The following is a 115343-nucleotide window of genomic DNA, read 5'->3' on the forward strand; positions in this document are numbered from 1 at the left end:
AAGGTGTATAATGCTCATGGAGATTTCAACTCCGTAAAACACTCAGGAGGAGGAAGCTACATGAAGCAAGGACGGGAAACCACGCAGGAAGAGCGTATCCAAATTGTTAAGGATTGCATTGCCAGTGGAAAGAATTACGGAGAAATGGCCTTGAAATACCAGGTTAGCTATCAACAGGTTCGGAGTTGGACTCTTCGGTTTGAACAGATGGGAGAGGCAGGATTGGAGGATCGGCGGGGCCGCCGGAAGAAAGACCAAACTCCGCGCACCGAACTGGAAAAAGCCCAAATTGAAATTGAGCAACTCAAGCACAAGCTATATCTGGCGGAAATGGAGAATGCACTGCTAAAAAAATTGGACGAGATCGAGAGGAGAGAGGCCTGGAAGAAGTGAGGCAGCATCGTACTTATAAAGCCATTCAGGAGTGCCATGAAAATCAGGGGTACCCCATTGAGGTGGCGTGTAAACTGCTCCATGTCGCTCGTTCTGCCTATCATAAATGGGCTTCTGGAAAGTTGAGCCGCAGAGCTACGGAGAACGAGAAACTGGCGGATAAGATCGAGAAAATCTACTCCGAGAGCCCAGACAAAGGCTATCGGAGGCTGAACGATGACTTGCGCCACGACTACGGCATCCACGTCAACGACAAGAGAGTGCTGCGCATTTGCCGGGCCAGAGATATTCGCTCTACCGTGAAGTACAGCAATCACGGCTGTACCAGACGGGCCAAGAATCCTCAGTATCTAGCTGAAAACCTGTTGGATCGCCAATTCTATGCAGAAAAGCCGAATGAAAAATGGCTGACCGATGTGACCGAGTTTAAGTGGTATGAGGGAACTGAAGTACACAAGGTCTATCTCAGCGCTATTCTGGATCTCTATGACCGGCGCATTGTGGCCTTTGTGCTGGGGAATCGCAATGACAATCCTCTTGTATTCAAGACCTTTGACAAGGCTGTGAAGGCCAATCCTGGTGCTCACCCCTTGTTCCATAGCGACAGAGGGTTTCAGTATACCAACCGAACCTTCCACCACAAGCTTGTGCAGGCAGGAATGACACAAAGTATGTCCCGTGTGGCCCACTGCATTGACAATGGCCCCATGGAAGGGTTCTGGGGCATCTTAAAGCGGGAGCGTTACTACGGCAGACGATTTACCAGTAAGAAAGAACTTGTCCAGATGATTCAACACTATATCCACTACTACAACACCAGGAGAGTACAGCGCAACTTGGGCGTGCTGACGCCGATGGAGAAGCACGAGCTGTATCTCGCTGCATAAAAAGCGGCCAGCAGCACATAGGCTACTGGCCGGGAAAACTTTATATTTTTTCACTGTCCTCTTGACGGGGAGCGGTTCATGGTATGCCGTCCGGGCTGGTTTTTTTCGTGGTTTGATTCTAGCCCAGTGCTCAATCGTCCGCCAGCAATTTGGCCGGGGGTATGTCCAACACCTGGGCAATCTTGAACAGAGTCTCCAAAGACACGCCACGGATAGTCCCCGTCCCCTCCACCTGAGCAATGAAGTTGACGCTTTTGCCCACCCGCTCCGCCAAAAGTTCCTGGGTCAGCCCTGCTTTTTTCCTGTAGTACGCAATCTTTAAGCCTAACGTGATATAGCGTTCTGGAAATTCCGTGTGCATGGTATCCACACCTCCTACATGAGGAAACAGAGCAAAAAATTACAGCTGGGGTTTAGCATTATTTATTGATTGAATTATAGAAAAAAGTTCATCAAACGATCGAATTTTATAATCTGGCTGAATATTCTCCTTTTTACAAGTTTCTTTAATTGCCAACTCTCTTTTGAAATCAGAATCAGTCCAATGTGATATAGCTACCAGCTTTGAATACAAGTCTTCTTGTACCTTCTCATCGTAAGGATATTGACACAAAACCGAGGTCACGCCCGCCATTTTTGCCATGTATATGTCTTTTGTCATGCTATCACCAAGGTAAATTGTCTCATTAATTGTTACATTTTCACTTTCACACACTTCTTTTATTAATTGGGGATTAGGCTTACGTCCATGGACAATTTGAGTTTTTGCATCGGACGGAAAACTCTTAGGCCGTTCATATTGACTATCCGACACATATACTCTTTGAAAACAGTCAGATATCCCTAGTTTTTTCAACCTATAAAATCCATTTTCTTCCGCAGACTCAGTATATCCTACGATTTTTATTCCAACACCAATAAGCTTTTCCAATGTTTCTTTTACCTCTGGATAAAGCTTTAATGTATGCTTTCGAACAGAATTGAATTTGTGAAATGCCGGATCTAAAATGTCCCGTAATTCTTTTTGTGTTGCATTAGGGTATGCTGACTTTACCGATGGTAAGCGCAACGTAGCAAAAGGGTACTCAACACTACCTCTTTCTTGATGAATCTCCTTATACTCATCAATCAAAACTTGTTGTGGCTCATTTAAAATTACAGATAATTCATCGAGCATTCCATAAAAAGCGGGCACGAAAAAACCTATCCATGAATATAATGTATCATCTAAATCCGTTATTAAAAGTTTTATCACATACTCACCTTCTATTTATAAGGGCAACTCTATTTTTTGGGCCAAACAGTCCCGCTCAGACTCATCACTATATATATTGTGAAAAGAAATAGCTACCTTGTTGCCTCTAAATTGAATCGTAGCAAACTTGTTTTGGACGCCTTTGGCTCCAGTACCACCCATTCCCGCCACAACAATGTTGTGCATACATTCAGCAACAACGTGAATCTGCGGATTTTGAGGATAATTTATTTGTGAAATAAACGCCTTATGCTTGTGTCCGTGTAAGAGAAGTTTTACGTTACATTGCACAAGCCAATTCATGAGTCTATCCGCATCATACACAGCACTACTTGCATAAGTCGCATTAATCTTTTCTGTATAGCAAGTAGGTAAATAATGGTGATGCATTACAACAATACGAATTGCATTCTCGTTTTTCGTATCGTTCCATCCCATCTTTTCTGCAACAAAATTCAACTGATTTTGAGATAAATAACCATGTCCCTGAAAATTCAAATATTGTTGCAGCATCAAGCTATTCAGTGCCGCTATTTCCAACATATGTCCAGAAGAAAGCAGTATTTTTCTTCCCATGGCAAAGTATTTATTAGGTGCTATATTATATATAGATTTATAGAAGTCTGCATAGCTTCTTGCATTATCCATTTTATCATAGATAAACGCTGGCTCTTCACCGTTTTCTAATTCTTCTTCTTCTCTAACAAAATCATGATTTCCGGGGCAAATTATAAAATTCTCAGAAGAAATAGGCTCTAAAAACTCATTACTCAAATCTCTTACTAAATTTTTTGCCTGTGTGAAGCCTTCAGGGTTTGCGCACGAGGTAATATCACCTGATATCACCGTTCCGGCAATAATCTTTGTTTCCTCTGTTTCCTCATTCTCAGTCTTCAGCCGTTGATATATGTGTTCAGCCAAAGTTTGACTAATTCCTCCCCTATTTACTTTAAATTCCGTATCAGATAAATGCAAATCCGAAAGCCAGAGCAATGTATTTCCCGATGACTGATAGTACTTTGTGCTAAAATGAGCGGGTTGTACAAATTCGGAATTCAGCAAAATAATCTCGTTATCAGGATCCGTGTCCAATGCATTCCTCACAAACCATACTGTTCGATTTTGTTGAATCAGCTCAGCAATCGAATAAATCTTCTTATTTTCAAATTTACTATAATCGACATTTTTATCTATAAATAAAGAAGGACTGTGAACGTACGAATACTTTTTTAATTCTGCCTCATCACACAGGTCAATACTAGTAAATTTGAACCAGGCATAACACTGCTTATCTTGGTAGTATTTCGGTGTCGCATCTCTTTCAGGCGAACTCAATTTATCATTCTCTCTTAATTGGAGTCCTGTGCACTTAGCTTTATACACCAAATTTTGTCCAGAATCCACAAGGAACAGATCAATTGGATCACTTTCAGCTTTTGATTTCCAGACACTAAATTCTACAAATGGCGTGGTTTCATTTCCCTTTTTCCACCATCCCCACCACACATATCCACATTGTGTAATAACAGATTGATGCCGTTCAATTGTTCCATGCTCTTCTGTTACCAAATCACGAAATCGAAGAATCAAATTGTCAAATTCAATAAACATTCTCTCACCTAGTTTCTTTTAAAGTTGCATCTTTATTGTTAAAATATTCTTCGGATGACAATTTAGTTTATTTTACCACAACTCTTTACATGTATCTACAATAAGCAAACCCCCGGCGAGAATCGAACTCACAACTAACCCTTAGGAGTACGGCGTACCATTTCGTAATTTGTACATATCATATCTTCCCGTGTTGTTTCTTCGCAAATTGTGCTGCCTGGAGGCAGGTCAATTTGCACAAATTCCCCTGAAATATGCTGCCTTACAACGGCTTTTCAAATGTCGTATTAGCAAGGTATTAGCAGGAACCCCTTGTGACAGAGGGCTTTCAGGGGCCATTTCAAAATGCTATTAGCAGGGAGGATCATTTTATGAGCACCAACGAAAAAGGGACGCCCCAAAGCAGAGCATACACCGTGAATGACATCGCAGCCATTCTCGGTATCGGCCGCGCTACGGCCTATAAGCTCGCCAACTCCGGAGCGTTCAAGACAATCCGCATCGGCAACATGATCCGCATCTCCAGGAAGTCCTTTGAGGATTGGCTGAAGATGGAAGGATCTTACAACGTAAGTGAATAAGCAATTAGAGTACCACAGGTAGATGCCTTGTGGTACTTTTTTATAATTTAAATTATAATTACAAAAGTAATTACATTTATAATTATAAAAAAATGTTGAAAAGTAATTACTTTTGGGGTATAATATAGATATACCGCAGATAAGAGGTGATGTTGCTATGCTTTTTGAATACCTAAAGACATATAAAGCTCAGATTTTCAATAGGGGGCAATCAGCAAAGGTGTTCAAAGAGGCACATGACAAAAACGCAGCAATCTGTGTTATCAAAAATAGCGAACCGTATGTTGCTATACTTCCACATAAGCTATATCTTGAAATGCTAGAAAAGATGAAACTGGTCGATGGCAGCTCAAAGGAGGGCAAGTGATGATAAAAGATGTCTCTATTGAGATTACTCAGAAGTGTGTAAACCGCTGTATCCATTGCTCTTCTTGTTCAACTGAGGACTGCACGATGATGCTGCAACTGGATACGCTGCGCCGTGTTATTCAGGGTTTACATCGGCTAAAAGTCGAAAGAGTATGTCTTTCTGGTGGCGAGCCTTTTTTGCACCCTGACATTGTTGAGATCGTTAAGCAAATATCTGATTCTAATATTATTGTTGATATATATTCCTGCGGAATTGTAAAAGATGCAGGAGAAGTTAAACCACTATCTCTTGATTTGCTCTCGACAATGAAAAAAGTTGGATTACGATCTTTGCTTTTTAATCTTCAGTCGGCAAACGAAAACACTTATGATTTAATTACACAGAGCAAAGGCCATTTCCCCCTACTGCGTGAAAGTATCTCCAATGCAATCAAATGCGGAATTCGAACGGAAATTCATTTTGTTCCCATGAGACAAAATGCAGATGACGCCGTAGATGTGATCCGATTTGCTGAGCAGATGGGTATAGAACAGGTGAATTTTTTGAAATTAGTACCTCATGGTCGCGCCCGTAAAAATGCTCAAAGTATAATGATAAATGATGTTGACTTGAGCAAATTGTGTTCTCGCTTAGTCGACTTACAAACTAAAGGAAAATCAATACGACTTGGGCTGCCGTTGTCAATTCAAGGACGTACGCCGCCTTGTCACGCGGTGAAAGAAAAATTATATATTAAATTTGATGGGTCAGTTTTCGGATGCGAAGCATTTAAATATATTACATTCTATGATGAACATGGAGCCCCTGTTTTACCTGACAATATTTTAGAAAAAGATGTGGAGCAAATATATAAAAACTCAGAATACTTAAAGCAAAGTATTAAGCTTGTAGAAAGTTACGAAGACTGTCAAATTGACTGTGAAAATTGTCCTGTGCAGAAACATTTAAAAGAAATGGGGCGTTAAAATGAGCTACGAAATTAATGATCGAACATTGATTGAGGAAATGTGTGGTGATATTCGTAACACTGCACAAAATGAGTACAATAAATTGCAAGAAAAGCTTAAAGAAGAAGGCAAAGCATTACCTGACGATTTTGCATTTCCTCTGGACGAAGATATCGTTGGGTCAGATGGAGCACTAAAAAAGCTTTTATCTGACCAAGAGAACGCTATTTCATATTCTAAAGCCAGAAAACTAGATGATTTATGGCGTTCATTGCTAAATAAATCAATAATATGTCTTCGCTATTTTGATATTAGAGAACCATTCTTGAATAATCCTAATAAGGCTATTGTAGCTTATGGAATAGATAAGCTGGAAGAATATCACCTAAGGTACACGGAATTTGAAAGCCTCATGTACGGGTCAAGTGCATATTATAGAGATCATGTTTTTCATGCCATTCGTGTCTGGCTATTGGGCGTGTTTTGCTTGTTAAAAAAGATAAATACAGAAGAAACATTTATTACAAAACTAGGCCTTGATGGTGGAGCCAACCCACCAAGTAAAATCGATTTCTTTGAATATATTAGTATGTGGACTATAACGGCTCTTTGCCATGATTTAGGCTATCCGCTTGAGAAAGCAGAGCAAATTCTTGACAAAACACGCAAAATGATGAGAGAATTTGTGCCAAGCCCCAATGTTTGGAATAATTTTGGTTATAGCGGTACGCAAGATAGCATTAATGAATATGTCCTGAAATTTATAAGCACAAAGATGAAGGAAAAATCGCCTGTTGAAAAAGCAGATCTGCATGAAGAGAAAACAGATACAACTGACGAAAAAGAATACTTGGGTCGAATTCAGCCCAAATATTATCTCAAATATGCAAAATCCCTAGAAAGTTTTCAACATGGCATTATCAGCACAATTATTATATATAAAATGTTGCTCTATTTTCTGGAGTCTGATTTTAATTTAAATGATGACTATGTTTACAAAAATGAAGATGCAAGACAATTCTATATAAGACGTGAAATTTTGCGAGCAATTGCCGCGCATACATGCCCTGATGCATATAATATACATATCACTACTTTTTCCAGTTTGCTGTTTCTATGCGACGAATTTCAAGAATGGGGACGAAGAACATGGAACGAGCTTTACACAGGGTTAAAAGAAGATTCTATTTCACTTGAAATTGAAAAATTTTCATGTGATGAAATAGATGTACAAGAAAAAATTAGTCTTGAAAATGTGGAAGACATTGAAATTATTGTCCAAAACATTTTCCGAGTTTTTGATCGGCAATACTCTTTATATAAAACTACATTTAGAGATGGTCAAGACACAGCAAAACGCGATTTTTCTCTAACTAAAACGATGAAATTTATACTTCCTAAAAAGGGAGCAGAAACAAGGGAGATTATAATTAAATACGGCCTTCCCAAATCAGATGCAAGTTATTTTAATATTGATCTTTCACATGTAGGAACACATAAAAGAGAGTATAGGGAAAAGATTGAAGGAAAAATCTCAAGACAAATGTATTATAAAGATTTAAAAATTGACACTTAATAAAATTATTTTATTTTTGCAAAAGAGAGTGCGTTTTCTGACAATAAAAGAATTTGTTGAATCATTTGCAATAAAATCCAATAAGTTCATATCATGTTAAGCGGTCTGCTTCTATAATTTGGCCGGCAGTAAAGTGAACTTGAGGAGGGCCTCAAATACTAAAAACAATCTTTCAAATCAACGATTCTCAGGTATTTGCAGCAGGGAAAAAGGCTAAATTTTGCTACTAGGATTAACAGATGATAATCACTGTATACGGCATCCTGTAAATGACTACAGGAAAGAATTCATGTCACAATTTGATTTAAAAATAGGACAACTCTATTTACATAACCAATATTTCCATTAGTAATTGCCCTTTCTGAAATTCTACCCAAAAGAGATATATTTCATAAAAAACGCTGTAGGAACTATACCTATGGCGTTTTTCATGCCTAGAAATTCCCCTAAATGAGTCCAAAGCACCATGTTTTCCATCCATAATCAGCGAGAAAACCGCCGCCTATAGGCTTCCCCCTCCGGTGTATCCGGCCAGCGTAGAGACCGTATTTTCCCAAAAACGAACACTTTCTTAGACCGCTGAAAGGAGGTGATACCATGGCGGTATTTCGCATTGAGAAAACCCGTGACTACACGGTGATGTCCAACCACCACCTGCGGAATGCGGGGCTGTCGCTGAAATCCAAAGGGCTGCTCTCCATGATGCTGTCCTTACCGGAGGACTGGAACTACACCACCAGGGGCCTGGCCAAAATCTGCAAGGAGGGCACGGACAGCATTGGATCAGCTCTGAAGGAACTGGAGCACGCCGGATACATAGTCCGCAATCGGCTGCGGGACAGCAAGGGCAAGATCGTGGATGTGGAGTATGTCATCTACGAGACGCCTCATCCCCCGGACACGGGCCAGCCGTGTGAGGACGAGCCGGATACGGCTTGTCCAGATACGGAAAACCCGGATATGGATAAGATCAACGCCCAGAAGTTTGAGAGTGCCTTCTACGCAAATCCCGACTTGCGTTCGGTTCGTCCCCCAGAAGAAAAAAAGGAACCGGCACCCGCCGCATTGGATTTGGAGGCCCTGGTGGAACAGCTTCGCAAGTCGCCGGAACTGGCAAATACTCTGGCGGCGCTGCTCTCCGCAACACCCGGCAGCAAATGAGTCCGAAAAATCGAATTAGCAGGGACGCGATTTTTCTTAGCAAGTGCGTGTAAACCGTTCAAATCCAATTAGCAAACATACAACAAAATTGAATAGAAACTCCCCCTTTGCTATACGCTTTTTCTTTAAAACAAAAACCGCTGTAAACCAGCGAAAAAACGGCTTACAGCGGTTGTTTTGGCACCCCCGGCGAGAATCGAACTCACAACTAACCCTTAGGAGGGGCTTGTTATATCCATTTAACTACGGAGGCATATCAAATTGTCCGGCGGCCCATGACCACTTGGTATATTCTACCCAATTCCACCGATACTGTCAATGCGGCACAAGAACTTTTCTGGAAACGGGCGGGTTTTTCTCCCCTTCTGCCGTTGCAATCCAACACATTTCGGGATATAATAAGTGACTGTGTTTTGATCGGATGTGGGAATTGTGTCCACATTCCCATGGTAGTTTATGGGCTGTGCAAAACAGCCAGACAATAAGGAGAACGAGAGATGCGAAACGAGAAATTGAGAAACGTAGCCATCATTGCCCACGTTGACCACGGCAAAACCACCCTGGTGGACGAGATGCTCAAGCAGGGCGGCATCTACCGGGAGAATCAGGCCACGGTGGAGCGTGTCATGGACTCCAACGACCTGGAGCGTGAGCGCGGCATCACCATTCTGGCCAAGAATACCGCCGTCCACTATAAGGATACCAAAATCAACATCGTAGATACCCCGGGCCACGCCGACTTCGGCGGCGAGGTGGAGCGTATTCTGAAAATGGTCAACGGCGTCATCCTGCTGGTGGACGCCGCCGAGGGCCCCATGCCTCAGACCCGCTTCGTGCTCTCCCGTGCCCTGGAGCTGGGCCACCGGGTGATCGTGGTGGTCAACAAGATCGACCGCCCCGACCAGCGCATCCACGAGGTGGTGGACGAGGTGCTGGAGCTGCTGATGGACCTGGACGCCACCGACGAGCAGCTGGACTCCCCCACCCTCTTCTGCTCCGGCCGTCAGGGCACCGCCTCCTACTCCCCCGACGTGGTGGGCACCGACCTGGTGCCCCTGTTCGAGACCATTCTGGAGTACATTCCCGCCCCCGAGTGTGATACCGAGGCTCCCTTCCAGATGCTGGTCTCCTCCATCGACTACAACGACTTTGTGGGCCGCATTGCCATCGGCCGCATTGAGCGTGGTACCATCAAGCAGAACCAGGAGATCGTGGTGTGCAACTACCACAACCCCGACGAGTCCAAGAAGGCCAAGGCCGTGAGCCTGTACACCTTCGACGGCCTGGCCCGCACCCCCGTCACCGAGGCCGCCGCCGGTGAGATCATCGCCATGAGCGGCATCGGCGACATTACCATCGGCGACACCATCTGTGCCCCCTCCGCCGTGGAGCCCATCGAGTTTGTGAAGATCTCCGCCCCCACCCTGGAGATGACCTTCTCCGTCAACGACTCCCCCTTTGCTGGCCGTGAGGGCAAGTTCGTCACCAGCCGCCAGCTCCGGGACCGCCTGTTCCGTGAGACCCTCAAGGACGTGTCCCTGCGGGTGACCGAGGTGGAGAACTCCACCGACTCCTTCAACGTGGCTGGCCGTGGCGAGATGTCCCTGTCCATCCTCATTGAGACCATGCGCCGGGAAGGCTACGAGTTCCAGGTCTCTCCCCCCCGTGTGCTCTATCAGGAGATCGACGGGGTCAAGTGCGAGCCCGTGGAGCGTGTGGTCACCGACGTGCCCGCCGACAACGTGGGCGCCGTCATGGAGAAGCTGGGCGCCCGCAAGGCTGAGTTCCTCTCCATGACCCCCGTGGGCAGCCGCATGAAGCTGGAGTTCCTGGTCCCCTCCCGTGGCCTGTTCGGCTACCGCAACGAGTTCTTGACCGACACCAAGGGCGAGGGCATCATGGCCTCCGTCTTTGAGAAGTACGTGCCCTACAAGGGCGAGATTCAGCGCCGCAACACCGGTTCCCTGGTGGCCCACGAGACTGGCGAGTCCGTGGCCTACGGCCTGTTCTCCGCCCAGGACCGTGGCGCTCTGTTCATCGGCGCCGGCGTGCCCGTGTACGAGGGCATGGTGGTGGGCGTGTGCCCCAAGATGGAGGACATCACCGTCAACGTCTGCCGCAAAAAGCAGCTGACCAACATGCGTGCCTCCGGTTCCGACGAGGCCCTGCGCCTGGTGCCCCCCCGCATTCTCTCCCTGGAGCAGTGCCTGGAGTTCCTGGCCGACGACGAGATTCTGGAGGTCACCCCCGAGAACCTGCGTCTGCGCAAGCGCATCCTCAACCACGAGCAGCGCATGAAGGCCCAGAAGGGTAAAAAGTCCTAACCACACATAGCAGTGTATTAAAAAAAGTCAGTGATAACCGCCGGGATGGCGGTTATCACTGACTTTTTTCGCTCATAAAACAATATCATTCTGGTACTTGAACCAGTTCTTCCATCTTCACGCCCAACACTCGGGATAGACCATATAACTCAATGTCTGTCACCGTCCGAGTCTTGTCCTCAATGCGTGAGATGGACCCACGGCACACATAAATGGCCATGGTCTCCAATTGATTGGAAACCGCCTGCTGGCTCATGCCTCTGGCAAGTCGCAATTCTTTCACTTTGTCCCCTACCAGATTCATGGCTTTGCCGTCAATGATTCTTGCCAATTGCCCATCACCTCTTGGCTCGGCGAAGAACAAACCACAATTAGTAGAACAACTGAGAGAACAGGCCAGCCAGCCCGTTGGACAGGAATCTCTCCAGGAACTCCCGGATGGTGATACTACTGCCATCCAAGGTCAGGGTGATGCCGCCCACCGTCTGAATCACACAGGGGGGAACAATCCACCAGCTCACCGCCAGGATCACCAGCATACCGCCCAGGTAGCACAGCCAGAACATTCCGCTGCTCTGGTCGCCGCACACCGCTTGGGCAGACAAGCTGCCGCACACCACCGCTGTGAAGCAGGCCAGAACCACCAGGCCCACGGCCACATTCAGGGAGAAGAAGGCGCACACAAAGGCCAAAAACAGCACCACAGTGGTCACGCCGCCGTTGGCGCTGTTGGCGATGTACATGTCCAGAATGCTGCCGCCGCTTTTAAAGATGCGGGTGAGAGCAAAGAGCACCAGAGTAAACAGGGCCATGCCCACCACTGCAATGATGAGGCCAAACAGGATGCTGCCCAGGGGGTTGCCCCGCACGGTCATAACGGAGCTGCTGCCCATCAGATTGCCCAGGCTGCTCAAAGGCCCGATTGTGCTGCGGATGCTGCCAGCCACCTGGCCCACCACATTCCACAGCAGGGCGATGACCACCACCACCCGGATTACCGAGAGGGTCACCGCCACGGTGAGGTTCTTCTCTGCCACGGCGGTGCGGATGGCCTGGACGGGGGAAGCCCAATACTGGGCAAAGAAGGGTTTCAGGCTCTTGGCCGCGTGGACGGTGGTGTCCCGCACCTGTCGGCCCATCTGGGCGAACTGCTGGGCGTTCTGGCTCCCCGGCTGGCCCTGCCCGCCCTGGGGCTGGTAGCCATATCCGCCGGGCTGCTGCTGATAGCCATAGCCAGACTGCTGCTGCGGTCCGGGCTGTTGATAGTCGTACCCAGAGGGCTGCTGTTGATACCCATAGCTATTCTGCTGGGTGTCAGCTCCCGGCTGCTGGTAGTTGTACTCCGGCGGTTGGCCGCTGGGTTCCGACGGCTGGCTCATGGGCTCCGGCTGCTGCTCTTCGGGGGTTGTCTGGTCGCCCTGGGACTGTCCGTAGCTGTACCCCTGCTCTTCCGGCGGGGTGGCGGGCTGCTGGGGCGGGGTTTGCTCCACCGGAGCGCTCTCCGGCTGGGTCGTGGGTGGCTCCTGCTGCTGTTGCTGGGCCTGAGGGCAGGTGCACAGCTGCCCATCCTCCAGGGGTGCACCGCAATACTCACAAAACCGCATGTTATCTCCTCCTCTGTTGGGCTCCGCTTACCGTCGGCGGGCCTGGTTGTCCGCACTCGTGTTTCTTCCACAAATTTCGGGTAACTCTATCCTAACACTTTTGCATGCAAAAGTAAATGTATGTTTCTGGGAAGCCCTGCCCTTCTGCCCTGTCCGCTTTGTTGCGGGGTGAGAAGGGACATGGTATAATGACAGAAAACACGTCAAAAAGGCCCATTCATCCCACTGCCATGGGCTTAAAGGAGCGACTATGAATATTTTTCTTCACATCTGCTGTGCCCCCTGTTCGGTGGCCTGTATTCAGCAGCTCCGGGAGGGGGGCCACGCCCCCACCGGATTCTGGTACAACCCCAACATTCACCCCTTCCTGGAGTACAAGGCCCGCCGGGACACCCTGCGCCAGTACGCCCAGGACATTGATTTGCCCCTGGTGGAGCTGGACGACTACGGTCTGCGGGAGTTCACCGCCGCCGTGGCCGCCAACTCGGACGCCCGGTGCTCCTGGTGCTACGCCCGCCGCTTTGAGGAGACCGCCAAAACCGCGGCCGAGCGGGGCTTTTCCGCCTTCACCTCCACCCTGCTCATCTCTCCCTATCAAAACCGGGAGCTAATGTGCGAGATTGGGGAAAAGGTGGGCAAAAAGTACGGGGTGGACTTTCTGCCCTACGACTTCCGCCCCCGGTTTAAGGACGGACAGGAGCAGGCCCGGGCGTTGGGCCTGTATATGCAAAAATACTGTGGCTGCATTTACAGCGAGGAGGACCGCTTCTCCAACCGCCGGAAAAAGCAGCTCCACAAGCTGCACAAGCAGCAGGCGGCCCAGGCCGCCGCAGAAGGGAGATGACCGCCATGGCACTGCAAGAAGAGAAGATTTACCCCGCCCATATTGAAAGCTATGCCAGCGACGGCACCGGCGTGGCCCGCATTGACGGCATGGTGGTCTTTGTCCACGGGGCGGTCCGGGGCGAAGAGGCGGACGCATGCATCGAGCACGTGGGCCACAACGCCGCCTGGGCCCACATCGCCACCCTGCGCACCCCATCCCCCGCCCGGGTAGAGCCGGACTGCCCCCACTACCGCCAGTGCGGTGGCTGTCAGTTCCGTCACATGACCTATGAGGAGGAGTTGAACGCCAAGCGCCAGCGGGTGGAGGACGCGCTCCGCCGCCTGGGCGGTCTGGATTTGCCTGTGTCCGCCATCCACGGGGCAGAAAACACCCAGGGCTACCGCAACAAGGTACAATTCCCGGTGAGCGGGGACGGCATCGGCTACTACCGCTCCCGCACCCACCAGGTCATTGACATTCCCCACTGCCACCTCCAGCCCCAGGTGGACAGCCTGTGCCGCCAGGTGGTGGCGGACTGGATGAAACAGTACCACATCCCCCCCTACCAGGAAAAGACGGGAAAGGGGCTGGTGCGCCACCTGTATCTGCGCACCAATCAGGCCGGGGAAGTGCTGTGCTGCCTTATTATCAATGGGAAAAAACTGCCCCACGCTCCCGAACTGGTGGAGGCGTTGAAGGCCGCCGTGCCCGCTCTCGTTGGGGTGGTTTTGTCGGTAAACACCAAGAAAACCAACGTAATTTTGGGCACCGAGTACCACACCCTGTGGGGCCAGGACTGGCTGGAAGAGACCCTGTGCGGCCACACCTTCCGGCTGTCCGTCCCCTCCTTCTTCCAGATCAACCAGCCCCAGACCCAGGTGTTATACAGCCGGGCGGTGGAGTTTGCGGGCCTCACGGGCACCGAGACGGTGGTGGACCTGTACTGCGGCATCGGCACCATCTCCCTGACCATGGCGGAACACGCCGCAAATGTCATCGGGGTGGAAGTGGTGCCCCAGGCCATTGAGGACGCCAAGGAGAACGCCCTCCGCAACGGTTTGGCGGACAAGACCCGTTTTCTGTGCGGCGACGCCTCCCAGCTGGCCCTCCAGCTGGAGCAGGAGGGCATCACCCCCGATGTCATCGTGGTGGACCCGCCTCGGAAGGGGTTGGCCCCCGACGTGGTGGACACCATCGCCCGCATGGCGCCCCCCCGGGTGGTGTATGTATCCTGTGACCCCGCCACCCTGGGCCGGGATTTGAAGCGGTTTGCCGCTCTGGGCTATGTGGCCCAGCGGGCGGAGGCTGTGGATTTGTTCCCGAGAACGGCGCATATTGAGTCGGTGGTTCTTTTATCCCACAAATGCTCTAAATGAAAAAGTAATACATAGAAGGGTGGTTTGAAAGTTTAAAAAAAACAAGACGTTATTCTTTATTAGATATGGATAAAGGAGGAAAGTAAAAATGATAAATAAATCAAGAGTTTTTGTTATTACACCTTTTGATGAAGATTATTTAGCATTATATGAAGAATTGAAAACACGTTTTGAAGAAGATTTTTATTTTACAAATGCAGGAGATTTAGATAACCAGCAAAACATACTTCAGGATATAGTAGAGGGAATTTATCAAGCAGATGTAATCATTGCTGATTTGACAGGATTAAATCCTAACGTTTTTTATGAATTAGGACTAGCTCATGCCATGAACAAAAAAGTAATTATTATTACGCAAGATCTTGCTGAATTACCGTTTGATATAAAATCGTATCGTGCAAATGAATATAGTTTGCAATTTAATAAATTACCCAAATTGATAGAAGAACTAAAAAAGTTACTATATGGCGCAATTGATGGCAGTATAAAATATGGGAATCCGGTTTCTGATTATATACCTGGTTTTTACAAAAGCGAAGAGATGATAACAGATCATAGCAACTTGAAGACAAATGTTGACGAAAATAGTTCAGATATTAATGATGTAAGCGAGGATTATGAAGAAGATGGGTTTCTTGATCATATAGCAAATATTGAAGAAAATTCCCAAAAAATGACAGATGAAATTACTGCTATGGGCATTGAGATGAATGACATGAATTCATCTATTAATGCAGCTTCAAATGAAATCCAACGCGTTAAAGATAAAAGTGGTAATATAAATGCAAGTTTTGCTAGAAATATTTGTCGCAAACTTTCAGAACCTGTAGATATATTTGCGGGTAAATTGAAAAACCATGTTAGTAACGTCACAGGATACTGGAATATAGTTGAAAATAGTTATCTGTCATTGTTAGATAACCAATATGCGAAAAAGCAGGATAATTCCGAAAAATTAAGAGCATCAATAGATGCACTAGGTGGTTTGCAAAGCTCAATGTATGATACCGATACAAAAATTGAAAATTTTATTGATGTCTTGCGTGGAAGCATGGGGATGGAAAGAAGATTAAATAGAGCGATTACTATGCTCGCATCTGAACTAGAAAAGTATTTATTAATGACAGAAACGATTGCTTCTTCTATAGATAGAATAGTGTCTAAGGGAGAAGTAATCCTAGAAGCAGTGGACAAAATGTGAAAAATAAGGAATTTACAACTCTTTGAAAGAAACAGGTTGAATCCGCACGTATGACAATAGTAGCCCTTTTGTATCGGAGTGCTTTCTACTAATATTTTGTAGGAATTTAGTAATTCTATTAAATCTGTCCTTCACTTATTCCAACCACGCTTCTTTCTCAGGTATATTGAATTGTATGACAATTTTTTCACTTATACCATATGAAAGCAAAAGGAACCCCATTTTATGAAAAAACTCAACCTCAAACAACTCCTCTCCGTCTCCCTGACCCTGTTTGCCATCTTCTTCGGGGCGGGAAACATGATCTTCCCCCCGGCCATGGGCCAGCTGGCCGGGGACAACTTCCTGGCCGCTCTGGCAGGCTTCATCCTCACCGACGCAGGCATCGCCATCTTGGGCATGATCGCCGTGGTGCTGGTGGGCTCCTCCATGAGTGATCTGGGGTCCCTGGTGAGCAAGAAATTCGCCCTGTGCCTCTCCGTAGGTATTTACTTACTCATTGGCCCCCTGTTTGCCATGCCCCGCACGGGAAGCGCCTCCTTGGCGGCATGGTCATGGCGTTTCTCGCCTCCTTCATCCACGCCCTGGACACCGCCGGGATTTCCTTCATGTTCACCCAGTGGGCAAAAGAATTTCTGCCCCTGTACGCTCTGGGGCTGGGCTGGGTGGTCCCGGCTCTGATTGGGGTATGTGTGGGACCGCTGCCGTTTTGGCCCATGAATCGAAATAAAACGTGCTGATAAGCTCCCAAATAAAAGAGGCTGCAACAAACAGCTCTTTCAAAGTTTCAGGCGTCACATAGACGATTAAGACATCTTTTTTGTAAAAATTCATTCCTATAGTATTTTTGCCCAAATACCCACTTCCCCCCATATCTTGGCATATCGCCCCTCTTCTTTTTGATAAAGTGATAAAATACTAAATTTTTATCTTGCAAGGTCCATCGGAAAGTTTCCGATGGACCTTTTTCTTTGGTTATCCTCCACACTTTATGCGCACAATGGACAAAATTGTAAGAATCGGCCATGAATTGTCAGAACACGATTGACAGGGGTAGGCCCCAGTGATAGATTAAACATCGGTTGAATGAATACATATGCATATTTTTACAGGAGGCTGTCATGGTTCCTTTGAAATCTCTACTCAGCGCAGGGTGTGTGCTCTGCCTGCTGCTCTCCGGCTGTTCCCAGCCCAGCCAGACCACATCCCCCGGCACGGCGGTGTCCGATTCCGCCAACACCTCCAGCCAGCCCACCAGCACCCCTGGGGTGGGCAACGTCATTGGCGGCGACGACTTCGCCCCCATCCCCGGCGACGCCGTGGACGAGGAGGCCCGGGGCAAGCTGCGCATCACCTACAATGGCAATGAGAGCTCGGTGCACTACATCACCTCCGTGGATCAGCTGCCCGCCTATGAGGAGCTGAAGGAATACGACGAGGACTACTTCCAGGACCACGCCTTGGTGGTGGTCACCGAGTCGGTGTCCTCCGGCTCTGTGGACGTGGAAATCGACTCCATCCGCCAAACCGACACCGGAAACCAGGTGGTGCTCTACCACAGCGCCCCCGGGGACGATCAGGCGGGCACCGCCGACATGGCCACTTGGCTGTTGTGGGCTGAGGTAGCCGCTGGGATTGAGGGCACCTGGACCGTGTCCAACCCTGCCCTGTCCTCCGATGCGGTGAAATACTGACCATCGGCGGGAGTTCTATTTTGTTTGTACCAAGGAACGCCAGACAGAGCCTGGGCATATACCCTCAGGGAGAAGAGAGAGGATAGACGCCCTGGCCCGGTTTCGTGCAGACCTTGTGATACAAAAATATACATAAGGAGGATACCAATGAAACGCATCAACAAAGCACTCAGCCTGATGCTGACGGCCGCCTTGAGCTGCGCTGTGTTGGCGGGCCAGGCCTCTGCCGCCAGCGGCGACGCGCTGTGGGCCGATGTGGACGAGACGTCCGGCGAAGTCGCCGCCGTGATCGAGACCAACGCTGTGGTCACCGACGGCGTCATCGACGTGACCTTCGACGCAGACAAGCTGACCTATGTGGGCTGTGACTTTGAGGGCGACAACGACCAGTACTCCCAGTACGTGGCCATGTACGCCGTCAATGACACCCAGGCTGACCAGGGCGTGCTCAAGATCTCTTGGGTGGCCCCGGATACTTATCAGGCCCAGGAGGACCTCACCGCCCTGTTCCAGGTGAACTTCCAGGGCACCGACGTGGCCGCGGACGACCTGACTGTCTCCGGCACCGCCAACGACGCCCAGGGTGAGGCCGTGGCCGTGGGCCAGGAGCCCACCGAGCCCGCCCCCAGCGCCAACCCCACCAACACCCCCGAGGGCGGTGACGACGGGGACAACACCGAGCGCCCCGAGACCGGCGACACCGCCAACCTGACCCTGTATGTGGCCCTGGTTGCCGTGTGTGTGGCCGTCCTGGCCGGCTTCGGCATCTACGCTAAGAGGAGGGCTGCAAAATGAAACTGAACCGTTTGTTGGCCCTGGTTCTCTCCGGGAGCCTGGCCCTTTCTGTCACCGTGGGCAATGCCCCCTTCGCCTTTGCCGCCAGCGCGGACTCCAACGAGACTTCCACCTCCCAGACCAACGGTGTGGAAGTGGAGCAGCTGGACGGCTCCGACTACGACCTGGACCTGACCCGGGACGACGCCGTGACCCAGGACAACCTGGACGACACCATCTCTCCTGACGAGGATGTGCGGGTCATCATTGTCATGGACGGCGACTCCGTGGTCTCCGCCAACAGCGCCGCTGTGTACTCCAACGACACCGCAGCCCAGATGGAGGAGATCAAGGCCGCCCAGGACAAGGTCATCTCTGAGATCGAGGAGACCGCCCTGGACGGGGACGACCTCACCGTGTCCTACCAGTACAGCTGGCTGGTCAACGGCGTGGCTGCCACCGTGCCCTATGGCAAGCTGTCCGACATTGAGTCTGTGGACGGCGTGGACAAGGTGGTCATGCAGACCGTGTACGAGCCTTGCTCCACTGACGAGACCACTTCTTCCAACATTGTCTATCCCCGGACCATCTCCGACGGCCAGATGATTGGCCGTGAGGACACCTGGGCCCAGGGCTACAAGGGTGAGGGCATGAAAATTGCCATCATCGACACCGGACTGGACACCGATCACCAGAACTTCGCCGCTCTCCCCGACGAAGTGCTCACGGACACCAGCCTGACCCAGGCCGACATTGACGGCGTGCTCACCAGCCTCAACGCCTATGAGCGCTACAGTGGCCTGACCAGCGCCGATCTGTACTACAACACCAAGGTTGCCTACGGCTTCAACTACGTGGACAACAGCCTGGACATCACCCATGACAACGACACCGAGGGCGACCACGGCACCCACGTGGCCGGCATCGCCGCCGCCAACAAGGTGGACGAGTCCGAAGTGGTGGGTGTGGCCCCCAACGCCCAGCTGATGGTGATGAAGGTGTTCGGCGCCAACGGCGGCGCCTACACCGAGGACTGGGTGGCCGGCATGGAAGACGCCATGATGCTGGGCGCCGATGTGATCAACATGAGCTTGGGCTCTGACTCAGGCTTCACCACCGACGTGGACTGGGTGGATGAGGTGTTTGACCGGGTGGCCGAGACCGGCACTGTGCTGTGCATCTCCGCCGGTAACTCCGACACCATGGGCCAGGGCAACGCCTGGGGCACCAACGCCAACCTCACCTCCAACCCGGACAACGGCGTGCTGGGTACTCCCGGTGCCTACGCCAACGCCATGTCTGTGGCCAGCGTGGAGAACGCCTACTACATGTCCGACTACATCACCGTGGGCGACAACTACAAGATCGCCTATCAGAACGGTGGCAGCGGCGTCAACGCCCCCCTGAACACCCTGGCCGACACCCCCTATGAGGTGGTGGTTGTGCCCGGCACCGGCACCGTGGAGGACTTCGCCTCCGTGGACGTGTCCGGCAAGATCGCTCTGGTGCAGCGCGGCGTCATCGCCTTCACCGAGAAGTGCCAGAACGCCCAGGACGCTGGGGCTGTGGCCTGCCTGGTGTACAACAATGAGAGCGGCACCATCATCATGGACATGACGGACAGCCCCGTCACCATGCCCTGTGCCTCCATCACCATGGCAGACGGCGCCTACATCCTCTCCGCTCTGGAGGAGAACCCCGACCTGACCCTCACCGTGGGCGCGGACCAGACCCTCATCGCCAGCGACACCGCCTACCAGATGAGCGACTTCTCCTCCTGGGGCGTCACCCCCTCCCTGACCCTGGAGCCTGACATCACCACCCCCGGCGGCAACATCTACTCCACCATGGACGACGGCACCTACGGCCTGATGAGCGGCACCTCCATGGCCGCCCCCAACCTGTCCGGTATCTCCGCTCTGGTCAAGGAGTATGTGATGTCTGAGGACGGCCTGGGCAAGGCCGACGGGGCTGACACCAACTCCCTGGTGCGTGCCCTGCTCATGAGCACCTCCAAGCCCCTGGTGTACCAGAATCAGGAGGGCCTGTACTACTCTCCCCGCAGCCAGGGCTCTGGTCTGGCAGACGCCTACGGCGCTGTGACCACCCAGGCCTACCTCACCGTGGACGGCTGCGACGTGCCCAAGGTGGAGCTGTACGACGATCCCGACCAGACCGGCAGCTACAACTACTCCTTCAACGTCACCAACTTCGGGGACGCCACCCTGTTCTATGACCTGAACACCGTGGCCCAGACCGAGGGTGTGAACTCCGACTACGCCGATCAGGGCTATCTGTTCATGTCCCACTCCCCCATGGCTCTGGCCGCCTCCACCGGCGAGTCCACCTCCGCCATGGCCCCCAAGTTTGACGTCACCGACAGCGGCGTGTGCGACTCCCACGACGCCTACTGGATCTACCGCTCCGCTGTGGCGGGTGCCGCCATGGACGAGAACTGGATCGACGTGGAGTTCCGTTACAACACCAACGGCGATGACGTGGTAAACGACGCCGACGTGCAGTCCTACCTCAACGCCCTGGTGGGTCTGGACTCCGACACCGACCTGGCCGCCCAGGTGATGGCCGTGGCCCCCGGCGCCACCGAGACCGTCAACGTCAACGTGACCCTGGCCGACTCCGACCGCACCTACTTCGCCGACAACTACCCCAACGGCGGCTATGTGGAGGGCTTCACCTTCCTCACGGCTCTCAATGCCAATGGCACCGACCTGTCCCTGCCCTACCTGGGCTTCTACGGCGACTGGACCGACGCCCCCATCTTTGACGGCGACAACGACAACGAGGACACCCACGGCTTCTTCTGGGGCGACGAGAACGTGGTGGACTACAGCCAGTACATGAGCGTGCTGTGGACCAACCTGGGCGGCCAGACCTCCAGCTGGGTGCCCGGCCTGAACCCCTACGTCACCGAGGAGTTCGACCTCAGCCACGTCTCCCTGTCTCCCAACGGGGATGGCAACGGGGACTATCTGGACGACATGTACGTCTCTCTGCTGCGCAACGCCGCCACCCTCACCTTCACCTACACCGACACCAACACCGGCGAGGTGTACTTTAGTGAGACCATCGACCATGTGGCCAAGAGCTACTTCGTCCCCGCTTACAACATCTGCGTGCCCTACGTCTACTCCTGGTACGGCACGCCCTACCAGCTCACCGACGCTCAGGGCAACACCCTGCCCAACAACACCAACGTGACCCTCACCATCTCCGCCACCCTGGACTACCCCAACTCCCCCGTGGAGGAGAAGTCCGTGAGCTTCACCGTGGACACCACCGCCCCTGAACTGCTGGGCACCGAGCTGACCCAGGAGGACGGCAAGAGCCTGCTGACCCTGACCTTCTCCGACAACCTGTCTGTGGCCGGCATCAACTTCTGCAACAGCAACGTGACCAACATCTACGCCCAGTACGCCGCCGATGACGCCCAGGCCACCGTGGACGAAAACGGCAACCGGGTGTGGAAGCAGACCTACGATGTCACCGGCATGGGCGACCACTTCACCCTGGTGCTGGGCGACTACGCCTTGAACGAGTCCTACTACTCCATCAAGGTGCCCGGCAACGACATTGCCCTGGACGACACCCTGCTGTATGGCTACCGGGTGGCGGACAACGAAATCAGCGACGACTCCCTGTACGGCTGGATTGGCATGGACCTGAGCGGCGAGACCGTGACCGCCACCGCCTGCTCCAGCGAGTACTACATGGACTACGCCCTCACCGCCGCTGAGCAGGTGGGCGGCTACATCCTGGCCGTGGACGCCAACAACAAGCTGGTGGTCATCCAGCCCGGCTACTGGGATGAGCGCACCGAGATCACCGATCTCAGCGTGGGCATCCGGGACCTGGCCTATGACGCCTCTACCCAGACCCTGTACGGCCTGACCAGCGACACCCGTCCCCAGCTGGTGACCATCGACATGATTTCCGGCCAGCTGGAGTACGTCAACGCCGACAACAACCTGGCCTCTGCCACCGCCATCACCTGTGACGACCAGGGCACCCTGTACGGCATCTATGGCCCCAGCTACGGCAGCCAGCCCGCCGAGCTGCGCACCATTGACACCGCCTCCGGCGTGTGGGGCGAGACCCTCATGGGCGGCGAGGGCAGCGACATGCCCGGCTCCTACTACGGTCAGTCCATGACCTGGAAGGACGGCACCATCTACTGGGCCCAGTACAACATGCCCAACTTCGGCTCCTATGGCCAGCTGTACGCTCTGAGCCAGGATGAGTCCGGCACCTGGACCATGGACAACTGCGGCGCCATGGCCGGCAACGCCGAGGTGGTTGGCCTGCTGTTTTTGGACACCAACCAGCTGGAGTGGCCCGACACCGACCTCCAGGCCCTGAAGGTGTCCCCCAATGAGGTGGCTTTGCTGGAGGGCAACTCCGTCACCCTGGCTGTCACCCCCGACCCCTGGTACTGCGACACCCAGCTGACCTGGTCCACCAGCGATGCCAATGTGGCCGTGGTCAATGAGGGCACTGTCACCGCCACCGGCGTGGGCACTGCCACCATCACCGTCACCGACACCCTCACCGGTGTCACCGGCACCGCTACCATCAACGTGGTGGCCCCCGACAGCCAGATCAACGGCTTTGTCATCGCCAGCATGGGCGACGACGGTCTGGCCTCCCAGTGGACCACCTTCAACGCCAGCAACCCCGCTGACTACCAGACCCTCAACGAGACCCAGGCTCTGGACTACATGTGCGCCGAGTACGTCGGCGGCACCCTCTACGCCTACGACGAGCAGGGCAACTTCTACACCGTGGACCCCACCGACTACAGCTACCAGAAGGTTGCCTCCAAGACCACCTCTTACTCCATGAAGGACCTGTCCTATGACTACTCCACCGGCTACCTGTACGGCCTGGCTCAGGACGCCAACTCCGGCGCCACCGACCTGGTGACCGTGGACACCATGGACGGCCAGGTCACCAAGGTGGGCACCCTGGTGGACTCCTACAACGAGCCCGCCTGCGCCTTCGCCGTGGACAACGACGGCCTGGTGTACTTCGTCACCCAGGGCTACGGCTTCCTGTGCACCTATGACGTGGACACCCAGACCACCGAGAACCTGGGCCTGACCGGCTGCTACCCCGCCGCTTACAACCAGTCCATGGCCTTTGACCATGACACTGGCGAGCTGTACTGGTCCGCTATGACCGCCACCCAGTTCGACCTGATGTACATCGACCTGAACACCGCCGCCGCCCTGGACCTGGGCGCTGTGGACGCGGGCAGCCAGATCGTGGGCCTGCACATTGTGCCTGAGAACGCCCCCCAGACCCCCGAGGTGCCTGTGACCAGCGTCACCACCACCAGTGACAGCATCAACATCCTGGAAGGTGCCTCCAACGCCATGCCCGTGAAGGTGGAGCCCTCCAACGCCACCAACCGGAACGTCCAGTGGACCGTGGCCGATGAGACCGTGGCCACCATTGAAAACGGCATGGTCACCGGCCTGAAGCAAGGCACCACCACCGCCACCGGCACCCTGGGTGAGTTCACCGTAGAGGTGACCATCAACGTGCTGGTCAGCTCCGGCGAGATGCGCGGCTTCGTGCTCCAGGACCTGGCCACCATGGCCATGGGCTTCTGGCTGAGCGAGATGGACTATGACCTGCACAACCCCGGCGACGCTGACGCCCTGTATGCCTCTGACTACGACGTGTACGCCGCCACCTACTACAACGGCAAGGTGTACGCCTACGGCGAGAACCCCCAGGCAGAGGACTACCAGACCGACGGCATGCACTTCTTCGTCATCGACGCCGAGACCGGCAAGATGGAGATGGATGTCACCGGATACGACTACTTCACCAACCTGTGTGACATGACCTTCGACTACACCGACGGCGCTTTGTACGTGGTGGGCAACGCCAAGAACTCCACCGGCAACTCCACCCTGTACACCATGGACACCACCACCGGCCAGCTGTATGCTGTGGCCGCTCTGGACCGCTACGTGGTAGGCCTGGCTGCCGACGAGAACGGCACCCTCTACGCCGTGGACTTTGACGGCAACCTGTGCACCATGGACAAGCGCACCGGCGAGATCACCGTCATCGGTGACACCGGTGTGGACCCCTGCGGCTACCAGTCCCTGGCCTTCGACTTCGACACCGACTGCCTGTACTGGGCCTACTCCAACGTGTACTCTGACCCGTGGGCTGGCATCCAGAACCGGGATACCGCTGTGTATGTGGTGGACACCACCGACGCCTCTGTGGTGAAGGTGGGCGACACCGGATGCATGCTCTCCGGCCTGTACTTCCCCACGGACAACGAGCCCCAGGTGCCCGACACCGTGAAGGCCGACAGTCTGGTGGTCAATCCCACCTCCCTGCTGCTGAACAAGGGTGAGACCGCCCAGCTCTCCGCTCTGGTGCTGCCTGTGAGCGTCAGCCAGCTGGAGGGTGTGAGCGAGGTCACCTTCACCTCCGACAACGAGGCTGTGGCCACCGTGGACCGTGAGGGCAACATCACCGCCGTAGGCCTGGGCGTGGCTCAGATCACCGTCTCCGCCGGTGACCTGTCCGTCACCTGCTCCGTGTCCGTGGTGGACGACACCGTCCAGATGTACGCCTTCAACCAGTCCGGTTGGGAGACCACCAAGCTGCTGGACCCCTCCGAGACCCTGGAGGAGGCCGTGTCCGACACTCTGGGCTTCACCATCGCCCAGGCGGTGTACAACTCCGACGACGGCTATGTGTACGCTCTGGATGAGAACAATACCCTGTACAAGCTGGCCCTGGACCTGAGCTGGTCTGAGACCCTGGGCACCGTGGACACCCAGGATGCCGACATCCTGGATCTGGCCTACAACAGCTACAACGACACCCTGTATGTGCTCACCACCTCTGTGAATGCAGAGACCATGGAGACCACCTACACCGTCCAGGAGCTGAGCACCGAAGATGCCACCCTGGGCCAGGCCTACCCCGTGTCCCGGGACATCGACACGCCCGTGAGCATCGCCTTCAACAGTGCTGACACCTTCTACGTGTACGAAGCCTTCATGGACTACATCTACCTGTCCACCCTGGACGGCACCACCGTCACCAGCGTGCTCTGGGCCCAGCAGTCCATGAGCGCCGATGCGGACACCTTCTCCATGGTGTACAGCCAGACCTATCAGCGCTTGTTTATCATGACCGTGGACACCTACTACGGCACCGGTGAGCAGACCCTGTACATGGTCGATCCCCTGTCCGGCACCATCACCCACCTGGGCGACGGCGCTTGGACCAAGGACGTGGTGGACCTGCTGCTGGTGGAGGGCGCAGCCCCCTCCCCCGCTCCCACCGCCGAAGTGAAGTAATTCACCTCAACTATGGCCCGGACGGATGTTCCGTCCGGGCCATGTCTTTTTTTGTGAAAAAAACTTCCAGCGCTCCCTTTCTCTGTCTCATTCTTCCACAATACGGGAATCCCAGGATTTTTCTTTTCCATGTTAAAGTGATAGAAATTCCCCAAAATCTTCCCCCGGCCCCCAGTGCCGCTCCCACCGACGCCCCCGAGACCCAGCCCACCGCTGTCCCGGAGGCCAAGCCCACCAAGGAGCCGGTGACGCCCCCTGAGACCGGGGACCAGGCCCAGCTGGGCCTGTATCTGGCCCTGGCCGCCGCGGCCGCCGGGGACGCTCCGCTTGGCCAGGGTAGGCCCGGCTGTGGAACCCACCTGGCGATCGGGCCAGCTGCCCCGTGTGGCCTGGTGTAGTGGCAGAACTAGGCGCCACAGCAAGGGTAACGGGCCGAACACCAGCTTGACGCAGGTCCAGCCTCGTACCCCAAGGGAGGTCCTTAGGGGGGAACGCCCTAAGTGGCTTTTCGTCCATTTTGGCCACTCAAAATGGACCCCCAGCGGGTAGCGTTTTCCTTGACAATTTCATTCTACAGTTGTAGAATACAGTTAGATACTACAAGTGTAGAAGGAGGGATATTATGAGCCACACCATCCGCCGCTTACCCGACACGGAGTTGGAGGTGATGCAGGCCCTGTGGGCCAGCGACACCCCCGTCCCCCGTGCCCAACTGGAAGAGCGTTTGGCCCAGACCCACCCCATGGCCACCACCACCCTTCTGACCCTGCTGTCCCGGCTGAGTGAAAAGGGCTTTGTCCGGGTGGACAAAGAGGGGCGCAAGAGCCTCTACGCCCCCCTGGTCACCCGGGAGGACTATCTGGCCGCCCAGAGCCGCAGCTTCATCCAGAAGCTGTGTGGGGGCAGCCTGTCCACCTTTGCCTCGGCGTTGTGTGACAGCGGACTGAGTAAGGAGGAACTGGAAGAGCTTCGGGAGCTTCTGAAAGAAGGTGACTGAGTATGTTCCGCATCCTCATTTTCCTGGTCCTGTCCCTGCTCATGGCAGGAACCGCCTACTCTCGCTACGATGCCCTGATGGGCAACGATGGCATCCCCGACCTGGGTAACCACCCCTCTTACCTGCCCTACTACCCCGCTATGCTGCTGCTGGTGATGGTCACGCTATGCCCAGTGCTTCTCACCCCTTTCATCGGCTTTGCCCGGGCAGCGGACATTACCTTTTCCTCCTATGGTGGGTTGTTTCTCCACGTCAGCCTGTATTATCTGGTGCTCCTGGCCCTGATGCCCCACCTCCGTGACCGCATCAGCGCCCGGACCTGCGCCATGCTGTGGGTCATCCCCAACGTGCTCTACCTCACCACCTACTCCACCCTTACCCCGCCCCGGCCCTGGCTCATCATCCCCCTGCCGGGACACGGGTGGACCCTGCTGTTGTGGGTATGGCTGGTGGGCCTGGTGGGGGTGCTGGCCTTTCACATCGTCCAGCACCTGCGCTTCCGCCGCCAGATTCTTTCCCCCGCCGTCCCCGCCACTGACCCCCTGACCCGGTATATCTGGGAGGAGGCCCTGAAGGAGGCGGGCTTCCGCAACCCCAAATACCAGCTGGTGATCTCCCCGGAGGTGAAGACCCCCCTGTCCATCGGCCTTCTGCCCCGCTGCACCCGGGTGGTGCTGCCCACCCGCTCCTACACCCGGGAGGAGCTGTACTGGGTCATTCGCCACGAGGTCATTCACCTGGCCCGTCAGGACAGCTGGAGCAAGTTTTTTCTCCTGTTCTGCACCGCCATCTGCTGGTTCAACCCCCTGATGTGGGTGGCCATGAAACGCTGCGCCCAGGACCTGGAGCTGAGCTGTGACGAGACCGTGCTCCTCTTCGCCCACCAGTCCCAGCGCAAGGAGTACGCCGCCCTGCTGCTGAACACCGCCGGGGATGCCCGGGGCTTCACCACCTGCCTGTCCGCCTCCGCCGCCACCCTGCGCCGCCGCCTGGAGCAGGTACTGGCCCCCGCCGCCCGCTCCAGCGGGGCCGTTGTGGTGGGGGTGCTCTTCTTCCTGGCGGCCATCACCTGCGGCAGCGTCACCCTGTCCTATGATACCGCCCCGGCCGCTCAGGTGCTCTACTCCGCCGGGGACACCGCCCAGTACCAGGCGGACGGCATCCACCTGAGCCCGCCCCATGCCCAGGCGGAGAACACCCCATATACCCTCACCGCCCCCCAGGCCTTCCACGACTACCTGTCCGGGCTGTCCCTGTCCCGGCTGATGGGGACCTACACCCTGCCAGAGACGGACTGCTCCTTCTTTCTGGAAGGCCCGGACAACTCCAAACTCATCGTCATCTCCCACCAGGTCATGGAGGTGACCGAGCTGGGCCATGATAGCTACCCTACCTACTACCATATTTCTCAGGAGGTAGACTGGGACTACCTCCTGAGCCTGATGGAGGCCTCCCCGCACTCATGGACTTGAAAAAAACCATTGCACTTTGGAGACATTTGGTGTATTATCACAGATGCAATCAAAACACAGGGGAGCTTGTGAGGCAAGCTGAGAGGAAGCCGTATCGCTTCGACCCTTGAACCTGATGCGGATCATGCCGCCGTAGGGAGTCATATGGAACCATTGTGACCAGGAGACATCCCCACAGGTGTCTCCTGGTTTTGTACACCTGGACAAAAGGGGGGAAAATGGGCATCCACGGTGAGTCCGTGGCGGGCTGAGGGGGAGCGCCCTGGGCCTGTATGACAGCGATGGGAAGCCGTGTTCCGGCGTGAGAGGAGACCAGCAAGTCTCGACCGACCATTTTACGTTCTTACGGAGGGCGTCGCTGTCTCATGCCGTTTCTCCCGGAACTGTTACGAGGTGTAACCAAGATGAAAAATACCAAAGTTCTCAAGCTGACCCTGGCGGGCATCCTGTGCGCGGTGGCCGTGGTGGGCAGCATCTTCTCCTTCCCCGTCTTCGGCAGCAAATGCGCCCCGGTGCAGCACATGGTCAACATCCTCTGCGCCGTGCTCCTGGGCCCCTGGTACGGGGTGGGCGTGGCCTTTGCCGCCTCTCTGCTGCGCAACCTGCTGAGCCTGGGCACCCTGCTGGCCTTCCCGGGCAGCATGTGCGGAGCGCTGCTGTGCGGGGTGGTGTACTGGAAGACCCGCCGTCTGCTCCCCACCCTGGTGGCGGAGGTGTTCGGCACCGCCATTCTCGGCGGCCTGTGCGCCTATCCCATGGCCATCCTCTTTATGGGGGCCAACGCCGCCCAGGTGGCCTTTTACGCCTACATCATCCCCTTCCTGGTGTCCACCGCCGGGGGCGCCATCCTGTCCGGGGTGATTCTCTTCTCCCTGGACAAGGCCGGGGCCCTGAAGGGCATGCAGCATAAGATTTCCGCCTGACTCCATGGTTGGAGGGCTTGCCGCTGATTGTGGCAGGCCCTCCCTTTTTGGTATCCGGGCGGAACATTTTCTGCTACAATGACACAGAGAATACACATCCCCCGGGTATCCTGAGGGGGAAAGGAGGCGGGAGCATGGAGACCCGTATTTTGATTGCCGAGGACGACCCCCGTCTGCGGGAGGTCCTGTGCGACTACTTTGCCAGCAAGGGCGTCCGCCCCATCCAGGCGGAACACGGGGCGCAGGCCCTGGAATGGGCGGAAAGCCAGGAATTTGACGCGGTTTTGCTGGACATTATGATGCCCAAGCTGGACGGGCGCAGCGTGTGCCGGGCCCTGCGGCGCACCCAGGACGTGCCCATCCTCTTCCTCACCGCCCTGTCCGACGAGGAGGACACCCTGCTGGGCTACGAGCTGGGGGCGGACGACTACATCACCAAGCCCTTCCATCTCTCGGTGGTGTACGCCAAGACCATGGCCCTCATCCGCCGCAGCCGGGGCAGTGTGCGAGCTGGGGACCGGATGGAGCTGGACGGGCTGGCCCTGTCCCTGTCCGCCCAGAAGGTGTACCTGGAGGGGCGGGACATCCCCCTCACCCCCAAGGAGTACGCCCTGCTCCACTGCCTGATGTCCCACCGGGGCCAGGTTTTGAGCCGGGAGCAGCTGCTGCGCCACGGCTGGGGCTACGACTATCAGGGGGACGACCGGGCGGTGGACACCCACATCCGCCGCCTGCGGGAGAAATTGGGCCCCTGGGCCGGGCACATCCGCACCGTCATCAAGGCGGGCTACCGATTGGAGGGGTGAACATGGCAGACACCAAAAAACGCCGTCCCCGTGCCCGGCCCACCCTCACCGGGCTTCTGTGCCTGGTGGTGCTGGTGCCCTGGCTTCTCTGCATGGGGCTGCTCACCGCAGCCGTGGCCCAGGGGGAGGGCAACGCCCTGGCCATCCGGTACAGTGACCAGGCCCGGCAGCAGGTCATCCAGTCCTCCCTGCCCTGGGGCCAGGTGGATGGGTGGGGGTGGAGCGCCCGCTACTTCCTGGGGGCCTCCGGCCTCTTCGATGCCATGGGCAACCCCCTGGGGGGCAGCTGGCAGGACTTCCTCGCCCTGGAGTATCTCACCCAGGAGGAATATGAGGCGGAGGTGGAAACCTCGGGCCGCTATGCCCGGGCCATTCTGGACCGGGCCTGTCTCACCGAGGAGGCACGGAATGACATGGAGACAGGCTATTTCGACTTGCACCCCCAGCCCCTGCGCCTGGAGGGGGTCTTGGAGGATGCCATCTTCACCCCCCGCACCATTTCCTTCTGGTCCACAAGGTCTCAGAACCCCACCTGGGTCCAAATCTACGACGATCCCACAGCCATCCACCCACAGGCGCAGACCGTCACCCTCTACGCCACCCGGTATCACGCCTGTTGCCCCCCGGAAACCTCCCCCCTCACCTACCGGGGAACCCGGTATGACAGCCTGTCCCAGCTGGTGGAGACCCTGGGGCCCGACCTGCTGAACGCTGAGGTCCCGGTGCAGCTGTGGAGCTGGCCCAACCTGCTGGTGGGCACCGCAGTCTCCACGGACCAGGGCATTCTGGTGTGCGGGGTGTGGGCGGACCTGTGGCCCCTGGTCTGGGAGCGCCTGTGGTGGGTATACCTGCTCACCCTGGGCCTGTGCGTGCTGCTCCTTGGGGGTCTTCGGCGGGTGCTGGTCCGTGAGCTTTTGGCCCCCATCCAGCAGCTGTCCCAGGCCCTGGACACCCGGCAGAAGTGGCTGCTGCTGCGCCCCAGCCAGGTGTGCCGCTGGGAAGAAGGCCACAAACTCCAAGAACAGTTCCAGGCCCACGGGGCGGAATATCGGGAGCAGAAGGACGAGATTCAGCGGCTCAACCAGGCCCTCACCTATGCCCAGGCCGCCGAGGAGCACCGCCGCACCTTCACCAGCCACTTGGCCCACGAGCTGAAAACCCCCTTGGCGGTGATTCACAGCTACGCCCAGGGGCTGCAAGAGCACATCGCCGAGGACAAGCGGGAGAAGTACCTGGCCACCATTTGCAGCGAGGCGGAGCGGATGAACGGCATGGTTCTGGAGCTTCTGGACCTGTCCCGGCTGGAGGCGGGGCGGGTAAAGCTGTGCCGGGAAAATTTCTCCCTGTCCGATCTCACCCGCTCCACCCTGGAAAAGCTGGCCCCCACCTTGGAGGCCAAGGGGCTGCGGCTGTCCACCGCTCTGGAGGACCCCGCCCCCGTCCTGGCCGACCGGGGCCGGATGGCACAGGTGGTGGAGAACCTGCTCACCAACGCCGTCAAATATACCCCCGCCGGGGGTGAAGTGGGGGTGGAGGTGGCTCAGACGGACCGCCACACCACCCTGCGGGTGTCCAATGACTGCCCGCCCATCCCCCAGGAGGAGCTGGACCAGCTCTTTGAGCCCTTCTACCGCCGGGAGGACGCCGCCCCCGGGGAGGGCACCGGGCTGGGGTTGGCCATTGTGCGGCACATTGTGCAGCTCCACGGGGGCAGCTGCCAGGCCAGCGCCACCCCCGGCGGGGTGGTCTTCACCGTGACGTTGTGAAACGTGTTGCCGCCGTCAGCCTGGCTGTCGGCAGACCGTTGTAGGGGAGGGGCTTGCCCCTCCCGAGTCCCCAGGGCAATGCCAGAAAACCAGCGGGCCGGGCAAGCCCGGCCCCTACGCCCGTTGATAAAAACCACTCTATCTGCACTAAAAGGAGGACTCCGGCCAGTGGGCCGGAGTCCTCCTCGTTACAGCGTAATTTTCACCTGTTCGCCCTCATGGCCCTCCACCTCCACCAGGGTCCACTTGGGGTAGTGGCGGCGGAACCGCCGCCACGCCTTCATCAGCCCCGCCATCTGTTTTTGCGTGATGGGAACCCCCTTTTTCCGCAGGGCTGCACAGGCCACCCGGGCCGTCAGTCCATTCACCATCAGACCCGTGGGAAAGGGGATGTTCAGGTTGTGCTCCCCGTCTCTGACTATAATGCGCATACGCTCACTCCACGAAGATGCGCACGGTGTCCCCCTCGGCGGACTCCACTTCCACCAGGTTGCCCACCGAGCCGCACCGCACCAGATCCAGAATCTTGCCCAGGTCAATGCCCTTCAACGCGTCGGTTCCGGTAAACTGGGTCACATCCATCCCCATATCCATGGCCGCCTCCACCAGGCCCAGGGGCAGATTCACCCGCACCTTGTCCCCTTCGGCAGAGTCCACCACAATGCGCAGCACCATGTCCTTCAAGTCCTTGCGCTGCTCGGCGGGCAGCACCCGCACGGCAGGTACTTCCGGCTCGGCCTTGCCGGACAGCAGCTCATCCACGCTCACCCCCAGGATTTTTGCCAGCTGGGGCAGCAGGGTGATGTCCGGGCAAGTCTGGTCGTTCTCCCACTTGCTCACCGCCTGAGGGGTCACCCCCAGCTGCTGCGCCAGTTCGTCCTGTTTCAGCCCCTTGTCCCGGCGCAGGGCGGCAATTCTCTTTCCCAACGTGGTCTCCATAACCATCTCTCCTTTTTCGTTTCTACCCTTACCTTACCCTCTGGCCCCGGAAAACGGAAGGGCTCATCCGTTGAGTGGCCCCCAATCCGCTCAACCAAACGGGGATTATCCCCTCAACCAGCGGTTGATTGGGTGAACATCGGCGTAAAAACGGGCTGCGGACCAAATTCCCGCAGCCCGTTTGCTCACTTCACTTTTTTCAGTGCTGCCAGCACCTTGTCCTGGCAGGGCATCCGCTCTCGGCGGGGAAAGGTGTGCTCAAACCAGCCCCGCAGCTCCTTGGCCTGGTCCACAGGTAGGGCGGACAGGTAGGGGATGGTGGCCCCCTGGGCCGCCATCAGGGTGTAGTACACCACCGGGTCGTCCTTGTGCTCCAGGGGCTGGCGGAGGATATACTCCACCGCCTGGGGCCGCCGGGTGGGGTCCAAGTCTGCCAAGGCCTCCTCCACGTCTCGCACCAGCTTCTCATGGCAGGGGTTGTCCGCCGGACCGCCCCCCAGGCCAAAGGCCCCGTCCCACAGCTTCCGGTTACGGTTCAACTGGGCCACCAAGTCCAGATAGGCTCCATACAGCTGTTCCAGTTCTTCCATGTCCGTCACCTGCCGTTATCGCATCTTCTTCAGCAGCGCCACCAGCCGCCGCTGCACCGGGGTCTGCTCCCGGCGGGGGTAGGAGCGCTCATACCACCACTGTAGGTCCCGGGCCTCCTCCGCCGTCAGGTCCTTCAGGTAGGGCATCACCACCCCGTGCACCGCCACAAACATCCAGTACACCGTGGGGTTGCGCTTGTGCTCCAGGGGCTGGTGGAAGATGTACTCCACCGCCTCCCGCCGCTCGGTCTCCGGCACCTGGGCCAGGGCCGCCTCCACCTGCTGGACAAACTGCTGGTGGAAGGAGTTGGGGGCAGGGCCGCCGATGAGGCCATAGGCCCCCTGGAACGGCCGCTTCTGGTTCTGGGGCAGGGCCGCCTGCTCCAAATATTCCCGGTACAGTCTGAGTAATTCTTCCATGTCGTTCTCCCGCCAACTCCCTGGCCATAGGGTATTTTCTTCCATTGTAGCCGCTGGCCTCCCCCCTGTCAACGGTGGAATGTTTCCAAGGCGTAAACAAATTGTAACCATTCTTAACCCCTCTGTTGTTGTACCGGGGCTTTTGCGTCGATATAATAATGATATCTGAACCAAGGAGGTAATTGTATGCGTCGGACCCTGCTGTGTACCCTGTGCATGCTCATGTGCATGGCGCTGTCCGCCTGCACTGCCGCCCCTGCTGCTTCCCCGGACCCGGCCTCCATCGGCTCCTCCAGCCAGTCTCTCACGGGCACCTGTACCCCCGACCCCGACGAGACCGACACGTTGCCCGACGTGTCCCGGGATATCCCCGCCTATCAGCCCGATGTGGAGACCCCCCTGTCCTATGAGTACGACGGCGCCGTCCTCACCGCCAACGGGCTGCGCCATTACAGCCTCCAGGGCTACTCCATCGTCTATGACCCCAACCTCTTCACCCGCCAGGGCTGGGAAAACGGGGACGCCTATCTGATCAGCGAGGGCAACTATCTGTCGGTGAACCGTCTCAACGGCATGGACGCCGTCACCCTCCGCCAGGGCCTGATCCTCCAGGAGGAGATTCCCGACCTGGGCCAGCAAGTCCAGGTGGGCAGCGGAACCTACACCGCCCACACCCTGGTGGTCAGTCCCCAGGACGGCATCTACCGCCAGTTCTGGATTCTGGAACTGGGGCCCAACTCCTCGTTGTTGGTGGAGCAGTCCTACGTCATGGAGGACCCCAACGCTACTCAGTACCAAGCCATTCAGAAGGCCATGCTGGATACTTTGACACTGGAGTAATCTCACCAAATCCCGGCGGCTGCACGGACGTTGCAGCCGCCGGATTTTTCACGGTAAAATCCCTTGCAATTGACACATCCTATGGTATACTCATGCAGGCACTTATGTTTCCAGAAAGGAGTCTGGAGAATGAATTACGAATTACTGTTGGAAGGCTGGTGTGAACTGGGCCTGGGACTGCTCCACTCGGGGGCGGAAATCTACCGGGTGGAGGACACCCTCCACCGCCTGGCCCGGGCCTACCACCTCACCTGTGAGGTGTTCGCCATTCCCAACTGTCTCATGGTCTCGGTCACCGACCCGGAGGGCCGGGTCCACACCCGAATGCGTCAGGCCACGGTGTCGGGCACCGACATCGAGGGCATTGAGCGCTACAACGCCCTGTCCCGCCGCCTGTGCGCCAACCCGCCCCAGGACCCCCAGGACTTCCTGCTGGCGGTGCGACAGACCGCTGCCTCCATCCGCCGCTACCCCGCCCACTACCAGCTGGTGGGCTATTTTGTGGGCTCTCTGTTCTTCTCCCTGTTCTTCTCGGGAGGCTGGCTGGAGTCCCTGGTGGCCGCCCTGTCCGGCCTGCTGTGCGGCATGTGCATGCTGGCCCTCAACCGCACCCGCTCCAACTTCTTCATCAACACCATGGCCAGCGGCTTTGTGCTGGCGCTGGTGGTGTATGTGGCCCTGGGGCTGGGGCTGCCCATCAACCCCGGCACCGCCGTAGTCGGCTCCATCATGGTGTTGGTGCCCGGCCTGGTGTTCACCAACTTCATGAGCAACCTGCTCACCGGGGACATTGTCTCCGGCCTGTCCACCTTCACCCGGGCGGTGCTCACCGCCGGGGCCATCGCCCTGGGCACCGGCGCCGCCATGGCCCTGTGTCAGAACCTCTTCCCCAACTCCAACCCCCTCACCGCTGTGGCGGTCTACTCCCCCCTGGGGTATTGCTTCTTCGCCTTTATGGGGTGTCTGGGCTTCTGCCTACTCTACAACGTCCGGGGCATAGGCTCCTTTTTGTGCTGCCTGGGCGGCGCTTTGGGCTGGGCGGTGTACCTGCCGGTGATGTGGCTGACGGACAACAACGTGTTTATCTCCAACCTGGCCGCCTCGGTGGGGGTGGCCATCTACGCCGAGATCATGGCCCGGCTGCGCAAATGCCCCACCATCTCCTACCTGGTGGTGTCCTACTTTCCCCTGGTCCCCGGCTTCACCGTGTATCAGGCGGTGGACTACGGCATCCGGGGAGAGTCCCAGCTGTTTCTGGAGACCATGATTCGCACCTTCGGCATCTCCGGCTGCATCGCCCTGGGCACCCTGCTGGTGTCCACCGCCGTGCGCATGTACTGTACCCGAAAGGAGAAACCCCATCTATGAGCCGCTACCAAACCGTCCTGTTGGACGCCGATATGACCCTGATGGACTTCCACCGCTCGGAGCGGGAGGCCCTGCGGGAGGTCTTCACCCGCCGGGGCTACGACTTCGGAGCCGAGGAGGAGGCCCTGTACCAGAAGATCAACAACGCCCTGTGGGACGCCTTCGCCCGGGGCGAGATCGACCAGGACTTCCTGGGTGTGGAGCGGTTTGCCGCCTTCATGCGGGTGCGGGGCGGAACCCACGACCCCCGGGCCTGGAACTGGGAGTTTGTCAACACCGTGGGCAAGGGGGCCTATCTGCTCCCCGGAGCCTGGGAGTTCTGCGAGAAGCTCCACGCCATGGGCCTCACTCTGGCCATCGCCACCAACGGCATGCCGGCGGCCCAGCGGGGCCGCTATGAGGGCACCCACCTCAATACCCTCATCCCCAACCTGTTCATCTCCATGGAGCTGGGGGTGCAAAAGCCCATGCCCGGCTTCTTCGACAAGGTGTGCGACGCCCTGTCCATCACCGACCGCTCCACCGTAGTCATGGTAGGGGACGGGCTGGGCAGCGACATTTTAGGGGGCAATCGCTCCGGTATCGACACCATCTGGTATAACCCCCAGAACCAGCCCCTCACCGGACCCGCTCGCCCCACCTACACCGCCGCCTCCTACGACGATATCATCCATATTTTGGAATGACCGAACCCCACATCTTTGACATATTTTTGCCAAACTTAAAACTCTCATAATACTTTGTTACCGCTTTGTAGTTGACCCCCCTGTGCCCCCGTGATATCATGAGTTAAGCTTAGCGGAAAACAAGGAGATCTCGGATGATGAGAAAGAAAAACCGTGGATTTTATTATATATTGGCAGCCGTCTGTCTGATCTCTCTGCTGTCCGGCTGCGGCCGTTCCACTGCAGAGCATACGGAAGCCCCCACCGCCAGCACGGCGGTCCAAACCCAGCGCCCGGCGGCCATCACCGCCGCCCCCACCCCGGTGCCTACCCCTACGCCCGTGCCCACCCAGGCGCCCTCTGCCGCGCCTACCCCGGCACCCACACCCAAGCCCAACCACAACTCCTACAATGGCACCTACACCTTGGGCACCTTCGTGCCGGAAAGCGCCCCAGTGGATGACAGCTGGTTTTCCACCGCCGCCTTCCTGGGTGACTCCCGCACCGAGGGCCTCCAGGCCTACAGCGGCCTGAAATACGGCGATTTCTTCTACTCCCGGGGCATGAACGTGTTCCGGGTGGACGACGAGGACTACAAAGTGGTGACCATTGACGGCCAAAAATACACCATTTTGGAGGCTCTGGCCCGACAGCAGTACCAGAGCGTGTACATCATGATGGGCATCAACGAGCTGGGCTATCCTGCGGCCAGCTTCCGCTCGGGGCTGTCCAAGCTGTTGCAGCGGGTCAATGAGATTCAGCCCAATGCCGTCATCTACCTCCAGACCCTGCCGCCGGTGAATGAAGAGGTGGCCCAGAAAAACAAGCTGGACCCCTCTCTGAACAACACCAACGCGGCAACCTTTAACCAGATCATCAAAGAGCTGGCGGCCCAGTACAAAGTGGCGCTCATCGACACCGCCTCCGTGTACCGGGACCAAAACGGCTCCCTGCCCGCAGACCTGGCCTCCGACGGCGTTCACTTTGTCCCCAGCGCCTACCGCCGCTGGGTGGACTACATGGCCAGCCACACCTTGAGCTTCCAGAGCTTTGACGCCAGCCGGAAGTAACCCCCAAAAACGATCAGAGGAAGTGCATCCATTATGAGAAAGAAATTGGCCGTATTGTTCGCCGCCCTGCTGGCGGTCAGCCTGGTGGGTTGCTCCAACAGCGCCCCCAAAACCTCCTCCGGTTACACCGTGGACGACGCCCAGGTGCTGCTGGACGCCGGGGTGTTTGACGGTGAGATGGGCCAGATCGACCTGGACACCGTGGCCATGCTCTACGACATTGACCGGGACACCATTCAGGACGGCGTGAGCTACCTGGCCTCCAACACCTCGGTGAGCGCCGACGAGCTGACCATCCTGGTCCTCACCGACGAAGAGGCCGCCAAGACCGCCGAGACCGCCTGTGAGAAGCGGCTGGACAACCAGCTGAAAACCGCCAAGAATTACACCCCCGCCGCTGTGCCCCGCCTGGAGGGCGGTGTGATTCGCCGCCAGGGCAACACGGTGCTGCTGGCCGTGGGCGATCCCTCCAAGCTGCCCGGCGTGGTGGACCAGCTGGGGAACTGAGAACAGACAAAAAGGATGCTCGTTTTAGCGAGCATCCTTTTTGTCATGTTCAAGTGAATAACGAAGAATGAATCGTGAAGAAGTATGGTGTGCCTGCGGCACGGATTTCAATTTGGGGCGGAGACTTGAGGGCCTGCATTCTTCATTCTTCATTTTTCATTTATCATTCTTCATTCACCTAGTCTGTCCGTCTCCCCGGACGATGTACTTATAGGTGCACAGCTCGCCCAGGCCCATGGGGCCACGGGCGTGGAGGCGCTGGGTGGAGATGCCCATCTCACAGCCCAGGCCGAACTGGCCTCCGTCGGTGAATCGGGTGGAGGCGTTCCAGTACACCGAGGAGCTGTCCACCTGGGTGGTAAAGGCACGGGCGGCGGCCTCGTCGGCGGTGATGATGGCCTCACTGTGGCCGGTGGAGTGGGCGTTGATGTGGTCGATGGCCTCACTTACGCTGTCCACCACCCCCACGGCCAGGATGTAGTCCAGAAACTCCGTGTCAAAGTCCTGGTCTCCCGCCGGGGTGCCGGGGATGATGGCGGCGGCCCGAGGGTCCAGCCGCAGCTGCACCGGGTTGGCCTGCCGCCCTTTTACCAGTCTGGCATAGACCATGGGCAGGAACTGCTCGGCCACTTCTCGATGCACCAGGCACACCTCGCAGGCATTGCACACGGAGGGGCGGGAGCACTTGGCATTCTCCAAAATATCCAGGGCCATATTCAAATCCGCCGCTTGGTCCACATACACATGGCAGATGCCGGTGCCCGTCTGGATGACGGGGACGGTGGCCTGCTCCACACAGGCCCGGATGAGCCCCGCTCCGCCCCGGGGAATGAGCAGGTCCACCAGGCCGTTGGCCTGCATCAGCTCCGTGGACGAGGCCCGGGTGGTGTCTTCCACCAGCACCACGCTGTCTCCCGGCAGCCCCGCCTGCTCCAGTCCCGCTTGCAGGGCCGCCACAATGGCGGCGGCGGACTGGTGGGCCTCCTTGCCGCAGCGCAGCACGCAGGCGGACCCGGCCTTGAGGGCCAGGGCGGCGGCGTCCGAGGTGACGTTGGGGCGGCTCTCATAGATGATGGCGATGACACCCATGGGGCTGGCGGTCTTTTCAATGACCAGGCCGTTGGGCCGCTCTTCCCGGCGCAGCACCTGACCCACCGGGTCGGGCAGCTGGGCCACTTCCCGCATGCCTGTGGCCATGTCCTGAATGCGCTGGGGGGTGAGGAGGAGGCGGTCCAGCATCACCGGGGCGATGGTGCCCTTGGCCCGCTCCATGTCCTGGGCGTTGGCGGCCAGAATGTCCGCCTCATGAGCCTCCAGCTGGTCTGCCATACACAGCAGAGCCTGGTTTTTCTCCTCCGTGGTGGCCGCTGCCACCTGTTTTTTGGCCGCCTTGGCGCGGCGCAGCAGTTCCTGGGTGGTCATACGTGTTCCTCCTTTTGGGCGCAGAATCGGGTGCCCACCGGCTTTCCCTCCACCAGATCATACAGCAGCTCCGGGTGCTCGCCGTGGGAGATAACCATGTCGCAGCCCTGCTCCATGACCATCTGGGCCGCCCGCAGCTTGGTGGCCATGCCGCCGGTGCCCAGGGTGGTGCCCGCTCCTCCGGCCAGGGCCAGTATTTCCGGGGAAATATGGTCCACTCGGTCGATGAGTTGGGCATTGGGGTCTTTATGGGGGTCGGCGGTGTACAGCCCTTGGATATCACTGAGCAGTACCAGCACGTCCGCATGGATGCAGCAGGCCACCACCGCCCCCAAGGTGTCGTTGTCGCCCACCTTGATCTCGGCGGTGGCTACGGTGTCGTTTTCATTGATGACGGGGAGCACCCCCAGCTCCAGCAGCCGCTCCAGGGTATTCTGGAAGTTCTCTCTCCGGTCCGGGTGGTCGATGTCCTCCCCGGTGAGGAGGATTTGGGCCACGGTGTGGTTGTACATGGCAAAGAGCCGGTCGTAGGTGTACATCAGCTCACACTGGCCCACCGCCGCGGCGGCCTGCTTGGTGGGCATATCCTGGGGCTTGCCGGGCAGGTTGAGCTTGCCCACCCCCATGCCGATGGCGCCGGAGGAGACCAAAATGGTCTCGTGTCCTGCATTCTTCAAGTCAGACAGCACCTTCACCAGCTGCTCCACATGGCGGATGTTCAACAGGCCCGTGGGGTGTGCCAGGGTGGAAGTGCCGATTTTCACCACAATTCTCATAACATGTCCTCTCGCTTTAGTGTGTTAGATTGGAGTTATCATACCACGGGGGGCAAAAAAAAGAAAGCCCCTTTTGAAGGGGCTTTCGGGACTGGTTCGTGGACAACTATGGAATGAAGAATGAATAGTGAATAATGAATAATTATGGTGTGCCGCTGGGGCGGCACGGATTTCATTAAAAGGGCGTAGGGGAGGGGCTTGCCCCTCCCGAATTTCTCAGGGCAACGCCAAGGAATCGGCGGGCCGGGCAAGCCCGGCCCCTACCACTTCTACCGATGTCCACCGTATGTCCTAGGGTGTACAAACAGCCTCCAGGGCCTGCATTCTGCATTCTTCATTTTTCATTCTTCATTTAATAGCGCCGAACCACCGCCACCACCCGGCCCAGAATGGAGCACCCCTCCCCGTCAATGGGCTGGTACTCTCCGCTGGAGTTCTCCGGGTACAGCCAAACATGGCCATTTTCCCGGCGGAAGGTCTTCACCGTGGCCTCGTCCTCAAACAAAGCCACCACAATGTCCCCGGGGTTCACCTCCGGCTGCTGGTGCACCACCACCAGATCGCCGGGGAGAATCCCCGCCTCGATCATGGACTCCCCCCGCACCCGCAGGGCAAAGTGCTCCCCCACCCGGCCCCCGGTGTCAAAGGTCAGGTAGTCCTCAATGCACTCCTCGGCCAGAATGGGGCTGCCGGCGGCCACCGAGCCCACCAGAGGCACCTGGTCCCGGCGGTTGTGGCAGCCGTCGGTGATGGTGATGGCCCGGGTCTTCCCCTCCGCCTGGCTGATGAGCCCCGCCTCCCGCAGGCCCTTCAAATGAAAGTGCACCGTGGAGGGGGACTTGAGCCCCACATGCTGGGCAATCTCCCGCACCGAGGGAGGGTATCCGTTCTCCTGGGCGAAGGACAAAATGTAGTCGTAAATCTCCTGCTGCTTGTGGGTCAATTTACTCATATGGCCCCGCCCCTTTCTCGCACATTCCGTTATTTTTTTCATTGTACCATGTCCCCGCCACGATGTCAAACATTTGTTCCATTTCGTCCGGTTTCCAGGGATTTCCCCCGGGAGCGGTTGAAATAAGCCGGATGTTTTGCTATAATAAAAGATAATTTTTCTTAAGGAATGGGACCCTATGAAGTATGATCGGTGGAATCTCCGCCCCAGCGGCCCAGCCGGGTCCAGGGCGGAGCTGGAACGGGCAGGGTTACCCCCCTTGTGCGCCGCCGTTTTGTGTGCCCGGGGGGTGGACACCGCCCCAGCGGCCTCGGCCTTTTTGGCCCACGGCCCCGACCTGCTCCACGACCCCTTTCTCCTCCAAGACATGGAGAAGGCCGTGGAGCGCATTTCCCGGGCCATCCGGGAGCAAGAGACCGTCGCCGTCTACGGCGACTACGACGTGGACGGCATCACCGCCACCTGTCTGCTCACTCAGTTTCTCCGCACGCTGGGTGGCCAGGTGGTCAGCTACATCCCAGACCGTACCGAAGAAGGGTACGGCCTGAACAACCACGCCATTGACGCCCTGGCCCGCCAGGGGGTCACCTTGATTGTCACGGTGGACTGCGGCATCACCGCCGCCCAGGAGGTGGAGTACGCCCGGGCCCTGGGGGTGGACGTGGTCATCACCGACCACCACCAGTGCAAGGAGGTCCTGCCCCAGGCCGTGGCCGTGGTGGATCCCCGCCGCCCCGACTGCTCCTACCCCTTCCCCGATCTGGCGGGTGTGGGGGTCGCGTTGAAGCTGGCCCTGGCCCTCACCGCCCCGGCCCAGCGCCCCCAGGTGCTGCTGGACTACAGCGAGCTGGCCGCCATCGGCACGGTGGCGGACGTGATGCTCCTGCAAGGAGAAAACCGGGCCCTGGTGCACCTGGGGCTGGAACGGCTGGCCGACTGCTCCCGCCCCGGCCTCCAGGCCCTGCTGCGGGAGGCGGGCTGTCCCCGGGGACAAGTGCCCACCACCGTCACCATCGGCTATGGCCTGGCCCCCCGCATCAACGCCGCCGGGCGCATGGAGCAGGCGGGCACCGCCCTGGAGCTGCTGCTCACCCAGGACCCCCAGCGGGGGCAGGAGCTGGCCCAGGAGCTGTGCCAGCTCAACCGCCTGCGTCAGGCCATTGAATTGGAGATTTTCCAGCACTGCGACCAGCTGCTGACCCACACCCCAGCCCTGTCTGCCCCGGTGATTGTGCTGGCGGGGGAGGGCTGGCACCAGGGAGTCATCGGCATTGTGGCCTCCCGGCTGGCGGAGAAATACGCCTGCCCCGCCTTTATGATCAGCCTGGACGGGGACAAGGGCAAGGGCTCTTGCCGCTCCTTCGGCGGCTTCAACCTGTTCGGCGCCCTGGAGCGCTGCGCCCCCCTACTGGACAGCTACGGCGGCCACGAGCTGGCGGCGGGCTTCTCCATCCGTCGGGACAACATCCCCGCCTTCCGGGCCGCCCTGTGTCAGCTGGTGGAGGAGTTTGCCGGACACCAGCCCATGGAGTCCTCCCTGGACGTGGACTGTGAGATTCCCCACTGTTCCCTGCTGTCCACCCAGGACGTGGAGTCTCTGTCCCTGCTGGAGCCCTTCGGCTCGGGCAACCCCAAGCCGGTGTTTCTGCTGCGCTCGGTGTGTGTACTCTCCCACACGGATGTGGGGGGCGGCCGCCACCTGAAATTGAGGCTGCGCCGGGACGGAGTGGTCATGGACGCCATCTTCTTTTCCGCCAACACCGCCGCCTGCGGCATTGAAAACGGCCAGCGGCTGGATATCGCCTTTACGTTACAGATCAATCAGTTCCGGGGCAACCGCACGGTGCAATTGCAGCTGTGCGACCTGCGCCCCGCCCCCACCCGCTCCCAGCTGGAGCGCTCCCTGTTCCGTCGGCTCCAGGCCGGGGAGACCCTGTCCCCCTGGGAGGCGTCTCTGATGCTCCCCCAGCGCCGGGACTTTGCCCACCTGTGGCGGTATTTGGAGCAGCTGTGCGCCGCCGGGCCCGCCCAGGCCCCCATGGACCAGCTGCTGCGCCAAGTCACCCGCAGCTTTTCCGGCCACCGCTCCTACGGCAAGGCCCTGGTGTGCCTGCACGTGATGGATGAGCGGGGGCTCATCCAGGTGGCGGTGCAAAACCAGCAGGCCACGGTGCGGCTGTGCCGCCCCCGGGAGAAGGTGGACTTGGAGCAGGCGGGCATGATGCGCCAGCTCCGCCACGATTTGGGATAAATCCGCCCCCATTTTCTGTATATTCCCCATGTTATGGTATGACCCTGGACCAGATTGGTCCAGACTATGGAGAGAGAGTTTTGTGTGGGCCCGGCCCACGCCCGTGTCCGTTGCCCGGACGCCCGAGGAGGTATGACCATGGAATCCATCGAAACACGCTACCAGGCTCTGGAGCAACAGGTGCTTCAGCGCAACCCCAACGCCGATGTGAAGCGGCTGCGCACTGCCTTTGACTACGCCAACGCCCACCACGGCACCCAGCTGCGCAAGAGCGGAGAGCCCTACATCACCCACCCCCTGGCGGTGGCGGAGATTGTCAACGAGCTGGACCTGGATTTGGACTCCATCATCGCCGCCCTGCTCCACGACTGCATTGAGGACACCGACGCCTCCCACGACGACATTGCCAAACTCTTTGGCTCCACGGTGGCGGACCTGGTGGAGGGGGTCACCAAGCTGACCCGGATGCAGTACACCTCCAAGGAAGAGGAGCAGATGGAGAACCTGCGCAAGATGTTCATGGCCATGGCCCAGGACGTGCGGGTCATCCTCATCAAGCTGTGCGACCGCCTGCACAACATGCGCACCCTCCAGTACCAGTCGGAGAAGAAGCAGCGGGAGAAGGCTCTGGAGACCATGGAGATCTACGCCCCCATCGCCCACCGCTTAGGTATGCAGCGCATCAAGTGGGAGCTGGAGGACATCTCCCTGCGCTACCTGGACCCCATCGGCTATGAGGAAGTGGAGCAGGAGCTGGAGAGCATCACCACCCGCAACGCCCAGTTCTTCTCCAACATCCAGCAGCAGCTGGAGGAGCGGCTGGCCGCCGACGGCATCCAGTGCAAGGTGTACGGCCGGGTCAAGCACATCTACTCCCTGTACCGGAAGATGTACACACAGAACAAAAATTTCAAGGAAATTTTTGATTTATATGCCTTCCGCGTCATTGTCCCAGACATCCCCAGCTGCTATAATGTGCTGGGCTCCATCCACGACATGTATAACCCGGTGCTGGGCCGATTCAAAGACTACATCGGCACCCCCAAGCCCAACGGCTATCAGTCCCTGCACACCACTGTCATCGGCCGGGACGGCATCCCCTTCGAGGTGCAAATCCGCACCTGGGAGATGCACCAGACCGCCGAGTACGGCGTGGCCGCCCACTGGAAGTACAAGCAGGGGCTGGCCAACGACAAGCTGGGCAGTGAGAAGGAGTTTGAGTGGGTGCGCAAGCTGCTGGAGAGCCAGCAGGACACCGACGCCGAGGAGTTTGTCAGCACCTTGAAGGTGGATATGTTCGCCGACGAGGTGTTCGTGTTCACCCCCAACGGAGACGTGAAGAGCCTGCCCGCCGGGGCCACCCCCATCGACTTTGCCTACTCCATCCACTCCGCCGTGGGCAACTCCATGACGGGCGCCCGGGTCAATGGGCGCATTGTCACCTATGACACCCCCCTGAAAAACGGGGACATTGTGGAGATCATCACCTCCAAGGCCGCCCGTGGCCCCAGCCGGGACTGGATGAAGATCTGCAAATCCAACGAGGCGCGAAACAAAATCCGCCAGTGGTTCAAAAAGGAGCGCCGGGAGGAGAACATCGCCACCGGACGGGCCGCCTTTGAGACCGAGCTGAAACACATGGGCCTGACCATGGCCTCCATCACCACCACCCCCGAGGTCACCGACGCTCTGCTGCGGCGGCTGCGCTACGGGTCCCTGGATGAGGTATACGCCGCCATCGGCTACGGCGGCATGTCCGCCCAGAAGGCGGTGGCCCGCATCAAGGAGGAGTTGCAGCGCATCATTCGGGACGACCAGCACAAGGCGGAGCAGAAGGTGCTCCAGGCCTCTCTGGCCAAGGGAGATACCATCTTCCCCGCCGCTGCCAAGGTGTCCACCCCCACAGGCCAAAAGCCCCGCCACTCCTCCAACGGCATTCTGGTGGAGGGGCTGGACAACTGCACCGTCAAGTTCTCCAAGTGCTGCACCCCCGTCCCTGGAGACCCGGTGGTGGGCTTTATCACCCGGGGCTATGGCGTGTCCATCCACCGCAAGGACTGCCCCAACGCCGACCCCCTGCGCCGCAAGCCGGAGGAGGCAGGCCGCTGGGTGGCCGTGTCCTGGGTGGAGGGCGATCAGATCAACTACCGCACCTCCCTGGAGATCTCCGCCAAGGACCGGGACGGCCTGGCCCTGGACGTGGCCATGGCCCTGTCCACCCAGAAGGTGAAGGTGAACAACCTCTCCGCCCGCTCCCAGCCCGACGGCTACGCCACCATCTTCCTGGAGCTGTCGGTGAAGGACCGCAACGAGCTCACCGGAGTCATCAATAAGCTGTCCCAGATTCAGGGCGTGTTCTTAGTACAGAGAGCCAACGGATAAAAATAATGAAGAACGAAGAATGAAAAATGAAGAATGCAGGCCCTCCAGCTTGGTTGTTCCTCCTAAGGCATTGGGTGGACATCGGTAGAAGGGGTAGGGGCCGGGCTTGCCCGGCCCGCCGGTTTCTTGGTGTTGCCCTGAGGAATTCGGGAGGGGCAAGCCCCTCCCCTACGCCCTTCCAATAACATCCGTGCCGCACGGCGGCACACCATAATTATTCATTCTTCATTATTCACTATTCATTTATTTCCTCCATCGCATTGATTTGAAATATATAGTAAGGAGTCCTATTCCCATGGAAACCTGTTCCTTCCAGCCCCTGCTCTTCGGCGGGGACATCAACGTATACAGCGTGGCCCGGGCCTTCCACGAGGCCTATGGGGTGAAGAGCATTGCCTTCGGCAAGTTCGCCGCCACCTTCCCCTGCGCCTTCTCCTCCATCATCGACTACCGCCCCTGCCTGGAGAATGAAGACGCCGACGCCTTTTTGAAAAACGTCACCGACGTGGCCCGGGAAGTACACCCCAAGACGGTGCTGGTCATCGGCTGCGGCGACAGCTATGTGAAGCTGGCCGCCCACCTAAAAGACAAGTTCCCCGAAAACGTCAAGTGCAACTACATCTCCGGGGAAATGCTGGACCAGCTCACCGACAAAGAGCAGTTCTACGCCCTGTGCGACCGCTACGGCATCGACCACCCCACCACCTTTGTCTACTCCAAAGAGATGGGCCACGACTTCCAGCCCCCCTTCGGCGCCCCCTACATCGCCAAGCCCGCCGACGGCGTGGCCTACTGGGCCACCGGACACCGGGAGCTGAAGAAGGTGTACCTGTGCGACACCTGGGAGGACCTGCTGGCCGCCCTGGACGAGGTGTACGCCGCCGGGTATCCGGGCAAAATGATTCTCCAGGAGTTCATTCCCGGGGACGACACCTACATGCGGGTGCTGACCAACTACTCCGACCAGCACGGTAAGGTCAAGCTCATGTGCCTGGGCCACGTGCTGCTGGAGGAGCACTCCCCCCACGGCATCGGCAACCATGCCGTCATCATCACCGAGCACCAGCAGGAGCTGTGCGATAAGATTCGGGGCATGCTGGAGGACCTGGGGTACGTGGGCTTCTCCAACTTCGACATCAAGTACGACCAGCGGGACGGCAAGTACAAGGCCTTTGAGATCAACTGCCGCCAGGGCCGCTCCAACTACTACGTCACCGGGTCGGGGCACAACATCGCCACCTACCTGGTAGGCGATCTCATCGAGGGCAAGGACCTGCCCCTCACCGTGGTGAAAAACCAGAGCCTGTGGCGGATGATCCCCCGGTGTCTGGCCTATGAGTTCATCCCCAAGAACTATCACCCCCAGATGAAGGCTCTCATTCGGGCCGGGGCCGACCACCACTCCATGGAGTACCGCCCCGACTACACCCTGGGCCGAGTGCTGCGGGTGTGGAAAAACCACATCGGCAACATCCACCGCTTCCGCCAGTACTGCAAAAAGCCCCAGAATTAAGGGAGATTCCAAATATGACTGAACAAAAGCTGGGCATTTTGGGGGGCATGGGCCCCCAGGCCACCCAGGTCTTCTATCAATATGTGCTGGACCGCACCGAGGCCAGCTGTGACCAGGAGCACCTGCCCACTCTCATCCTGTCCGACACCAAAATGCCCGACCGCACCGCCGCCATCCTTTCCGGGCACACCCAAGCCCTGTATGAGCGGCTCCTTCGGGACGCCAAGCTGCTGGAGGACTGCGGCTGCACCGCCATCGCCATCCCCTGCAACACCTCCCACTACTTTGTGGACAAGCTGCAAGGGGAGCTTCACACCCCCATTCTCCACATGATTCGGGAGACTGCCGCCGCCATCTACGCCCAGGGCCGACGCCGTCCCGCCATTCTGGCCACCGACGGCACCATCCAGTCCGGGCTGTACCAGGCCGCCTGCGCCCAGTATGGGCTGGAGGCTGTGGCCCCGGATGCCGCCATTCAGGCCCTGGTGATGTCCATTATCTACGACGAGATCAAGCAGGGAGAGCGGGGCAGCCGGGAGAAGTTCGCCGCCATCGACAAGGCCATGCGTCAGGCCGGGTGTGACTGCGCCATTCTGGCCTGCACCGAGCTGTCCGTGTTCCGCACCTACCACAACTTGCCCCCCTTCTACGTGGACGCCATGGAGGTGTTGGCGGAGACTGCCGTCACCCGCTGCGGCTACCAGCTGCGTACCATTTGACCTTTTTTCTCCCGCTCTGGTGTAGGGGAGGGGCTTGCCCCTCCCGAAGCAGGATTGCACCAGACCATGGGCGGGAGGGGCAAGCCCCTCCCCTACGGGTGTTTTCCTGCGTCTTTCATCTGAAATCGAGGTGTCTACCATGAATTTGACCATGTACCGCCTGGAGGACTACTGTCACCTCCTCACCACCAAAAACCTCCTGGCCGCCCCTCTGCCCGCAGGGCTGGACCTCTCCCGCACCGTGGAGCTGGTGTCCTACGACTCCAAAAATGTCGTCCCCGGCACCCTGTTTCTCTGTAAGGGCGCCCACTTCCGCCCCGAGTACCTGCAGCAGGCCGCCGACCGGGGCGCTTTCGCCTATGTCAGTGAGACCCCCTACCCGGAGGTGGACCTGCCCTGCATCCATGTCACCGACATGCGCCAGGTCATCGCCCCCTTTGCGGTGCTGTACTACAATGACCCCTCTCGGCTGCTAAACGTCATCGGCATCACCGGAACCAAGGGCAAGTCCTCCACCACCTACTACCTCAAGTATATCCTGGACGAGTATCTGTCCAGCCGGAAGGTGCGCTGCGGGGTCATCTCCTCCATTGACACCTACGACGGCGTGGAGGAGTTTGAGTCTCACCTCACCACCCCCGAGCCTCTGGAGCTGCAAAAGCACTTCGCCAACGCACTCTGCTCCGGGCTGGGCTATCTCACCATGGAGGTGTCCTCCCAGGCTCTCAAGTACCACCGCACCCTGGGCACCCGGTTTGCCGCCGCCTGTTTTTTGAACATCGGCACCGACCACATCTCCCCCATCGAGCACCCCGACTTTGAGGACTACTTCCAGTCCAAGCTGAAGATCTTCGCCCAGGCGGAGGTGTCCTGCGTCAACCTGGACTGTGACCACGCCGACCGGGTGGAAGAAGCCGCCCGTCGGGACTGCCGCCGGGTGGTCACCTTCTCCCGCACCAACCCCAAGGCGGACGTGTACGGCTCCCACATCCGCAAGCGGGGCAACGACATCATCTTCCGGGTCACCATCGCCGGGGGCCAGTCCCGGGAGTTCCAGCTGACCATGCCGGGCCTCTTCAACACCGAGAACGCCCTGGCCGCCATCGCCGTGTGCCACGCCCTGGGCATCCCCCAGCAGTGCATCTATGTGGGCCTCATGAAGGCCCGGGTGCCCGGCCGCATGGAGGTGTACACCAACGCCAACGACCACATCACCGCCATTGTGGACTACGCCCACAACCGCATGAGCTTTGAGACTCTGTTCAAATCCGTGCTGGAGGAGTATCCCGGGCGGCGCATTGTCACCGTGTTCGGCTGTCCCGGCAAAAAGGCCCTGGACCGCCGGAGGGACTTGGGCGAGGTGTCCGGCAAATACTCCGACCTGGTGGTGCTCACTGAGGAGGACTCGGGCGAGGAGGACACCGTGTCCATCTGCCAGGAGATCGCCACCCATGTGGCCCAGCAGGGCTGCGCCTATGAGATTCAGCCCAACCGTGGCGAGGCCATCCGTCAGGCCATTCTGGGCTGCGACAAGCCCACCGTGATCCTCATCACGGGCAAGGGGGCCGAGACCCGGCAGAAGCGGGGCCTGGAGTACATCGACACCCCCTCGGACGTGGACTACTCCAAGACCTTCCTGCAAGAATATGACGTGATTCACGGCCTGGACGGCCTGGAGAAGGTGCGCTCCATCTCCTCCGTCCTCCCCGCCCTGAAAGAAATGGCGGGTCAGACCGTGGTGGTGAAGTACGGCGGCTCCGCCCTGGGCCCTGACGGGGCGGTGGACTCCATCCTCCAGGATGTAGCCACCCTGCAAATGGCGGGCCTGCGGGTGGTGCTGGTCCACGGCGGCGGCAAGAACATCACCGCCCTGCTGGAGCGGCTCAATGTCCCCACCCACTTTGAAAACGGCTACCGGGTCACCGACGAGGCCGCCCTGGGGGTGGCGGAGATGGCCCTGTCCGCCCAGGTGAACAAGTCCATTGTCTCCGCCCTCAATGACCTGGACGTGTCCGCGGTGGGTGTGTCCGGCAAGGACGGCCACCTCATCACCGCCCAGTGCAAGAACCCCGCCCTGGGCCGGGTGGGTCAGATCACCCAGGTGGACACCCGCCTGCTGGAGACCCTGCTGGGGGCTGGCTTCCTCCCCGTGGTCTCCCCCATCGCTGGCGGCGACGGGGCCGGGTACAACTGCAACGCCGACGACGCCGCCCAGGCCATCGCCGAGGCCCTTCACGCCCACCGTCTGGTGTTCCTCACCGACGTGGGAGGCATTCTCATTGACAGCCACAACACCAAGACCGCCGTGGCCCACATGGACGCCCAGCGGGCCCGTGAGCTCATGGACGCCGGACTCATCGCCGGGGGCATGGTGCCCAAGGTCCAGGGCTGTCTCCACGCCCTGGAGAGTGGCGTGGGCGAGGTGTCCATCCTGGACGGACACTGTGAGCACGTGCTGCTGCTGGATGTGCTGCACCAGCGGGTGTCCGGCACCATTCTCACTCCTTAAAAACCAAACAAAAAACCGACCGGAGAGGCAGAAATCTTCTGCTTCTCCGGTTTTTGTTTGTCTTGATTTTCACCATTTCCCTGGTAGAATCCTGCGTCCCTGGCAGGGACGCTCCGCTGGGGTCTATTTTTGACCGGGCAAAAATAGACGAAAAACCCGCTTAGGGCGTTCCCCCCTAAGGACCTCCCTGGGGTACGAGGCTGGCCCTGCGGTGGTTCTCAGGCCGGGCCGAAAAGCAAGTACCATACCAAGGGAGTAAAAAGCTCTGATTTTCTCTATTACTGCCGGGATAGTGCACGTTTCTCCAGGTTTCGGCCCTTTCTGGTCCCCCCGGCCCACGGCGGCCGGGAATCGGCCGCACACCGCCAAACTTGAGGCCCTGGCAAGAGAAACGGAATCTATCAGCGGAGTAGGTATATCCCAGAGAGGCTATACGCCATCTATGTGACCTCTCCAGGTCCAGGGCCGACTACGGCCCCACCGCACAAAACAAAATAAAATCATTGGGGTTTCAAAAGGGGCGGGCCCCTTTTGTGGCTTTTCGTCCATTTTGGCCAGTCAAAATGGACCCCAGCGGAGCGTCCCCCAGGCTGGCAAGCCTGAGACTAGGCCGTTTAGAAGAACAAGTCTGCCTAACGGCAGACAACTCCCCTTCTTTGAGCGTGGGAACCACGCCCATCAACCCTGCATAGACTGGGTCAAAATCTCTCATCCAGAGGTGTTGACCCATGAAACTTGCCCCTTTGCTGGCCGTGCTCGGCCACTCCTGTGACCAGGATGTGGACATTTCCTCCCTCTCCTGCGACTCCCGCACCGTCACCCCCGGCGCCCTCTTCGTGGCCATTCCCGGCGAACACGCCGACGGCACCCAGTACATCGCCCAGGCCGTGGACCGGGGGGCCGCCGCCGTGGTCTCCCCGGTGTCCCTGCCCTGCTCCGTCCCCCTCTTTGTGGTGGAAGAGCCCCGGGACGCCCTGGCCCACCTGGCCGCCGCCTTTTATGGCCACCCCGCCAAGAGCCTGACTCTCATCGGCATCACCGGCACCAAGGGCAAGACCACCACCGCCCACATGGTGCGGGACATTCTTCTAGCTGCCGGGCACACAGCGGGGATGATCGGAACCATGGGGGCATACATAGGCCGGGACAAGTGGGCCGACTGCCCCAACACCACCCCGGCCCCCCTGCTCCTCCACCAACTTCTGAGTGATATGGTGGCCCAGGGGTGCACCCACGTGGTGATGGAGGTGTCCTCCCAGGCCATGAAGCACCACCGGGTGGCGGGGCTCACCTTCGCCGCCGGGGTCTTCCTCAATCTCTCCCCCGACCACATCGGCCCCGGAGAACACGCCGACTACACCGAGTACGCCGCCTGCAAGGCCGCCTTCTTCGCCCAGTGCGCCGGAGCGGTGGGCAATGGAGAGGACATGGCCTGGCCCCAGATGGCCGCTCAGCTGCCCCCAGAGGCCCCGGTGGCCACCTTCGGGTTCTCCCCCACCTGCGACGTGCAAGGGGTCACGGTGGCCCCCATAGAGGCTCCCAGTGCCCTGGGCAGCCGCTTCACGGTGGCGGGCTGTGACACCCCCTATACCATCCCCCTCCCCGGGCGGCACCACGTCCAGGACGCCCTGGCGGCGGTGGCGGTGTGTCGCCAGCTGGGGCTGGCGGAAGAGGCCATCCGCCAGGGGCTGGAGGAGGCCGCCGTGCCCGGGCGGGCCCAGGTATTCCCCAACCACCGGGGAATTCGGGTGGTGGTGGACTACGCCCATAACGCCGCCAGCTTCCGGGCCATTTTGAGCTGCCTCCACTGCTACCCCCACGGGAACATCATTGTGGTGTTTGGGGCCGGGGGCAACCGTCCCCCCATGCGGCGGCTGGACATGGCCCAAGTGGCGGCGGAACTGGCAGACTGCGCCATCGTCACCACCGACAACCCCCGGTGGGAGCCGGTGGAGGACATCTGCCGCTCCATCACCCAGGCCCTGGGCCGTCAAATCCCCTGGGAGGTGATCTACGACCGGAGAGAGGCCATTTTCCGGGCCCTGGACCTGGCCCAGCCCGGAGATATGGTGGCCCTGCTGGGCAAGGGCCACGAAGGGTACATTGAGACCTGTGGGCTGCGCCTGCCCTTCTCCGAGTGGGGGGTGCTGGAGGAATACTTCCACAAAAACCTCTAAGAGGTGTGGAAGTTTCGCAGGAAAACAGCGGCGGGTGGAGTTCTTCCACCCGCCGCTTATCTGTCTCGCTTCGTCAATATCCAAAGTTGCTGTAGTCGATCATGGCCAGATCAATGGAGTTAAAGTCGTCCTGAGAGGGGGTCCAGATGTTCCCGTCGTCCTCAATCTGCACGGTGAAGGTCTCCGCCTCCCCGTTTCCGGTGTTGGGCAGCTCCTTCTCCAACAGGTCCACGATCTTCTCGGCGTACACCGCGTCGATCTCCTGGTACTCCTCCTCGCTGAGGGCCTCCAGCTGCTCCTGGGTGGTGATGCCCCGGTCCGCCAGAATCTGCTCGAAGATTTTCTCGAAGTCGTCCGAGGTCACCTTGGTCATGAGGTCAATGGGGCGCACCGTCACCTCCACGGCGTAGTTGCCGCTGTCCAGCTTGGTGGCAGCCCCCACGGTGTAGTCGCTGTGGCTGTAAATCTCCTTGTACAGCTCAGTCAACCGCTGGGTGATCTCCTCGGTGGGGTAGTCAATGAGGCCAATGCCGCTTTCAAAGAACTCCACTTCCACCTGGATGCCCTCTTCGTACTGCTGTTGGGCCTCCTCCTCGGACAGCTCCATCTCGGTCTGATAGTCCTTGTTGAGCTTGCCCAGGTATGTCAGGTCCAAATAGCCCTGGACATAGCCCTCCATGCGGCTCTTCTCGCTGCCCAGGTTCAGGCTGATGCTGCCGCAGGCGGTGAGAGACAGGGCCAGTACCGCTGCCCCGGCCATGGCCACCAATTTTCTACGCTTTTTCATGATGACGCCCCCTTTTCTTCCCAATTCTCACAACAGAAGGCGGAGAAATCCGTCCTCTTTTTGTCAGTATAGCACAAAATCGCCCCCTTGTACAGATGCAAAAAAGCCTGGGCCCACGAGAACTCGTGAGTCCAGGCTCTTTTTGTTCTAATACGGTAGCCCGTATTCCATTACACCAGCTGGATGATGGCCATCTCGGCGGCGTCGCCGCGACGGGGACCCATCTTCAGCACACGGGTGTAACCGCCATTGCGGTCGGCGTACTTGGGGCCGATCTCGTCGAAGAGCTTCTTAGCCACATCCTCCTTGGTGATGTAGCTGAGCACCTGACGGTAAGAAGCCAGGTTGTTCTTCTTAGCCAGGGTGATCATCTTCTCGGCAATGGGGGCGACCTCCTTAGCGCGGGCGTAGGTGGTCTTGATCTGACCATTCTCCAGCAGGTAGGTGGTCATGGCGCGCAGCATGGCGCGGCGCTGATCGCTGGTCTTACCCAGCTTACGGTTCTGAGCCATTTTTAACACTCCTCCGACCTCGCGTTGCGAGATCTCATTCAAATTCGTTCTGGCACCCGGATGGGGGACACTTGCGTGTGGGTGAGGAGGAACGTTACATACCCTCTACCCTGCCTGAAGTGGGCCCCCACGGGTTGCCCCGTGGGGATTGCACACACTATTAATTAGTTCTCTTCACTAGCGAGAGACAGACCCATCATCGCCAGCTTGTTGATGACCTCTTCCAGGGACTTGCGGCCCAGGTTCCGCACCTTCATCATCTCGTCCTCGGTCTTGGAGATCAAGTCCTCCACGGTGTTGATGTTGGCGCGCTTGAGGCAGTTGAAGGAACGGACGGACAGGTCCAGCTCCTCGATGGTCAGCTCCAGCACCTTATCGCGCTGGGTCTCAGCCTTCTCCACCACGGTGGACTTGGAGCCCATGGTCTCAGAGAGATCGGTGAAGAGGGTGAAGTGGTCCAGCAGGATGCGGGCGCCCAGGGACACGGCGTCCCGGGCGGAAATGGTGCCGTTGGTCCAGACCTCCAGGGTCAGCTTGTCGTAGTCGGTGGCGTCTCCCACGCGGGTGTTCTCCACGGTGTAGTTGACCTTGCGCACAGGGGTGTACACAGAGTCCACGGGAATGACGCCGATGACCGTCTGAGCATTCTTGTTCCGGTCGGCGGTGACGTAGCCACGGCCCTGGGACAAGGTCAGCTCCATGTTCAGAGTGGCATCGGGGCCCAGAGTGGCGATGTGATGCTCAGGGTTGAGAATCTCCACATCGCTGTCGGCCTTGATGTCACCAGCCGTCACGACCCCCTCACCGGAGGCCTCGATATAGACGGTTTTGACCCCTTCGCTGTACAGCTTGGCAATGATGCCCTTGATGTTCAGAACGATCTGGGTCACGTCCTCCTTCACCCCGGGGATGGTGGAGAACTCGTGCTGGACGCCGGCGATTTTCACCGTGGTCACTGCGGTGCCGGGCAGAGAGGACAGAAGGATGCGGCGCAGGGAGTTGCCAATGGTGGTGCCGTAGCCCCGCTCCAGAGGCTCTACGACATACTTGCCGTAGGTCTCCTCACCCACGTTCTCGATGCACTCAATGCGCGGCTTCTGAATTTCTACCATATCGTGAATACCCTCCTTTTACTGTGGCGTAGCTTCCAAAACGGTTGCGAACTGCTTGAGTTGAGGGTGACGATTACTTGGAGTACAACTCCACGATCAGGTTGACAGCGACCTCGAAGTCGATATCCTCACGGGTGGGCATGGCCACGACCTTGCCCTGGAGAGGAGCGTTCTTGGTCTTCTCCAGCCAGGCGGGAGCGGCCACGAACTTATCCTCCTCCACCAGCTTCTTGAACTTGGCGGAAGAACGGCTCTTCTCGCACACGGCGATCTCCTCGCCCACCTTCACCAGGTAGGAGGGGATGTTCACGCGCTTGCCGTTGACGGTGAAATGGCCGTGGTTGACCAGCTGACGGGCCTCGCGGCGGGTGCTGGCCAGACCCAGACGGTACACCACGTTGTCCAGGCGGCGCTCCAGCAGGGTCATCAGCTCGTCGCCGGTGTTGCCCTTCATGCGAGCGGCCTTCTCGTAGTAGGAACGGAACTGCTTCTCCAGCACGCCGTAGATGAACTTCACCTTCTGCTTCTCAGTCAGCTGCAGAGCGTACTCGCTCTTCTTGCTGCGGCGCTGGGGGCCGGGGTTCCGGTTGGACTCCTTATTCACGCCCATGGTGGCGGGAGAGATGCCCAGGGTTCTGCAACGCTTCAGATAGGGCTGCATATTCTTAGCCATATTGCTTTTCCTCCTTCCAGATTACACGCGGCGGCGCTTGGGGGGACGGCAGCCGTTGTGGGGCACGGGGGTCACGTCCTTGATCAGGGTGACTTCCAGGCCCACGGCCTGCAGAGCCCGGATGGCGGCCTCACGGCCCTGGCCGGGACCCTTGACGTACACCTCAACGCTCTTGAGGCCGCACTGCTCGATGGCAGCGTTGGCGGCAGTCTCAGCAGCGGTCTGGGCGGCGAAGGGGGTGGACTTACGAGAGCCACGGAAGCCCATCTCGCCGGAGGAAGCCCAGGACAGGGCGTTGCCCTGCATGTCGGTCACAGTAACCATGGTGTTGTTGAAGGAGGAACGGATGTGCACCTGACCCTTCTCCACGTTCTTGCGCTCACGACGGCGCTTGATCACTTTCTTAGCAGTAGCCATGTGTCTAATCCCTCCTTACTTCTTCTTGTTCGCCACAGTGCGCTTGGGACCCTTGCGGGTACGAGCGTTGGTCTTGGAACGCTGGCCGCGGACGGGCAAGCCCTTGCGGTGACGGACACCACGGTAGCAGCCGATCTCGGTCAGACGCTTGATGTCCATAGCCACATTACGGCGCAGGTCGCCCTCCACCACGTAGTCGTGGCTGATGATCTCACGCAGCTTGGCCTCATCGGCGTCGGTGAGGTCCTTCACGCGGGTATCAGGGTTAATGCCAGCCTTCTCCAGAATCTTGGTAGCGCTGGTACGGCCAATGCCGTAGATATAGGTGAGTCCGATCTCGACTCGCTTCTCCTTAGGCAGATCAATGCCTGCAATACGTGCCATATTCTCCTTGCCCCTCCTTTAACCTTGTCTCTGCTTGTGCTTGGGGTTTTCACAAATGACCATTACTTTGCCCTTGCGCTTGATGATCTTGCACTTCTCGCACATGGGCTTGACAGACGGTCTTACTTTCATATCGGTTAACCTCCTGTGAATGCCTGATGGCCCCGAGTTGGGCGGAGGCAAGGCCCCGGCCCTTCTCGGTCGTGTTATCTCTTACTTGCTTCGCCAGGTGATGCGACCCCTGGTCAGGTCGTAGGGCGACATCTGTACGGTGACCTTGTCGCCGGGCAGGATGCGGATGAAGTTCATGCGCAGCTTGCCGGAAATGTGGGCCAGGATGATGTGTCCGTTCCCGATGTCCACATTGAAAGTCGTATTGGGCAGGGCCTCGGTGACGACGCCCTCCAGCTCGATCATATCGTCCTTCGCCAAAGCTTCATACCTCCATTTCGTCCCGGATGGCCGCCAACGCCGCCCGCAGCTCGCGGTTGCGGACAGGTTCGCCGGCCCGGACTTTTTCGATGGTTGGGTGGTGAAACTCTCCCACGCACTGGACGTGCTTGACGTTTTTGCGCTTGGGGTTCTCCACCCGCCGCCGCTTCCCATCTGCCAGCAGCACGAAGCTGCCATCCACGGCCAGGACACAGAACAGCTGGTCCTTGTCGTGGCCGCTGAGGGAGCGCACGATTTGGGCTTGTTGGAAACTCATGTCACATCTCTCCGCATTGGGTGAGAATCTCGACCTCTCCGTCGGTGATGAGTACGGTGTTTTCGTAATGGGCCGCCAGAGAGCCGTCCACCGTCACGGTGGTCCAGCCGTCCTTGAGCACCTTTACCTGCCAGTCACCGGCACACACCATGGGCTCCACGGCAATGGTCATGCCGGGTTGGAGCCGGGGGCCGTGGCCAGCGGGACCGTAGTTGGGCACCTCGGGGGCCTCGTGGAGTTTCGCGCCCACACCGTGGCCAACGAAGTCGCGAACGACCGAGTAGCCGAAGCTCTCCACATACTTCTGAACGGCATGGGAGATGTCGGACACTCGTTGGCCGGCCTTGGCGTGCTTCATGCCTTCCCAGAAGCTCTGCTGGGTGACCTCGATGAGGCGCGCTGCCTCTTCGGAGATCTTCCCGCAGGGATAGGTGGCAGCACAGTCGCCGTGGAAACCATCGATGCAGGCACCCACGTCTACGCTGACGATGTCACCCTCTTTCAGCACCACCTTCTTGGAAGGGATGCCGTGGATGACCACGTCGTTGACCGAGATGCAGGCAGATCCGGAGAATCCGCCGTAGCCCAGGAAGGAAGGTTTCGCTCCCTGGCTCTCGATGAACTTGCGTACCGCGGTATCAATGTCTAAGGTCGTCACGCCGGGGGCCACCATCCGCCCGGCCAGCTCTCTGGCCTGGGCGGCGATGCGGCCCGCGCGGCGCATTGCGTCCAGCTCTCTGGACGACTTGAGCGTAATCAGCTCCATCGTTTAGATCCCCAGAGCCTTCTCGATGACCTCAGTGGTGGCCTCGATGCTGGACTGATTGTCCACAGAGCAGAGCAGATTCCGCTCAGCATAGAACGCCTTGAGAGGCTCGGTCTCGGCATGATAGACCTCCAGGCGGTGCTGGACGGTCTCGGGCTTGTCGTCGTCCCGCAGCTCCAGGGTGCCGCCACACTTGTCGCACACGCCCTCCACCTTGGAAGGAGCGTTGACCACGTGGTAGGTGGCGCCGCAGGAAGCGCAGAAGCGGCGGCCGCTCATGCGCTTCTTGATCTCCTCGTCGGAGATCTCGATGGACAGGACGTGGTCGAACACCACGCCGGCCTGCTCCAGAGCCTCAGCCTGGGCGATGGTGCGGGGCACGCCGTCCAGAATGTAACCCTTAGAGCAGTCATCTTGGGCCAAGCGCTCAGCCACGATGCCGATGATGACCTGGTCGGGGACCAGTTTCCCGGCGTCCATGTAGCTCTTGGCCTCCAATCCCACGGGGGTGCCGTTCTTCACGGCAGAGCGCAGGATGTTACCAGTGGAAATGGTGGGGATACCCAGCTTCTCGCTCAAGATAGCGGCCTGAGTACCCTTACCGGCGCCAGGGGCGCCCAGCATAATCAGCTTCATCTCGTTCACCTTCTCCAATTACTCCAGGAAACCCTTGTAGTGGCGCATCATCAGCTGAGCCTCCAGAACCTTCACGGTCTCCAGGGCGACGCCCACCACGATGATGATGGAAGTACCGCCGATGGCCAGGCTGTTGCCAGCGGAGCTGCCAAAGGCCAGCATGATGTTACCGGTGATGGCGGGCAGCAGGGCTACCACAGCCAGGTAGATGGCGCCGAACATGGTCAGGCGATTGATGACGCGGGCCAAGAAGTCAGCGGTGGGCTTGCCGGGACGGAAGCCGGGCACGAAGCCGCCGTTCTTCTTGAGGTTGTTGGCGATCTCCACGGGGTTGAACTGAATGGTGTTGTAGAAGTAGCTGAACACGATGATCAGCAGGAAGTACACCACGCAATAGATCAGGCCGTTGGAGTCAAACACCTTCAGGAAGGTGTTCCAGCCAGAGCCCTCGGTCTGAGCAGAGGGCACGAACATGCCGATGGTGGCGGGGATGGAGGCGATGGCCTGAGCGAAGATGATGGGCATCACGCCGGACATATTCACCTTGATGGGAATATGGCTGGACTGACCGCCGTACATCTTGCGACCCACCACCCGCTTGGCGTACTGCACGGGCACGCGGCGCTCGGAGTTGGTGATGAACACGATGAACACCACCAGCAGCAGGATACCCACCAGAATCAGGGGGATGAACGCGGGGTGCAGGGAGGCGGTGGTGGCGGAGGTGGAGCCGGAGGCCCACACGCGCACGCCGTTGATCATGGAGGAGACCATGTGGGGTCCCCGGGCAATGATACCGCCGAACAGGATGATGGAAATACCATTGCCCACACCGAACTCGGTGATCTGCTCGCCCAGCCACATCAGGAAGGCGGAGCCGGCGGTGAAGGCAAAGATGATGACGAAAGCGGGCCACAGGCCGTCAGCCACCAGTTCGTAGTAGCTGATGAGCTTGTAGTAGCCAAAGGCCTGAAGCAGGGCGATGGCCACAGTGGCGTAACGGGTGATGGCGGCGATCTTCTTCTTGCCCTCCTCGCCCTCGTCCCGAGCCATCTTCTCCAGAGCGGGGATGGCGATGGTCAGCAGCTGCACAATGATGGAGCTGTTGATATAGGGCTGGATGGACAGAGCGAAGACGGTAGCCTGCGCAAAGGCGTCGCCGCTCATGACATTGAGCAGACCAAAGATACTGGAAGACTGAGAGGCCATGTAGGTCTTCAGAGATTCGGTATCAATGAAGGGGACGGGAATGGCAGAACCAATCCGGAAAATCAGCAGAGCAAAGATGGTAAACAGCAGCTTGTTGCGCAGCTCTTGCACCTTCCAGGCACTACGGATGGTCTGAATCATGTCAGATCACCTCCGCTGTACCGCCTGCCTTTTCGATCTTCTCTTTCGCGGAGGCGGAGAACGCGGAAGCACGCACGGTGAGCTTCTTGGTGATCTCGCCGTTGCCCAGCACCTTAACGCCGTACTCGCACTTGGAGAGGATGCCCTGCTCCAGCAGGTCGCAGGCGTTGACGGTGGCGCCATCCTCGAACTTGTTCAGAGCGGAGACATTGATGGTCTCCAGACGCTTGGCAAAAATGTTGTTAAAACCACGCTTGGGCAGACGACGAGCCAGAGGCATCTGGCCGCCCTCGAAGCCCACACGGACACCGCCGCCGGAACGAGCCCACTGACCCTTGTGTCCACGGCCGGCAGTCTTGCCGTTACCGGAACCGGGGCCGCGGCCCTTGCGCTTGCCCACCTGAGTGGAACCAGCGGCGGGAGAGAGAGTATGCAGATTCATGTTGGGCACCTCCTTAGGCGTTCTCGGTGACCTGGAGCAGGTAACCGATGGCGGCAATCTTGCCGCGGGTAGCAGCGTTGTCGGGCTGCACGGTCACATCGCCGATGTGACGCAGGCCCAGAGCCTCGGCAGTGGCCTTGTGCTTGGCCAGACGGCCGTTCAGGCTCTTGACGAGCTTGATTTCAATGTTAGCCATAGTCGTGAGCCTCCTTAACCGATGATTTCTTCCACGCTCTTGCCGCGGATACGAGCGACTTCAGCGGGGCTGCGCAGAGCCTTCAGGCCAGCCATGGTGGCAGCCACCACGTTCTGGGGGTTGTTGGTGCGCAGGCACTTGGCACGGATGTCGGACACACCCGCGGCCTCCATCACAGCACGCACGGGGCCGCCGGCGATGATACCGGTACCCTTGGAAGCGGGCTTGAGGAGCACGCGGCCAGCGCCGAACTCACCGATGACCTCGTGGGGAATGGTGGTGCCGGACAGGGTCACGGTCACCATGTTCTTCTTGGCATCCTCGATGCCCTTGCGGATGGCCTCGGCCACCTCAGCGGCCTTGCCCAGGCCGTAGCCGACCTTGCCCTTCTCGTCGCCCACAACAACCAGGGCGGAGAACTTGGCCACACGGCCGCCCTTGACGGTCTTGGAGACGCGGTTGAGGTACACAACCTTCTCTACGAACTCCTTGGGTTCTTTCTCAAAACGAGCCATACTTTCTTCCTCCTCCCTTAGAACTGCAGGCCGCCCTCACGGGCGCCCTCGGCCAGAGCCTTCACGCGGCCGTGGTACAGGTAGCCACCACGGTCGAACACAACAGCCTCGATGCCCTTGGCACGGGCGCGCTCGGCAATGGCCTCGCCCACCTTCTTGGCAGCTTCGCAGTTGCTGCCGGAGCCTTCAAAGCCCTTCTCCAGGGAAGAAGCGGAAACCAGGGTCACACCCTTGGTGTCGTCGATGATCTGAGCATAGATGTTGGTCTCGCTGCGGAACACATTCAGACGGGGACGCTCGGAGGTGCCGGACACCTTACCACGAACGCGCTTATGACGATGCAGGCGCTGAGCCTTAGTGTTGGGTCTGTTAATCATAATCGGCACACCTCCTTAATTACTTCTTAGCACCGGTCTTACCAACCTTGCGGCGGATGACCTCGTCAGAGTACTTAATACCCTTACCCTTGTAGGGCTCGGGGGGACGCTTCTCGCGGACCTTGGCAGCGAACTGGCCAACCAGCTGCTTGTCGAAGCCTGCGATGATGATCTGGTTCTGGTTGGGAACCTCGATGGTGATGCCCTCGGGAGCCTCCATGATGACCTGGTGAGAGAAGCCCAGGTTCATCACCAGCTTGCCGCCCTCCAGAGCCACACGGTAACCTACGCCGTTGACGTCCAGGGACTTCTTGTAGCCCTCGGTGACACCCACGATCATGTTGTGCACCAGGGTGCGGGTCAGACCGTGGAGCGCACGGTTCTCCTTCAGATCGTTGGGACGGGTGACGGTGATGACGCCGTCAGCCAGAGTGATGGTCATGTTGGGGTGGAACTGCTCCACCAGGGTGCCCTTGGGGCCCTTGACGGTGACCACGTTGTTGTCCGCAATGCTTACCTCCACGCCGGCGGGGACGGCGATAGGAGCTCTACCAATTCTAGACATTCCTATACCCTCCTTACCAAACGAAAGCCAGGACTTCGCCGCCGACATGGGCCTCGCGGGCCTTCTTGTCGGTCATGACGCCCTTGGAAGTGGACACGATAGCAATGCCCAGGCCACGGAGCACGCGGGGCAGCTCCTCAGCGCCAGCGTACACACGCAGGCCGGGCTTGGACACCCGGCGCAGACCAGTGATGGCCTTCTCCTTGCCGGGCTGCACATACTTCAGAGTGATGCGGATGACACCCTGGGTACCATCGTTGATGGTCTGGAAGTTCTTGATATAGCCCTCGTCCAGCAGAATCTGAGCGATGGCCTTCTTCATGTTAGAAGCAGGAACATCCACGGTGTCATGCTTTGCGTTGTTCGCGTTGCGGATGCGAGTGAGCATATCCGCAATGGGATCGGTGATTTGCATGATTTTTACCTCCTATAAAATTTACGGGCTTGATGCCCGTACAGGCGGAAAGGTATCGAAGGCTAGGTTGGTTCCTCCGACCTTTTGTCCGTCTTTTCCCACGCTGGGGGTCTCTTTTACCATTGGCACGGTGGCCAACGATTTATTATAACATGCCCATAGGCGGGGGTGCAACCCCCCGCCTGGGACTTGTTATCCAAATTTTTCTCCGGTATTCGACCGTTTTGCGGCAAATTACCAGGAGGCCTTCTTCACGCCAGGAATCTGGCCCTTGTAGGCCAGCTCGCGGAAGCAGATACGGCAGATGCCGTAGTCCCGGAGGTAAGCGTGGGGGCGACCGCAGATCTTGCAGCGGTTGTAGCGGCGGCTGGAGAACTTGGGCTCAGCCTGCTGCTTGAGAATCATAGACTTCTTAGCCATAGCTGGTTTCTCCTTCCATTAACCGTTGGTGGTGAAGGGAGCGCCCAGGAGAGTCAGCAGCTCCTTGGCCTCCTCGTCCGTCTTAGCAGTGGTGCAGATGACGATGTCCATACCACGGATCTTGTCGATCTTATCGTACTCGATCTCGGGGAAGATCAGCTGCTCCTTCAGGCCCAGGGCGTAGTTGCCGCGGCCGTCGAAGGCGTTGGGGTTGATGCCACGGAAGTCACGCACACGGGGCAGGGCCACGTTGAACAGACGATCCATGAACTCCCACATCTTGTCCTGGCGCAGGGTGACCTTAGCGCCGATGGGCATGCCCTCACGGAGCTTGAAGTTAGCCACGGACTTCTTGGCCCGGGTGATGACGGGCTTCTGGCCGGTGATGGTGGCCAGGTCGTTGACCACGGACTCCAGCACCTTGGCGTTGTCGCGGGCCTCACCACAGCCCACGTTCACCACGATCTTGTGGATGCGGGGGATCTCCATGGTGGACTTGTAGCCGAACTTCTGCATCAGAGCAGGAGCGATCTCGGCATTGTACTTAGCCTTCAGATTGGGGTTAGCCATTTTCTATACTCCTCCTCTTTCTCAGATTTCAGCGCCGCAGTGCTTGCACACGCGCACCTTCTTGCCGTCCACGATCTTGTGGGCGACGCGGGTGGCCTTGTTGCACTTGGGGCACACGGTCATAACCTTGCAGGCGTAGATGGGGGTCTCCTTCTTGACGATGCCACCCTCCTCGCCCTGACGGCGAGCCTTCTGGTGACGGGTAGCGACGCTGACGCCCTCCACGACCACCTTGCCGGCCTCGGGGTTGACGGACAGGACCTTGCCCTGCTTGCCCTTGTCCTTACCGGACAGGACAACCACGGTATCGTTCTTCTTTACGTTCATACTCATACCTCGTAACCCCCCTCTTACAGCACTTCGGGAGCCAGGGACAGGATCTTCATGTAGTCCTTGTCACGCAGCTCACGAGCCACTGGGCCAAAGATACGGGTGCCGCGGGGGTTCTTGTCGTCGCGGATGATAACGGCGGCGTTGTCGTCGAAACGCACATAGCTGCCGTCGGCACGGCGCACGCCGCGCTTGGAGCGGACGATAACGGCCTTGACCACTTCGCCCTTCTTCACGGTGCCGCCGGGAGCGGCCTTGCGTACGGAGGCGACCACCACGTCGCCGATGTTACCAAACTTGCGCTTGGAGCCGCCCAGTACGCGGATGGTCTTGATCTCCTTGGCGCCGGTGTTGTCGGCAACCTTCAGATAGCTTTCTTCCTGAATCATACTGGCACCTCCTTCTTACTTCGCCTTCTCGATGATCTCAACCACGCGCCAGCGCTTGTCCTTGGACAGGGGGCGGGTCTCCATCACACGAACACGGTCACCTACGCCGCACTGGTTCAGCTCGTCGTGAGCCTTCAGCTTGTAGGTGCGCTTGACAATCTTCTTATACAGAGGGTGGGCCACGCGGTCGGCGATGGCGACCACCACGGTCTTATCCATCTTATCCGAAACCACCAGGCCGACTCTGGTCTTACGAGAAGAGGTTCTCACTTCGCTCATCGTTTACTCCTCCTTATCGGCCCTGCTGCTCACGCAGGATGGTCTTGACTCGGGCAATGTCTTTCTTAACCTCTGCGATGCGGATGGGATTTTCCAGCTGATTGGTGGCGTGCTGAAGACGGAGGTTGAACAGGTCCTTCTTCAGCTCCACCAGCTTGGTCTCCAGCTCGGTTGCGCTCATCTTACGGACTTCGTTAGCTTTCATCTTCATTCACCACCATTCGTCTCTTTCTTGATAATCTTGCACTTGACAGGCAGCTTGTGGCTGGCCAGACGGAGGGCCTCACGGGCGACCTCCTCGGAAACGCCGGCGATCTCGAACATGACACGGCCGGGCTTGACAACGGCAACCCAGTACTCGGGAGCGCCCTTACCGGAACCCATTCGGGTACCCAGGGCCTTCTTGGTCACGGGCTTGTCGGGGAAGATCTTGATCCAGACCTTACCGCCACGCTTGGTGTAACGGGTCATGGCCACACGGGCGGCCTCGATCTGGTTACCGGTGATCCAAGCGGGCTCGGTGGTCACCAGGCCGAACTCACCGTAAGCGATGGTGTTGCCACGGGTGGCGACGCCGGTCATACGACCACGGTGCACGCGGCGATATTTCACTCTCTTAGGCAGCAGCATTACTGGGCGCCTCCTTCCTTAGCAGCGGGACGGCCCTGGCGGTTGCCACCATTGCGGTTGAAGCCGCCCTGGCGACGGTCACCACCGTTGCGGCGATCGCCATTGCGGCGGTCACGACGGGGGCGCTGCTCACGCTCTTTGTAGTTCTTGGTGTCGATGGTGCGGGGAGTGGTGCGCAGGGTCTGAGTGAGAACCTCGCCCTTGTAGATCCACACCTTGATGCCGATGCGGCCATAAGTGGTGGCAGCCTCAGCAAAGCCGTACTCGATGTCGGCACGCAGGGTCTGCAGGGGGATGGTGCCGTCGTGGTACTGCTCGGTGCGGGCGATCTCAGCGCCGTTGAGACGGCCGGAAGCCTGCACCTTGATGCCCAGGGCGCCCATGCGCATAGCGCGGCCCATGGCGTTCTTCATAGCGCGGCGGAACGCGATGCGCTTTTCCAGCTGCTGAGCGATGTTCTCAGCCACCAGCTGAGCGTTGGTGTCCACGTTCTTGACCTCAACGATGTTGAGAGCCACGGGCTTGCCCAGCTTCTTCTCCAGCTCCACGCGCAGCTTCTCGATCTCCTCGCCGCCCTTGCCGATGACGACACCGGGACGGGCGCAGTGCACATAGATGCGGATCTTGGCGTTGTCACGCTCGATCTCGATCTTGGGCACGCCGGCGGAGTAGAGCCGCTTCTTCAGATCGCGGCGGAGATTGTAGTCCTCAACCAGGAGGTCGCCCACTTTCTCATTGCGGGCATACCAACGGGAGTCCCAGTCTTTGATGACGCCCACGCGAAGGCCGTGGGGGTTAACTTTCTGTCCCATTACTCTTTGACCTCCTTACTTAGCGCTCTTTGACCACAACGGTCACGTGAGAAGTTCTCTTGTTTATGCGATAGGCACGACCCTGGGCCCGGGGCATGAAGCGCTTGATGATGGGGCCGGGGGTGGCGAAGGTGGCAGCAACGTACAGCTTCTCGGGGTCCATGCCGTGGTTGTTCTCGGCATTGGCGGCGGCGCTGTTGACCAGCTTCATCAGGGGCTCAGCAGCGGCCTTGGGGGTCAGAGCCAGGATGGCGTTGGCCTGAGCAATGCTCTTGCCACGGATCAGGTCGCACAGAATGCCGACCTTGCGGGGAGAGATACGAATGTATCTCAGTGTTGCTTTAGCTTCCATTCTATCTCTCCTCCTTACTTACCAGTCTTGCTGCCAGCGTGACCCTTGAAGGTACGGGTGGGAGCAAACTCGCCCAGCTTGTGGCCGACCATGTCCTCGGTGACGTACACGGGCACGTGCTTGCGGCCATCATGCACAGCAAAGGTGTGGCCCACGAAGGAGGGGAAGATGGTGGAGGCGCGGCTCCAGGTCTTCAGAACCTTCTTCTCGTTGGCCTTGTTCATTTCGTCGACCCGCTTCAGCAGCTCGGGAGCGCAAAAGGGGCCTTTCTTGATACTTCTGCTCATCTTTTACTGCCTCCTTACTTACCGTTACGACGCTTGACGATGAACTTGTCGGTGGGGTTCTTCTTCTTGCGGGTCTTGTAACCCATAGCAGGCTTGCCCCAGGGAGTGACAGGACCGGGACGGCCCACGGGGCTCTTGCCCTCACCACCGCCGTGGGGGTGGTCATTGGGGTTCATGACGGAGCCACGCACGGTGGGACGCCAGCCCATGTGACGCTTACGGCCGGCCTTACCGATGTGGATGTTAGCCCAGTCGGTGTTGCCAACCTGGCCGATGGTGGCCTTGCACTCCTCACGGATGAGGCGGACCTCGCCGGAGGGCAGACGCACCTGAGCCATGCCGTTCTCCTTAGCCATCAGCTGAGCGGCCACGCCAGCGGAACGAACCAGCTGAGCGCCCTTGCCGGGATACAGCTCGATGCAGTGGATCATTTCACCCACGGGGATGTTGGCGATGGGCAGGCAGTTGCCGGGCAGGATGTCGGCGTCGGCGCCGGTCATGATGATGTGGCCGGCCTTGATGCCCACGGGAGCCAGGATATAACGGCGCTCGCCGTCCTCATACTCGATGAGGGCGATGTTGGCGGAGCGGTTGGGGTCGTACTGCAGGTTGATGACGGTAGCGCTGCCCACCTTATCACGCTTGAAGTCGATGATACGGTACTTGCGCTTGTTGCCGCCGCCGCGGTGGCGGACGGTGATGCGGCCGTAGCTGTTACGGCCGGCGTGCTTCTGGAGCACCTCGGTGAGGGAGCGCTCCGGCTTGGCCTTCTTATCAATGCCCTCGAAGGCGGACACAGTCATGTGACGGCGGGAGGGCGTTGTGGGCTTGTATACGCGAATAGCCATAGTTCAATTTCCTCCTCTTACACCATACCCTCGAAGAACTCGATGGTCTTGGACTCCTCGGTCAGAGTCACAACGGCCTTCTTCCAGCTGGCCCGACGGCCCTGGGGATAACGGCCCATGCGCTTGACCTTACCCTGCATGTTCAGGGTGTTAACCTTCGCCACGTTCACGCCGAAGATCTCCTCCACCGCCTTGGCGATCTCGATCTTGTTGGCGTCCTTGGCGACCTCGAAGGTGTACTTCTTCTCGGTGGCCAGCATCATGGACTGCTCGGTGACGATGGGGCGCTTGATGATATCGTAAGCGGTCTTCATTAGGCGAACACCTCCTCGATGGTGGCCAGCGCAGCCTTGTCGATGATCAGCTGGTTGGCGTTGACAATGTCATAGACATTGATCAGGTTGGCGGGAGTGGTGACCACGCCGGGAATGTTGCGAGCGGACTTGACCACGTTGGCGCAGCTGGTGACAACCACAGCCTTGTCGGCCTCCACGGCATTCAGGAAGCCCTGGAAGGTACGGGTCTTGATCTCGTTCATGCCCAGGCCGTCCACCACCAGCAGGTTGCCGGAGGCAGCCTTAGCGGACAGAACGGACTTCAGGGCCAGACGCTTCACCTTCTTGTTGAGGGTGTAGCTGTAATCCCGGGGCTTGGGAGCGAACACGATACCGCCGTGGGTCCACTGAGGAGCACGGGTGGAACCCTGACGGGCGTGACCGGTGCCCTTCTGGCGCCAGGGCTTGCGGCCGCCGCCGGAAACCTCGGCACGGGTCAGAGCGCTCTGAGTGCCCTGACGGCAGTTGGCCAGGTGATTTTTGACCACATCGTGAACGACGTACTGGTTGGGCTCGATGCCGAAGATGGACTCGGAGAGCTCGACCTCGCCGATCTGCTTACCGGCCATATCATAAAGGTTAGCTTTAGGCATTTGTCATTCTCTCCTTTCTTACTTGTTACGCGCAGAGGCCTTCTGGGGATTGACACGGGCGGAAGCCTTCTGAGGATTGACGCGGCCAGCCTCGGTGACCTTCTTCTCCATGACCTTCTTGACGGAGCTGCGCAGAGCGACCACGCCGCCCTTGGGGCCGGGGATAGCGCCGCGCACGGCAACCAGGCCCATCTCCTCGTCGACCACCACAACGTCCAGGTTCATCACAGTGACCTGCTCGTTGCCCATCTGGCCGGCGCCGATCTTGCCCTTGAAGATGCGGGAAGGATCGGTGCTGGAGCCCATAGAACCGGCGTGACGGTGCACAGGGCCGGTACCGTGGGTATTCTTCAGGGTGTGAGCGCCCCAGCGCTTGACGACGCCCTGATAGCCGTGACCCTTGCTGATGCCGGTCACGTCCACGCGATCGCCCACGGCGAACACGGTGGCGTTGATCTCGTCGCCCACGTTGAGCTCGGCGGCGTTATCCAGCTTGAACTCCTTCAGGACGCGCAGGACCTTGCCGGACTTCTTGCTGTGGCCCACCTCGGGCTTGGACAGCTTGCGCTCGGGAACTTCCTCAAATCCCAGCTGAACGGCGGTGTAGCCGTCCTTTTCCTCGGTCTTCTTCTGCACCACGGTGCAGGGGCCTGCCTGGATGACAGTGACCGGGATGACCTTGCCGGCTTCATCGAAGATCTGGGTCATGCCCAGCTTCTTGCCGATAATGGCCTTTTCCATGTGTATTCCTCCTTAATAAGGTTATTGGTTGAAAAACGTGAGACATTGGGTGCTCATTGGTTTTCCAACATGACCCGCTCACCTCAATTTCAGCGGTGAGCTGCGGGTACAACAAAGTTGTGTGAGAGTCAGTTGTAATGTTGTCACGTTCCAAAGCCTTCGCGACGGTCGCTTCCCCTTCGACTCGCTTTCCAAACTCGAAGTGCTGCTCACTTCTCCTTTGAAACGCTCGCTACGGTCCAAGCTTCCTGCTCCCGGCTTTTCCACGCTTCCTTACAGCTTGATCTCGATGTCCACGCCAGCGGGCAGGTCCAGGCTCATCAGAGCCTCCACAGTCTTGGCAGAGGGCTTCACCACGTCGATCAGACGCTTGTGAGTGCGACGCTCAAACTGCTCACGGCTGTCCTTGTACTTGTGGACAGCGCGCAGGATGGTGACCACTTCCTTCTTGGTGGGCAGGGGGATGGGGCCGGAGACGGTGGCGCCGGAGCGCTTGGCGGTCTCCACGATCTTCTCGGCGGCCTGGTCGATCAGCTGATGATCGTAAGCCTTGAGCCGAATGCGAATCATTTCTTTCTGAGCTGCCATTTGGGTTTTCCTCCTTAATAACATACGAAGTGATGATTGGTCGTCCCTTCGTACGGTGAAAAACTCCGTCCACGTTTCCGTGCGTATCACTCTGGGGCATGAATAAAACCGGCACAAAAGCTGGCCGGTTTCACCCATTTCCCGGCGATATACGCCGTGAACTGAGTCTCTCAGCCGCCCGATTCTCGGACATACTCCGCGGAAGTTACCTCGTTTTCACGAGCAATCTCCCGCATCATCGCATAGTGCACCCTTTGCAGGCGCTTGATTATTGTACTATATACACTTTGTAAAGTCAAGGGAAAATTCGAGATTTTTACCCCTGAAACTCCACCAGTTCGGGGCGAAAATCCATGGAGTTTTGTGTGCAGATTGACCTTCTCCATGCTCTCCGGTTCAGGCTTGCCAGCCTGGCGGGGACGCTACCCGCTGGGGGTTTCTTTTGAGCGGGCAAAAGAAACCAAAACCCGCTTAGGGCGTTCCCCCCTAAGAACCTCCCTTGGGGTACGAGGCTGGAACTGCGTCAAGGAGATTTCCGGCCCGTCACCCTTGCTGTGGCTCCTGTTTGTGCCACCACACCAGGCTCCCTTGGGCAACTGGCCCTATAGTCAGGCAGTTTTCACATCCGGGCCTACTCTGGTGTGTGCGGCGTTCCCGCCGCCGGGAGCCGGGCTTCCGATACCTGCCAGCCCAAAGCCTCCCTCCCGGAGGGAGCCTTTTGCCGTGCCCTCAAGTCACTGCCTCAAATTGAAATCCGTGCCGCATTGCGGCACACCACAATTATTCATTCTTCACTATTCATTATTCATTAGCCACAGCAGCAGCCACCGCTGCAACTGCAAGAACTCCCCTGCCCCTCTCTCAGGTGGCTGGGCAGAGACTCGTCCTCCTCAATCCACTCCTTCTCCACATCCACAATGCGGTACTCCGTCTCCGTATCCCGGATGACCAGCCGGGAGATACCCGCATTGATGATGAGGCGGCGGCACATGGAGCAGGAGGTGGACCCGGCCAGAAGGGTGCGGGTCTTGGGGTTGACGCACACCATATATAAGGTAGCCCCCAGCACTTCCCGGCGGGAGGCAGAGATGATGGCGTTGGCCTCGGCGTGCACCGAACGGCACAGCTCGTACCGCTCCCCGGAGGGGATGTTCATGGCCTCCCGGGTGCAGTAGCCCAGGTCGATGCAGTTTTTCCGGCCCCGGGGAGCGCCGTTGTAGCCGGTGGACACGATCTCGTCGTTTTGGACGATGATGGCCCCATAGTGGCGGCGCAGGCAGGTGGAGCGCTCGGACACCGTCTGTGCAATGTCCAGATAATAGTTTGTCTTGTCAATGCGTGGCATGGGACCATCCCTCCATATTTCGTACTGCCTGCCATTATATCAGCCTTTTTTCCGTGACACAACGGTCAAATTCACATTTTGTTTACCGTTACCCCATTGACGTTGCCAAGGGTTGCGATTATCATAATAGTAAACAATACAGCGACGCCTTAGGCTGTCAGGAGGTAAGAACCTGTGATTCGTCAATATCTCAGCCGTTTTATGACTGGCCGCTATGGCATGGACCAACTCAATCTGTTTCTCACGGTCACCTATCTGGTGCTCTACCTGGTGTTTTTCCTCACCGGGCTGTGGGTGCTGGACATGATCGTACTGGTACTATTACTGGTGGTGCTGTTTCGGATGCTGTCCCGGGACATCTACCGCCGTCAGGCAGAAAACACCCGGTTTCTCCAGATTGTCCGGCCCATCCAACATAAATTCCGCACCTTCCGCACCCGGATGAAAGACCGGGAGCACCGTTACTTCAAGTGCCCCAGCTGCGGCCAGCAGATGCGGGTGCCCCGGGGCAAGGGACGCATCACCGTCCACTGCCGCTCCTGCGGGGCCACCTTCGAGGAAAAAAGTTAAAAAAATGGGTCGGACCAAGGTCCGACCCATTTTTTATGGAATTACTTGTTCTGGTTGGGCTGCTTGACCTGCACAGAGTCCTTGGTCATGGGACGGCGCAGCAGGCGGAAGTTGGGCATACCGCCGGCCTCGCACACCCGGCTGACCAGGGTGTCGGCGTAGCAGAACAGCTGCTCGTAGCAGCGCACGTGGAACTCCTTCTTATCGTCGTCGGTGACCTCACCAGTGACCTGGAACAGGCCCACCAGCTCCACAGAGGCGAAGAAACGGTGATCGGGGTTGTCGGTCTTGTCCTTCACGCACTGATACAGCTTGGCCACGCACTTGGTGGAGTCGGCGTTGTACTTAACGGTGAAATTGGAGTTGTTCTCCAGCTGGACCTGCCCAGCCTTGTCCAGCTTGTTGAAAAACTGGAGGTCCTCCAGCTTGTAGGAAAGCATTTGCAAATCTGCCATGGTTGGCACCTCGCCCTTCTTGTTGATTTTTCCTGTGTTCCATTGTACCATAGAGATACCATGGCCGGACGTCTCTGACGCCCCTCGCCTTTGGCGACACTGCCGCTATTGTACCATAACTTGACAGGGTGTGCAACCGTCCTTGTGTAAATTTCTCTCTCTTTTGCACACACGCCCCCTGGCTTTTCGAGGTGATTTTTATGAATGATACCATTGCCGCCATTGCCACCGGGCACCAGGCCACTGCCATCGGCATCCTCCGCCTCTCGGGGCCCCAGGCCATTTCCGCCCTGGACCAGGTGTTTACCCCCGCCAGCGGCAAGCCCATGGCAGAGCAGCCCAACCGCCTGCTGGTGTACGGCACCCTCCACGACGCCCAGGGCAACGCCCTGGACCACTGCCTGGCCACCGTCTCCCGTGGCCCCCACAGCTACACCGGGGAGGACACCGCCGAGCTGCAATGCCACGGCTCTCCGGTGCTGCTGACCATGGCCCTAGAGGCCCTGTTCGGCTGCGGGGTGCGTCAGGCCCAGGCGGGCGAGTTCACCCGGCGGGCCTTCCTGGCGGGAAAAATGGATTTGACCCGCACCGAGGCGGTGGCAGACCTCATCCACGCCGAGACCCAGGGGGCGGTGTATCAGGCCGCCGGACAGCTGGGGGGCGCTCTGGCCCAGGTCATTGAGGACATCTACCACCAGCTCACCGCCCTCATGGCCCACTTCCACGCCGTACTGGACTACCCCGACGAGGACATCGACCCCTTCGAGGCCCAGGAGATTGCTGACACCCTGGGCCAGACAGAGAAACAGCTGGACCAGCTCACCGCCACCTACCAACGGGGCAAAGCCCTGGTGGAGGGCATTCCCTGCGCCATTGTGGGCAAGCCCAACGCCGGAAAATCCACCCTGTTCAACGCCCTGCTGGGCTATGACCGGGCCATCGTCACCCCCATTGCCGGCACCACCCGGGACACCGTGGAGGAACGGCTGAACCTGGGCGGGGTGCTGCTGCGCCTCATCGACACCGCCGGACTGCGGGACAGCGACGACCAGGTGGAGCAGCTGGGGGTGGAGCGCAGCCGGGAAGCCCTGCGCCGCTCCGAGTTGACCCTGGTGGTGGTGGACGCCTCCCGGCCCCGGGACGAGGAGGAGGAAGAGCTGCTGCGGCTGGCCGCCCAGAACGGCCCCACCATCCTGGTGTACAACAAGGAGGACCTCCCCTCCGCCGCTCCCCTGCCCCAGCCCCCCGCCGGGGTGGAGACGGTGACCCTGTCCGCCCTCACCGGGGACGGCATCGACCAGCTGGAGCTGGCCATTGGCCGCCTGTTCCCCCACGACCCCGGCCTGCGCCCCGGCGCGCTCCTCACCAACGCCCGCCAGGCCCAGGCCGCCGCCCAGGCCCGGGACTGCCTCACCCGTGCCCAGCTGGCCCTCCAGGCCGGGCTCTCCCCCGACGCCGTCCTCACCGATGTGGAAGACGCCCTCCAATATCTGGGTCAGCTCACCGGGCGCGTGGTGCGGGACGACATCACTTCCCAAATTTTCCAGCGATTTTGCGTGGGTAAATGACAGTTTTTGTCACTTTTTAGGGGTTGACACCATATCTATGGATAGCCTTCCACAACTCACACACCATGTGGAAAACTTTGTGGAAGCTGTGGAAGTCTCTCTCACCGGGAAAGGCAGACCGCCTTTCCCGGTGTCTTTTTTTGCACCCTGCTGCGCGCATTTTTGTCCGCCACAGGCGGCCAAAACCACACTTGCAGGGCGAGAAGTATGGGATCCCATGCGCATGTCCTGGGATCCCATGCATTTCCATGTTTCCCGCCTGGCGGCGGGAACTCTGCGAGGTTGTTCCCCCCTTCCCTGCCACACAGGCCGCTATAGGTGGTGGGTTGTTTCCCGTTTGTTGCCGATGTTTGGCTATCCTGGGGGGATGCTGGACTTTTCTCTCCCCCTGTGCTAAGATGCTCTCATCCCCACCTTGGGGAGAGAAAGAGAGAGAGTTTATGAACAAGAGTGTTTCCAACGCCTATGCTGGGTTTGCCCAGCGCCTGGGGTTGCAGATGGACGACAGTGGTGGCCTGTACGGCCAGCGGGGCGGCTACGCCTGGACCATCTTCGCCCCGGACCCCCGCTATCCCTATCAGCTTTTGGTGACCACCCCCGTCCACCGCACCGCCGGACCTCTCAGCAAAGAGGAGGTGCGCCAGTTCAAGCGGGAGCACAAGGAGATTTTTCTCCTCCATCAGCGCCAGAACGCCATCTCTATCACCGTCCGGGTCAAGGGCTCCAAGGGGGCAGATCGGCTGGAGGCAGCCATGAACGCCCTCACCGAGCTGCTGCGCACCCAGTCCTTCCGGCCCTGCTGCCAGAACTGCGGCCAGGAGCTGCCTGTGGAGGGCTACTTTGTCTCCGGCAGCTACATGCAGGTGTGCGACAGCTGCGCCCAGACCTTGAAGCAGTCCCACAACACCGCCCAGGCCGAGAGGGCCCAGAAGAGCGAAAATGTGGTGGGCGGCATCGTGGGCAGCCTCATCGGCTCCCTGCTGGGGGTGCTGTGCATCATCCTGCTCAACCAGTTGGGCTATATGGCCGCCCTGGCCGGCATCATCATGGCCGTTTGTACCCTCAAGGGCTATGAGATCCTGGGCGGCAAGCTGTCCAACCGGGGCATCGTCATCAGCATTGTGGTGATGATCGTCATGATCTTTGTGGGCGACCGACTGGACTGGGCCATTTTGGTGTCTCAGCAGCTGGAAATGCCCCTGCCCATGGCCTTCCAGGCCGTTCCTGTGCTGCTGGCCGAGGAGATCATCGAGCCCGCCATCTACGTGGTGAATCTGCTGCTGCTGTACCTGTTCATGGCCGTGGGGGCTGTGCCCACCATCCGCAGCTCCATCCGCAACCGCCGATTTGTCAACCTGGTATACCGTCTGGGCCACCCGCCTGTGGAACTGTAAGAAAAAATCCGCTGTGCATGGTTGCACAGCGGATTTTTTGTCAGTTGCGGGTTGTTAAGCGGTCTGCCACCACCCGGGCGGCCTTGACGCCGGAGGCGCCCGCCTGGGCCAGGCCACGGGTGACACCGGCGCCGTCGCCCACGGCGAAGAAGCCGGGCAGGGCGGTCTCCAGCTGGTTGGACAGGGAGATGCGGGCGGAGTAGAACTTCACCTCGGCACCATACAGCAGGGTATCGTAGTTGGCCGTACCGGGGGCCAGCTTGTCCAGGGCGTAGATCATCTCGATGATGTCGTCCAGCTGCCGCTTGGGCAGAGCCAGGGACAGATCGCCGGGGACGGCGGCGGTGAGGGTGGGCCGCACAAAGGACTTGGACAGGCGGTGCTCATTGGTGCGGATGCCGGACACCAGGTCCCCGAACCGCTGCACCAGCACCCCGCCGGCCAGCATGTTGGACAGGGAGGCGATGTGCTTGCCGTAGCGGTAGGGCTCGTTGAAGGGCTGGGTGAATCGGTTGGACACCAGCAGGGCGAAGTTGGTGTTGCGGCTTTGCAGCTTGGGGTCGGAGTAGGAGTGGCCGTTGACGGTGTTGATGCCCTCCACATTCTCCGCCACCACATGGCCGTAGGGGTTCATGCAGAAGGTACGCACCGGGTCGCCGTACTGCTTGGTGCGGTACACCAGCTTGGACTCATACACCACGTCGGTGATGTGCTCGAAGACGGTGGCGGGCAGCTCCACCCGCACGCCAATGTCCACTTGGTTGTTGATGAGCTCCAGCCCCAGCCCCTTGCACTGGTTGGCAAACCACTCTGCGCCGGAGCGGCCGGGGGCGGCGATGAGATAGGGGGCGTGGAAGGTATCCCCGTTCTCGCTGGCCAGGGTGTAGGTGCCGTCGGCCTCCACGGTGATGGAGCGGATGGCAGTGCGGAACCGGAAGTCGTGATTGTCCCGGATGTGCTCATAGATGTTGGTCAAAATGCGCAGGTTGTTCTCGGTGCCCAGGTGCTTGCACCGGGCCTGGAGCAGGTGCAGGTCGAACTCCAGAGCCTTTTTCTCCAACTCCCGGGCCTGGGGGGTGGTGGTGGAGAAGCACTGGGTGGTGGCGCCGTGCTGGACATTGATGGAGTCCACGTAGTCGATGAGCTCCATCACCTCTTCCTGGCTGAGGAAGTCGGTGAGCCAGCCGCCGAAATCGGTGGTAAAGTTAAATTTGCCATCGGAGAAGGCCCCGGCTCCGCCGAAGCCGCACATGGTGTCGCACACCTTGCAGTTGATGCAGGCCTTCACTTTGCCCGCCACAATGGGACAGCTGCGGTGGTAGATATCCGCGCCCTGGTCCACCACCAGCACCTTGGCCTCGGGACAGCGCAGCGCCAGCTCATAGGCGGCAAAAATGCCCGCCTCTCCGGTGCCCAGCACCATAACATCATAACGATTGGTCATGAACGTTCCTCATTTCCGTAATAGTAGGGGCAAAGCCCCGATGCAGTATAGCAGAGGTTTGGGATTGTTGCAATGGAGTTTTCTGTCAAGAAAGGCCCCTTCGACTAAAATCCGTGCCGCTATGCGGCACACCTTACTTCTTCACTCTTCACTACTACCTATTCCCTGCCCGTTATCCTTCCCCGGTACCACCCCGTCACCCCGTGTTTTTTCACCAGGTAGCCCCGGCTGCATTCGGTGACCAGGGCCAGTCGGTCCCCGGCCTGGATGGGAAGCTCATAGTCGGTGGTGTCCTCGGTGTGGGTCAGGCCGTCGCTCTGGCGGGTGTACAGGTAGTGGCGCAAAATCCACATCTCCCGCCCGGTGGACACGTGGCGGCACCAGCACACGTCCTCCCCCTCCTCTAAAATCTCCACCACGCTGTCGCTCCAGCGGATGTTAAAGGAGTCCTGGGAAGGGGCTTGGTCGTCCAGGGCCGTGACCACCGGCAGGCCGTCATAGGCCACATAGTCCATGTGCTCCTGGGTGATGTCGGGGATGATGAGGGCGTTGAGCTGGCCGTCCACCTTGAGCACACAGCCGCCGTCAATGGAGACGATGTGCTGGTCCTCTTTCACCCAGGGCCGGGCCACGGGAATGTCGGTGCGGTAGAGGGTCACCGGCCAGTGGCCCACCACCACCCAGTGGTGGAAGTTCCGCCCCTGGCCCACAAAGTTGTCGTTTTTCATGCAGCCGTAGGCGGGCAGGGACTCCATGTCCTCCTCCCGGTCAATGCCGCCGTGGACAAAAATGTACCGCCCTGCCTGTAGGATGTGGGCCATCCCCCGTAAATATGCCACCTCCCGGGGCATTTTTTCCAAAATCTCCGCCCGCAGCTGGGGCAGGTCCTCCGGCCCCTGGGGATACAGCCCCAGCTCCGCCCCCATCTGGAGGATGAGGGAGCGTCGGTCCCAGGTGCGAAACACCGGCCACAGGGCCTCATCGATGCCCGGCCGCCCCTCCAAAAAGATGAGGTCCAGGTGGTCGCAGTTGCCGCACAGGGGGTACACGGTGTGGGTCTCCCCCAGCTCCATGAGATAGCGCAGCAGGCCCAGGCTCTCCTCCCCTTTTTCAAACAAGTCTCCCACCAGGATGAGCACATCTTCAGGGGAAAATTCGGCTTTTTTCAGTACGCCACGAAAAAAGGGCAGGTTTCCGTGGATATCGCTGATGGCCAGCACCCGTCTGCCCGGGGCAATGTCCGGCCGTAGAAGCTTAGCTGTGGAACTCATGGGACTCATCCTTCCGTGTGGCATGTATTCCCTTTTATCATATCACGACTTCTCCCCCGGTGCAAAAGAAACCCGCCGCAAGGCGGAGTGAAAAAAACCGTTTACTTCATCGCTTCAATGTGTTAGGATAAACGTATCAGAAACTACCCATCCACAAGGAGGAGCCTATGCCCAAAGTAGCGAGCAAGGAGCGCAGCATGGCGCTGTATGAGAGCATTGTGCAGCTGAAGAGCGTGGAGGAGTGTTGCGCCTTTTTTGATGATTTGTGTACCGTGGGAGAGCTGCGGGCCATGGAGCAGCGGTATGACGTGGCCCGCCTGCTGGACCAGGGGCTGGTGTACACCGAGATTCTGGAGAAGACCGGGGCCAGCTCCGCCACCATCAGCCGGGTCAACCGGATTTTCTCCTTCGGCACCGGAGGCATGCACCGGATGATTCAGCGGCAGAAAGAGGACCAGGAGCCCTCAGAATAACGTCCCAACAACAAGCAGAAGGAAGAGCCAGCTTTGGCTCTTCCTCCCATTGTCCATACACAGCCCGGTCTTCATCTTGACATTCCTCCGAAAACGGGCTATCATATAAGCGAAGGGTGCTACCGGTGACGGTTGTCCCCCAGCGTTTACTTAAGAAGTAACCGGAAGTTTGGAGGACTGGCGGTTACTTCTTTTTTATGTTCTGAAACAGAGCAATTATCCCCACGACTAAAATGCCAATCTGAATCAAATCAGAAAATGTCACATATGTCACCGGGACCACCCCCTTTCTAAAGGGGGCAAGAAGCACCCCCTTATGAAGCAGGGGGGACAAACCGCCAACCGTATGGTAGCACCCACATCATGATACCGGATACGACACAAAATAGCAAGCCCCCAGGCCGTTTGGCCTGGGGGCTGTTTAGTTTAGTTGTTTTCTCCTAGTGTATGTACCTCAACATCTGCACAAGATACTCTCCAGCAAGACCGGTTTCATCTCGATCCAATGTTCTTCTGTCAAATTCACAAAATCCATTGGAAGAATAAAACTCAATTAACTTCGGCTTGTCCTCACATTCCACATAAGTTACCCTGCCTCCCAGCTCCAGCTGAATTTTGGACACCTTATCGCAAGCTAACTTCAGTAACTCGTCTCCTGTCATCAAGCAGTTCAAGCCATTGGTGTAGTTCTTTCCCAACTGGGCAATCAGTGGAGCGGATAACGTGTAAGAGCGAATCGTTGGGTCATATACTGCAAACTTGGCAATTCGTTTCGCCAACGACCCAGATAAGCGATTTTTCTTGACGGTAATATACTTATTGGCCAAGGTAAAATACCCGGCTATCTCTGCCTTTCCCCGATAAGATGCATACACAATGTGTGTTTGAGACAAGCTGCGTTTCGAAAACTCCACTGCCTTCTGAGTGAAGAAATTCTCCACATCTTCATTAAGCGGGCACGAAAAAGAGGAAAGGAGCTCTTTGGTACGTTCTTCTCCAAGCTCCTCCACCATAAGTTTTAAATTGACAACTTTATACCCCGTCATCTCTCATGCCCCAAACATCTTGCGAATATCCTCTCGGGACGCCTCAGAATGGGACCGTTGCATAACAACGTCTTTCTGTGACTTTCCTCCTGCATTCTCCAAAGCCCGTACCAGTGCAAGTGCAGATTTTCTGTCCTTGATGTGAATGGTTTTCAAAATGCTCTTGGTGGACATACCTTGCACCTCCTATCTTACTTTGCTTATCTCTCCATGATATGAATCACAACCTTTAGTTGTGTTCTTATTATATCAAGATTGTTGATATTTTACATGCACGTATTGTCCAAATTTATCACATATTTGTTGTAAACAATTTCTGTAAAACCTATCTTTCAAAAGCAAGCCCCCAGGCCGTTGGCCTGGGGGCTTGTCTTATTTTGCTTATTTGAAGTACAAAGCGCCGGATTCGAAGATGGGCTGCATCTTGTCGCCCACGATGTTCACGCCCACATGGGCGCCGCACCGCTCGGAGTGGCCCATCTTGCCGAACACCCGGCCATCGGGGGAGAAAATACCCTCAATGGCGCACACCGAGCCGTTGGGGTTGCCCACCATGTCCATGGTGGGGGCTCCGGTGAGGGGGTTGACATACTGGGTGGCCACCTGGCCGTTGGCGATGAGCTCCCGCACCACACGCTCGGGGGCCACGAAGCGGCCCTCGCCGTGGGAGATGGCGATGGAGTGCAGGTCGCCCACCTGGCTCTTGAGCATCCAGGGGGACTTCACGGAGGCCACACGGGTGGTGACATAGCGGCTCTGGTGGCGGCCGATGGTGTTATAGGTCAGAGTGGGGCAGCTGTCGTCCATGTCCCGAATCTCGCCGTAGGGCACCAGGCCCAGCTTGATGAGAGCCTGGAAGCCGTTGCAGATGCCCAGCATCAGGCCGTCCCGATGTCGAAGCAGGTCGTGGACCGCATCGGTGAGCCGGGGGTTGCGGAAGAAGGAGCAGATGAACTTGGCAGAGCCGTCGGGCTCGTCGCCGCCGGAGAAGCCGCCGGGCACAAAGATGATCTGGCTTCTGGCAATGGCCTTCTCCAACTCCACAGCGGACTGCTGGAGATCCTCGGCGGTGAGGTTGCGCACCACCACGATCTCCGCCTCCATGCCGGCCCGCACACAGGCCCGGGCGGAGTCAAACTCACAGTTGGTGCCGGGGAACACGGGGATGACCACCCGGGGCTTGGCAATGGAGCCGCTGAACACGGCGGGAGAACGCTTGGTGCAGGAGATGGTCTCCACGTCGCCGGACAGGCCCGCGTCGGTGGGGTACACGGTCTCCAGCACACTGTCGTTGAGGCGCAGCAGCTCGGCGATGGGGGCAGTGTCGTCGCCAATGGTGACGGCTCCGGACTCGTCGGTGTAGCCCAGCAGCACGCCGCCCTCCACTTCCTCGGTGCACTCGGCAATGATCATGCCGGGACAGGGCGTGTACCAGGGGGCGTTGACGCCGCTCTCAGCGGTAAAGCCCACGCCGTTACCGAAGGCCATCTTCATGACGCCCTCGGCCACGCCGTTCTCCACGGCCCAGGCAGCGGCCACCTTGCCGGTGCGGCACAGGGCGTGGAACTGCTCAAAGGCGGTGCGGTGTCCGGCGTAGTCGGTGAGGTCGGCCCCACCGAAGAGGTACACGGGGTGGCCAGCGGCCTTAAACTCCTGGGTGATGACCTCGCCCGCTTTCACGGGGGCGATGGCAAAGGAGATGAGGGTGGGGGGCACGTCCAGTTCCATGAAGGAGCCGGACATGGAGTCCTTGCCGCCGATGGCGGCACAGTTCAGGCCCAGCTGAGCGTCCAGAGCGCCCAGCAGCGCCTGGAAGGGCTTGCCCCAGCGCTTGGCCTCGTCCCGGAGCTTCTCAAAGAACTCCTGGAAGGTGAGGTAGGCACGGGTATAGTCGGCGCCAGCGGCCACGATCTTGGCCACGGAGGTGACCACGCTGGCCTGAGCCCCCAGGTAGGGGTCGGCGCTCATCCAGTCGGGGTCAAAGCCCCAGGCCATGAGGCTGGCCTGGTCGGTCTCCTGGCCGGGCTCCACGGGGAACAGGGCGGCCATGGCCTGGGCGGGGGTGCGCTGGGTTTTGCCGCCAAAGGGCATGAGCACGCTGCCAGCTCCGATGGAGCCGTCGAACCGCTCGGTAAGGCCCCGGCGGGAGGCGCTCTTCAAGCTCCCGGCCATATCCCGCAGGGTGTTGGCCCCGGCCACAGGCTTCACGGTGCCCTGGGGCACCTCCACCTGGGCGTGCTTGACAGCGCCGTTGGTGTTCAAAAAGTCTCGGCTCAGGTTGGCGATGGTCTGGCCCTTCCAGGTCATGACCATGCGGGGGCTCTCGGTGACCACAGCCACCTGATAGGCCTCCAGGTTCTCGCTCGCTGCGGCGGCCATGAAGGCGGCGGCGTCCTCGGGGGCCACCACCACGGCCATACGCTCCTGGCTCTCGCTGATGGCCAGCTCAGTGCCGTCCAGGCCGTCATATTTCTTGCGCACGGCGTCCAGGTCGATGGTCAGGCCATCGGCCAGCTCACCGATGGCCACGGACACACCGCCAGCGCCGAAGTCGTTGCAGCGCTTGATGAGGCGGGTCACGTCGCCCCGGCGGAACAGGCGCTGAATCTTCCGCTCCTCGGGGGCGTTGCCCTTCTGCACCTCACTGGCCATAGTGGACAGAGAGGTCATGTTGTGGCTCTTGGAGGAGCCGGTGGCGCCGCCGATGCCGTCCCGTCCGGTGCGGCCGCCCAGCAGGATGACCACGTCACCGGGGGCGGGCACTTCCCGGCGCACATGCTCAGCGGGAGCGGCACCCACCACAGCGCCGCACTCCATGCGCTTGGCGATGTAGCCGGGGTGGTAGACCTCGGCCACGTGTCCGGTGGCCAGGCCGATCTGGTTGCCGTAGGAGGAGTAGCCAGCGGCAGCGGTCTGGGCGATCTTGCGCTGGGGCAGCTTGCCGGGGATGGTGTCGGAGAAGGGCACGGTGGGGTCGCCGCCGCCGGTGACACGCATGGCCTGGTGGACATACACACGGCCGGACAGGGGGTCCCGGATACAGCCGCCGATGCAGGTGGCAGCGCCGCCGAAGGGCTCAATCTCGGTGGGATGGTTGTGGGTCTCGTTCTTGAACATGAGCAGCCAGTCCTGCTCCTTGCCGTCCACCTGGGCGGGGACGTGGATGGAGCAGGCGTTGATCTCCTCGCTCTCGTCCAGCTCAGGCAGCATGCCCCGCTTTTTCAGGGTCTTGGCGCCGATGGTGGCCAAATCCATGAGGGTCTGGGGCCGCTTGTCCGCCTTCTCCTGGCCGTACACCTCCACCCGGGCGTCCAGGTAGCGCTGATAGGCGGCCTTCACGTCGTCCCGCTTGACGCTGACGCTGTCCAGGTGGGTGGAGAAGGTGGTGTGGCGGCAGTGGTCGGACCAATAGGTGTCCACCACCCGCACCTCGGTGAGGGTGGGGTCCCGCCCCTCCTCGTCCCGGAAATAGGTCTGGAGGAAGGTCAGGTCGGAGAGGTCCATGGCCAGGCCGTACTGGGCCAGCAGCTCTTCCAGCCCCTCCCGGTCCAGCTGGGTGAAGCCGTGGAGCACAGGCACCGCCTCGGGCACGGGGTACTGGCCCTGGAGGGTCTCGGGCTTGTCCAGGGAAGCCTCACGGCTCTCCACGGGGTTAATGAGGTGGCCTCGAATCTTGTCCAGCTGCTCCTCGGTGAGGGTTCCCTCCAGCACGTACACGGTGGCGCAGCGCACGGTGGGGCGCTCGCCGCCGGTCATCATCTGGAAGCACTGGGCGCAGGAGTCCGCCCGCTGGTCATACTGGCCGGGCAGAGCCTCCACGGCCACGATGGTGTGGGGCTCCTGGGGCAGCTGGGGCATCTCCTCGTCCCAAATGCCGTCCACCTGGGGCTCCGAGAGGATGGTGGTGCGGGCGGCGTCGTAGACGCTGCGCTCCACTCCCTCCACGTCGTAGCGGCGGATGACCCGCACCCCGGTGAGGGAGTCCACCCCCAGGGGGCCTTTCAGCTCTCCCATCAGGTGCCCTGCCTCCACGTCAAAGCCGGGCTTTTTTTCCACAAAGCAGCGAAATACCTTGCTCATTGCCACACTCTCCCTTATTTATCTTTGTCTTGCTGTTGGATACCAGCGTTTTTATCTTCCACGGACGACCAGATCGTCCACTGATCCACATTGGCATAGAGATTTGACTGGGTGGGGGTCACCCCCGTCACCAGCCCCCACCGCACCAGCAGGGAACCCCGTAAAAAACAGATGGGAGCCAGCGGGGTCTGCTGGGCAAAGCCCGCCAGATAGGCCTCCAGCTCCGTCTCTCCCCCGGTCCTGCGCCAGGCGTTGAGCAGCTCCTGCACCTCGCTCTGGGTACCCCCGTAGCTCAAGGACCCGGTGAGCAGAGCGGTGAGGTCAAAATCCGAAGTGAGCTGCACCTGGCCCAGGTACAAATCAAAATTGCCCCGCTCCAGGGCGGACACATAGTCCTCCCAGGCCAGGGACTTCACCGTTACGGTAAACCCCGCCCCCTCCAGCTGATTGGCCACGGCCTGGGCCACCTGCTGCCGGGTGGAGTTGTCCTCGTTGACGATGAGGGTGAGGCTCCCCCCGGTAGTCTCCTCCGTGCCCCCCTGGGTCCATTCGGGCAGCTCTCCCCACGCCGGGGAGATGGGCCATGGGGTGGGGTCCCCGTGGCCGGATAGCTGCACCTGCACCAGGCTGTCCCGGTTCAGGGCCGAGGAGATGCGCTGGCGCACCGCGGCGTCGGCACACGCCCCTCGCTGGGTCTGAAAGCCCAGGTATAAAAGCTGGCTGGTGGGGTAGTCGAACACCTCACAGGTGCCGGAGTAGCCCACCGCCTGGGGGTCGGAAAACTGGGTGGTGGCTATCCACACCTCGCCGCTGTCAAAGGCGGCCTTGCGCCGGTCCGGGGTGCTCACCTCCACCAGGGGGATGGTCTCTGCGGGCAGGGCGTCCACCAGGCCGCTGTAAGGGTTCGGGACCAGGGCCCCGTCCTGCAACAGGTAGGGCCCGGTGCCCAAGGGGTCCTGTCCCTCCCGCTCCAGCACCACCGGAATGTCCAGCAGGGCGGGCAGGTTGGCGTTGGGGCGGGACAGGGTGATGGTGAGGGTATAGGTCCCGGTCTGGGCCACCCCGGTGACCCCGGACAGGCGGTTTTGGTACCGGGTGGCCGTGCGGGCGGTCTCCAGGGAGGAGACCACATGGGCGGCGGTGAGGGGGGTGCCGTCGGAGAAGCACACCCCCTGGGCCACCTCCACCGTCCAGGTCAGGCCGTCGGACCCGGCGGTGGCCCCGGCACACAGCCGGGGCTGGGGCTGGAAGCTCTGGTCCAGCTCATACAGGCCCTGGTACACCAATCCCCCCAGCTCCAAATTCGCCCCGTTGGTGCCCGTAATGGGGTGCATGGTCTGTTTGGGGTCATAGGCCAGGGAGAAGGTCCCGGTCTGGACCGGCTGCACCGTCCCGGTGGGGGCGGCCGACGGGGCCGGGTTCTCCTCCGTGGCGGCGGTGCAGCCGGACAGGAGCAGCGCTCCCGCCACGGCCAGGGCCGCTAATTGGGTCTTTCGTTTCATTTCAAACCAATGGCGGCGGCCATGGAGCCCCGGTTGGTGCCCACCTGGCGGTGGCTCCAGAACAAATCCGGGTGGCAGCTGGTGCACAGCTCACACACGCCGATGTTCTCGGTGGGTATCCCCGCCTTTTCCAGGCGCATGGCGTTGATGCCCTTCAAATCCACGGAATACTTGCCGTTTTCCTGGATGTGCAGGTACTTGAGCACCGGGGTGGAGAAGGCGGCCATCATGGCGTTGGGCACGTCCTCGTGGGTCTCAAAGCAGCAGGGGCCAATGCCCGGGCCGATGGCCGCCAGGATATTCTGGGGGTCACAGCCGTACACCTCCTCCATCTTGCGCACCACCGCCCCGGCGATGTCGGCGGCGGTGCCCCGCCACCCGGCGTGGGCGGCGGCCACCACCTGGCGCACCGGGTCATAGTACAAGATGGGCAGGCAGTCGGCGGAGAAGATCACCAGGGTCACCCCGGGCAGGTCGGTGACCAGGCCGTCGGCCTCATAGGACACCTTCTCGTAGGGGTCCTCTTTCACGTCCGCCTTGGTGATCACCCGCACATGGTTTTCATGGACCTGATTGGACATGGCCATCCGGGGCCCTTGGGCCCCGATGGCGGTCAAAAACCGGCGGTAGTTCTCCCGCACATGGTCCGGGTCGTCCCCCCGGCTTACGCCCAGGTTCAGGGACGCCCACATGCCCTCTGAGATGCCGCCCAGGCGGGTGGAGAAGCCGTGGGCCACTCCCCCGGCCTGTTCCATCTCCTCAGAGGCCAAAAAGACCACAGATTGATGTTGCTTCTGGACAATTGTCATGGTGGGTTACCTCCCGGTGATTGGGTCACAAAGGTTACTCTTCCCCGTGGTGGTACTGCTCGCAGGTGCACTTCTTCCACTTCAGGCCGGACCCGCAGGGGCAGGGGTCGTTGCGGCCGATCTTCACCGTCTTCTTGGTGGGCTGCTGGGTCACGGTGTTGTCCGAGCCGCCGGACTCGCCGGTGACCTTGGCCACACGCTGACGCTGGATGCCCTGGTTGGTGCGGATGCGGGCGGAGTACAGACGCCGCAGGGTCTCCTCCTGAATGGCGGCGATCATCTCCTCGAACATGTCGTAGCCTTCCCGCTTGTACTCCACCACGGGGTCAGACTGGCCGTAAGCCCGCAGGCCGATGCCCTGGCGCAACTCGGTCATGGCGTCGATGTGGTCCATCCAGTACTCATCCACCACGCGCAGCAGAATGACCCGCTCCAGCTCACCCATGGGGTTCTGGATGGCGGTCTGGCCCAGTTCCGCCAGCTGCTGGGCAATGGAGTCGGCCTGGTGCTCGTAGTTGGCATGGGCCAGCTCCAGCAGCTTGTCGGTGAGGGCCTGGGTGGACAGGCTCCCCAGCTGTCCCTTCACATCGTCCAGCTGCTGGGCGGTAAACATCACGTTGACCCAGGGGGCCATAGCCACCTTGAAGCCAGCCTCGTCCAGCTTGCCCTGCTCTCCGGTGTGTCCGGCGATGAGGTTGGTGACGGTGGTGGTGAGCATGTTCTCAATGGCGGCGTGGACGTCCTCGCCGTCCAGCACCTGGCGGCGCTGCTTGTAGATGACCTCACGCTGGGTGTTCATCACGTCGTCGTACTCCAGCACGGTCTTACGGATCTGGAAGTTCTGAGACTCCACCTTCCGCTGGGCCTTCTCGATGGCGTTGGACAGCATCTTCTGGTCCAGGGGGGTGTCCTCGTCCACGCCCAGCTTATCCATGACGCTCTGAATCCAGTCAGAGGCGAACAGGCGGAGGATGTCGTCCTCCAGGGACAGGAAGAAGCAGCTCTCGCCGGGGTCACCCTGACGGCCGGCACGGCCGCGCAGCTGGTTGTCGATGCGGCGGGACTCGTGGCGCTCGGTGCCCAGGATGTACAGGCCGCCCACTTCCCGCACCTTCTCGGCCTCTTCCTTGATCTCGGCCTTGAACTGGGCCTCAGCCTGGGCGAAGGCCTCACGGGCGGCGAGAATCTCCTCGTTGTCGGTGTCGGCGTGGCCGTCGCACTCGGCTAAAAGCTCGTCGCTCATGCCCTGGCGGCGGAGCAGCGCCTTGGCCATGTACTCGGCGTTACCGCCCAGCATAATATCGGTACCACGGCCGGCCATGTTGGTGGCCACGGTGACGGCGCCCAGCTTACCGGCCTGGGCCACGATCTCCGCTTCCTTGTCGTGGTGCTTGGCGTTCAGCACGTTGTGGGGAATGCCCTCCCGGGTCAGCAGCTTGCTCACCAGCTCGGAGATCTCAATGGACACGGTACCCACCAGCACAGGCTGGCCCTTCTCGTGGCACTCCTTGATCTGACGGACCACAGCCCGGTACTTGCCGGCCTGGGTCTTGTACACCTGGTCGGGGTGGTCCACACGGGCCACGGGGCGGTTGGTGGGAATCTCCACGATATCCAGGGAGTAGATCTGGCCGAACTCCTCCTCCTCGGTCATGGCGGTACCGGTCATACCGGACAGCTTGTCGTAGAGACGGAAGTAGTTCTGGAAGGTGATGGTGGCCAGGGTCTTGGACTCGTGAGCCACGGTGACGTGCTCCTTGGCCTCGATGGCCTGGTGCAGGCCCTCGTTATAGCGGCGGCCGTACATGAGACGGCCGGTGAACTCATCGACGATGATGACCTCGCCGTCCTTCACCACGTAGTCAATGTCCCGGCGCATGACGCCACGGGCCTTGATGGCCTGGTTGATGTGGTGGGACAGGGTGGTGTTCTCGGGGTCGGACAGGTTCTCCAGGTTGAACTGCTGCTCAGCCTTGGCCACGCCACGGGCGGTGAGGGTGGCGGTGCGGGCCTTCTCGTCCACGATGTAGTCGGCGTCGATGTTGACGTCCTCCTCCTCCTTGGCGTCCACGGAGGCCACCCGCTGGCAGGTCAGACGGGCCACGAAGTTATCCACCAGCTGGTAGAGCTGGGTGGACTTCTCGCCCTGACCGGAGATGATCAGAGGGGTACGGGCCTCGTCGATGAGGATGGAGTCCACCTCGTCCACGATGGCGAAGCTGTGGCCACGCTGCACCAGCTCCTTGGAGTAGATGGCCATGTTGTCTCGCAGGTAGTCGAAGCCAAACTCGTTGTTGGTGCCGTAGGTGATGTCAGCGGCATAGGCGGCCTTCTTGGCCTCCTTGTCCACGCCGTGGATAACCAGGCCCACAGTCAGCCCCAGGAATCGGTACACCTTACCCATCCACTCCGAGTCACGCTTGGCCAGGTAGTCGTTGACGGTGATGATGTGCACGCCCTTGCCGGACAGGCCGTTCAAGTAGGCGGGCAGGGTGGCCACCAGGGTCTTACCTTCACCGGTGCGCATCTCGGCGATACGGCCCTGGTGGAGGATGATGCCGCCGATGAGCTGCACCCGATAGGGACGCATACCCAGAACACGCCAGTCTGCCTCCCGACACACGGCAAAGGCCTCGGGGAGAATGTCGTCCAGGGTCTCGCCGTTGGCCAGACGGGCCTTAAACTCGTCGGTTTTTGCCCGCAGCTGCTGGTCGGTGAGGGCCTTCATTTCCTCTTCCAGGGCCTCAATTTTATCCACGAGGGGGGTGAGCGCCTTGACCGCCCGTTGGGACGGGGTGCCAAATATTTTCGTAAACAAACCCATGTTGCGCGCTTCCTTTCTGGTTCAGTGCTTGGGTAGAAAAACCCATTTTAACTTATGTAGTATACCATAATCTTTGGGGAGAAAAAAGAGGAAATTGAAAATAACGTATGGTTTTCTCCCGGAGCGCCCCAACCCTTGGGTTTTCTCTATTGTATCCCATGGGTGGTGGGGCGTTCTGTCGTCTTGTGGAAGGTCTCGCCTTTACCATTGCCACTCCAGACTGCTGGACAAAGTCTTGTTCTTCTATGGTTCCAGACGCAGGCTTGCCAGCCTGGTGGGGACGCTTCCCGCTGGGGGTACCTTTTGACCGGGCAAAAGGTACCAAAACCCGCTTAGGGCGTTCCCCCCTAAGTACCCCCCTTGGGTACGAGGCTGTCCCTGCGTCAAGTGTCAGTTCGGCCCTGGCCCCGGTGGGGTCACATAGATAGCCTGGCAAGTCTATGGGCAATGCCCCCTTCTCTGTGAGTCGGTGCTCCTCCTTCCAGGGCCTTACCCTGGTGTGCGGCGTTGCCGCCGGGGGCTTGGCTTCCGGTGCCAGCCAGACTCAAAGCCTCCCTTGTGTAAAGGGAGGTGGCATGGCGTAGCCATGACGGAGGGATTGTTTGCAGCCCTTTACCGTCAACCCCTCAGTCAGCCTTGCGGCTGACAGCTCCCCTTACACAGGGGAGCCTTTGGACGGGAGTGGCCCCATCACAGCAACACAGGAAGTGCGGCAAAAGCTCCCAGCGGTGGAAACGCTTCGATAAAGCCCGCTTCTCTCTCCGTTTCGGCCCCTTCTGGTCTACCTGGTCTACGGTGGCCGGGAAGCGGCCACATACCACCAAGCCTGAGGCCCTGGAAATGGAAGGGAAACCTACCAGCGGAGCAGGCACACCCCAGAGATGTGATACGCCATCTATGTGACCTCTCCAGGCCCAGGGCCGACTACGGCCCCACCGCACAAAACAACATAAAACCATTGGGGTTTCAAAAGGGGCGTGCCCCTTTTGTGGCTTTTTGTCCATTTTGGCCACTCAAAATGGACCCCCAGCGGGGAGCGTCCCCGCCAGGCTGGCAAGCCTGAAACAGGGGCGGTTCGACGGGTCTGCCTAGCGGCAGACAGCTCCCCCTGCACCGGGGGTGCTCTGCGCCTGGAAGTGCATCTAAATTCCCACCCCTTTATGCACCACGTTACTGTACAAAATTCCCCTTGACGCTGTCCGCATGCGGCGGTATAATGTCCATCACAACAAAACAAAAGCAGACGAAGCGTGCAGGAAAAGGCCAGGGTCGGCCTACCGAAGGAGTGACACTCTCAGGTTCCCCGGGACACGGGGTGAGGACTGTACGTGGATGTAACTCTGGAGAAGCTCAGCAATGAGTGCCGAAGGTGCAACGTGGGGACCGCTGGTTCCCGCCAATCTCTCAGGCAAAAGGACAGAGGAAATCATACGCCGACGCACCCGCTCCCCCGTTGGGGAGTCGGTGCCAGCACCGTCATTTCCTCAGGTTGCGGAGTATTCCATCCGCAACCTGTTTTTGTTTTGTCAAAAACAGCTCGAGGAGAGGATTCAACATGGTTCAGCAATTGGAAGCCGCACTTTTACCCGTGGTCAACGCCTTAAATGACTACCTATCCAGCTACATTCTGGTGTTTCTGCTCATTGGCGTTGGCCTGTTCTACTCCATCCGCACCCGGTTTGTGCAGGTGCGCTGCTTTGGCGAGGGCATGAAAAAGGTCTTTGGCAACCTGTCCCTGCGGGGCGGGGCCCAGGCCCAGGGCATGAGCTCCTTCCAGGCCCTGGCCACCGCCATCGCCGCCCAGGTGGGCACCGGCAACATCGTGGGCGCCTCCGGCGCCATCCTCACCGGCGGCCCCGGGGCCATCTTCTGGATGTGGATCATCGCCTTTTTCGGCATGGCCACCATTTACGCCGAGGCCACCCTGGCCATCCACACCCGGGTCATTGACCAGGACGGCCACATCCACGGCGGCCCGGTGTACTACATCACCACCGCCTTCCGGGGCGCCTTCGGCAAGTTTCTGGCCGGGTTCTTCGCCGTGGCCATCATCCTGGCCCTGGGCTTTATGGGCTGCATGGTCCAGTCCAACTCCATCGGCTCCACCTTCCAGACCGCCTTTGGCGTACCCTCCTGGGTGATGGGCGTGGTGCTGGTGGTCATCTGCGCCTTCATCTTCCTGGGCGGCGTGCAGCGTTTGGCCGCCGTCACCGAGAAGCTGGTGCCCATCATGGCCGCCATCTTCCTGCTGGGCGCTGTGGCGGTGCTGGTGGCCCGCATCGCCTACCTGCCCGAGACCTTCGCCATGATCTTCCGCTACGCCTTCCAGCCCCAGGCCATCATCGGTGGCGGCTTTGGCTACGCCATCAAGACTGCCATCAGCCAGGGCGCCAAGCGCGGTCTGTTCTCCAATGAGGCGGGCATGGGCTCCACCCCCCACGCCCACGCCCAGGCCAACGTGAAAGACCCCCACGAGCAGGGCGTGGTGGCCATGGTGGGCGTGTTCATCGACACCTTCGTGGTGCTCACCCTCAACGCCCTGGTGGTCATCTCCACCCTGTATGCCGGGGGCGGCCCCCTGGCCGGGGGCTATGTGGGGGACGTCACCGCCACCCTCAACAGCGCCAACCTGGCCCAGACCGCCTTTGGCACCGTGTTCGGCGCCCACTTCGGGGCCATCTTCGTGGCCATCTGCCTGTTCTTCTTCGCCTTCTCCACCGTGTTGGGCTGGAACCTGTTCGGCAAGATCAACGTGATGTACCTCTTCGGCAAAAAGGCCGCCCCTGTCTACGGGGTGCTGGCCCTGGTGTTCATCTTCCTGGGCACCACCATGTCCAACGACCTGGTGTGGGGCCTCACCGACCTGTTCAACAACCTCATGGTCATCCCCAACGCCATCGCCCTGTTTGCCCTGTCCTCCATCGTGGTGGGCATCGCCAAACGCCGGGGAAACGCCCTGAAATAATGGGAATTTCCCTATAGTTTCTCTGTCCCCCCTCCACTCCCCCGGGCAGGTTTGCCAAAAATCTTCGGATTGGTTGACAATTCTGCCCGGGGGAGATATAATACCGCCAAAATGAACCACTGATAGAGGCGCGGTGCCAATGGGTGCCCCACACAAGCCTGGAAGGGCGTGGGGTGCGAGGTGTCACCGCCGAAGGGCAAAGGGGCTTCCACCCGCTTTGTGCCTGGGTCGTCGGGAAATACCCGGCGGACTGTCACACCCCCTGGTGTGAAGCGCTATCATGGCAAGCCAAAAGTTCCCGTCCCTCTCGTGGGCGGGGGTTTGTTGACCATGATCGCATCACGCGGTTCATGGTCTTTTTGTTTGCCCTAGATTTCAACAAAGGAGAGAGGAACCCCCATGAAACAGAAACTCTTTGCCCTGCTCCTGGCGGTGGCGCTGGTGCTGTCCCTGGCGGCCTGTACCGCCAGCCCCTCGGACTCCGGCTCCAACACCTCTGCCAGCCAGGCACCGGCCGCGGACGTCCCCGACGTCCCCGACTTCACCGACGTGGACACCTCCACCATCCCCGGATTGGAGGACGGCGTGCTCACCGTGGGTATGGAGTGCGCCTACGCCCCCTACAACTGGATGCAGATGGACGACTCCAACGGAGCCGTGCCCATCTCCAACGTGTCCGGGTCCTACGCCAACGGCTACGACGTGATGATCGCCAAGCGCATCTGTGAGGCCTACGGCTGGGAGCTGGAAGTGGTGTCCAGCTCCTGGGACTCCCTGACCCCCGCCGTCCAGGCGGGCACCATGGACGCCAACATCGCCGGCCAGTCCATGACCGCCGACCGGATGAAGGAAGTGGACATGGCTGGCCCCTACTACTACGCCACCATCGTGTGCCTGACCACCAAGGACAGCCCCTACGCCTCCGCCACCTCCATCGCCGACCTGGCCGGGGGCATCTGCACCGCCCAGTCCGGCACCATCTGGTATGACTCCTGTCTGCCCCAGATTCCCGACGCCAACATCCTGTCCCCCGCCGACAACGCCCCCGCCATGATCATGCAGCTGCAAACCGGCATGGCCGACTTCATCTGCACCGACATGCCCACCGCCAAGGGCGCCGCCGCCAAGGACGACAACCTGGTGGTGCTGGACTTCTCCGGCACCGACGGGGACTTCCAGTTTGAGACCGAGGCTGAGCGGGCGGAGAACGTGAACATCGGCATTTCCGTGAAGAAGGGCAACACCCAGCTCAAGGACGCCATGGACGCCGTGCTCTCCCAGCTCACAGCGGAGGACTTTGACGCCATCATGGACCAGGCCATCGCCGCCCAGCCCGCCACCGACGACACCGACGCCAACCTCTTTGTCAAGCTGGGCCGCGACATGGTGCAGCTGCTGAAAGACTACTACCCCGGCTATCTCAACGGAATTCTCAACACCATCATCCTGGCAGTGGTGTCCACCGTCATTGGCTGTGTCATCGGCCTGGTGTGCGGCATTCTGAACACCATCCCCTACGCCAAGCAGGACCCCCTGCCCAAGCGCATTCTGTTGAAAGTGATTCGGACCATCGTACGCATTTACGTGGAGGTGTTCCGCGGCACCCCCATGGTGCTGCAAGCGGTGTTCATCTACTACGGCCTGCCCTACTTCACCAATGGCTCGGTGGCCTTCCGGGGCTCTTCCGGCATCTGGCTGGCCTCCATCATCGTGGTGTCCATCAACACCGGCGCCTACATGGCCGAGTCCGTCCGGGGCGGTATCATCTCCATTGACCCCGGCCAGACCGAGGGCGCCCGGGCCATCGGCATGAATCACTTCCAGACCATGACCTCGGTGATTCTGCCCCAGGCCATCCGCAACATCATCCCCCAGATCGGCAACAACTTCATCATCAACATCAAGGACACGTCCGTGATGTTCATCATCAGCTTCACCGAGTTCTTCGCCTTCCACCGCTACATCGTGGGCGTGAACAACCTGTACTTCCCCTCCGCCGCCATCGAGATGATCGGCTACCTCACCATGACCCTGCTTGCCTCTGCGGCGCTGCGGCTCATTGAAAAGCTCATGGACGGCTCGGACAACTACGAGCTGGTGCAGGTGGATGCCCTGACCATGGCCGCCGGGACCTACAGCCACCCCAACCGGGGCACGCCCTTTGACGAGCACAGCAAGGAACAGCGGGACCGCAACGGCAGCACGAGAGGAGAGCGGTAATATGAGCGACGCCATTTTACAAGTCAAGCACCTGTCCAAGTCCTTTGGCAGCCACCAGGTGCTGAAAGATATCGACTTCACCGTCCGGCCTGGAGACGTGACCTCCATCATCGGTGCCTCCGGCTCGGGCAAGTCCACCCTGCTGCGGTGCATCAACCTCCTGGAGACCCCCTCCGCCGGAGACATCCTCTTCCACGGGGAGAACATCACCGCCCGGGGCTTCAACCCCTGCCGCTACCGCTCCCAGGTGGGCATGGTGTTCCAGTCCTTCAACCTGTTCAACAACATGACCGTGCTGGAAAACTGCATGGTGGGCCAGGTGAAGGTGCTGAAAAAGTCCAAGGCGGAGGCCAAGGAAAACGCCATGAAGTACTTGGAGCAGGTGGGCATGGCCCCCTACATCAACGCCCGCCCCCGGCAGATTTCCGGCGGCCAGCGCCAGCGGGTGGCCATCGCCCGGGCCCTGGCCATGGAGCCGGAGGTGCTGCTCTTTGACGAGCCCACCTCCGCCCTGGACCCCGAGATGGTGGGCGAGGTGCTCTCCGTCATGCGGGACCTGGCCTCCCAGGGCATGACCATGCTGGTGGTGACCCACGAGATGGCCTTCGCCCGGGACGTGTCCAACCACGTGGTGTTCATGGCCGATGGAGTCATCTGCGAGCAAGGCGACCCCAAGGACGTGTTCACCAACCCCCGGCAGACCCGCACCCGGGAGTTTTTGGCCCGATTCATGGGAGAATGAGAAACCCGCCCCGGCAGAGTGCAAACGTTGTACTCCGCCGGGGCGAGTTTTAATGAATAATGAAAAATGAATCGTGAATAAGTATGGTGTGCCCCACAGTGGCACGGATTTTAATTTGAGGTGGAGACTTGAGGGCAGTTCCCCCTTGCCAACTTGGCCGCAATTTAGTACAATAAAGGTTGACAGTTTGTAAAGAAGGAGCGCTTCCATATGACGAGAGATGAAGCCTTTGAATTTTTAGACCGCACCGCCCGGGGCATTGCCGAGATGTTCGGCTCCTCCTGTGAGACCCTGGTGCACGACATGGGAGTCCCCTCCCACCCCATTTTGTCCATCTATAACGGCCATGTCTCCGGCCGGGAGGTGGGCTCCACCATGGATATCCTGGGCATCGGCCTGGAGCTGGACGCCGACTCTTCGGTGACAGATTTTGTCAACCTTGCCGCCACCACCCCCGACGGACGCCAGACCAAATCCTCCACCTTCCACATGATCGGGGAGGACTACAACCTGGCCCTGGGCATCAACTTTGACTACACCTCTCTGGTGTTTGCCAACCGCATTCTGGTGGACCTCATGAGCGCCAGCTCGGACTTGCAGTCCGCCCTGTGGCAGGAGGGGGACTCCAAGCAGCTGGCCGACCTCTTCGAGCGGTGCCTGGCCGCCCTGGGCAAGCCGGTGGACGCTCTGAACAAGAAGGACCGCCTGCGCATGATCGCCATGTTGGAGCAGAAAAACGCCTTCTCCTTCCGCAAGTCGGTGCCCTATGTGGCCAAGCACCTGGGGGTGTCCCGGTACACGGTGTACAAGTACCTGGGCGAGCTGGCCGAGCACAGCGAGGAGGAATAATCCCCCTTTCTTCCCTTGTTTTTTCCGCCTCGGTGGACTACAATGTGGAATAGTTGTACATTCGTTTACATAAGGAGATCATACATCATGTATCGTGAACAGTTAGAAGCTTATTTTCAGGACAAGCAGGACATGCTGGTGGACGCTGTGTGCCGCCTGGTGTCCATTGACAGCGTGGAGGGCGAGCCGGCCCCCGGCGCTCCCTTCGGCCCCGGCCCTGCCGCCGCGCTGGAAGAGGGCCTGAAGCTGGCCCAGGAGTGGGGCCTCATCACCCAAAACCACGAGGGCTACGTGGGCACCGCTGACCTGTGCGACAAGGCCGACGCCCTGCACATCCTGGGCCACCTGGACGTGGTGGCCCCCGGCGAGGGCTGGACCGTCACCCAGCCCTATCAGCCCCGTGTGGTGGATGGCCTCATCTATGGCCGTGGCACCGACGACGACAAGGGCCCTGTGGTGGCCTCCCTGCTGGCCATGAAGGCAGTGAAGGACCTGGGTGTGCCCCTGAAGTCCAACTGCCGCCTCATCATGGGCACCAACGAGGAGAGCGGCTCCGGGGACATCGCCTGGTACTTTGCCCGCCACCCCTTCGCCCCCGCCACCTTCTCCCCTGACTCCGGCTACCCCGTCATCAACACCGAGAAGGGCGGCTTAAAACCCACCTTCACCCGCTCCTGGCCCGTCCAGGAGGCTCTGCCCCGGGTGAAGTGGCTCCACGGCGGCTTCCGCATCAACGTGCTCCCCGGCGACGCTGAGGCAGCGGTGGAGGGCCTCACCCTCCACGACGTGCACCCCTTCGCCCGGGATATCACCGCCCGCACCGGCATCACCTTCACCTGCACCAGCCAGGACGGCTGCACCGTCATCCATGCCAAGGGCGAGGGCAGCCACGCCGCCTGGCCTGAGGGGGGCAACAACGCCGTCACCGGCCTCATCGCCCTGCTGTGCGCCCTGCCTCTGGCGGACGGTCCCTGCAAGGAGGCCCTGAACCAGCTCAACACCCTGCTCCCCCACGGGGACTACCACGGCCGGGCCCTGGGCATCGCCCAGTCCGAGCCCATCGCCGGAGATTTGACCGTGGCTTTCACCCTGCTGGAGGTCACCGAGACCGGACTCACCGGCCGCTTTGACTCCCGGGTGCCCCTGTGCGCCACCAAGGAAAACTGTGAGAACGTGGCCCGGGCCGCTTTTGAACAGAGCGGCTTCACCTTTGAGGGTGAGCAGGAGGAGGCCCACCACACCCCCGCCGACTCTCCCTTCGTGCAGACGCTGCTGAAGCGGTACGAGGAGTACACCGGACAAAAGGGCGAGTGCCTGTCCACCGGCGGCGGCACCTACGTCCACGAGATTCCCGGCGGCGTGGCCTTTGGCTGCACCATGCCCGGGTTTGACACCCACCTCCACGGGGCGGACGAGCGGGTGAAGATCGCCGACCTGATGCTGTCGGCCAAGCTCTTTGCCCACATTATCCTTGATCTATGCGCTGAATAATCTTCTGGGGCCGCTGCACCATGCAGCGGCCCTGTTGTTTTTTCGGCGCTATGAAAAACATGTTTCTTCTCTTATCACTGGGATCAGGCTTGCCAGCCAGGGTTTGCTCCGCAGGGTGACTTTCTCCCCGATGAGAAAGTCACCAAAGAATCGCCAAAGGCGGGGCCTTCCCCCGCCTTGTGGAATCCACCCCGCGGTACGGGGAGTTCCTGCGTCCTCCTCTTTTCGGCCCTTGGACTGGTTCATGTCACATAGATAGTATGGAAATTCTACAGAAAGCACCCACTTCTCTAACAAACGCTACTTCTATCGCCAGGGCCTTCCCCTGGTGTGCAACTGTTCCCAGTTGCCGGAGGACTGGCTCCCGGCGGCGGGAACGCCGCTTCTCCAAGGTAGGCCCGGACATGGAAACCACCCAGCCATAGGGCCAGCTGCCCAGGGTGGCCTGGTGTGGTGGCAGAAACAGGAGCCACAGCAAGAGTTACGGGCCGAATTTAGACTTGACGCAAGCCCAGCCTGGTACCCCAGGGAGGTCCTTAGTGGGGAACGCCCTAAGCGATTCTTTCCCCCATTTCTCATCGGGGAGAAATGGGGCCCAGCGGAGCGTCCCCACCGGGGGCGCTGGTTTCCGCCTGAGAAATCGGAGGAGAGCAAGCCCCTCAGGTCAGAGACAAAGAATTGCACCATTCTTCCCTGGCCCTTGTCAGGTGGATGTGGTACAATGAACTTAGATCTGCGGCCCGCCCGTTTGCGGGCCATCAAGGAGGTCATATTATGTTCAACTACTTCTGGTCCCGCAACGCCTCGGTGGGCATGGCGGTGCTCTACATCGCCCTGGGCCTGCCCCTGGTCCTCTTCCCCGCCGCCGTGGGTACCGCCTTTGTCTGGGCCCTGGCCATCGGCTGCGTGGTGTATGCCATTCCCCACCTCATCCGCTACCTCCAGGGCCGAAAAGTGGGCCAGTCCTTCGGAGGCGACCTGTTTCTCACCGTTTTACCCCTGTTCTTCGCCCTGTTCGCCCTCTTCCGCCCCCATGTGATTCTCTCTTTCCTCCCCTTCGTGCTGGGCGCTCTGCTGCTCATGGACGGGGTGGGGAAGCTGCCCCTGATGCTGGCGGCCATCCAGGACCACGCTCCCGGCCTGGCCTTCTGCGTCATCTCCACCCTGGTGCCCCTCATCGTGGGCCTGGTACTCATCGTCAACCCCTTCCAGGCCGCCCAGATGGTCATCATGGTCTTTGGCATCGGCCTCATTGTGGACGGCATCGGCGACCTCATCACCGCTCTGTCCGCCCGTCATGCCTGATACCTGGAGGTCCCTTTTATGAAATACCACTCCCTGCTCCCCCGGGACCGGGCGGAGCGTCTGAATAAGCGGATTACCGAAGGCATGATGTCCGCTTTGAAAACCATCCACTCCGCCACCTCCCCCGACTCCATGGACCCCGCCGACCTGAACCGTCAGCGCAGAGGCCAGGAGGTGCTGGGGCGGCTGGCCTCTCCCCCCATCGGCTTTAGCTGGGAGCCCTTTACCCACCACCAGATGTCCATGGCTTGGGTGCGCCCCGAGCGGGGCCCCCAGCGGCGGCGGGTTATCCTCTACTGCCACGGCGGCGGCTACACCAGCGGCAATCTGGGCTACGCTCGGGTGCTGGCGGCCAAACTGTCCGCCGCCACCGGCTGTGAGACTCTGGCCTTCCAGTACCGTCTGGCCCCGGAACACCCCTACCCCGCCGCCTTAGAGGACGCCCTCACCGCCTGGGACTACCTGATGCACCTGGGGTATGGCGCCCGGGACGTCATTGTGGCGGGAGACTCCGCCGGGGGCAACCTGGCTTTGGAACTGACCTTGAAGCTGAAAGAGTCCGGGCGGTTCCTACCCGGGCGGCTGGTGCTCTTCTCCCCCTGGACCGACCTCACCGCCTCCGGGGCGTCCTACCAGAGCGCCCGGGAGCTAGACCCCATGCTCACCATGAACTACATCCAGGCGGTGCGCTCCGCCTACGCCCCTCAGACCGACTGGAGCGACCCGCACCTGTCCCCCCTGTTTGCCGATCTCCACGGCTTTCCCCCCACCCTTATCCACGTGGGAGAGCGGGAAATCCTCCGGGACGACTCCACTGCCCTGGCCCAAAAGCTGCGGGAGGCGGAGGTGCCCTGTGTCATCCGCACCTGGCCGGACATGTGGCACGTGTTCCAGATGTTCCCCCTGAAAAGCGCCAGCGAGGCCATGGAGCACGTGGCGGATTTTTTACAGCGTTACGATTAAATGCCCTTTCCATTTGGCAAGTTTTCCAACAAAGAAATAAGGAGAGTATCCTATTATGACGGATGCCCAGTTAAACTATCATCTTCGATATTGTGGTAAAGGTTTTTTTGTGGAATTTTTTCCAAATTTAAATTCTATTCTATGGACAGACTCAACCCAAGTTCATGCAGCCACAGAGGAAATCTTCCATAAGCTGATAACAAAACAGCGGCCCGATGGGCGGCCATACACACTCAGTGGGCTAGCCGCTCGCATGTCTCATTGCCGCTACATCTTTTTAGAACAACAGCAGTGGGCCGCTTTGCGCAATATTACTCACTCTAAAGTTACACCCAAACAAAGACAGCTAGCTCACACATATCTTAGTCTAATTCCTTCACATACTTGTTAAGATCAAAAATGCGTCTATATCAAATGCAGGCCCCCCAACTTCCCACCAGCCCAAATGGCTAGGGGAATCCTGGAGCGCCTGCATTTTTATCTATTTAACTGCAGTTAATCCCGCCGCCCACTCTGTTGCGGAAACCTCCCAGGCCCTCGCCCAGGCTCTGGAGCTGTGGCCGTACAACCAGTACACCGCCCTGTGGCAGGTGGCAGTCCACAACCGGGACGCCCAGGAGGCCCTCACCCGGTTGGAGCAGATGCTGGAGACCCTGGAGCAGCCCTGGCAGCTGGGGGACACGGTGCTGTACCGCCGCATGGCCCCCCAGGCCAAGGAGTTCCAGCCCGGGGAGCTGCGGGCCCTTCTGCTGGGCCAGCTGGAGCAGGACCCGGACCTCAGTTGGCTGCGGGACCACCCCCGGGCCCAGGCCCTTCTCCAACGCGTTCATCCATGAGGAAACCCCCGGCGGCTCCGTGCTTGAGCCGCCGGGGGTCTTGTGTTTTAGAAGTGGAATCTCCGCCGCACCTCCCGGCGCAAATCCGGCCGATACCGGATAATCAGCAGAGGCACCATGAGGGTCACCCCCACCACCGCCACCACCAGGGACCACATGGGCCGATAGCCGCCCAAAAACAGGTCAATGCACAGCTCCAGCCACAGCATCAGCACCACGCAGCTGCCCAGCACCAGCATACACCGGCTCAAAATGGACCGCAGGGGGAGGATATACCACAAAAACAGGATGACCACCGAGCACCCCCACCAGATGGGCAGGGCCAGCCGTCCCAGCCAGCTGCCCCCATGCACCGCCATAGCGATGACCCAGAGGAAGCCCGCCACCGCCAGCAGGTCCAGCCCCACCAGGAAGATGGAGTGCAACGAGCGCAGCAGCAGCGGGAGCACCGTCCACACCCACAGCATGGCGCAGGCCCCCGCCACAATGGCGGACCAGGGCATCCCCCGCCACCAAAACAGCAGGTTGAGCACCACACAGCACAGGCCCACCACCCCGTACAGAGCGGAGAGCAGCACCGCCACCTCTCTGTGATTTACCGGCTCCACCTCCCGCCGCTCCACGGGGAAGTTGGGGGGAATGGTGGTGTCCACCGGGCACACCGGATTGACCACCGGGGTCTGGCACAGGGGACAGCGGGCGGCGTCCTTGTCCAGCTCCACCCCGCAGTTGACACAGTATGACATGGCCTGTCTTCACTCCCTTCGATTGGATGTAATCTTCACGTGGAGCCCATCCTGCACCAGCGTGCGGAAGAAGTCCCGCTCCACGTCCGTCTCCTTCACCGTCCCGGCAAAGGTGATCTCCATCATGTCTCCGTAGCTGATGGAGGCGCAGTTTACCCGGGGGGTGTAGGACTGGCCCAGCACCACCTCCATGTGCTGGATGTGGGGCTCCATCTCTTTGGGCACCCGGAACGCCCCAGGGTTAGTATACGTGGTGGAATAGGGGCGGTTGCCCGCCAGACGGTACCCCAAATCCACGGCAAAGTTCTTCACCGGTACCGGAATGAGCTGGAGGGGCAAAAACCGCTGGAGAAACACGTTGCGGGTGATGACTCCCTGCATCTCCTGGCGGGTGATGTGCAGCCGCATATGGTGATGCACCTGGGAGATGATCTCCTCCAAGGTGTAGTCCCCCAGCTCCGGGTCAATGGAGGGGCGCACCGTGAGAATAAAATTGCGCATGGTGCGGGTGGGAAAATAGGGGCGCAGGTTGATGGGGATGGCCAGAGCCACTGGCAGCTCCCGCCGCCGCCCCTCCCGGCGCTGGCGGGCCAGAATGGACTGGATGAGCACAGCGGCCAGATACTCGGTGATGGAGGCCCCATGGCCCTTGGCCACCTGGTGCAGAGCCTGCACCGACACAAAGCCCATGGTGACGTTGAGGGTGTAGAAGGGCTCTGGGGTTCCGGTACAGGGGTAGGCCTTGGGCTCGGACTTGCCCAGCCGCACCCGGGACCGGGCGTACCGGGCGTAGGCGTCCTCCCACTCCTGGGGGTCCGGGGCCTCGTCCACGTCCAGAATCCCCTCCTCATTGGGGATCTCCTCCCCCATCTCCCGTAAGTACACCGCCAACAGGGTCTTAAACAGCACCAGCGCCCCGCCGCCGTCGGCCAGGGCGTGGAACACCTCCATGGAAATGCGGTGGCGGTAGTAGAAAAACCGGATGAGCTGGTCCTTGTTCTGAAAATACACCGGCTGACAGGGGTTTTGAATGTCCGGCTGCAAAAAAGGCCCGGGGGTGTCGTCCGGCTCGAAGTAGTACCAGAATACCCCCTTGCGGATTTTCACATGGAAGCCGGGGAACCGGGGCATGGTGCGGTCGATGGCCCGCTGGAGGGCCTGGGGGTCCACCTCCTGGGTCATGACGGCGGAGAAGCGGTACACCGCCGAATAGGTGCCGCTCTGGATGGCAGAGTACATCATGGCGGCGTTATCCAGCTGAAACCAGCCCTTGTCCTGTCCTCTCCGCCTAACCATACTCCACCCCCCTTTCGTTTGTTTTATTATAATACGCCCTTTTGACCGTGGCAATACCGCAAAACCTGCCGACTGCGTTGACACCCACCCGCTCCGCCTGTTACAATGGCCTCACAGGCGGCTCCTACGCCGTCAATTCCTCTCAAGGGGGTTTTTACAAATGGGACTCATCAATAAACTGGGCGGCTCCATGCTGCAAGGGATGGCTGGCAACCTCAACGAGGTCTCCCCCGAGGCCCTGAACCAGGAGTTTGGCATGTATCTCATGGACGGCGAGACCATCGCCATGGGCTTCCGGCTCATCCGGGACGTGGTGATCTTCACCGACAAGCGCATCATCGACTTTGACAAGCAGGGCGCCACCGGCGTGAAAATGCGGGTGGACTCCATCAACCTGAGCACCATCATCCACGTCTCTGCGGAGACGGCGGGCTTTGGCGCCGACGACAGCGAGATCAATGTCCACTACATCGCCTCCCCCTACTTCAAGTGCAGCGGCGGCGTGGAAGTGGCGGAAAAGAAGTTCGAGTTCCCCAAGAAATACAACATCCAGCCCCTGTACAAGTACTTGCAGGAGATCGCCTATCACAACCACGAGACCCTGAACCACTAAACAGCAAAAAACACCCCGGAGAACTTCGTTCTCCGGGGTGTTCTGCACTTTCTGAGGTTTAGCCGATGGCAATGGTGGTGCTTCTGGGCAGCTCCTTCTTCACATGCTTGGGCATGGACAGCTTGAGGATACCGTCCTCATACTTGGCGGAGATGTCCTGGGGCTCCACATCTCCCACGTAGAAGCTGCGGCTGCAGGCGCCTACATACCGCTCCTGGCGGATGTACTTGCCCTTCTTGTCTTCCTCGTCCTTATCCAGACCCTTGGCGGCCTGGATGGTCAGATAGCCGTCCTTCAGGTCCACCTGGATTTCGTCCTTCTTGAACCCGGGCAGATCCACGTCCAGCTCATAGCTGTTCTCGGTCTCCCGCACGTCGGTCTTCATCAAGTTCTTGGCGTGCTTGCCGTACAGAGGGTTGCGGCCGTTCCACACGGGGAACATCCCAAAGTCATCACCAAAGAAATCATCAAACAAATTCTCACCAAAAATGCTGGGCAACATAAGTCATTCCTCCATTCGTTGCATTCATTGATGCCCTGCGGGAGAAGCTCTTTCGAGCCCCTCTTTTTGGAACAATTATGTTATAACACCGTCAATTGGCACTGTCAAGGCGAGAGTACTAATGTTTACATGTTATGTGATGTTTGTTCATAAAATATGCGATTTCTCCCGGTGGGCTCACCGCACTCTCCCATTCGCTCAAAAAAGCACGGCCAGCTGGCCGTGCTTTTTCGTTCGGAATTAGCTGCGGCGCTTACGGCTCACATAGGCCACACCCGCCAGCAGGCTCACCGAACCCAGGAGCGTGGCCACGTACACCATCATCTGGGCGGGGTCGCCAGTCTGAGGTACACGGTCGGGCTTCTGGGTAGCCTGGGGCTTGTCGGTGGCCTCAGGCTCCTGAGACGTTTCGGGCTGATCCGAGGGCTGTGTCTCCCCCTGGGCAGTGAGGCCTTCCATGGCGCTCTGGAGCGCAGCCACAGCGGCGTCCACCGTCTTCTGGTCCTCCTCGGACAGAGTGGCGTCGGCCATCACCGCCTGGGCATTGGCCAGAGCCGAGCGGAAGGTGGCCACGGACTGGGCGGTGTAGCCGGTGAGGTCCATGCCCTCAGCCTTACCGATGAGGCCTTCCAGGATGTCCTTGTTGGCCTTGAAACGCTGGGCCAAAATGGCGTCCAGCAGGGCGTCGGTGGCGTTGTCCACGTCCTCCTGCATGGCGTCGCCGCTGGCGGCCACGTTCTTGGCCGCTGCCAAAGCGTCCACCAGCTGCTGCCAGTTGGTCTCCACGTACTTGTCGGCCTGGTCCATCATGGCCTCAGCGCGCTGGATGACCAGGTTGAGCATGGTCTTGTCGCCCTGAGTCAGGCCCAGCCCCCAAATCCCATTGAGCAGGTTGTCCCAAGCGGTATTCACCTGGTCCTGCGTGGCGTTCTTATCTTCCATTACGGCCTTGGCCTCAGTGAGAGCCTTCTCAAAGGCAGCCTTGGCGGAGTCGGTGACACCAATGGTGTCCAGACCCTCGGCGTAAGCGATGGTCTTCTCCAGCAGGGTCTTGTTCACCTCGCTGGGCTCAGGCGCCTCCACCAGGGCCTCCATGGCCTGGGTCAGAGCCATCACCGCAGCGTCCACCTCCGCCTGAGTGGCCTGGGCATTGTCCAGCACCGCCTGAGCCGCTTCCATGGCCTTCTCCACCCCTGCAAAGCTGTCGGCGGTGTAGTCCTCAGCCTGGAGGGCACGGGCCTGGGCCAAGGTCTGCTCCAGCTGGGTCTTGTCCACCACCTGGGCAGGCACCTTCACCACCGCAAAGGCGTGGGCGGGAAGGTTGACCACCGGCACACTGCCCAGCTCCACAGTCTCGGTTTCCACGTGTACCTTGTCCGGGTCCTCCGGGGTGTTCTCGTCTGCAATGCCATCGGTGGCCAGGTACTGGACCTCCACCGACCGCCCAGCCAGGTCCATGCCCGGAATCTCCAGCTGAATGTTGTAGTCGTTGAGGCGATCCACGTTCACCATGGCCAGATAGACATTGCCCTGGTCATCCTTGCTGGCCAGTACCGACACCGCTGTGACGTTGTTCTGGGTCTTGGGGGAGTCCATCTGGGTGCTAACCACATGGTCGCCAAATCCGGAATTGAGCATTTGGAACACATGGGCAGAGGGGGTGGAGAAGTAGGTAAACTCACCCTCTCCGGTGGTGGTACTCGCTCCCTCCTGGGGCACCACCTGAATTACCGCCTGCTGGGTGGGGCCCAGGGAGTCGGCCTCATCCTGATACCAGTCGGACAGGCAATGCTTCTGGATGTAGGGGCTGCCTAGATTCACATATTCCATCATTACCTTGGCAATGTACAGGGCATGGGTCTGGGAGCGCACCTGGGACTCGGTGTTGTAGTGGATGCCAAACTCGCTGACCACGGGCACCTTGCCCTCGGGCAGCTTGGAGGCGAAATTCTTCACCGGGTTGACACCGCTGCCCTCGGTCTTGAGCATGGCGTTGTCATAGAACTCCTCGGGGGTGCTGCCGCTCACGGTGCCGGAATAGGGGTGGACCACTACGCCATCATACAGGTCGTTGTAGCCACCTGCGGCCATCTTGTTGACAAAGCCCTCGGTCTCATAGCCTGCGTAGACAAAAATCTCCTGGTCGGTGCCGCTGAGGTGGTTGATCTCGTCCATGGTATCCCGCATGGCCTGGGATACGTCCACGAAACCGTCCCGGTCCACGCTGTAGGTGGCGTAGATGTTCTGTCCCTTGGGGGGAATCTTGCCGTGCACGCCGTCACCGAACTGGATGGAGCCGTTGGCGTAGTTGACCACACAGTGGGTGTCCTCAGGCCCGGAACTCTCCAGGCTGTCCACCACGGTCCACTCTGCCGGGTTGTCGTCCGGCCCCACAAAGACCCGGACACCGTCGTTGACCGCCCGGAAGTCGGGGTCATCCACAATTTTCCCATCCTCACCCATGATTCCGGGGTTCAGATTGGCATAGCGCAGGAAGCGCACCAAGTTGGCGCTGCCGTCGGACCGAGAGGCCACCTTGTTCCAGTCCTCCTCGTCCACGGTGTACCGCTTGTTGATGTTGGCCACGCCGCCGTTGATGTAAGCGTTTTCACGGCCGCCGTCCACATACAGAGTCCAGTAGCCCTGGGAATAGACGCCATCATCTCTCTGGGCATCGGGGCCCAGGTGCATCTCGTTGCCGATTTCAAAATAGCGTACGTTGTAGGGTTCCACATGGCCATTGGCCGCCCGGACATCCGCCCAGGCAATGCCGCCGTTGGGGTTGGTGCCCACCTCGGCATTCATATACTCCACCAGGTCGGCGGCGTCCTGCGCACTGCCACGGCCCAGGCTGTAGACATAGATCATCTCAGAGCCCATTTCATCGGCAAAATCTGCGGCCTCGCCCAAGCCAAAATTGGGGGCGATGCCGGTCTGATTGCCGCTGTTATACAGGCCATGGATCTGATTTTTCCGGCTCTCCTTGTCTCCCAGGGTGGTTCTCCAGTTGAACAGGTTGGAGATGGTGCCGCCGGGGTAGCGGATGGAGCCGAAGCCCGCCTGCTGATACAGCGCAGCGAACTCCTCGTTCATCTTCATGGTCTCGGAATCAAAGGTACCGTAACCATTGTAGGAGTAGCGGTGATTGATGCCAAAGATGCTGTCAGCATCAATGTCCCGCTGGATGTCGTCCAGATTCACCGTCAGTTTCAGGGGCATGGCGGCCCGATAGTTGGCAATGGCCTCCTCCAGGGCGGCACAGGCCGCCTTCATCTGGGCCAAGTCTGCGGTGAGGTCCGCCCCGTCCAACGCCTGTTTCAGGGCCACCGCCACGGCATCATCCTGGTTCAGGCTGCCGCTGTCATACAGGGTCTGACCCTGGGTCACCAGCTCCTGGAGCTGCTGACGGCACAGCTGGGTCCCCTTGTCGGCGTACACCGCCCAGGCCTCCTCATCGGTGAGTACCCGGTTGTAGACGTAGAACTCGTCCACATCCCCCCGCATGGGGTGGGGATTCTTGTTCCCCGCCGTCTTGTGGGCACCCAAACGCAGGGTCAGCACCTGATCAATGGCGTTGTCCGTCAGGGCCTGCTGGCTGTCCAGCTCCCCGTTGATGTAGAACTTTACCTGGCGGCTGTTCTGGTCAATGGTAATGGTAATGTGCTCCCAGCCCCCCTTGACCACGGTGCGTTGGGAGACCACATCGGTGCCGTTGACGTAGGTATGGTACTTGCCATCCCCCCGCAGCGTCAGCACAGACCGCCCGCTCCCCTCATGCTGGAGCATCACCGTGGAGGCGGCGCTGTCGTCCCCGGTGATGGTGGTGTCATAGCGGTACCACATGGAGAAGGAGGTGGCTCCCGCTCCCGTATTGATGTAGTCCTCCAGCTTCATAAAGTTGTCCACCCCTGCGCCGAACCGCAACACCTGCCCAAATACCGGGTTGCCGCTGTCCGTCAACTGGACGCCGTCCCCCTGTAAGGTGGCCGTGGTGCGATCCCCTTGGTCACTGACCAGAGAGTCAAAGCTCCAGTGGTCTTTGAGTCCCTGGGTAGGGTACCCGGACTGGGCATGGGCGCGGAGCCCATAGGGCAGCAGCAGCCCACAAATCAGGGCAGCCGCCACCACAGAACGAACCTTTCTTCTCCTCATACAATTTCCCTCTCCTTTTCCTTTTTATGCAAGAATGCTAAAATGGCAAGGTTTTTTCAGCTCCTTTTAAGCTGATTCATTTAATCTTATCATACCCCTCTGGCAATGTCAAAATGTATCGTCTCTCAGGAATGCGTACCGAGCATCCAATCTGCCATTGACTTTTCCACACGCCCGGCGTATCATGTGCAAAACTTCCAGGAGGTGTGACAATGCTGCGCTGCTCTGTGAACCGCATGAATATGCCTCAGTCCGATATGCCCCATGGCATCGGGCTTGCATTGTCATACTCTTTTTCCCAATAACCCCCCGAAACACCGTTGAGAGAAGAGACGCAGTGCAAGCTAGCCCTCACAAAGGGCGCTTGCACTGCTTTTATTTTATGGAAAGGACTGATTCTATGCCCACCCACCGAGGAACCCAGACCGTCGAGACCCCCCGGCTCATGCTCCGCCGGGCCACCGTAGACGACGCCCAAGCCATGTTTGACCACTGGGCCTCTGACCCCCAGGTGACCCGCTATCTCATGTGGCCGGCCCACACCAGCACAGACATCACCCGTCAGGTGCTCCAGAGTTGGGTGAATGGCTACCAGCAGGACAACTTCTACCAGTGGCTCATGGTACACAAGGACCTGGGTCAGCCCATCGGGAGCATCAGCGGCATGAATCCCAACGACCAGCTCTCCAGCGTAGAAGTGGCCTATTGCATCGGGCGACCCTGGTGGCACCAGGGCCTTACCACCGAGGCGCTGCAAGGGGTGTTGGGCTACCTGTTTGAAACCTGTGATTTCCACCGCATCACCGCCAAACATGACACCAACAATCCCCATTCCGGTGGTGTCATGAAAAAATGCGGCATGACCTGTGAGGGCACCTCCCGGGAATCGGACTACAACAGCCAGGGCATTTGCGACACCGTCCACTATGCCATCTTAAAACGCCAATGGAACCGCCCCAAGGACTTCACGGAGGGCCTTGTATACGAAAACGACACCCAACTGGTGCAAGACCTGTACCGCCGCTTGGATGAAAGCCGCCGCCTCACCCGCTCCCAGGCGGCCCGGGTGGAGTTTCTCACCACCGTGCGCTACATAGAGCGCTATCTCACTCCGGGGGCCAAGATTCTGGATATCGGAGCCGGGGCTGGAGAATATAGCCTGTATTTCGCCCGAAAGGGCTACCAGGTGTCCGCTCTGGAGCTGTCTGAGGCCAACATTGCCGCTTTCCGGGCCAAACTGACCCCTGATGACACCATTGACCTGGCGCAGGGCAACGCCCTGGACCTCAGCCGCTACCCGGACCATTCCTTTGACATTGTGCTTCTCTTCGGCCCCCTGTACCACTTGCACAGCCAGGCCGATAAACTGCGCTGCATCCAAGAGGCCAAACGGGTGTGCAAACCGGACGGGACGCTGTTTTTCGCCTTCATTGCCAACGACATGGTCATCCTCACCATGTTCCACGAGGAGCCGGACTACTTCGTCCACGGGGCCTACGACAAGGAGACCTTCCGCTGTGACGACTTCCCCTTTGTCTTCCACACGGTGGACGCCTGCCGGGAGCTGCTGCGGGAGGGCGGCGTGAAGGTGCTCCATGAGGTGGCCTCGGACGGGATCAGTGAGTTGCTCCAGGAGAAGATCAACGCCATGGACGAGGCGAGCTACGCCCAGTATCTCTGGTATCACTTCTACACCTGCGAGAAGCCGGAGCACCTGGGGGCTTCCAACCACCTGCTCTTTGTGGGTCAGGCATAACGGGCATGGAAACGGCCTACCGTTTATGTTATCATGCGAGAAAAATTGCATTTGCACAGACCATATTCGCCCCGGTGCCCATATGTGTGCCGGGGCGGACTGCGCCATAAATTTTTCTTTTTGGTTGCAACACTTTCCCCTCCCCATCCGTTATCCAAGCAGAAAGGGGGCGAACTTCATTGTGGGAAGATTTATACGAAGGGTATCAAACCGAATTGCTGGCCTACGGCACACGCATGACCGGCAGCAAGGAATTGGCGGAAGATTTGGTACAGGAGACCTTTATCAAAGCTCTGATCCACGCCAGTACAGTGACCGATTTATCGCCCAGTCAACAGCGGGCATGGCTCTATCGGACCTTCAAAAACCTATTCTTTGACCGCTGCCGTCGGGCCGTTCTGGAGCAGGAGTATCTGCACAGCGTCCAACTCCCCCTGTGGGAGCCATCCGGCATCCCCGAGGTGGAGACCGCCATGCTGCTCCAGAGCGTCGCCCCACAGGACCGAACCATCTTTCAGCTGCGCTATTTCGACGGCTACACCGCCCAGGAGATTTCCCAGATGTTGAACATCCCCCCGGGCACCGTCCGGTCCAAACTGTCCCGGTGTCGGAAGTACCTGAAACAACAACTACAACCATAGAGGAGGAATGGAACATGGCTAAGAACCTGATTGTCAACTGCGCCACCTGTGACGCCAGAACCATGCAGGAGGAGAACTACGCCCACTACGAGACCATTGTCATCAACAGCGCCGCCTTGCTCACCAGCCCCGAGGGAAAAGCGGTGATGAGCAAGCTGCCCGTTACCCTGAACTGTGCCAACGTGTTGGAGGTGGCAAGAGACGTGCATCTGCGGGCCATCAATGGCAAGCACGAGATTCACGACAGTGACGCCGTCTCTCCCGCTCCCTTTTACCTGGTGGTCAATGGGGTGCTCACCATCCACCCCCACACCCAGAAGCAGCTGGAGCACTGCGTGGGCATCACGGTCAACGGCACCCTCACCTGCCCGGAGAGCATGTATGCCACCCTGGCCGATGTCAGCGTCAACGGCGCTACCACCTGCTACCCCGACGGGGCCATCGTCCTCAAGCGCAACGCCGTCATCGACAAGGTGTTCGCCCTCCGGGCCAAGAACAGCCTGTACTGGTCTGCCCGGCGGATGATTATGGTGGACCCCCAGCTGGATGGCGCTGTCTTGCGCAGCAAGGGCGCCTCCTTCCGCTCCAAAGAGGTGATTGTGGCCCAGTCCAAGGCGGAGGAGCTGGTGGACCTGATTGACGAGCAGGCCCAGCTCATCCTGGTCCCTGACCACACCGCCGTGGTGCTGGATGATATCACCTTGGATACGTCCACCGTGGGGCGCTACGGCAAGAAGCTGTACGTCATTGGCGATGTGACCGTGCCCCAGCAGAACGCCGCCTTGGAGGGGCTGGAGTACCTGAACGTCCAGGGCGATATCAAAGTGCCCCAGGAGCACAAGGACCAGCTTCTCTCCGTTTTGACCGAGGTGTCCGGGGCCGTGAATGTGACCCAGCCCAGAGGGACCGTGGTGGAGGACAAGCCCTATGTGAAGATTACCAAGTGGATGTTGGAACAGCAGCCCAAGGGCATTCTGGTCAGCGACTGCGCCTTCGTCCACATCGCCGACGACATTCCCCGGGAGTGGATCACGGAGCGGCTGCACATTGAGGACTGCGCCGTGGTGCAGTGCTGCGAGGAGCTGGAGGACGCCGTGGCCATGGTCTGTGAAGAGTGTGCCCAAGTGGGACACGCTGACCGCGTGGACGGCGGCGGCATCGGCGACACCATCAAAGCCGCCCTGGGCGGTATCAAGGGGGCGCTGGACACCAAAGTCATCAACGCCACCCAGTACGTGCTGTAAGGCACACGCAACCAAATCCCCCTGGTGTGAACATCACACCAGGGGGATTTCTTCTGTCTGTTTGTCTTTTCCCGGGCGTCTGGGCCCGGCTGGGGTTTTATGCTCTGGACTTCTTGATGCCGATCATGTACAACACCGGCAGCAGCAGGGCAAACACCATCACAATCACGCCCGTGGAAACACCGGCAGCCACGCCGAGGCCCGCAGAGCCGCCCATTACGCCCACCAAGGTGGTGACCAACAGGATACTTAGCAGCCCGTTGATGACAGCCAGCACGATGAGGACAATGGCCAGGGTCTTGCACACATCCAGGTTGTCCTTATTCTGGACACCCAGAATGCCAGCGGCCAATTCCAGAGCGGCAGCAGCCAGGGCAAACACGGAGGTACCGATGCCGATGCCCCCATAGGCTGCGTTCTCTGTGAACTTACCCAGAGAGGAGAGCAAGCTCAGGGCACCAAAGATGATAAAAAGAATGCTGATGACTTTGAGAAGCGAGCTTTTTTGCATAACTTGTTCCCTCTTTCTCTACACCGAATCGGTGTTTTCTCTGGTGTCATTATACCGGCATTCCCACAAAAACACAACGGTATTGCCATAGAATTACGTTTTTCTTAAGAAACCGCCTCTTTCCCTTATCCGGTGCGCGAAATCGTTTCATGGCAAACAAAAAACCCCGGAACGTTTGTTCCGAGGTTTCTCGTGGAGCTGCTAGGCAGATTCGAACTGCCGACCTCATCCTTACCAAATATTTTTGGCGGTTTTTCGCCTCTGGCAGTCTTTCGCTGCCTTTCGTCTGTAACCGTTGGGGCCGTAGGCGTTCCCGGTTTCCCCGTTCACCTCCTTCTGCTGCCTTGCGTTCCCTTTTGTGTACGTTTTTTACTGGGCCGTCTGGGTTTTGTCTGGTTTTTTCCTCGCCCGCTCCGGCTGTGACCTCATATCTTTTCTTGCCCTCAGCCCTTGTACATCTTCACGAAAGAGCCGACCTCAGCCGCAGCACCCGCAACGGCACGCACACCCGCCATCTCGGTGTTGGTCTCGTTGTTCGTCCACATGACCAGGCTGGGAGCCGCTGCGTAGTTCAGGTGTACCCGCTGCCCGTTGCCGAAGTAAACCACGTTGGCGGGCACCTGGGCGTCCAGGCGAATACCATAGCCCAGCGGGGCCTGCTGCTCAATGGGCTTGGAGGGGTCAAGAATGGGCTTCTTGTTGCTGTCCACCATACCCAGCATCCAGGTGAAATAGGTGGAAGGTGCCATATACCACTTGGCCCCCTCGATGTAGTCAGCACCCAGCAGCCCCGCCAGCTTCACCAGTTCGGCAAAGGTGGGGTCGGTGTCTGCCACGTTCACGGCGGTGGTATCGTCCGAATAGGACAGGGCCGCCACGGCATCCAGGCACACCCCGTCCATCTTCTTGGTCATGGAACCCAGAAGGGTCTGCTGCACAATGGCCTCAAAGGAGGCAGCGGACACGCTCATACCCACCTGGGAATATCCGGTGTTATAGGCATACTCGGAGTGGGTAATGGTCAGCTTGCCAGGCACAAATCCGCCGTTGGTGATCTCCTGGTTTTCGGTGTGCTTCTCCACCACTTGCAGCCCTGCCACGGGAATGGTCAGGTTTCCAGCGTGGGCAATGTTGGTCACAGAGGCATCCATCAGGAACGCCCCGGGGGCCTTCTCCAGGACATAGCTGTCCAGGACAGTGCTGGGAATCACGTTGCTCATGGTGCTGGTGCTGCCCGCTGCCCGCTTCTCCATATAGTTGTCGTAAATGGTACGAATATTCATCTCTTCCACGTTGTTTTTCCTCCTTAAACATCCAAATTCTTCAAAAGTACGAATGACACGACCGCCGCCCGCTGACATTTCATCCATTATTTTTTGCTGCTTATTCCTGGCTTCTTTGAACTGATTTTCCAGGGCAGTGTACTGTTCAAACATCTCTTTTGCCGCCCGAACGTCACTTCCCTGGTCTGCGGCCCACTTTCTGCGCAATAGCAGCATTTCCCGGCGAATTGGCCCATAAGGGTACTCCGTTCTTGCAGGGCCGAAAGCGTGGCTTCTTTTTCTTTCCTCGGCCAGCTCCCATGTGGGGTAACTCTCCGGCTCTTCGTCCGGCTCCACATAGGCCCCCATGCGCCGCTCTACATCGGCCCAAATGGCCCGGCACTCAGCACGCCGGAACTCCACCCGCTCCGGCTCTGCCAGGGCCTCAAAGCGGCTGCGTGCGCTCACCTGGGTCTGCTCATAGGCGGGCCAGGTGACAAGGCTCACGTCAAACAGACGGGCAATGTGCTTCACGGTGCGGGTACGGGTGGTACTGTCCCAGCTGTCCCCCTCCGGGGCCACTGTAAAGGCAAACGACATCTTGTCAATCAGCCCGTTCTTGACCTCCTGGTAAAAGCTGCGGGCCTCGTCTGATAGGGTCATATCGGCATCCACCCGCAGCCCGTGTGCATCCACAGACAGCCGCAGGGAGCCGCCACGGGTGCGGGCCAGGGCGTGGCCCTGGTGGTCAAATCTAAGTACCACATCGGACATATCAGCCCCGTCCAGGGCGTGCCTGTCAATGACTTCCCCGTATTCCAGCCCGGTTTCCGGGTCTTTGTACAACACCGTCCGGCTGTCAAAGACTACGGCATACCCGTGTATCGTTCCGTCCTGGCCCGCTTCCCAGCTGCCAGAGCGATATTCTGCGTTTTTGTTCATCCAATCACCTACTTTTGGTTTTGGTGCGCTCTCAGACCCTCCCGGCCCGCTGCATCCTCCCGGATGAAGCGGGGACAGCGCACTTGTGATCTATGTAAAACGCCCGTGGGCGGTTTACGCTTTTGGTTTTCCTGTAACCGAGTGGGTTTTCCGGGTTGTGTCCAACTTGGACACAATTTCCCCCGGTTTTCTCCGGGAATGGGCCGCCCTGGGCGAACCACCCCCCCTCCCGTATCACGCCCGCTGCAATTTAAGTCCACCCCATCGGTCCTCCAGGCAGGGGGTAGCCCTGCCCAGCATGGGGGGGAGTGGCAAGTCGTAGACTTGCTGTGCGCATACGCACGCACGCAAGGCCCAGCTGCATCCTTCCCCGCAATATGCCTTTGAAACAGCGAAAAAACACCGTGTTTTTACGTCTCTACCGCTGGGTTTTGCCCCGAAACTGCCCCGGAAATGGCCCAGTTTCGGGCGGTTTTTACCAGCTTGACCCGTGGGAAACCGTGCCCATCCTTGCCCCGTGGCTCGATGTCTACAAGGCTCTCGTGCTTGCATTTGCGGCAATACAGGGTCAGAGCCTTGGCCTGGGTCTCCCCGTTCAGCTTCAGCAGCCTACCCTTCCGGCACACCGGGCACATCACCCACACAATCCCCGCCACGGCGTGACAGGTTAACTCTTCCGGCAATCTGTTCATGGCTTGTCCTCCTGGTTGTATTTCCCTCGCACGCCCGCACGGGCGAAGCGTTCGCCTCTGCTACCAGTGTACCCGGTGCGGGTGGTGCTTTCAATGGGCCGGGGCCTCTTTCTACATCCCCTGCCCTAAAGATATATACTGCTTCAAGTCAGATATAGAGGCCCCGGCTTGTCCTCTATGCCCGCCCTCTGGCTGCGGACTTGCTGCCGTCTCCAGGGCGGCATCCGGTACTTTATGTAGCTATAACTGCCGTACTCGGTCATACGCTCTTCCCGCTCCAGCACGGTGCAGTCCGTGGGAGCAGCCAGGGCCGTATCGTCTGGCACAAAGCACGTTTCCACTATGGGCTTCTCCAGGTTGCGGCTTCGTGTCCACATCTGGGCACCCACCGGGCGGCCCTCCACGCTCTCCTTGGTCATGTATCGGGCCAGTTCCTCATAATCTCTGGCCCCCACATATTCCAGGTCTACCATGTCCCCATAGGGCCACAGGCTTCGAATGGTCTCAATGTCCCGCTCCGTGGCGTTGATCACCAGGTGGTGGTGCAGCCGCCCCTCCCCGTGCTTGCCCTCGGTGGTATACACATACTTCAATTCCTGGCCCCTGGGCTTGCGATAGGCCCGCAGCTGCTTGATGAACTTGCGCACGTTTTTGACTGCATCAGCCCGTTTTGCTGGAAGGTCTGCATCCCGGTATGTCAGGGTCACAAAGAGGTCTTGCCCCTCGAAGTTTGCCGCCAGCAGCATTTCCAGCCGCCCCCGGGCGGTCTTGTCATTCATGGCCTTTTGGGCTGCGCTGGTCATGC

110 protein-coding genes, 1 tRNA gene, 1 pseudogene and 3 riboswitches (1 of these 115 running past the window's edge) are annotated in these 115343 nt (G+C 59.3%); of the genes and pseudogenes, 48 read left to right on the forward strand and 64 right to left on the reverse strand.

Annotated features, from left to right (window positions below; genetic code table 11):
- A partial coding sequence (locus B5F12_RS03450; RefSeq protein WP_204221468.1) for a helix-turn-helix domain-containing protein occupies positions 1-393 on the forward strand: 393 nt, incomplete at its 5' end.
- Complete coding sequence (locus B5F12_RS03455; RefSeq protein WP_242954880.1) at positions 390-1280, forward strand: IS3 family transposase; 891 nt, start codon at positions 390-392, stop codon at positions 1278-1280. The genes B5F12_RS03450 and B5F12_RS03455, both read left to right, overlap by 4 nt.
- 130 nt (positions 1281-1410) lie before the next feature.
- Here B5F12_RS03455 and B5F12_RS03460 read toward each other — a convergent pair whose 3' ends face one another.
- The 3 genes from B5F12_RS03460 to B5F12_RS03470 are packed head-to-tail and all read right to left on the reverse strand — an operon-like array spanning position 1411 to position 4146.
- The gene (locus B5F12_RS03460; RefSeq protein WP_087230344.1) at positions 1411-1641 is read right to left on the reverse strand and encodes a helix-turn-helix transcriptional regulator; all 231 of its coding nucleotides are present in this window, start codon (positions 1639-1641) and stop codon (positions 1411-1413) included.
- 39 nt (positions 1642-1680) lie between these two features.
- Entirely contained in the window at positions 1681-2535 is an 855-nt protein-coding gene (locus B5F12_RS03465) for an HAD family hydrolase (protein ID WP_158096734.1), read from the reverse strand.
- A gap of 15 nt (positions 2536-2550) precedes the next feature.
- A complete protein-coding gene (locus B5F12_RS03470) occupies positions 2551-4146 on the reverse strand; it encodes a metallophosphoesterase (RefSeq protein WP_087230351.1) in 1596 nt (531 codons plus the stop codon).
- 371 nt (positions 4147-4517) lie between these two features.
- Here B5F12_RS03470 and B5F12_RS03475 point away from each other — a divergent pair, with 371 nt between their 5' ends.
- The 5 genes and pseudogenes from B5F12_RS03475 to B5F12_RS03495 form a co-directional block, all read left to right on the forward strand.
- A complete protein-coding gene (locus tag B5F12_RS03475) occupies positions 4518-4727 on the forward strand; it encodes a helix-turn-helix domain-containing protein (RefSeq protein WP_087230355.1) in 210 nt (69 codons plus the stop codon).
- A 157-nt stretch (positions 4728-4884) separates the two neighbouring features.
- Positions 4885-5094, forward strand: coding sequence for a hypothetical protein (locus tag B5F12_RS03480; RefSeq protein ID WP_087188896.1), 210 nt, complete (start codon positions 4885-4887; stop codon positions 5092-5094).
- Entirely contained in the window at positions 5094-6062 is a 969-nt protein-coding gene (locus B5F12_RS03485) for a radical SAM protein (protein WP_087230358.1), read from the forward strand. Before B5F12_RS03480 ends, B5F12_RS03485 begins: the two co-directional genes overlap by 1 nt.
- Position 6063: 1 nt before the next feature.
- Positions 6064-7620, forward strand: coding sequence for a hypothetical protein (locus B5F12_RS03490; RefSeq protein WP_087230361.1), 1557 nt, complete (start codon positions 6064-6066; stop codon positions 7618-7620).
- 597 nt (positions 7621-8217) lie between these two features.
- Positions 8218-8604 (forward strand): annotated as a pseudogene (locus B5F12_RS03495) (helix-turn-helix domain-containing protein); the annotation flags it as partial.
- Positions 8605-8959: 355 nt separating this feature from the next.
- On the opposite strand, the gene B5F12_RS03500 reads toward B5F12_RS03495, so the two are convergent.
- A tRNA-Arg gene (locus B5F12_RS03500) sits at positions 8960-9034 on the reverse strand.
- A 244-nt stretch (positions 9035-9278) separates the two neighbouring features.
- Here B5F12_RS03500 and typA point away from each other — a divergent pair.
- Positions 9279-11105, forward strand: a complete 1827-nt coding sequence (gene typA, locus B5F12_RS03505) for a translational GTPase TypA (protein WP_087230365.1) — start codon at positions 9279-9281, stop codon at positions 11103-11105.
- 85 nt (positions 11106-11190) lie between these two features.
- Here the strand turns inward: typA and B5F12_RS03510 are convergent, their stop codons facing one another.
- Complete coding sequence (locus B5F12_RS03510; RefSeq protein ID WP_087230368.1) at positions 11191-11436, reverse strand: helix-turn-helix transcriptional regulator; 246 nt, start codon at positions 11434-11436, stop codon at positions 11191-11193.
- A 40-nt stretch (positions 11437-11476) separates the two neighbouring features.
- Entirely contained in the window at positions 11477-12709 is a 1233-nt protein-coding gene (locus B5F12_RS03515) for a hypothetical protein (RefSeq protein ID WP_087230372.1), read from the reverse strand.
- Between the two features lie 250 nt (positions 12710-12959).
- Between B5F12_RS03515 and B5F12_RS03520 the strand changes: the two genes are divergently transcribed.
- The 13 genes from B5F12_RS03520 (at position 12960) to B5F12_RS03580 (ending at position 31899) form a co-directional block, all read left to right on the forward strand.
- Positions 12960-13553: an epoxyqueuosine reductase QueH gene (locus tag B5F12_RS03520; protein WP_087230376.1), complete on the forward strand. Its 594-nt coding sequence runs from the start codon at positions 12960-12962 to the stop codon at positions 13551-13553.
- A 5-nt stretch (positions 13554-13558) separates the two neighbouring features.
- Positions 13559-14911, forward strand: coding sequence for a 23S rRNA (uracil(1939)-C(5))-methyltransferase RlmD (rlmD, locus tag B5F12_RS03525; RefSeq protein ID WP_087230743.1), 1353 nt, complete (start codon positions 13559-13561; stop codon positions 14909-14911).
- An 88-nt stretch (positions 14912-14999) separates the two neighbouring features.
- Positions 15000-16112, forward strand: coding sequence for a nucleoside 2-deoxyribosyltransferase (locus tag B5F12_RS03530; RefSeq protein ID WP_087230379.1), 1113 nt, complete (start codon positions 15000-15002; stop codon positions 16110-16112).
- Positions 16113-16337: 225 nt separating this feature from the next.
- Entirely contained in the window at positions 16338-16793 is a 456-nt protein-coding gene (locus B5F12_RS03535) for a branched-chain amino acid transport system II carrier protein (protein WP_087230382.1), read from the forward strand.
- A gap of 440 nt (positions 16794-17233) precedes the next feature.
- Positions 17234-17806: a hypothetical protein gene (locus tag B5F12_RS03540; protein WP_087230384.1), complete on the forward strand. Its 573-nt coding sequence runs from the start codon at positions 17234-17236 to the stop codon at positions 17804-17806.
- A gap of 147 nt (positions 17807-17953) precedes the next feature.
- Positions 17954-18601, forward strand: coding sequence for a hypothetical protein (locus tag B5F12_RS03545; RefSeq protein ID WP_087230387.1), 648 nt, complete (start codon positions 17954-17956; stop codon positions 18599-18601).
- Positions 18598-25935, forward strand: coding sequence for a S8 family serine peptidase (locus tag B5F12_RS12255; RefSeq protein WP_087230389.1), 7338 nt, complete (start codon positions 18598-18600; stop codon positions 25933-25935). The genes B5F12_RS03545 and B5F12_RS12255 overlap by 4 nt, the downstream gene beginning before the upstream one ends.
- A 137-nt stretch (positions 25936-26072) precedes the next feature.
- The gene (locus tag B5F12_RS03555) at positions 26073-26333 is read left to right on the forward strand and encodes a sortase B protein-sorting domain-containing protein (RefSeq protein ID WP_087230392.1); all 261 of its coding nucleotides are present in this window, start codon (positions 26073-26075) and stop codon (positions 26331-26333) included.
- A gap of 224 nt (positions 26334-26557) precedes the next feature.
- Positions 26558-26932: a BlaI/MecI/CopY family transcriptional regulator gene (locus B5F12_RS03560; protein ID WP_087230395.1), complete on the forward strand. Its 375-nt coding sequence runs from the start codon at positions 26558-26560 to the stop codon at positions 26930-26932.
- 2 nt (positions 26933-26934) lie between these two features.
- Entirely contained in the window at positions 26935-28404 is a 1470-nt protein-coding gene (locus B5F12_RS03565) for a M56 family metallopeptidase (protein ID WP_087230398.1), read from the forward strand.
- A 48-nt stretch (positions 28405-28452) separates the two neighbouring features.
- Positions 28453-28560: riboswitch (TPP riboswitch) on the forward strand.
- Between the two features lie 248 nt (positions 28561-28808).
- On the forward strand, positions 28809-29327 hold the full coding sequence (gene thiW, locus B5F12_RS03570) for an energy coupling factor transporter S component ThiW (protein WP_087230401.1): 519 nt from the start codon (positions 28809-28811) through the stop codon (positions 29325-29327).
- 134 nt (positions 29328-29461) lie between these two features.
- Complete coding sequence (locus B5F12_RS03575) at positions 29462-30133, forward strand: response regulator transcription factor (RefSeq protein WP_087230404.1); 672 nt, start codon at positions 29462-29464, stop codon at positions 30131-30133.
- Positions 30134-30135: 2 nt separating this feature from the next.
- Positions 30136-31899 (forward strand): HAMP domain-containing sensor histidine kinase, encoded by a 1764-nt coding sequence (locus B5F12_RS03580; RefSeq protein WP_087230407.1) that lies wholly within the window; start codon positions 30136-30138, stop codon positions 31897-31899.
- A gap of 188 nt (positions 31900-32087) precedes the next feature.
- Here B5F12_RS03580 and B5F12_RS03585 read toward each other — a convergent pair whose 3' ends face one another.
- The 4 genes from B5F12_RS03585 to B5F12_RS03600 all read right to left on the reverse strand — a co-directional run bounded on the left by B5F12_RS03585 (position 32088) and on the right by B5F12_RS03600 (position 33848).
- Positions 32088-32330, reverse strand: a complete 243-nt coding sequence (locus B5F12_RS03585) for a hypothetical protein (protein ID WP_087230410.1) — start codon at positions 32328-32330, stop codon at positions 32088-32090.
- 4 nt (positions 32331-32334) lie between these two features.
- Positions 32335-32838, reverse strand: coding sequence for a helix-turn-helix transcriptional regulator (locus tag B5F12_RS03590; RefSeq protein WP_087230413.1), 504 nt, complete (start codon positions 32836-32838; stop codon positions 32335-32337).
- A 185-nt stretch (positions 32839-33023) separates the two neighbouring features.
- On the reverse strand, positions 33024-33428 hold the full coding sequence (locus B5F12_RS03595) for a hypothetical protein (protein ID WP_087230416.1): 405 nt from the start codon (positions 33426-33428) through the stop codon (positions 33024-33026).
- A gap of 15 nt (positions 33429-33443) precedes the next feature.
- Positions 33444-33848 carry a hypothetical protein gene (locus B5F12_RS03600; protein ID WP_087230419.1) on the reverse strand — a complete coding sequence of 135 codons (405 nt, stop codon included), beginning with the start codon at positions 33846-33848 and terminating at the stop codon, positions 33444-33446.
- Between the two features lie 186 nt (positions 33849-34034).
- On the opposite strand from B5F12_RS03600, the gene B5F12_RS03605 reads away from it, so the two are divergent.
- The 5 genes from B5F12_RS03605 (at position 34035) to B5F12_RS03625 (ending at position 38298) form a co-directional block, all read left to right on the forward strand.
- The gene (locus tag B5F12_RS03605) at positions 34035-34688 is read left to right on the forward strand and encodes a hypothetical protein (RefSeq protein WP_087230431.1); all 654 of its coding nucleotides are present in this window, start codon (positions 34035-34037) and stop codon (positions 34686-34688) included.
- A 129-nt stretch (positions 34689-34817) separates the two neighbouring features.
- The gene (locus B5F12_RS03610) at positions 34818-36056 is read left to right on the forward strand and encodes a threonine/serine exporter family protein (RefSeq protein ID WP_158096736.1); all 1239 of its coding nucleotides are present in this window, start codon (positions 34818-34820) and stop codon (positions 36054-36056) included.
- On the forward strand, positions 36053-36742 hold the full coding sequence (locus tag B5F12_RS03615; RefSeq protein WP_087230437.1) for a YjjG family noncanonical pyrimidine nucleotidase: 690 nt from the start codon (positions 36053-36055) through the stop codon (positions 36740-36742). The genes B5F12_RS03610 and B5F12_RS03615 overlap by 4 nt, the downstream gene beginning before the upstream one ends.
- A 137-nt stretch (positions 36743-36879) precedes the next feature.
- Positions 36880-37791, forward strand: coding sequence for a GDSL-type esterase/lipase family protein (locus tag B5F12_RS03620; RefSeq protein ID WP_143482318.1), 912 nt, complete (start codon positions 36880-36882; stop codon positions 37789-37791).
- 33 nt (positions 37792-37824) lie between these two features.
- Positions 37825-38298 carry a DUF4358 domain-containing protein gene (locus B5F12_RS03625; RefSeq protein ID WP_087230443.1) on the forward strand — a complete coding sequence of 158 codons (474 nt, stop codon included), beginning with the start codon at positions 37825-37827 and terminating at the stop codon, positions 38296-38298.
- Between the two features lie 174 nt (positions 38299-38472).
- Here B5F12_RS03625 and B5F12_RS03630 read toward each other — a convergent pair whose 3' ends face one another.
- The 3 genes from B5F12_RS03630 to lexA all read right to left on the reverse strand — a co-directional run bounded on the left by B5F12_RS03630 (position 38473) and on the right by lexA (position 41448).
- Entirely contained in the window at positions 38473-39720 is a 1248-nt protein-coding gene (locus B5F12_RS03630) for a glutamate-5-semialdehyde dehydrogenase (protein WP_087230446.1), read from the reverse strand.
- Complete coding sequence (gene proB / locus B5F12_RS03635) at positions 39717-40496, reverse strand: glutamate 5-kinase (RefSeq protein ID WP_087230449.1); 780 nt, start codon at positions 40494-40496, stop codon at positions 39717-39719. The genes B5F12_RS03630 and proB overlap by 4 nt, the downstream gene beginning before the upstream one ends.
- Before the next feature lie 352 nt (positions 40497-40848).
- Positions 40849-41448, reverse strand: a complete 600-nt coding sequence (lexA, locus tag B5F12_RS03640; protein ID WP_087230453.1) for a transcriptional repressor LexA — start codon at positions 41446-41448, stop codon at positions 40849-40851.
- Positions 41449-41626: 178 nt separating this feature from the next.
- Between lexA and recJ the strand changes: the two genes are divergently transcribed.
- From recJ to B5F12_RS03670, 6 genes are all read left to right on the forward strand, one after another.
- A complete protein-coding gene (recJ, locus tag B5F12_RS03645; RefSeq protein ID WP_087230456.1) occupies positions 41627-43699 on the forward strand; it encodes a single-stranded-DNA-specific exonuclease RecJ in 2073 nt (690 codons plus the stop codon).
- A gap of 138 nt (positions 43700-43837) precedes the next feature.
- Entirely contained in the window at positions 43838-46081 is a 2244-nt protein-coding gene (locus B5F12_RS03650) for a bifunctional (p)ppGpp synthetase/guanosine-3',5'-bis(diphosphate) 3'-pyrophosphohydrolase (RefSeq protein WP_087230459.1), read from the forward strand.
- A gap of 295 nt (positions 46082-46376) precedes the next feature.
- Positions 46377-47594, forward strand: a complete 1218-nt coding sequence (locus B5F12_RS03655; protein ID WP_087230462.1) for an ATP-grasp domain-containing protein — start codon at positions 46377-46379, stop codon at positions 47592-47594.
- Between the two features lie 14 nt (positions 47595-47608).
- Positions 47609-48313, forward strand: a complete 705-nt coding sequence (locus B5F12_RS03660; protein WP_087230465.1) for an amino acid racemase — start codon at positions 47609-47611, stop codon at positions 48311-48313.
- Between the two features lie 139 nt (positions 48314-48452).
- Positions 48453-50822 carry an acetylglutamate kinase gene (gene argB, locus B5F12_RS03665; RefSeq protein WP_087230468.1) on the forward strand — a complete coding sequence of 790 codons (2370 nt, stop codon included), beginning with the start codon at positions 48453-48455 and terminating at the stop codon, positions 50820-50822.
- Positions 50823-51550: 728 nt separating this feature from the next.
- Complete coding sequence (locus tag B5F12_RS03670) at positions 51551-52999, forward strand: UDP-N-acetylmuramoyl-L-alanyl-D-glutamate--2,6-diaminopimelate ligase (protein ID WP_087230471.1); 1449 nt, start codon at positions 51551-51553, stop codon at positions 52997-52999.
- Positions 53000-53072: 73 nt separating this feature from the next.
- On the opposite strand, the gene B5F12_RS03675 is transcribed toward B5F12_RS03670, so the two are convergent.
- The 34 genes from B5F12_RS03675 to B5F12_RS03840 form a co-directional block, all read right to left on the reverse strand.
- Positions 53073-53786 carry a hypothetical protein gene (locus B5F12_RS03675; protein WP_087230474.1) on the reverse strand — a complete coding sequence of 238 codons (714 nt, stop codon included), beginning with the start codon at positions 53784-53786 and terminating at the stop codon, positions 53073-53075.
- A gap of 170 nt (positions 53787-53956) precedes the next feature.
- Positions 53957-54298 (reverse strand): 50S ribosomal protein L17, encoded by a 342-nt coding sequence (rplQ, locus tag B5F12_RS03680; RefSeq protein WP_087230477.1) that lies wholly within the window; start codon positions 54296-54298, stop codon positions 53957-53959.
- Between the two features lie 164 nt (positions 54299-54462).
- Positions 54463-55410, reverse strand: coding sequence for a DNA-directed RNA polymerase subunit alpha (locus B5F12_RS03685; RefSeq protein WP_087230480.1), 948 nt, complete (start codon positions 55408-55410; stop codon positions 54463-54465).
- Positions 55411-55483: 73 nt separating this feature from the next.
- Positions 55484-56083 (reverse strand): 30S ribosomal protein S4, encoded by a 600-nt coding sequence (gene rpsD / locus B5F12_RS03690; protein WP_087230483.1) that lies wholly within the window; start codon positions 56081-56083, stop codon positions 55484-55486.
- A gap of 21 nt (positions 56084-56104) precedes the next feature.
- On the reverse strand, positions 56105-56500 hold the full coding sequence (gene rpsK / locus B5F12_RS03695; RefSeq protein WP_087230488.1) for a 30S ribosomal protein S11: 396 nt from the start codon (positions 56498-56500) through the stop codon (positions 56105-56107).
- Between the two features lie 15 nt (positions 56501-56515).
- Positions 56516-56884: a 30S ribosomal protein S13 gene (gene rpsM, locus B5F12_RS03700; protein ID WP_087230492.1), complete on the reverse strand. Its 369-nt coding sequence runs from the start codon at positions 56882-56884 to the stop codon at positions 56516-56518.
- Between the two features lie 18 nt (positions 56885-56902).
- A complete protein-coding gene (gene rpmJ / locus B5F12_RS03705) occupies positions 56903-57016 on the reverse strand; it encodes a 50S ribosomal protein L36 (RefSeq protein ID WP_006573428.1) in 114 nt (37 codons plus the stop codon).
- 81 nt (positions 57017-57097) lie between these two features.
- The gene (infA, locus tag B5F12_RS03710; protein WP_087230495.1) at positions 57098-57316 is read right to left on the reverse strand and encodes a translation initiation factor IF-1; all 219 of its coding nucleotides are present in this window, start codon (positions 57314-57316) and stop codon (positions 57098-57100) included.
- Between the two features lie 4 nt (positions 57317-57320).
- Entirely contained in the window at positions 57321-57593 is a 273-nt protein-coding gene (locus B5F12_RS03715) for a KOW domain-containing RNA-binding protein (RefSeq protein ID WP_087230498.1), read from the reverse strand.
- A gap of 1 nt (position 57594) precedes the next feature.
- Positions 57595-58353, reverse strand: coding sequence for a type I methionyl aminopeptidase (gene map / locus B5F12_RS03720; protein ID WP_087230749.1), 759 nt, complete (start codon positions 58351-58353; stop codon positions 57595-57597).
- A gap of 9 nt (positions 58354-58362) precedes the next feature.
- Positions 58363-58995 carry an adenylate kinase gene (locus B5F12_RS03725; protein WP_087230746.1) on the reverse strand — a complete coding sequence of 211 codons (633 nt, stop codon included), beginning with the start codon at positions 58993-58995 and terminating at the stop codon, positions 58363-58365.
- A gap of 18 nt (positions 58996-59013) precedes the next feature.
- Positions 59014-60345 carry a preprotein translocase subunit SecY gene (gene secY, locus B5F12_RS03730; RefSeq protein WP_087230501.1) on the reverse strand — a complete coding sequence of 444 codons (1332 nt, stop codon included), beginning with the start codon at positions 60343-60345 and terminating at the stop codon, positions 59014-59016.
- Between the two features lies 1 nt (position 60346).
- Positions 60347-60787: a 50S ribosomal protein L15 gene (gene rplO / locus B5F12_RS03735; protein WP_087230504.1), complete on the reverse strand. Its 441-nt coding sequence runs from the start codon at positions 60785-60787 to the stop codon at positions 60347-60349.
- A gap of 13 nt (positions 60788-60800) precedes the next feature.
- Positions 60801-60983: a 50S ribosomal protein L30 gene (rpmD, locus tag B5F12_RS03740; protein WP_087230507.1), complete on the reverse strand. Its 183-nt coding sequence runs from the start codon at positions 60981-60983 to the stop codon at positions 60801-60803.
- 14 nt (positions 60984-60997) lie between these two features.
- Positions 60998-61498: a 30S ribosomal protein S5 gene (gene rpsE / locus B5F12_RS03745; RefSeq protein ID WP_087230510.1), complete on the reverse strand. Its 501-nt coding sequence runs from the start codon at positions 61496-61498 to the stop codon at positions 60998-61000.
- Positions 61499-61515: 17 nt separating this feature from the next.
- Entirely contained in the window at positions 61516-61875 is a 360-nt protein-coding gene (gene rplR, locus B5F12_RS03750) for a 50S ribosomal protein L18 (protein ID WP_087230513.1), read from the reverse strand.
- Positions 61876-61894: 19 nt separating this feature from the next.
- Positions 61895-62440, reverse strand: a complete 546-nt coding sequence (rplF, locus tag B5F12_RS03755) for a 50S ribosomal protein L6 (RefSeq protein WP_087230516.1) — start codon at positions 62438-62440, stop codon at positions 61895-61897.
- 13 nt (positions 62441-62453) lie between these two features.
- Complete coding sequence (rpsH, locus tag B5F12_RS03760) at positions 62454-62855, reverse strand: 30S ribosomal protein S8 (protein WP_087230519.1); 402 nt, start codon at positions 62853-62855, stop codon at positions 62454-62456.
- 234 nt (positions 62856-63089) lie between these two features.
- Positions 63090-63275 carry a type Z 30S ribosomal protein S14 gene (locus B5F12_RS03765; RefSeq protein WP_080906393.1) on the reverse strand — a complete coding sequence of 62 codons (186 nt, stop codon included), beginning with the start codon at positions 63273-63275 and terminating at the stop codon, positions 63090-63092.
- Positions 63276-63293: 18 nt separating this feature from the next.
- Entirely contained in the window at positions 63294-63845 is a 552-nt protein-coding gene (gene rplE / locus B5F12_RS03770; protein ID WP_087230521.1) for a 50S ribosomal protein L5, read from the reverse strand.
- A gap of 21 nt (positions 63846-63866) precedes the next feature.
- Positions 63867-64178, reverse strand: a complete 312-nt coding sequence (gene rplX, locus B5F12_RS03775) for a 50S ribosomal protein L24 (RefSeq protein ID WP_087230524.1) — start codon at positions 64176-64178, stop codon at positions 63867-63869.
- A gap of 17 nt (positions 64179-64195) precedes the next feature.
- Positions 64196-64564 carry a 50S ribosomal protein L14 gene (gene rplN / locus B5F12_RS03780; protein WP_087230527.1) on the reverse strand — a complete coding sequence of 123 codons (369 nt, stop codon included), beginning with the start codon at positions 64562-64564 and terminating at the stop codon, positions 64196-64198.
- A 15-nt stretch (positions 64565-64579) separates the two neighbouring features.
- A complete protein-coding gene (gene rpsQ / locus B5F12_RS03785) occupies positions 64580-64843 on the reverse strand; it encodes a 30S ribosomal protein S17 (protein WP_087230530.1) in 264 nt (87 codons plus the stop codon).
- A gap of 13 nt (positions 64844-64856) precedes the next feature.
- Complete coding sequence (rpmC, locus tag B5F12_RS03790; RefSeq protein WP_143482197.1) at positions 64857-65048, reverse strand: 50S ribosomal protein L29; 192 nt, start codon at positions 65046-65048, stop codon at positions 64857-64859.
- Between the two features lie 2 nt (positions 65049-65050).
- Positions 65051-65473, reverse strand: coding sequence for a 50S ribosomal protein L16 (gene rplP / locus B5F12_RS03795; protein ID WP_087230536.1), 423 nt, complete (start codon positions 65471-65473; stop codon positions 65051-65053).
- Positions 65473-66285 (reverse strand): 30S ribosomal protein S3, encoded by an 813-nt coding sequence (rpsC, locus tag B5F12_RS03800; protein WP_087230539.1) that lies wholly within the window; start codon positions 66283-66285, stop codon positions 65473-65475. The genes rplP and rpsC overlap by 1 nt, the downstream gene beginning before the upstream one ends.
- Positions 66286-66304: 19 nt before the next feature.
- A complete protein-coding gene (gene rplV / locus B5F12_RS03805) occupies positions 66305-66637 on the reverse strand; it encodes a 50S ribosomal protein L22 (protein ID WP_087230542.1) in 333 nt (110 codons plus the stop codon).
- Positions 66638-66651: 14 nt separating this feature from the next.
- A complete protein-coding gene (gene rpsS / locus B5F12_RS03810) occupies positions 66652-66924 on the reverse strand; it encodes a 30S ribosomal protein S19 (RefSeq protein ID WP_087230545.1) in 273 nt (90 codons plus the stop codon).
- Positions 66925-66938: 14 nt separating this feature from the next.
- Entirely contained in the window at positions 66939-67772 is an 834-nt protein-coding gene (gene rplB / locus B5F12_RS03815) for a 50S ribosomal protein L2 (protein WP_087230548.1), read from the reverse strand.
- A gap of 17 nt (positions 67773-67789) precedes the next feature.
- Positions 67790-68086, reverse strand: coding sequence for a 50S ribosomal protein L23 (rplW, locus tag B5F12_RS03820; RefSeq protein WP_087230550.1), 297 nt, complete (start codon positions 68084-68086; stop codon positions 67790-67792).
- Positions 68086-68700 (reverse strand): 50S ribosomal protein L4, encoded by a 615-nt coding sequence (gene rplD, locus B5F12_RS03825; RefSeq protein ID WP_087230553.1) that lies wholly within the window; start codon positions 68698-68700, stop codon positions 68086-68088. The genes rplW and rplD overlap by 1 nt, the downstream gene beginning before the upstream one ends.
- Positions 68701-68718: 18 nt before the next feature.
- Positions 68719-69441 (reverse strand): 50S ribosomal protein L3, encoded by a 723-nt coding sequence (gene rplC / locus B5F12_RS03830; protein ID WP_087230556.1) that lies wholly within the window; start codon positions 69439-69441, stop codon positions 68719-68721.
- Between the two features lie 273 nt (positions 69442-69714).
- A complete protein-coding gene (gene rpsJ / locus B5F12_RS03835; RefSeq protein ID WP_087230559.1) occupies positions 69715-70029 on the reverse strand; it encodes a 30S ribosomal protein S10 in 315 nt (104 codons plus the stop codon).
- Positions 70030-70837: 808 nt separating this feature from the next.
- The gene (locus B5F12_RS03840) at positions 70838-71374 is read right to left on the reverse strand and encodes a dCMP deaminase family protein (RefSeq protein ID WP_087230562.1); all 537 of its coding nucleotides are present in this window, start codon (positions 71372-71374) and stop codon (positions 70838-70840) included.
- 174 nt (positions 71375-71548) lie between these two features.
- Between B5F12_RS03840 and B5F12_RS03845 the strand changes: the two genes are divergently transcribed.
- On the forward strand, positions 71549-71944 hold the full coding sequence (locus B5F12_RS03845; RefSeq protein WP_087230565.1) for a hypothetical protein: 396 nt from the start codon (positions 71549-71551) through the stop codon (positions 71942-71944).
- 41 nt (positions 71945-71985) lie between these two features.
- Here B5F12_RS03845 and B5F12_RS03850 read toward each other — a convergent pair whose 3' ends face one another.
- Positions 71986-72399 (reverse strand): protein-export chaperone SecB, encoded by a 414-nt coding sequence (locus B5F12_RS03850; protein ID WP_158096737.1) that lies wholly within the window; start codon positions 72397-72399, stop codon positions 71986-71988.
- A 200-nt stretch (positions 72400-72599) separates the two neighbouring features.
- Here B5F12_RS03850 and mnmE point away from each other — a divergent pair, with 200 nt between their 5' ends.
- Positions 72600-73967, forward strand: coding sequence for a tRNA uridine-5-carboxymethylaminomethyl(34) synthesis GTPase MnmE (mnmE, locus tag B5F12_RS03855; RefSeq protein WP_087230571.1), 1368 nt, complete (start codon positions 72600-72602; stop codon positions 73965-73967).
- A 440-nt stretch (positions 73968-74407) separates the two neighbouring features.
- Complete coding sequence (locus B5F12_RS03860; protein ID WP_087230574.1) at positions 74408-75361, forward strand: hypothetical protein; 954 nt, start codon at positions 74408-74410, stop codon at positions 75359-75361.
- A gap of 40 nt (positions 75362-75401) precedes the next feature.
- Here the strand turns inward: B5F12_RS03860 and B5F12_RS03865 are convergent, their stop codons facing one another.
- Positions 75402-76805 carry an NAD(P)/FAD-dependent oxidoreductase gene (locus tag B5F12_RS03865; protein ID WP_087230577.1) on the reverse strand — a complete coding sequence of 468 codons (1404 nt, stop codon included), beginning with the start codon at positions 76803-76805 and terminating at the stop codon, positions 75402-75404.
- A gap of 158 nt (positions 76806-76963) precedes the next feature.
- Complete coding sequence (locus tag B5F12_RS03870; protein WP_087230579.1) at positions 76964-78076, reverse strand: metallophosphoesterase; 1113 nt, start codon at positions 78074-78076, stop codon at positions 76964-76966.
- Between the two features lie 167 nt (positions 78077-78243).
- On the opposite strand from B5F12_RS03870, the gene B5F12_RS03875 reads away from it, so the two are divergent.
- On the forward strand, positions 78244-78549 hold the full coding sequence (locus tag B5F12_RS03875; RefSeq protein ID WP_087230582.1) for a YerC/YecD family TrpR-related protein: 306 nt from the start codon (positions 78244-78246) through the stop codon (positions 78547-78549).
- Positions 78550-78989: 440 nt separating this feature from the next.
- Here the strand turns inward: B5F12_RS03875 and B5F12_RS03880 are convergent, their stop codons facing one another.
- The 6 genes from B5F12_RS03880 to secA all read right to left on the reverse strand — a co-directional run bounded on the left by B5F12_RS03880 (position 78990) and on the right by secA (position 88810).
- Complete coding sequence (locus B5F12_RS03880) at positions 78990-79595, reverse strand: N-acetyltransferase (RefSeq protein WP_087230585.1); 606 nt, start codon at positions 79593-79595, stop codon at positions 78990-78992.
- Between the two features lie 3 nt (positions 79596-79598).
- On the reverse strand, positions 79599-79769 hold the full coding sequence (locus B5F12_RS11975) for a hypothetical protein (protein ID WP_164488798.1): 171 nt from the start codon (positions 79767-79769) through the stop codon (positions 79599-79601).
- Positions 79770-79976: 207 nt separating this feature from the next.
- Positions 79977-83675, reverse strand: a complete 3699-nt coding sequence (locus B5F12_RS03885; RefSeq protein WP_087230588.1) for a phosphoribosylformylglycinamidine synthase — start codon at positions 83673-83675, stop codon at positions 79977-79979.
- A gap of 14 nt (positions 83676-83689) precedes the next feature.
- Entirely contained in the window at positions 83690-85177 is a 1488-nt protein-coding gene (locus B5F12_RS03890; RefSeq protein WP_087230591.1) for an ABC transporter substrate-binding protein, read from the reverse strand.
- Positions 85174-85986 (reverse strand): peptidoglycan editing factor PgeF, encoded by an 813-nt coding sequence (pgeF, locus tag B5F12_RS03895; protein ID WP_087230594.1) that lies wholly within the window; start codon positions 85984-85986, stop codon positions 85174-85176. The genes B5F12_RS03890 and pgeF overlap by 4 nt, the downstream gene beginning before the upstream one ends.
- 34 nt (positions 85987-86020) lie before the next feature.
- Positions 86021-88810 (reverse strand): preprotein translocase subunit SecA, encoded by a 2790-nt coding sequence (gene secA, locus B5F12_RS03900; protein ID WP_087230597.1) that lies wholly within the window; start codon positions 88808-88810, stop codon positions 86021-86023.
- A gap of 1330 nt (positions 88811-90140) precedes the next feature.
- Positions 90141-90240: riboswitch (glycine riboswitch) on the forward strand.
- A 125-nt stretch (positions 90241-90365) separates the two neighbouring features.
- On the opposite strand from secA, the gene B5F12_RS03905 reads away from it, so the two are divergent.
- The 8 genes from B5F12_RS03905 (at position 90366) to B5F12_RS03940 (ending at position 100181) form a co-directional block, all read left to right on the forward strand.
- Positions 90366-91775 carry a sodium:alanine symporter family protein gene (locus B5F12_RS03905; protein ID WP_087230600.1) on the forward strand — a complete coding sequence of 470 codons (1410 nt, stop codon included), beginning with the start codon at positions 90366-90368 and terminating at the stop codon, positions 91773-91775.
- Between the two features lie 115 nt (positions 91776-91890).
- Positions 91891-92061: riboswitch (Lysine riboswitch) on the forward strand.
- A 113-nt stretch (positions 92062-92174) separates the two neighbouring features.
- Entirely contained in the window at positions 92175-93995 is a 1821-nt protein-coding gene (locus tag B5F12_RS12315; protein ID WP_343286308.1) for an ABC transporter substrate-binding protein/permease, read from the forward strand.
- A 1-nt stretch (position 93996) separates the two neighbouring features.
- Positions 93997-94737, forward strand: coding sequence for an amino acid ABC transporter ATP-binding protein (locus B5F12_RS03915; protein ID WP_087230604.1), 741 nt, complete (start codon positions 93997-93999; stop codon positions 94735-94737).
- A gap of 210 nt (positions 94738-94947) precedes the next feature.
- On the forward strand, positions 94948-95586 hold the full coding sequence (locus B5F12_RS03920; RefSeq protein WP_087230607.1) for a helix-turn-helix transcriptional regulator: 639 nt from the start codon (positions 94948-94950) through the stop codon (positions 95584-95586).
- An 87-nt stretch (positions 95587-95673) separates the two neighbouring features.
- Positions 95674-97077 carry a Sapep family Mn(2+)-dependent dipeptidase gene (locus tag B5F12_RS03925; RefSeq protein ID WP_087230610.1) on the forward strand — a complete coding sequence of 468 codons (1404 nt, stop codon included), beginning with the start codon at positions 95674-95676 and terminating at the stop codon, positions 97075-97077.
- Positions 97078-97851: 774 nt separating this feature from the next.
- Complete coding sequence (locus B5F12_RS03930) at positions 97852-98382, forward strand: DUF308 domain-containing protein (protein WP_158096738.1); 531 nt, start codon at positions 97852-97854, stop codon at positions 98380-98382.
- An 18-nt stretch (positions 98383-98400) separates the two neighbouring features.
- Complete coding sequence (locus B5F12_RS03935) at positions 98401-99345, forward strand: alpha/beta hydrolase (RefSeq protein ID WP_087230617.1); 945 nt, start codon at positions 98401-98403, stop codon at positions 99343-99345.
- Positions 99346-99935: 590 nt separating this feature from the next.
- Positions 99936-100181, forward strand: coding sequence for a hypothetical protein (locus B5F12_RS03940; protein ID WP_143482319.1), 246 nt, complete (start codon positions 99936-99938; stop codon positions 100179-100181).
- Between the two features lie 47 nt (positions 100182-100228).
- On the opposite strand, the gene B5F12_RS03945 is transcribed toward B5F12_RS03940, so the two are convergent.
- Positions 100229-100927 carry a DUF6320 domain-containing protein gene (locus tag B5F12_RS03945; RefSeq protein ID WP_087230622.1) on the reverse strand — a complete coding sequence of 233 codons (699 nt, stop codon included), beginning with the start codon at positions 100925-100927 and terminating at the stop codon, positions 100229-100231.
- 9 nt (positions 100928-100936) lie between these two features.
- Positions 100937-102223 (reverse strand): hypothetical protein, encoded by a 1287-nt coding sequence (locus B5F12_RS03950; protein WP_087230625.1) that lies wholly within the window; start codon positions 102221-102223, stop codon positions 100937-100939.
- Between the two features lie 160 nt (positions 102224-102383).
- Between B5F12_RS03950 and B5F12_RS03955 the strand changes: the two genes are divergently transcribed.
- Positions 102384-102836 (forward strand): PH domain-containing protein, encoded by a 453-nt coding sequence (locus tag B5F12_RS03955; RefSeq protein WP_087230627.1) that lies wholly within the window; start codon positions 102384-102386, stop codon positions 102834-102836.
- Between the two features lie 58 nt (positions 102837-102894).
- On the opposite strand, the gene B5F12_RS03960 is transcribed toward B5F12_RS03955, so the two are convergent.
- Together B5F12_RS03960 and B5F12_RS03965 are read right to left on the reverse strand one after the other, a co-directional pair.
- Complete coding sequence (locus B5F12_RS03960) at positions 102895-103338, reverse strand: Hsp20/alpha crystallin family protein (protein WP_087230630.1); 444 nt, start codon at positions 103336-103338, stop codon at positions 102895-102897.
- A gap of 240 nt (positions 103339-103578) precedes the next feature.
- On the reverse strand, positions 103579-107490 hold the full coding sequence (locus B5F12_RS03965) for a LamG-like jellyroll fold domain-containing protein (RefSeq protein ID WP_087230633.1): 3912 nt from the start codon (positions 107488-107490) through the stop codon (positions 103579-103581).
- Between the two features lie 400 nt (positions 107491-107890).
- On the opposite strand from B5F12_RS03965, the gene B5F12_RS03970 reads away from it, so the two are divergent.
- The 3 genes from B5F12_RS03970 (at position 107891) to B5F12_RS03980 (ending at position 111131) form a co-directional block, all read left to right on the forward strand.
- Positions 107891-109246, forward strand: a complete 1356-nt coding sequence (locus tag B5F12_RS03970) for a GNAT family N-acetyltransferase (protein ID WP_242954881.1) — start codon at positions 107891-107893, stop codon at positions 109244-109246.
- Positions 109247-109425: 179 nt separating this feature from the next.
- Entirely contained in the window at positions 109426-109887 is a 462-nt protein-coding gene (locus tag B5F12_RS03975; RefSeq protein ID WP_087230636.1) for an RNA polymerase sigma factor, read from the forward strand.
- A gap of 14 nt (positions 109888-109901) precedes the next feature.
- Positions 109902-111131 (forward strand): hypothetical protein, encoded by a 1230-nt coding sequence (locus tag B5F12_RS03980; protein WP_087230639.1) that lies wholly within the window; start codon positions 109902-109904, stop codon positions 111129-111131.
- A gap of 97 nt (positions 111132-111228) precedes the next feature.
- On the opposite strand, the gene B5F12_RS03985 is transcribed toward B5F12_RS03980, so the two are convergent.
- The 4 genes from B5F12_RS03985 to B5F12_RS04000 all read right to left on the reverse strand — a co-directional run.
- A complete protein-coding gene (locus tag B5F12_RS03985; RefSeq protein WP_087230642.1) occupies positions 111229-111642 on the reverse strand; it encodes a hypothetical protein in 414 nt (137 codons plus the stop codon).
- Positions 111643-112085: 443 nt separating this feature from the next.
- Positions 112086-113846, reverse strand: a complete 1761-nt coding sequence (locus B5F12_RS03990; RefSeq protein ID WP_087230645.1) for an HK97 family phage prohead protease — start codon at positions 113844-113846, stop codon at positions 112086-112088.
- Between the two features lie 410 nt (positions 113847-114256).
- Positions 114257-114538 (reverse strand): cysteine-rich KTR domain-containing protein, encoded by a 282-nt coding sequence (locus tag B5F12_RS03995; RefSeq protein ID WP_087230648.1) that lies wholly within the window; start codon positions 114536-114538, stop codon positions 114257-114259.
- 143 nt (positions 114539-114681) lie between these two features.
- A protein-coding gene (locus B5F12_RS04000; protein WP_143482320.1) for a hypothetical protein crosses the window boundary here: on the reverse strand, positions 114682-115343 show its 3' portion. Its footprint extends 106 nt past the window's final position; 662 of the gene's 768 nt are visible here — the last part of the coding sequence; its start codon lies off the right edge, out of view — the gene reads right to left on this strand; the stop codon is at positions 114682-114684.

It is taken from the genome of Pseudoflavonifractor sp. An176, assembly GCF_002160435.1.
Classification (GTDB): Bacteria; Bacillota; Clostridia; order Oscillospirales; family Oscillospiraceae; genus Enterenecus; species Enterenecus faecium.

Coding starts and splice junctions, on each gene's coding strand:
- secY (WP_087230501.1), bottom strand. CDS start 60,345: ATGATTCAGACCATCCGTAGTGCCTGGAAGGTGCAAGAGCTGCGCAAC.
- B5F12_RS03890 (WP_087230591.1), bottom strand. CDS start 85,177: ATGAAACGAAAGACCCAATTAGCGGCCCTGGCCGTGGCGGGAGCGCTG.
- rplC (WP_087230556.1), bottom strand. CDS start 69,441: ATGGAAAAGGCCATTATCGGCAAGAAGCTGGGCATGACCCAGATCTTC.
- rplQ (WP_087230477.1), bottom strand. CDS start 54,298: ATGGCTCAGAACCGTAAGCTGGGTAAGACCAGCGATCAGCGCCGCGCC.
- B5F12_RS03960 (WP_087230630.1), bottom strand. CDS start 103,338: ATGTTGCCCAGCATTTTTGGTGAGAATTTGTTTGATGATTTCTTTGGT.
- B5F12_RS03610 (WP_158096736.1), top strand. CDS start 34,818: ATGAATTACGAATTACTGTTGGAAGGCTGGTGTGAACTGGGCCTGGGA.
- B5F12_RS03655 (WP_087230462.1), top strand. CDS start 46,377: ATGGAAACCTGTTCCTTCCAGCCCCTGCTCTTCGGCGGGGACATCAAC.
- B5F12_RS03905 (WP_087230600.1), top strand. CDS start 90,366: ATGGTTCAGCAATTGGAAGCCGCACTTTTACCCGTGGTCAACGCCTTA.
- B5F12_RS03915 (WP_087230604.1), top strand. CDS start 93,997: ATGAGCGACGCCATTTTACAAGTCAAGCACCTGTCCAAGTCCTTTGGC.
- rplO (WP_087230504.1), bottom strand. CDS start 60,787: ATGAATCTGCATACTCTCTCTCCCGCCGCTGGTTCCACTCAGGTGGGC.
- B5F12_RS03675 (WP_087230474.1), bottom strand. CDS start 53,786: ATGAAAAAGCGTAGAAAATTGGTGGCCATGGCCGGGGCAGCGGTACTG.
- B5F12_RS03565 (WP_087230398.1), top strand. CDS start 26,935: ATGTTCCGCATCCTCATTTTCCTGGTCCTGTCCCTGCTCATGGCAGGA.
- B5F12_RS03625 (WP_087230443.1), top strand. CDS start 37,825: ATGAGAAAGAAATTGGCCGTATTGTTCGCCGCCCTGCTGGCGGTCAGC.
- rplP (WP_087230536.1), bottom strand. CDS start 65,473: ATGCTGCTGCCTAAGAGAGTGAAATATCGCCGCGTGCACCGTGGTCGT.
- B5F12_RS12315 (WP_343286308.1), top strand. CDS start 92,175: ATGAAACAGAAACTCTTTGCCCTGCTCCTGGCGGTGGCGCTGGTGCTG.
- B5F12_RS12255 (WP_087230389.1), top strand. CDS start 18,598: ATGAAACTGAACCGTTTGTTGGCCCTGGTTCTCTCCGGGAGCCTGGCC.
- B5F12_RS03530 (WP_087230379.1), top strand. CDS start 15,000: ATGATAAATAAATCAAGAGTTTTTGTTATTACACCTTTTGATGAAGAT.
- rpsQ (WP_087230530.1), bottom strand. CDS start 64,843: ATGAGCGAAGTGAGAACCTCTTCTCGTAAGACCAGAGTCGGCCTGGTG.
- B5F12_RS03980 (WP_087230639.1), top strand. CDS start 109,902: ATGGCTAAGAACCTGATTGTCAACTGCGCCACCTGTGACGCCAGAACC.
- B5F12_RS03990 (WP_087230645.1), bottom strand. CDS start 113,846: ATGAACAAAAACGCAGAATATCGCTCTGGCAGCTGGGAAGCGGGCCAG.
- B5F12_RS03585 (WP_087230410.1), bottom strand. CDS start 32,330: ATGCGCATTATAGTCAGAGACGGGGAGCACAACCTGAACATCCCCTTT.
- rpsH (WP_087230519.1), bottom strand. CDS start 62,855: ATGCAAATCACCGATCCCATTGCGGATATGCTCACTCGCATCCGCAAC.
- B5F12_RS03515 (WP_087230372.1), bottom strand. CDS start 12,709: ATGCGGTTTTGTGAGTATTGCGGTGCACCCCTGGAGGATGGGCAGCTG.
- B5F12_RS03490 (WP_087230361.1), top strand. CDS start 6,064: ATGAGCTACGAAATTAATGATCGAACATTGATTGAGGAAATGTGTGGT.
- B5F12_RS03930 (WP_158096738.1), top strand. CDS start 97,852: ATGTTCAACTACTTCTGGTCCCGCAACGCCTCGGTGGGCATGGCGGTG.
- rpsD (WP_087230483.1), bottom strand. CDS start 56,083: ATGGCTAAGAATATGCAGCCCTATCTGAAGCGTTGCAGAACCCTGGGC.
- B5F12_RS03965 (WP_087230633.1), bottom strand. CDS start 107,490: ATGAGGAGAAGAAAGGTTCGTTCTGTGGTGGCGGCTGCCCTGATTTGT.
- B5F12_RS03920 (WP_087230607.1), top strand. CDS start 94,948: ATGACGAGAGATGAAGCCTTTGAATTTTTAGACCGCACCGCCCGGGGC.
- rpsM (WP_087230492.1), bottom strand. CDS start 56,884: ATGGCACGTATTGCAGGCATTGATCTGCCTAAGGAGAAGCGAGTCGAG.
- B5F12_RS03475 (WP_087230355.1), top strand. CDS start 4,518: ATGAGCACCAACGAAAAAGGGACGCCCCAAAGCAGAGCATACACCGTG.
- rplN (WP_087230527.1), bottom strand. CDS start 64,564: ATGATTCAGGAAGAAAGCTATCTGAAGGTTGCCGACAACACCGGCGCC.
- B5F12_RS03850 (WP_158096737.1), bottom strand. CDS start 72,399: ATGGCAGATTTGCAAATGCTTTCCTACAAGCTGGAGGACCTCCAGTTT.
- B5F12_RS03870 (WP_087230579.1), bottom strand. CDS start 78,076: ATGAGTTCCACAGCTAAGCTTCTACGGCCGGACATTGCCCCGGGCAGA.
- B5F12_RS03580 (WP_087230407.1), top strand. CDS start 30,136: ATGGCAGACACCAAAAAACGCCGTCCCCGTGCCCGGCCCACCCTCACC.
- B5F12_RS03545 (WP_087230387.1), top strand. CDS start 17,954: ATGAAACGCATCAACAAAGCACTCAGCCTGATGCTGACGGCCGCCTTG.
- rpsC (WP_087230539.1), bottom strand. CDS start 66,285: ATGGGACAGAAAGTTAACCCCCACGGCCTTCGCGTGGGCGTCATCAAA.
- B5F12_RS03860 (WP_087230574.1), top strand. CDS start 74,408: ATGAACAAGAGTGTTTCCAACGCCTATGCTGGGTTTGCCCAGCGCCTG.
- B5F12_RS03970 (WP_242954881.1), top strand. CDS start 107,891: ATGCCCACCCACCGAGGAACCCAGACCGTCGAGACCCCCCGGCTCATG.
- B5F12_RS03485 (WP_087230358.1), top strand. CDS start 5,094: ATGATAAAAGATGTCTCTATTGAGATTACTCAGAAGTGTGTAAACCGC.
- B5F12_RS03875 (WP_087230582.1), top strand. CDS start 78,244: ATGCCCAAAGTAGCGAGCAAGGAGCGCAGCATGGCGCTGTATGAGAGC.
- B5F12_RS03590 (WP_087230413.1), bottom strand. CDS start 32,838: ATGGAGACCACGTTGGGAAAGAGAATTGCCGCCCTGCGCCGGGACAAG.
- thiW (WP_087230401.1), top strand. CDS start 28,809: ATGAAAAATACCAAAGTTCTCAAGCTGACCCTGGCGGGCATCCTGTGC.
- B5F12_RS03470 (WP_087230351.1), bottom strand. CDS start 4,146: ATGTTTATTGAATTTGACAATTTGATTCTTCGATTTCGTGATTTGGTA.
- proB (WP_087230449.1), bottom strand. CDS start 40,496: ATGAGAATTGTGGTGAAAATCGGCACTTCCACCCTGGCACACCCCACG.
- rplF (WP_087230516.1), bottom strand. CDS start 62,440: ATGTCTAGAATTGGTAGAGCTCCTATCGCCGTCCCCGCCGGCGTGGAG.
- rpsE (WP_087230510.1), bottom strand. CDS start 61,498: ATGGCTCGTTTTGAGAAAGAACCCAAGGAGTTCGTAGAGAAGGTTGTG.
- B5F12_RS03540 (WP_087230384.1), top strand. CDS start 17,234: ATGGTTCCTTTGAAATCTCTACTCAGCGCAGGGTGTGTGCTCTGCCTG.
- rpmJ (WP_006573428.1), bottom strand. CDS start 57,016: ATGAAAGTAAGACCGTCTGTCAAGCCCATGTGCGAGAAGTGCAAGATC.
- mnmE (WP_087230571.1), top strand. CDS start 72,600: ATGAATGATACCATTGCCGCCATTGCCACCGGGCACCAGGCCACTGCC.
- rplD (WP_087230553.1), bottom strand. CDS start 68,700: ATGCCTAAAGCTAACCTTTATGATATGGCCGGTAAGCAGATCGGCGAG.
- B5F12_RS03950 (WP_087230625.1), bottom strand. CDS start 102,223: ATGGTTAGGCGGAGAGGACAGGACAAGGGCTGGTTTCAGCTGGATAAC.
- rpmD (WP_087230507.1), bottom strand. CDS start 60,983: ATGGCTAACATTGAAATCAAGCTCGTCAAGAGCCTGAACGGCCGTCTG.
- rplE (WP_087230521.1), bottom strand. CDS start 63,845: ATGGCTAACCCCAATCTGAAGGCTAAGTACAATGCCGAGATCGCTCCT.
- B5F12_RS11975 (WP_164488798.1), bottom strand. CDS start 79,769: ATGTCCACCAAGAGCATTTTGAAAACCATTCACATCAAGGACAGAAAA.
- rlmD (WP_087230743.1), top strand. CDS start 13,559: ATGGCACTGCAAGAAGAGAAGATTTACCCCGCCCATATTGAAAGCTAT.
- B5F12_RS03660 (WP_087230465.1), top strand. CDS start 47,609: ATGACTGAACAAAAGCTGGGCATTTTGGGGGGCATGGGCCCCCAGGCC.
- B5F12_RS03575 (WP_087230404.1), top strand. CDS start 29,462: ATGGAGACCCGTATTTTGATTGCCGAGGACGACCCCCGTCTGCGGGAG.
- B5F12_RS03955 (WP_087230627.1), top strand. CDS start 102,384: ATGGGACTCATCAATAAACTGGGCGGCTCCATGCTGCAAGGGATGGCT.
- B5F12_RS03480 (WP_087188896.1), top strand. CDS start 4,885: ATGCTTTTTGAATACCTAAAGACATATAAAGCTCAGATTTTCAATAGG.
- B5F12_RS03535 (WP_087230382.1), top strand. CDS start 16,338: ATGAAAAAACTCAACCTCAAACAACTCCTCTCCGTCTCCCTGACCCTG.
- B5F12_RS03600 (WP_087230419.1), bottom strand. CDS start 33,848: ATGGAAGAATTACTCAGACTGTACCGGGAATATTTGGAGCAGGCGGCC.
- B5F12_RS03520 (WP_087230376.1), top strand. CDS start 12,960: ATGAATATTTTTCTTCACATCTGCTGTGCCCCCTGTTCGGTGGCCTGT.
- B5F12_RS03605 (WP_087230431.1), top strand. CDS start 34,035: ATGCGTCGGACCCTGCTGTGTACCCTGTGCATGCTCATGTGCATGGCG.
- B5F12_RS03715 (WP_087230498.1), bottom strand. CDS start 57,593: ATGAGTTTCCAACAAGCCCAAATCGTGCGCTCCCTCAGCGGCCACGAC.
- rpmC (WP_143482197.1), bottom strand. CDS start 65,048: ATGAAAGCTAACGAAGTCCGTAAGATGAGCGCAACCGAGCTGGAGACC.
- B5F12_RS03925 (WP_087230610.1), top strand. CDS start 95,674: ATGTATCGTGAACAGTTAGAAGCTTATTTTCAGGACAAGCAGGACATG.
- rpsK (WP_087230488.1), bottom strand. CDS start 56,500: ATGGCTACTGCTAAGAAAGTGATCAAGCGCCGTCGTGAGCGCAAGAAC.
- B5F12_RS03995 (WP_087230648.1), bottom strand. CDS start 114,538: ATGAACAGATTGCCGGAAGAGTTAACCTGTCACGCCGTGGCGGGGATT.
- B5F12_RS03460 (WP_087230344.1), bottom strand. CDS start 1,641: ATGCACACGGAATTTCCAGAACGCTATATCACGTTAGGCTTAAAGATT.
- B5F12_RS03620 (WP_143482318.1), top strand. CDS start 36,880: ATGAGAAAGAAAAACCGTGGATTTTATTATATATTGGCAGCCGTCTGT.
- B5F12_RS03615 (WP_087230437.1), top strand. CDS start 36,053: ATGAGCCGCTACCAAACCGTCCTGTTGGACGCCGATATGACCCTGATG.
- B5F12_RS03765 (WP_080906393.1), bottom strand. CDS start 63,275: ATGGCTAAGAAGTCTATGATTCTCAAGCAGCAGGCTGAGCCCAAGTTC.
- B5F12_RS03985 (WP_087230642.1), bottom strand. CDS start 111,642: ATGCAAAAAAGCTCGCTTCTCAAAGTCATCAGCATTCTTTTTATCATC.
- B5F12_RS03650 (WP_087230459.1), top strand. CDS start 43,838: ATGGAATCCATCGAAACACGCTACCAGGCTCTGGAGCAACAGGTGCTT.
- lexA (WP_087230453.1), bottom strand. CDS start 41,448: ATGAGTAAATTGACCCACAAGCAGCAGGAGATTTACGACTACATTTTG.
- rplB (WP_087230548.1), bottom strand. CDS start 67,772: ATGGCTATTCGCGTATACAAGCCCACAACGCCCTCCCGCCGTCACATG.
- B5F12_RS03685 (WP_087230480.1), bottom strand. CDS start 55,410: ATGGTAGAAATTCAGAAGCCGCGCATTGAGTGCATCGAGAACGTGGGT.
- argB (WP_087230468.1), top strand. CDS start 48,453: ATGAATTTGACCATGTACCGCCTGGAGGACTACTGTCACCTCCTCACC.
- rplW (WP_087230550.1), bottom strand. CDS start 68,086: ATGAAGACCGCTTACGATATCATCAAGCGCCCCATCGTCACCGAGCAG.
- secA (WP_087230597.1), bottom strand. CDS start 88,810: ATGGGTTTGTTTACGAAAATATTTGGCACCCCGTCCCAACGGGCGGTC.
- B5F12_RS03885 (WP_087230588.1), bottom strand. CDS start 83,675: ATGAGCAAGGTATTTCGCTGCTTTGTGGAAAAAAAGCCCGGCTTTGAC.
- B5F12_RS03865 (WP_087230577.1), bottom strand. CDS start 76,805: ATGACCAATCGTTATGATGTTATGGTGCTGGGCACCGGAGAGGCGGGC.
- rplX (WP_087230524.1), bottom strand. CDS start 64,178: ATGAGTATGAACGTAAAGAAGAACGATACCGTGGTTGTCCTGTCCGGT.
- rpsJ (WP_087230559.1), bottom strand. CDS start 70,029: ATGGCAGCTCAGAAAGAAATGATTCGCATTCGGCTCAAGGCTTACGAT.
- B5F12_RS03880 (WP_087230585.1), bottom strand. CDS start 79,595: ATGACGGGGTATAAAGTTGTCAATTTAAAACTTATGGTGGAGGAGCTT.
- B5F12_RS03560 (WP_087230395.1), top strand. CDS start 26,558: ATGAGCCACACCATCCGCCGCTTACCCGACACGGAGTTGGAGGTGATG.
- B5F12_RS03595 (WP_087230416.1), bottom strand. CDS start 33,428: ATGGAAGAACTGGAACAGCTGTATGGAGCCTATCTGGACTTGGTGGCC.
- rpsS (WP_087230545.1), bottom strand. CDS start 66,924: ATGAGCAGAAGTATCAAGAAAGGCCCCTTTTGCGCTCCCGAGCTGCTG.
- B5F12_RS03935 (WP_087230617.1), top strand. CDS start 98,401: ATGAAATACCACTCCCTGCTCCCCCGGGACCGGGCGGAGCGTCTGAAT.
- recJ (WP_087230456.1), top strand. CDS start 41,627: ATGAAGTATGATCGGTGGAATCTCCGCCCCAGCGGCCCAGCCGGGTCC.
- B5F12_RS03670 (WP_087230471.1), top strand. CDS start 51,551: ATGAAACTTGCCCCTTTGCTGGCCGTGCTCGGCCACTCCTGTGACCAG.
- pgeF (WP_087230594.1), bottom strand. CDS start 85,986: ATGACAATTGTCCAGAAGCAACATCAATCTGTGGTCTTTTTGGCCTCT.
- B5F12_RS03945 (WP_087230622.1), bottom strand. CDS start 100,927: ATGTCATACTGTGTCAACTGCGGGGTGGAGCTGGACAAGGACGCCGCC.
- B5F12_RS03725 (WP_087230746.1), bottom strand. CDS start 58,995: ATGAAGCTGATTATGCTGGGCGCCCCTGGCGCCGGTAAGGGTACTCAG.
- rplV (WP_087230542.1), bottom strand. CDS start 66,637: ATGGAAGCTAAAGCAACACTGAGATACATTCGTATCTCTCCCCGCAAG.
- typA (WP_087230365.1), top strand. CDS start 9,279: ATGCGAAACGAGAAATTGAGAAACGTAGCCATCATTGCCCACGTTGAC.
- B5F12_RS03630 (WP_087230446.1), bottom strand. CDS start 39,720: ATGACCACCCAGGAACTGCTGCGCCGCGCCAAGGCGGCCAAAAAACAG.
- rplR (WP_087230513.1), bottom strand. CDS start 61,875: ATGATTAACAGACCCAACACTAAGGCTCAGCGCCTGCATCGTCATAAG.
- B5F12_RS03840 (WP_087230562.1), bottom strand. CDS start 71,374: ATGCCACGCATTGACAAGACAAACTATTATCTGGACATTGCACAGACG.